Source organism: Vibrio sp. 10N.286.52.F8, from assembly GCF_041468745.1.
GTDB classification, from domain to species: domain Bacteria; phylum Pseudomonadota; class Gammaproteobacteria; order Enterobacterales; family Vibrionaceae; genus Vibrio; species Vibrio crassostreae_C.
On the sequence record NZ_JBFRJF010000011.1, the window covers coordinates 173,015 to 269,933 of the forward strand.

The 96,919-nt window shown below is 43.5% G+C and carries 93 protein-coding genes and 2 pseudogenes (1 of these 95 only partly in view); 46 read left to right on the top strand and 49 right to left on the bottom strand.

The window, feature by feature from the left end; genetic code table 11:
• From artQ to AB4133_RS07080, 3 genes are all read left to right on the top strand, one after another.
• On the top strand, nucleotides 1–233 hold the 3' portion of the coding sequence (artQ, locus tag AB4133_RS07070; RefSeq protein WP_017061822.1) for an arginine ABC transporter permease ArtQ. It extends 454 nt beyond the left edge of the window; only the last 233 of its 687 coding nucleotides appear in the window; its start codon lies beyond the left edge, outside the window; its stop codon occupies nucleotides 231–233.
• A complete protein-coding gene (gene artM / locus AB4133_RS07075) occupies nucleotides 230–898 on the top strand; it encodes an arginine ABC transporter permease ArtM (protein ID WP_048615841.1) in 669 nt (222 codons plus the stop codon). Before artQ ends, artM begins: the two co-directional genes overlap by 4 nt.
• 323 nt (nucleotides 899–1,221) lie before the next feature.
• Nucleotides 1,222–3,063 carry an ATP-dependent endonuclease gene (locus AB4133_RS07080; RefSeq protein WP_372224137.1) on the top strand — a complete coding sequence of 614 codons (1,842 nt, stop codon included), beginning with the start codon at nucleotides 1,222–1,224 and terminating at the stop codon, nucleotides 3,061–3,063.
• A 29-nt stretch (nucleotides 3,064–3,092) separates the two neighbouring features.
• On the opposite strand, the pseudogene AB4133_RS07085 reads toward AB4133_RS07080, so the two are convergent.
• Nucleotides 3,093–3,248 (bottom strand): annotated as a pseudogene (locus AB4133_RS07085) (IS110 family transposase); the annotation flags it as partial.
• A 393-nt stretch (nucleotides 3,249–3,641) separates the two neighbouring features.
• Between AB4133_RS07085 and AB4133_RS07090 the strand changes: the two are divergent.
• The 5 genes from AB4133_RS07090 (at nucleotide 3,642) to AB4133_RS07110 (ending at nucleotide 6,041) form a co-directional block, all read left to right on the top strand.
• Nucleotides 3,642–4,064, top strand: coding sequence for a hypothetical protein (locus tag AB4133_RS07090; protein WP_372224138.1), 423 nt, complete (start codon nucleotides 3,642–3,644; stop codon nucleotides 4,062–4,064).
• A gap of 26 nt (nucleotides 4,065–4,090) precedes the next feature.
• Entirely contained in the window at nucleotides 4,091–4,543 is a 453-nt protein-coding gene (locus AB4133_RS07095; RefSeq protein WP_372224139.1) for a hypothetical protein, read from the top strand.
• Nucleotides 4,544–4,647: 104 nt separating this feature from the next.
• Nucleotides 4,648–5,052 (top strand): DUF1801 domain-containing protein, encoded by a 405-nt coding sequence (locus AB4133_RS07100; RefSeq protein WP_372224140.1) that lies wholly within the window; start codon nucleotides 4,648–4,650, stop codon nucleotides 5,050–5,052.
• A gap of 194 nt (nucleotides 5,053–5,246) precedes the next feature.
• On the top strand, nucleotides 5,247–5,528 hold the full coding sequence (locus tag AB4133_RS07105; RefSeq protein ID WP_017059577.1) for a hypothetical protein: 282 nt from the start codon (nucleotides 5,247–5,249) through the stop codon (nucleotides 5,526–5,528).
• A gap of 63 nt (nucleotides 5,529–5,591) precedes the next feature.
• The gene (locus tag AB4133_RS07110; protein ID WP_123301735.1) at nucleotides 5,592–6,041 is read left to right on the top strand and encodes a DUF3291 domain-containing protein; all 450 of its coding nucleotides are present in this window, start codon (nucleotides 5,592–5,594) and stop codon (nucleotides 6,039–6,041) included.
• A gap of 478 nt (nucleotides 6,042–6,519) precedes the next feature.
• On the opposite strand, the gene AB4133_RS07115 is transcribed toward AB4133_RS07110, so the two are convergent.
• From AB4133_RS07115 to AB4133_RS07195, 17 genes are all read right to left on the bottom strand, one after another.
• The gene (locus AB4133_RS07115; protein ID WP_017063903.1) at nucleotides 6,520–7,179 is read right to left on the bottom strand and encodes a sugar transferase; all 660 of its coding nucleotides are present in this window, start codon (nucleotides 7,177–7,179) and stop codon (nucleotides 6,520–6,522) included.
• Nucleotides 7,180–7,188: 9 nt separating this feature from the next.
• Nucleotides 7,189–8,376 (bottom strand): glycosyltransferase family 2 protein, encoded by a 1,188-nt coding sequence (locus AB4133_RS07120; RefSeq protein WP_017059581.1) that lies wholly within the window; start codon nucleotides 8,374–8,376, stop codon nucleotides 7,189–7,191.
• On the bottom strand, nucleotides 8,373–9,473 hold the full coding sequence (locus AB4133_RS07125) for a glycosyltransferase (protein WP_017070860.1): 1,101 nt from the start codon (nucleotides 9,471–9,473) through the stop codon (nucleotides 8,373–8,375). The genes AB4133_RS07120 and AB4133_RS07125 overlap by 4 nt, the downstream gene beginning before the upstream one ends.
• Before the next feature lie 398 nt (nucleotides 9,474–9,871).
• Complete coding sequence (locus AB4133_RS07130; protein ID WP_017063900.1) at nucleotides 9,872–11,296, bottom strand: Wzz/FepE/Etk N-terminal domain-containing protein; 1,425 nt, start codon at nucleotides 11,294–11,296, stop codon at nucleotides 9,872–9,874.
• The gene (locus AB4133_RS07135) at nucleotides 11,293–12,411 is read right to left on the bottom strand and encodes a glycosyltransferase (protein WP_136978473.1); all 1,119 of its coding nucleotides are present in this window, start codon (nucleotides 12,409–12,411) and stop codon (nucleotides 11,293–11,295) included. The genes AB4133_RS07130 and AB4133_RS07135 overlap by 4 nt, the downstream gene beginning before the upstream one ends.
• On the bottom strand, nucleotides 12,404–13,189 hold the full coding sequence (locus AB4133_RS07140; protein WP_017059585.1) for a DapH/DapD/GlmU-related protein: 786 nt from the start codon (nucleotides 13,187–13,189) through the stop codon (nucleotides 12,404–12,406). Before AB4133_RS07140 ends, AB4133_RS07135 begins: the two co-directional genes overlap by 8 nt.
• 92 nt (nucleotides 13,190–13,281) lie before the next feature.
• Nucleotides 13,282–14,658 (bottom strand): O-antigen ligase family protein, encoded by a 1,377-nt coding sequence (locus AB4133_RS07145; protein ID WP_017059586.1) that lies wholly within the window; start codon nucleotides 14,656–14,658, stop codon nucleotides 13,282–13,284.
• Between the two features lie 252 nt (nucleotides 14,659–14,910).
• Entirely contained in the window at nucleotides 14,911–16,017 is a 1,107-nt protein-coding gene (locus tag AB4133_RS07150) for a glycosyltransferase family 4 protein (RefSeq protein WP_102428871.1), read from the bottom strand.
• Nucleotides 15,998–17,509 carry a sigma-54-dependent transcriptional regulator gene (locus tag AB4133_RS07155; protein WP_372224141.1) on the bottom strand — a complete coding sequence of 504 codons (1,512 nt, stop codon included), beginning with the start codon at nucleotides 17,507–17,509 and terminating at the stop codon, nucleotides 15,998–16,000. The genes AB4133_RS07150 and AB4133_RS07155 overlap by 20 nt, the downstream gene beginning before the upstream one ends.
• Before the next feature lie 223 nt (nucleotides 17,510–17,732).
• Nucleotides 17,733–18,137, bottom strand: a complete 405-nt coding sequence (locus tag AB4133_RS07160; RefSeq protein ID WP_017059589.1) for an Hpt domain-containing protein — start codon at nucleotides 18,135–18,137, stop codon at nucleotides 17,733–17,735.
• 379 nt (nucleotides 18,138–18,516) lie between these two features.
• Nucleotides 18,517–19,749, bottom strand: coding sequence for a glycine betaine/L-proline ABC transporter ATP-binding protein (locus AB4133_RS07165; protein WP_372224142.1), 1,233 nt, complete (start codon nucleotides 19,747–19,749; stop codon nucleotides 18,517–18,519).
• The gene (locus tag AB4133_RS07170; RefSeq protein WP_017059591.1) at nucleotides 19,742–20,641 is read right to left on the bottom strand and encodes a proline/glycine betaine ABC transporter permease; all 900 of its coding nucleotides are present in this window, start codon (nucleotides 20,639–20,641) and stop codon (nucleotides 19,742–19,744) included. The genes AB4133_RS07165 and AB4133_RS07170 overlap by 8 nt, the downstream gene beginning before the upstream one ends.
• A gap of 147 nt (nucleotides 20,642–20,788) precedes the next feature.
• A complete protein-coding gene (locus tag AB4133_RS07175; protein ID WP_017063893.1) occupies nucleotides 20,789–21,781 on the bottom strand; it encodes an ABC transporter substrate-binding protein in 993 nt (330 codons plus the stop codon).
• A 555-nt stretch (nucleotides 21,782–22,336) separates the two neighbouring features.
• Nucleotides 22,337–23,026, bottom strand: coding sequence for a tyrosine-protein kinase family protein (locus AB4133_RS07180; RefSeq protein WP_017063892.1), 690 nt, complete (start codon nucleotides 23,024–23,026; stop codon nucleotides 22,337–22,339).
• Nucleotides 23,026–25,125 carry an SLBB domain-containing protein gene (locus AB4133_RS07185; RefSeq protein WP_372224143.1) on the bottom strand — a complete coding sequence of 700 codons (2,100 nt, stop codon included), beginning with the start codon at nucleotides 25,123–25,125 and terminating at the stop codon, nucleotides 23,026–23,028. The genes AB4133_RS07180 and AB4133_RS07185 overlap by 1 nt, the downstream gene beginning before the upstream one ends.
• Nucleotides 25,122–25,958: an OmpA family protein gene (locus tag AB4133_RS07190; RefSeq protein ID WP_048611049.1), complete on the bottom strand. Its 837-nt coding sequence runs from the start codon at nucleotides 25,956–25,958 to the stop codon at nucleotides 25,122–25,124. Before AB4133_RS07190 ends, AB4133_RS07185 begins: the two co-directional genes overlap by 4 nt.
• A 62-nt stretch (nucleotides 25,959–26,020) precedes the next feature.
• Nucleotides 26,021–26,350 (bottom strand): STAS domain-containing protein, encoded by a 330-nt coding sequence (locus AB4133_RS07195; RefSeq protein WP_017059596.1) that lies wholly within the window; start codon nucleotides 26,348–26,350, stop codon nucleotides 26,021–26,023.
• A gap of 311 nt (nucleotides 26,351–26,661) precedes the next feature.
• On the opposite strand from AB4133_RS07195, the gene AB4133_RS07200 reads away from it, so the two are divergent.
• On the top strand, nucleotides 26,662–27,504 hold the full coding sequence (locus AB4133_RS07200) for a DNA ligase (protein ID WP_065584423.1): 843 nt from the start codon (nucleotides 26,662–26,664) through the stop codon (nucleotides 27,502–27,504).
• A gap of 101 nt (nucleotides 27,505–27,605) precedes the next feature.
• Here AB4133_RS07200 and AB4133_RS07205 read toward each other — a convergent pair whose 3' ends face one another.
• Nucleotides 27,606–28,976, bottom strand: a complete 1,371-nt coding sequence (locus tag AB4133_RS07205; protein ID WP_372224144.1) for an MATE family efflux transporter — start codon at nucleotides 28,974–28,976, stop codon at nucleotides 27,606–27,608.
• Nucleotides 28,977–29,429: 453 nt separating this feature from the next.
• Here AB4133_RS07205 and AB4133_RS07210 point away from each other — a divergent pair, with 453 nt between their 5' ends.
• Nucleotides 29,430–30,038, top strand: a complete 609-nt coding sequence (locus AB4133_RS07210) for a riboflavin synthase (protein ID WP_017059599.1) — start codon at nucleotides 29,430–29,432, stop codon at nucleotides 30,036–30,038.
• Between the two features lie 108 nt (nucleotides 30,039–30,146).
• Here the strand turns inward: AB4133_RS07210 and AB4133_RS07215 are convergent, their stop codons facing one another.
• Together AB4133_RS07215 and AB4133_RS07220 are read right to left on the bottom strand one after the other, a co-directional pair.
• The gene (locus tag AB4133_RS07215) at nucleotides 30,147–30,350 is read right to left on the bottom strand and encodes a CPXCG motif-containing cysteine-rich protein (protein WP_017059600.1); all 204 of its coding nucleotides are present in this window, start codon (nucleotides 30,348–30,350) and stop codon (nucleotides 30,147–30,149) included.
• 63 nt (nucleotides 30,351–30,413) lie between these two features.
• Complete coding sequence (locus tag AB4133_RS07220) at nucleotides 30,414–31,280, bottom strand: fructosamine kinase family protein (RefSeq protein ID WP_017059601.1); 867 nt, start codon at nucleotides 31,278–31,280, stop codon at nucleotides 30,414–30,416.
• Between the two features lie 585 nt (nucleotides 31,281–31,865).
• Between AB4133_RS07220 and AB4133_RS07225 the strand changes: the two genes are divergently transcribed.
• Nucleotides 31,866–32,210, top strand: coding sequence for a DUF3802 family protein (locus tag AB4133_RS07225; protein ID WP_010440912.1), 345 nt, complete (start codon nucleotides 31,866–31,868; stop codon nucleotides 32,208–32,210).
• 107 nt (nucleotides 32,211–32,317) lie between these two features.
• Here the strand turns inward: AB4133_RS07225 and AB4133_RS07230 are convergent, their stop codons facing one another.
• Nucleotides 32,318–32,803, bottom strand: coding sequence for a C40 family peptidase (locus AB4133_RS07230; protein ID WP_017059602.1), 486 nt, complete (start codon nucleotides 32,801–32,803; stop codon nucleotides 32,318–32,320).
• Between the two features lie 104 nt (nucleotides 32,804–32,907).
• Here AB4133_RS07230 and AB4133_RS07235 point away from each other — a divergent pair, with 104 nt between their 5' ends.
• Complete coding sequence (locus AB4133_RS07235; protein WP_372224145.1) at nucleotides 32,908–34,953, top strand: methyl-accepting chemotaxis protein; 2,046 nt, start codon at nucleotides 32,908–32,910, stop codon at nucleotides 34,951–34,953.
• Nucleotides 34,954–35,068: 115 nt separating this feature from the next.
• Here the strand turns inward: AB4133_RS07235 and AB4133_RS07240 are convergent, their stop codons facing one another.
• A complete protein-coding gene (locus AB4133_RS07240) occupies nucleotides 35,069–35,878 on the bottom strand; it encodes a sterol desaturase family protein (protein WP_372224146.1) in 810 nt (269 codons plus the stop codon).
• A 68-nt stretch (nucleotides 35,879–35,946) separates the two neighbouring features.
• Between AB4133_RS07240 and AB4133_RS07245 the strand changes: the two genes are divergently transcribed.
• Together AB4133_RS07245 and nagK are read left to right on the top strand one after the other, a co-directional pair.
• On the top strand, nucleotides 35,947–36,693 hold the full coding sequence (locus AB4133_RS07245; RefSeq protein ID WP_372117823.1) for a tRNA-uridine aminocarboxypropyltransferase: 747 nt from the start codon (nucleotides 35,947–35,949) through the stop codon (nucleotides 36,691–36,693).
• Nucleotides 36,694–36,856: 163 nt separating this feature from the next.
• A complete protein-coding gene (gene nagK / locus AB4133_RS07250; protein WP_017068179.1) occupies nucleotides 36,857–37,765 on the top strand; it encodes an N-acetylglucosamine kinase in 909 nt (302 codons plus the stop codon).
• A 193-nt stretch (nucleotides 37,766–37,958) separates the two neighbouring features.
• Here nagK and AB4133_RS07255 read toward each other — a convergent pair whose 3' ends face one another.
• The 6 genes from AB4133_RS07255 to AB4133_RS07280 form a co-directional block, all read right to left on the bottom strand.
• Nucleotides 37,959–38,225: a DUF2960 family protein gene (locus AB4133_RS07255; protein ID WP_017063882.1), complete on the bottom strand. Its 267-nt coding sequence runs from the start codon at nucleotides 38,223–38,225 to the stop codon at nucleotides 37,959–37,961.
• A gap of 261 nt (nucleotides 38,226–38,486) precedes the next feature.
• On the bottom strand, nucleotides 38,487–40,304 hold the full coding sequence (locus AB4133_RS07260) for a bifunctional molybdopterin-guanine dinucleotide biosynthesis adaptor protein MobB/molybdopterin molybdotransferase MoeA (RefSeq protein WP_171733003.1): 1,818 nt from the start codon (nucleotides 40,302–40,304) through the stop codon (nucleotides 38,487–38,489).
• Nucleotides 40,304–40,888, bottom strand: a complete 585-nt coding sequence (gene mobA, locus AB4133_RS07265) for a molybdenum cofactor guanylyltransferase MobA (RefSeq protein ID WP_050634342.1) — start codon at nucleotides 40,886–40,888, stop codon at nucleotides 40,304–40,306. The genes AB4133_RS07260 and mobA overlap by 1 nt, the downstream gene beginning before the upstream one ends.
• Nucleotides 40,866–41,585 (bottom strand): energy-coupling factor ABC transporter ATP-binding protein, encoded by a 720-nt coding sequence (locus tag AB4133_RS07270; RefSeq protein WP_372224147.1) that lies wholly within the window; start codon nucleotides 41,583–41,585, stop codon nucleotides 40,866–40,868. The genes mobA and AB4133_RS07270 overlap by 23 nt, the downstream gene beginning before the upstream one ends.
• A 10-nt stretch (nucleotides 41,586–41,595) precedes the next feature.
• Nucleotides 41,596–42,294, bottom strand: a complete 699-nt coding sequence (locus AB4133_RS07275) for an ABC transporter permease (RefSeq protein WP_017067174.1) — start codon at nucleotides 42,292–42,294, stop codon at nucleotides 41,596–41,598.
• 209 nt (nucleotides 42,295–42,503) lie between these two features.
• Complete coding sequence (locus tag AB4133_RS07280; RefSeq protein WP_017068185.1) at nucleotides 42,504–43,310, bottom strand: substrate-binding domain-containing protein; 807 nt, start codon at nucleotides 43,308–43,310, stop codon at nucleotides 42,504–42,506.
• A gap of 302 nt (nucleotides 43,311–43,612) precedes the next feature.
• On the opposite strand from AB4133_RS07280, the gene AB4133_RS07285 reads away from it, so the two are divergent.
• Both AB4133_RS07285 and AB4133_RS07290 read left to right on the top strand, forming a co-directional pair.
• Nucleotides 43,613–45,070 (top strand): sigma-54-dependent transcriptional regulator, encoded by a 1,458-nt coding sequence (locus AB4133_RS07285; protein WP_372224148.1) that lies wholly within the window; start codon nucleotides 43,613–43,615, stop codon nucleotides 45,068–45,070.
• Nucleotides 45,060–47,087 (top strand): cache domain-containing protein, encoded by a 2,028-nt coding sequence (locus AB4133_RS07290; protein ID WP_372224149.1) that lies wholly within the window; start codon nucleotides 45,060–45,062, stop codon nucleotides 47,085–47,087. Before AB4133_RS07285 ends, AB4133_RS07290 begins: the two co-directional genes overlap by 11 nt.
• A gap of 368 nt (nucleotides 47,088–47,455) precedes the next feature.
• On the opposite strand, the gene AB4133_RS07295 is transcribed toward AB4133_RS07290, so the two are convergent.
• Complete coding sequence (locus tag AB4133_RS07295; protein WP_017063876.1) at nucleotides 47,456–48,343, bottom strand: mechanosensitive ion channel family protein; 888 nt, start codon at nucleotides 48,341–48,343, stop codon at nucleotides 47,456–47,458.
• A 1-nt stretch (nucleotide 48,344) separates the two neighbouring features.
• Entirely contained in the window at nucleotides 48,345–50,690 is a 2,346-nt protein-coding gene (locus AB4133_RS07300; protein WP_372224150.1) for an ATP-binding protein, read from the bottom strand.
• 462 nt (nucleotides 50,691–51,152) lie between these two features.
• On the opposite strand from AB4133_RS07300, the gene AB4133_RS07305 reads away from it, so the two are divergent.
• The gene (locus AB4133_RS07305; protein WP_372224151.1) at nucleotides 51,153–52,736 is read left to right on the top strand and encodes an ABC-F family ATPase; all 1,584 of its coding nucleotides are present in this window, start codon (nucleotides 51,153–51,155) and stop codon (nucleotides 52,734–52,736) included.
• Between the two features lie 222 nt (nucleotides 52,737–52,958).
• On the opposite strand, the gene AB4133_RS07310 is transcribed toward AB4133_RS07305, so the two are convergent.
• On the bottom strand, nucleotides 52,959–53,780 hold the full coding sequence (locus AB4133_RS07310; RefSeq protein WP_017068189.1) for a formate dehydrogenase accessory sulfurtransferase FdhD: 822 nt from the start codon (nucleotides 53,778–53,780) through the stop codon (nucleotides 52,959–52,961).
• Between the two features lie 397 nt (nucleotides 53,781–54,177).
• Here AB4133_RS07310 and AB4133_RS07315 point away from each other — a divergent pair, with 397 nt between their 5' ends.
• The 11 genes from AB4133_RS07315 to cobB all read left to right on the top strand — a co-directional run bounded on the left by AB4133_RS07315 (nucleotide 54,178) and on the right by cobB (nucleotide 65,798).
• Nucleotides 54,178–54,639 (top strand): DUF3305 domain-containing protein, encoded by a 462-nt coding sequence (locus AB4133_RS07315; RefSeq protein ID WP_061034050.1) that lies wholly within the window; start codon nucleotides 54,178–54,180, stop codon nucleotides 54,637–54,639.
• A complete protein-coding gene (locus AB4133_RS07320) occupies nucleotides 54,629–55,342 on the top strand; it encodes a DUF3306 domain-containing protein (RefSeq protein ID WP_372224152.1) in 714 nt (237 codons plus the stop codon). The genes AB4133_RS07315 and AB4133_RS07320 overlap by 11 nt, the downstream gene beginning before the upstream one ends.
• Before the next feature lie 299 nt (nucleotides 55,343–55,641).
• Complete coding sequence (locus tag AB4133_RS07325; RefSeq protein ID WP_372224153.1) at nucleotides 55,642–57,309, top strand: 4Fe-4S dicluster domain-containing protein; 1,668 nt, start codon at nucleotides 55,642–55,644, stop codon at nucleotides 57,307–57,309.
• 9 nt (nucleotides 57,310–57,318) lie between these two features.
• Complete coding sequence (locus AB4133_RS07330) at nucleotides 57,319–57,957, top strand: molecular chaperone (protein ID WP_017059621.1); 639 nt, start codon at nucleotides 57,319–57,321, stop codon at nucleotides 57,955–57,957.
• Between the two features lie 78 nt (nucleotides 57,958–58,035).
• A complete protein-coding gene (locus tag AB4133_RS07335; RefSeq protein ID WP_008217926.1) occupies nucleotides 58,036–58,236 on the top strand; it encodes a twin-arginine translocation signal domain-containing protein in 201 nt (66 codons plus the stop codon).
• Nucleotides 58,237–58,246: 10 nt separating this feature from the next.
• Nucleotides 58,247–61,102, top strand: coding sequence for a formate dehydrogenase subunit alpha (locus AB4133_RS07340; protein WP_017066649.1), 2,856 nt, complete (start codon nucleotides 58,247–58,249; stop codon nucleotides 61,100–61,102).
• 11 nt (nucleotides 61,103–61,113) lie between these two features.
• Complete coding sequence (fdh3B, locus tag AB4133_RS07345; RefSeq protein WP_004742271.1) at nucleotides 61,114–61,722, top strand: formate dehydrogenase FDH3 subunit beta; 609 nt, start codon at nucleotides 61,114–61,116, stop codon at nucleotides 61,720–61,722.
• 13 nt (nucleotides 61,723–61,735) lie between these two features.
• Nucleotides 61,736–62,809, top strand: a complete 1,074-nt coding sequence (locus AB4133_RS07350) for a formate dehydrogenase subunit gamma (RefSeq protein WP_012603931.1) — start codon at nucleotides 61,736–61,738, stop codon at nucleotides 62,807–62,809.
• On the top strand, nucleotides 62,793–63,209 hold the full coding sequence (locus tag AB4133_RS07355) for a hypothetical protein (RefSeq protein ID WP_048658737.1): 417 nt from the start codon (nucleotides 62,793–62,795) through the stop codon (nucleotides 63,207–63,209). Before AB4133_RS07350 ends, AB4133_RS07355 begins: the two co-directional genes overlap by 17 nt.
• A 377-nt stretch (nucleotides 63,210–63,586) precedes the next feature.
• Nucleotides 63,587–64,807, top strand: coding sequence for an ammonium transporter (locus AB4133_RS07360; protein ID WP_137001778.1), 1,221 nt, complete (start codon nucleotides 63,587–63,589; stop codon nucleotides 64,805–64,807).
• 256 nt (nucleotides 64,808–65,063) lie between these two features.
• Nucleotides 65,064–65,798, top strand: a complete 735-nt coding sequence (cobB, locus tag AB4133_RS07365) for a Sir2 family NAD+-dependent deacetylase (protein WP_017063867.1) — start codon at nucleotides 65,064–65,066, stop codon at nucleotides 65,796–65,798.
• 94 nt (nucleotides 65,799–65,892) lie between these two features.
• Here cobB and AB4133_RS07370 read toward each other — a convergent pair whose 3' ends face one another.
• The 5 genes from AB4133_RS07370 to potA all read right to left on the bottom strand — a co-directional run bounded on the left by AB4133_RS07370 (nucleotide 65,893) and on the right by potA (nucleotide 71,051).
• The gene (locus AB4133_RS07370; RefSeq protein ID WP_017059627.1) at nucleotides 65,893–66,930 is read right to left on the bottom strand and encodes an extracellular solute-binding protein; all 1,038 of its coding nucleotides are present in this window, start codon (nucleotides 66,928–66,930) and stop codon (nucleotides 65,893–65,895) included.
• A gap of 210 nt (nucleotides 66,931–67,140) precedes the next feature.
• Nucleotides 67,141–68,175, bottom strand: a complete 1,035-nt coding sequence (locus tag AB4133_RS07375) for an extracellular solute-binding protein (protein ID WP_017059628.1) — start codon at nucleotides 68,173–68,175, stop codon at nucleotides 67,141–67,143.
• Between the two features lie 149 nt (nucleotides 68,176–68,324).
• Nucleotides 68,325–69,095 (bottom strand): spermidine/putrescine ABC transporter permease PotC, encoded by a 771-nt coding sequence (gene potC / locus AB4133_RS07380; RefSeq protein ID WP_017059629.1) that lies wholly within the window; start codon nucleotides 69,093–69,095, stop codon nucleotides 68,325–68,327.
• On the bottom strand, nucleotides 69,095–69,952 hold the full coding sequence (potB, locus tag AB4133_RS07385) for a spermidine/putrescine ABC transporter permease PotB (protein ID WP_017059630.1): 858 nt from the start codon (nucleotides 69,950–69,952) through the stop codon (nucleotides 69,095–69,097). The genes potC and potB overlap by 1 nt, the downstream gene beginning before the upstream one ends.
• Nucleotides 69,936–71,051, bottom strand: a complete 1,116-nt coding sequence (gene potA / locus AB4133_RS07390; protein ID WP_017059631.1) for a spermidine/putrescine ABC transporter ATP-binding protein PotA — start codon at nucleotides 71,049–71,051, stop codon at nucleotides 69,936–69,938. Before potA ends, potB begins: the two co-directional genes overlap by 17 nt.
• Nucleotides 71,052–71,380: 329 nt before the next feature.
• On the opposite strand from potA, the gene AB4133_RS07395 reads away from it, so the two are divergent.
• The 4 genes from AB4133_RS07395 to ttcA all read left to right on the top strand — a co-directional run bounded on the left by AB4133_RS07395 (nucleotide 71,381) and on the right by ttcA (nucleotide 75,027).
• Nucleotides 71,381–72,196: a membrane protein gene (locus AB4133_RS07395; protein ID WP_017063864.1), complete on the top strand. Its 816-nt coding sequence runs from the start codon at nucleotides 71,381–71,383 to the stop codon at nucleotides 72,194–72,196.
• A complete protein-coding gene (locus AB4133_RS07400; RefSeq protein ID WP_102393736.1) occupies nucleotides 72,189–73,040 on the top strand; it encodes a glucosaminidase domain-containing protein in 852 nt (283 codons plus the stop codon). Before AB4133_RS07395 ends, AB4133_RS07400 begins: the two co-directional genes overlap by 8 nt.
• Before the next feature lie 122 nt (nucleotides 73,041–73,162).
• Nucleotides 73,163–73,813, top strand: a complete 651-nt coding sequence (locus tag AB4133_RS07405; RefSeq protein WP_136974288.1) for a DUF2987 domain-containing protein — start codon at nucleotides 73,163–73,165, stop codon at nucleotides 73,811–73,813.
• Nucleotides 73,814–74,133: 320 nt separating this feature from the next.
• Complete coding sequence (gene ttcA, locus AB4133_RS07410; RefSeq protein WP_017059635.1) at nucleotides 74,134–75,027, top strand: tRNA 2-thiocytidine(32) synthetase TtcA; 894 nt, start codon at nucleotides 74,134–74,136, stop codon at nucleotides 75,025–75,027.
• A 103-nt stretch (nucleotides 75,028–75,130) separates the two neighbouring features.
• Here the strand turns inward: ttcA and uspE are convergent, their stop codons facing one another.
• From uspE to ccoN, 10 genes are all read right to left on the bottom strand, one after another.
• Nucleotides 75,131–76,081: a universal stress protein UspE gene (gene uspE / locus AB4133_RS07415; RefSeq protein ID WP_017070547.1), complete on the bottom strand. Its 951-nt coding sequence runs from the start codon at nucleotides 76,079–76,081 to the stop codon at nucleotides 75,131–75,133.
• 132 nt (nucleotides 76,082–76,213) lie between these two features.
• Nucleotides 76,214–76,960, bottom strand: coding sequence for an FNR family transcription factor (locus tag AB4133_RS07420; RefSeq protein WP_017059637.1), 747 nt, complete (start codon nucleotides 76,958–76,960; stop codon nucleotides 76,214–76,216).
• 86 nt (nucleotides 76,961–77,046) lie between these two features.
• On the bottom strand, nucleotides 77,047–77,721 hold the full coding sequence (locus AB4133_RS07425) for a sulfite exporter TauE/SafE family protein (RefSeq protein WP_017059638.1): 675 nt from the start codon (nucleotides 77,719–77,721) through the stop codon (nucleotides 77,047–77,049).
• Nucleotides 77,711–77,947 carry a cbb3-type cytochrome oxidase assembly protein CcoS gene (gene ccoS / locus AB4133_RS07430; RefSeq protein WP_017059639.1) on the bottom strand — a complete coding sequence of 79 codons (237 nt, stop codon included), beginning with the start codon at nucleotides 77,945–77,947 and terminating at the stop codon, nucleotides 77,711–77,713. Before ccoS ends, AB4133_RS07425 begins: the two co-directional genes overlap by 11 nt.
• Complete coding sequence (locus tag AB4133_RS07435; RefSeq protein ID WP_136974290.1) at nucleotides 77,947–80,319, bottom strand: heavy metal translocating P-type ATPase metal-binding domain-containing protein; 2,373 nt, start codon at nucleotides 80,317–80,319, stop codon at nucleotides 77,947–77,949. The genes ccoS and AB4133_RS07435 overlap by 1 nt, the downstream gene beginning before the upstream one ends.
• A gap of 5 nt (nucleotides 80,320–80,324) precedes the next feature.
• Nucleotides 80,325–80,804, bottom strand: a complete 480-nt coding sequence (locus AB4133_RS07440; RefSeq protein WP_017059641.1) for a FixH family protein — start codon at nucleotides 80,802–80,804, stop codon at nucleotides 80,325–80,327.
• A 108-nt stretch (nucleotides 80,805–80,912) separates the two neighbouring features.
• Nucleotides 80,913–81,887: a cytochrome-c oxidase, cbb3-type subunit III gene (gene ccoP / locus AB4133_RS07445; RefSeq protein WP_017063857.1), complete on the bottom strand. Its 975-nt coding sequence runs from the start codon at nucleotides 81,885–81,887 to the stop codon at nucleotides 80,913–80,915.
• A complete protein-coding gene (locus AB4133_RS07450) occupies nucleotides 81,887–82,060 on the bottom strand; it encodes a CcoQ/FixQ family Cbb3-type cytochrome c oxidase assembly chaperone (RefSeq protein WP_004733679.1) in 174 nt (57 codons plus the stop codon). Before AB4133_RS07450 ends, ccoP begins: the two co-directional genes overlap by 1 nt.
• Before the next feature lie 9 nt (nucleotides 82,061–82,069).
• Nucleotides 82,070–82,690: a cytochrome-c oxidase, cbb3-type subunit II gene (gene ccoO / locus AB4133_RS07455; protein ID WP_017059643.1), complete on the bottom strand. Its 621-nt coding sequence runs from the start codon at nucleotides 82,688–82,690 to the stop codon at nucleotides 82,070–82,072.
• 11 nt (nucleotides 82,691–82,701) lie between these two features.
• Entirely contained in the window at nucleotides 82,702–84,135 is a 1,434-nt protein-coding gene (gene ccoN, locus AB4133_RS07460) for a cytochrome-c oxidase, cbb3-type subunit I (RefSeq protein ID WP_009846707.1), read from the bottom strand.
• Nucleotides 84,136–84,387: 252 nt separating this feature from the next.
• Here ccoN and AB4133_RS07465 point away from each other — a divergent pair, with 252 nt between their 5' ends.
• The 3 genes from AB4133_RS07465 (at nucleotide 84,388) to AB4133_RS07475 (ending at nucleotide 87,773) form a co-directional block, all read left to right on the top strand.
• Complete coding sequence (locus tag AB4133_RS07465) at nucleotides 84,388–84,753, top strand: hypothetical protein (RefSeq protein ID WP_136974291.1); 366 nt, start codon at nucleotides 84,388–84,390, stop codon at nucleotides 84,751–84,753.
• A 114-nt stretch (nucleotides 84,754–84,867) separates the two neighbouring features.
• Entirely contained in the window at nucleotides 84,868–86,052 is a 1,185-nt protein-coding gene (locus tag AB4133_RS07470; protein ID WP_017059646.1) for an FIST signal transduction protein, read from the top strand.
• On the top strand, nucleotides 86,052–87,773 hold the full coding sequence (locus AB4133_RS07475; protein WP_017059647.1) for an ATP-binding protein: 1,722 nt from the start codon (nucleotides 86,052–86,054) through the stop codon (nucleotides 87,771–87,773). Before AB4133_RS07470 ends, AB4133_RS07475 begins: the two co-directional genes overlap by 1 nt.
• A 150-nt stretch (nucleotides 87,774–87,923) precedes the next feature.
• On the opposite strand, the gene AB4133_RS07480 is transcribed toward AB4133_RS07475, so the two are convergent.
• A complete protein-coding gene (locus AB4133_RS07480; protein ID WP_108091740.1) occupies nucleotides 87,924–88,292 on the bottom strand; it encodes a DUF3693 domain-containing protein in 369 nt (122 codons plus the stop codon).
• 133 nt (nucleotides 88,293–88,425) lie between these two features.
• Here AB4133_RS07480 and AB4133_RS07485 point away from each other — a divergent pair, with 133 nt between their 5' ends.
• The 11 genes from AB4133_RS07485 to AB4133_RS07535 all read left to right on the top strand — a co-directional run bounded on the left by AB4133_RS07485 (nucleotide 88,426) and on the right by AB4133_RS07535 (nucleotide 96,498).
• Nucleotides 88,426–88,722 (top strand): hypothetical protein, encoded by a 297-nt coding sequence (locus AB4133_RS07485; RefSeq protein WP_372224154.1) that lies wholly within the window; start codon nucleotides 88,426–88,428, stop codon nucleotides 88,720–88,722.
• 2 nt (nucleotides 88,723–88,724) lie between these two features.
• A complete protein-coding gene (locus tag AB4133_RS07490) occupies nucleotides 88,725–88,925 on the top strand; it encodes a hypothetical protein (RefSeq protein ID WP_016786329.1) in 201 nt (66 codons plus the stop codon).
• Nucleotides 88,915–90,027: a replication initiation factor domain-containing protein gene (locus AB4133_RS07495; RefSeq protein WP_050653502.1), complete on the top strand. Its 1,113-nt coding sequence runs from the start codon at nucleotides 88,915–88,917 to the stop codon at nucleotides 90,025–90,027. The genes AB4133_RS07490 and AB4133_RS07495 overlap by 11 nt, the downstream gene beginning before the upstream one ends.
• The gene (locus AB4133_RS07500) at nucleotides 90,015–90,353 is read left to right on the top strand and encodes a DUF1293 family protein (protein WP_016786327.1); all 339 of its coding nucleotides are present in this window, start codon (nucleotides 90,015–90,017) and stop codon (nucleotides 90,351–90,353) included. The genes AB4133_RS07495 and AB4133_RS07500 overlap by 13 nt, the downstream gene beginning before the upstream one ends.
• Nucleotides 90,354–90,371: 18 nt before the next feature.
• A complete protein-coding gene (locus tag AB4133_RS07505) occupies nucleotides 90,372–90,614 on the top strand; it encodes a single-stranded DNA-binding protein (RefSeq protein ID WP_048612092.1) in 243 nt (80 codons plus the stop codon).
• A 12-nt stretch (nucleotides 90,615–90,626) separates the two neighbouring features.
• A complete protein-coding gene (locus AB4133_RS07510; protein ID WP_048612093.1) occupies nucleotides 90,627–90,761 on the top strand; it encodes a membrane protein in 135 nt (44 codons plus the stop codon).
• Between the two features lie 153 nt (nucleotides 90,762–90,914).
• The gene (locus AB4133_RS07515; RefSeq protein ID WP_372224155.1) at nucleotides 90,915–92,534 is read left to right on the top strand and encodes a hypothetical protein; all 1,620 of its coding nucleotides are present in this window, start codon (nucleotides 90,915–90,917) and stop codon (nucleotides 92,532–92,534) included.
• 3 nt (nucleotides 92,535–92,537) lie between these two features.
• A complete protein-coding gene (locus tag AB4133_RS07520; RefSeq protein WP_048612095.1) occupies nucleotides 92,538–92,852 on the top strand; it encodes a DUF2523 family protein in 315 nt (104 codons plus the stop codon).
• The gene (locus AB4133_RS07525; protein ID WP_372224156.1) at nucleotides 92,852–93,997 is read left to right on the top strand and encodes a zonular occludens toxin domain-containing protein; all 1,146 of its coding nucleotides are present in this window, start codon (nucleotides 92,852–92,854) and stop codon (nucleotides 93,995–93,997) included. Before AB4133_RS07520 ends, AB4133_RS07525 begins: the two co-directional genes overlap by 1 nt.
• Nucleotides 93,998–94,165: 168 nt before the next feature.
• Nucleotides 94,166–94,729 carry a DUF2726 domain-containing protein gene (locus AB4133_RS07530; protein ID WP_048612097.1) on the top strand — a complete coding sequence of 188 codons (564 nt, stop codon included), beginning with the start codon at nucleotides 94,166–94,168 and terminating at the stop codon, nucleotides 94,727–94,729.
• Between the two features lie 533 nt (nucleotides 94,730–95,262).
• Nucleotides 95,263–96,498 carry a hypothetical protein gene (locus AB4133_RS07535; protein WP_372224157.1) on the top strand — a complete coding sequence of 412 codons (1,236 nt, stop codon included), beginning with the start codon at nucleotides 95,263–95,265 and terminating at the stop codon, nucleotides 96,496–96,498.
• 207 nt (nucleotides 96,499–96,705) lie between these two features.
• On the opposite strand, the pseudogene AB4133_RS07540 reads toward AB4133_RS07535, so the two are convergent.
• Nucleotides 96,706–96,903 (bottom strand): annotated as a pseudogene (locus AB4133_RS07540) (regulator); the annotation flags it as partial.
• Nucleotides 96,904–96,919: the final 16 nt, after the last annotated feature.

Sequence of the window (96,919 nt, forward strand, 5' to 3'; positions counted from 1 at the left end):
CCAACCAATGGTTAGTGTTACTGAAAGACACTGCATTAGTTTCGCTAATTGGCGTAACAGATTTGTTGAAACAAGCACAACTAACATCAGCGGCAACGCACGAAGCATTTACTTGGTACGCGACAGCAGCAGCAATCTACTTGGTCATCACTTTAATCACACAAAGATTGGTAAAAGTGATTGATGGTAAGTTCTCTATTCAAGGTTTGGGTAACAAAGGGGCAATGGCATGAATCAACAATACCTCTCTCAAATGCTTGAAGGCTTAGTGACCAGTCTTCAACTCACAGGCGCTTCATTGCTTGTTGGTTGTATCTTGTCACTGCTGATGACGGTAACGCTAATTCTAAGAATACCGGCGATTCACTGGTTCACTCGTGGCATCATCACGCTGTTCACTGGCACACCATTGTTGGTTCAAATCTTCTTGGTGTATTACGGCCCGGGTCAGTTCGATTGGATTCGTGAAAGCTTCATGTGGACATGGTTAAGCCAACCTTGGTTCTGTGCAATGTTAGCATTAGCTTTGAACACCGCTGCATACAGCACGCTACTGTTCAGAGGCGCATTCAACGCAATTCCAGCAGGGCAGTGGGAAGCATGTCGTGCACTAGGCATGGACAAAGTAGCAACGCTTAAAGTGTTACTGCCATACGCACTGCGCCGCGCTGTTCCAGCTTACTCGAACGAAGTGATTCTAGTCTTCAAAGGCACGTCACTGGCAAGCACCATCACCATCATGGACTTGATGGGCTACGCTCAGCGTATCAACGGCCAAACCTACGACACACTTACTGTGTTTGGTATCGCCGGCGCATTCTACTTAGCAGTAAACGGCATACTAACGCTGATCTTCCGTCAGGTAGAGAAGAAAGCCCTCGCATTCGAAGCGGCGTAAGCTAGCCACTCACAAGTTTAATTAACGTATAAAGCCTGCCATTTATGTTCGCATAGATGGCAGGCTTTTTTGTGTTTTGGGGCATGTGTAAGGGGACTGTGTTTATATCCAGTTGGTCGGGGTTTTTACGAAATTCATACTATATAGAAATATTCTATATTTTGTTATTCGATGTGCCTATCTATGCTTTAAGTCACTGAAATAACGAAATTAATTGTGCTAGAGTGCCATGCATATGAAACTAGATTGAATAATTCTATATTTAAATGCGGGGTTTTTCGGTCTAATAGCTGTTAAGCCTCATCAGTTGGAGTTAGTAAGTAATGATAAAATTAGAAAAAATAGCAATTAGTGGCTTCAAAGGTATCAGTGAGCGGGTCGAAATACCGGCAAAAGATTTTAATGTCATTGTTGGTAAGAATGATGCAGGTAAGTCAACTGTATTGAGAGCTTTAGATCTCTTTATAAACGGAAGGCAATATCAAGCTGAATACTTAAATAATACGACAGATCAGTTCTCTGTTATTGAACTCTATTTCTCTCCAAATTATACATCTATTGTTATTGATGAAAATACCACGACTACTTTTGAAGCTGAAGGCTTGGTTGATAGTGATGGCTATTTACACCTAACTAAAAAGTGGGATGGAACGAAAACAGGTAAAATTTCTCCTGAATATTTTATAGAAAGGCTCTCATTTGGTGACTTAGACTTCTTTTCGCTTACTGAAGCGAAACTTATAAAGCTTTGTCAGGATAATGGGCTAGAAGCCGAACCTGGTTTAATGACAAACCCAGATACAGGTGAAGAACATAATAATGCGGAGAAAAGGAATAGACTTCGAGAGTTCTTTATTGAACGCGGGGATGAGTCTTCATATATAGCAGAGAAACTACCAACTTCAGGTACGTCTCGTCTAAAAAAGACAGAGAGTGCCGTCAAATTATGCTTGCCTAGGTTTGAATACTTTTTAGCTGATGCTCCTTTGTCAGAAAGTGATTCGACGATACAGAAATATTTTAAAGATATGGCGTTTCAAGTAATTCAGGAGCAGGTAGACACTGAATTACTTGAAGAAACTGTAAGAGGGCATTTACAAACGGTTCTGTCAGCTATTACAAGTAAAATTAATGCTGTAGTCCCTGAAAGTGAACAGGTTCAAGCAAAAGTTGAATTTGATTGGAGCAAATTAATTACAACCTCTTTTGACAGTGACAATGGAAACGGTTCAGTGCCTCTGTCTGCAAGAGGTGATGGCTTCAGAAGAATTACAATGATGGCTTATTTTGAGTATCTTGCTGAGCAAAAATCTGGTGAGATTCAGAACATTATATTCGCTTTTGAAGAGCCTGAAACATTTCTTCATCCGTCTGCTCAGGAAAACCTGTTTGAAAAGCTAAATGATATTTCCGTCGCGGGGTATCAAGTTTTTCTGACAACTCACTCACCAGTAATCGTTTCTAAAACACAAAAATCTGATTTGCACAGGGTTTATAAAGAAGCTGGCTTATATAAATGTGATTCAGATGTGAATGATCATTCCGATATTGCAAATGATCTTGGAATAACAATCGACAACCAATTTATTTCATTGTTCGACAACTCGAAGTGCTTTCTCCTTGTTGAAGGTATAGACGATTGTGTTGCCTTTAACCACCTAGCCAATACGTATAAAGATAATGATTTAATTGAACAAAACTTTGTAGATCTAGGGGTTGTTACTATTCCTGTAGGTGGTTGCGGTAGTATCAAGCACTGGGTAACGCTAGATTTATTACAAACTTTAAATAAACCATTTTTCATTTTCTTAGACTCGGACAAAACTTCAGAAGAGGAAGTATCCCCAAATGCTGAAAAATTAGTAGAGTATGGGTTCGTTGAAGGTGATAACTTTATGGTTTCGAAGAAAAGAGAAATCGAAAACTATATGTCTTTAGATGGGATTGAACGTTTAGTTCCGGGGGCAAATTTAACTTTCACCGATTGGTGTGATGTTAAGGCATTATCAAAATCTAATAGTTTAGCAGGAGCCCTAGGTGGCAAAAAAATAGCAAGTAAGTTATTTGAATCGCTAACATTTGAAGAACTAAGGTCTACTTTCTCTACTGGTGAGATTGATGAATTTTTGGAGATACACTCGATAGTATCTGTACTAGCTGATTGAGGCTTAACAAACGACGATGGCGTCAATGATTAATTTTTGGCTGTATTTTCATCCCACATGGCGCCATCTCTCAGCATAGAGTTAAGAGTCACAACCATCTTTCGAACACACGCGATTATTGCGACTTTCTTAGGCTTTCCGGCAGCTACAAGTCGAGCATAAGTTGCTTTGAATACGGGGTTACTGTCTTATAAATATGACCTTACCATTTTGGTCTACGGCATGAAGACTGATGTGGTTTTTAGCTAGGTCGATACCGCAGAAATAAGAATAATCAGACATGGTGCCTCCGATGCATTTAAGTACCACATAAGTGTGGCAGATCCTCGGGAGGGGGAATCCATGTCATTCGTTGATATGACCCCCTCTGTCAATAAGAGCGTAGAAGTTTCTGCTCCCGCATTTATAGAGCCTAGCTTGTGTTCTAAGTCTTCCGTTACATTGGGTCTATGAAAGTCTGAGTCGTCCATCGAATAGTAGAGTAACAAGGGCATTTCTCATGCCGTATTTTTGGTAATTAGTTCTTCCTGTCGATTATCGAATTTGTCCTAAACCCACTATTAAGGCAGGGAACCCCAATGAATAGAACGCTATGGTTCGCACTCATTTCGCTTTTGTTTTCAATGACAATGGTATTTTGTACATACAGTTATGGCATAGAGAGCCACGTTGAAGTAATCACACTCACTTTAGTACTGTCTGGCCCTCTGATTTTTACATTTGCGCTTGTTGTCATTTTTTGTGGCGCACCAGTTATTAACAAGTACAAGTTACTTGGAACCATCGCAATTTGTGTGCATGGATTTACAGCCTCACTGCATGTGCTGTGGAACGGTTTTATGTTTGTCGATGTGATTAATAAACAAGGCTTAGGTCCGGGACAAGGTTATTCTGGCTTGATACTTTGGGTTGGTAGTATCAAGGCGATGCTACTAGGTTTGGTTGTGGGAGTATGCCTGCATTACTTGCTACGATTATTTAGAAAGGCTGCAGTAAGATAACTGTTGGCTAGTTAGTGGGTTGTTCGTTGTCTATAGGAGTTGCCACTGTGTTTTATAGTAAGGAATCCAACAAGGGATTGCTGCTCATCCTTGTTGCGATAAGTGCTTTCATTGTCGTTACCTCTGATAATAACCCCGGGACATTAATCGCTCACGCCATCAACGGTTTAATTGCTTTGCTCTTTTTCTCTATGACCATTGAGGTCAAAGACAATGTACTAAGTTGGTATTTCGGCTTTGGCTTTTGGCGTAAGAATGTAGAAGTGTCAGACATTACAGAGACATCGTTCTATCAAAGCAAGTGGTATCAAGGTATTGGTATCCGAATGCTGAGCGATGGCTGGTTGTATAATGCATCGATAGGTTCAGCGCTGAAGTTAAGGCTAAACAATGGAAAGCATGTTTACATTGGTTGTAAGGATACGGACGGTTTAAAGCTGGCGTTGAAAACCGCTAACGAACAGATAACGCAAAAGTGATTTACGAGGCTTGGCACTTTTCGTTTTGAGTTGGACTAATTTTTAAGGCTGTATGCTTTAAGTGAGCTGCATTTTAATATCTCAACAAGTGGATCGGAGGTTGAATGGACCAAGCAATCAAAACACATTTCGACGAGTATCCCGATGATGTTCGAGCTCGGCTTGAAGAGTTGCGTTCATTAATCTTTGAGCTTTGCTCTGATTTGGATTTAGGTGAAGTCGAAGAGTCTCTGAAATGGGGCGAGCCGAGTTACAGCGTTAAGACGGGCAGTCCAATTCGAATCGATTGGAAATTAAGATCGCCAAACAACTATTACTTGTTCTTTAACTGCCAAACGAAGCTAATCGACACATTCAGAGAATTGCACGATGGCACATTGGTATTTCAAGGTAATCGTGCAATCGTCTTGAAACTGACTGAACCACTTCCCAAGGCACCAATCAAGCAGTGCTTGGAGTTAGCCTTAACTTATCAGCAACGAAAACATCTCCCACTTCTTGGCGCGTAGTTCTTATATGTTGTCATTATATTTCTTAAACAGGTTTTCTGTGTTCTAGCTATCACTCTTTAAAGTGCTAAGACTGTACCATCTTGATTAGTATCAAGAGGCTAGGGAATCTCTATAACCAACGCTGATTGTATTGCTTACCGTTTAAAAAGGTGTTCTAGTCACCTTGTATTTCAAACTTAAAAGGAAGTTGTATGAATTTAGATAAAGCCAAAAAACGTATCGCAAAGCAGGTTAAAAAAGGCGACCACGGATACCCAAAAATCACGTTAGCGTATTACGGGACGACCAAAGATCTCGCAACGGAAGTCGCGGTTCAATTTATGCTGGGTGAGGGCGATGGTGTTCAAGAAGAGCGTTTTTCTTGTGAAACCGAAATCCGAGATAATGAGTTAGTTCAAACGACGTTACTCAAGATAATCGAGCGCGCTAATGTGAACTCAGTGATTGAAGTTGAAGGCGTGGCTGTTCTTTAGTTTTATAAGAATCAGTCGGCGTGCTAGAAAAATTTACTCATAATTTATCAAGGAAGAAATGTTATGAAGTTAGCTCAGTTAAATATTGCTTTGGCGAAATATCCGTTAGATGCGCCGGAAATCAAAGAGTTTGTCGATAACTTAGAGTTGGTTAATGGAATCGCAGAAAGCAGTGAAGGGTTCGTTTGGCGTCTGAAAGATGAATCTGGTGACGCCACCAATATCCAAGCTTTCGATGATCCTAATATGATTGTGAACATGTCGGTGTGGGACTCTGTAGATTCGTTAAAGAACTTCATGTTCCGCACACACCACCGTGATTTTATGCGCCGAAAGGGGGATTGGTTTCATCGTTTACCTGAAGATACTTATGTTCTTTGGTGGATTGAAGAAGACCGTATTCCCACACTCGAAGAAGCGATAGAGCGACTTGAACACCTCAGAGAAATCGGTGATACGCCGTATGCCTTCACTTTTAAAACCAATTTTACAGAGTCAGAAGCGCCAAAGTAGCGTTCATCCAACCAACGTTATGTTCCATTGAAACTAAAACAGGGGCATCTGTTGGGTGTGGGAGCTGTTGACGTTGGATGGATCATCGACAGCTTGATAGTATTCCACCCAAACCTTATTGCTTCTAGGGAACTCTCGTTTCAAAACCTTCTTAACGTGTTTTCGAATGCTTGCTACATTACCAGTAAATGTATGGCTGTGGTAACCCGTTTCCATGATCTGGAACTGTGTGTCACCAAGGCAATAAAGCAGAAAACCACGGTCTCTTTTGTACGTTTTAAAGTGCACAGCTTTTTTAGGTTGTAAGCACTTAAGCTGCTTTTCGACTAACGTTAGTACTTGGGATATATGAATGAGGCAGTAAAAAGCCAGCCGATAAATCACTATCAAAGCTGGCCTTGTGTTCACATTGGACAAGACTGCTCTATTTTTCACCTTGGACTAAGCAGCTGGTTCTCTCACTTTAGACCATACTGGTTTAGCGACCTCGACCATCTACCATTACGATGATTGTTTTAGAGATGATGCTGAGATCAGCGGCAATCCAAGACTTAACCGAACATAGGCTTAGTGCATAACTGTGGTCAAAACCTACTTTACGACGTACATCATCAATACAGGTGTCGTAACCTTGATTTACTTGTGCAAGCCCTGTAATACCAGGCATTACACCGTATGTACGGTCAGCAAAGTAAGGAATTTCGTTCTCTAGTTTGGTGTAAAAAGTAGGGCGTTCAGGGCGTGGGCCAATTAGAGACATTTCACCTTTCAGTACATTGATCAGTTGTGGCAGTTCATCAAGACGTGTCTTTCTCAAAAAGCGGCCAACAGGCGTGATTCGCGGGTCATTCGCGGTAGCCCAAACTGCACCAGAGCGAGTTTCTGCATCCTCGTACATGCTACGGAATTTCATGATCTCAAAGATTTCCATTTTCTCCGGTGTCGATTTACCAACGCGCAATTGACGGTAGAAAATAGGGCCACGAGAAGTGAGTGCAATCGCCATCGCAATCAACGGAAATACGGGCGCTAGCAAAATCAAAGCAATCAGTGAGCTTACAAAATCGAAAGTACGTTTAGCACGTGAGATTTTGTATTGGTATAGGTTTTGGGTAGATAGCTGTTCGATGTTCATCATAATAAGTCCTTAATGATTTGCTCGTGTCCAAGGTGAGTTTTCTAGTCCGATTAGGTAACGAATGCCACCAATGAAGTTGGCGTAGTGTCCAACTATCAAATAAGAGATTAATGAAATAGGTTTGTTTACTAGACGCTTTGGCAAGATGCAGCCAAGGACGCCAATGGTATAAACGGCAACTTGAGCCCATAACAGCGCTTCAAATACCAAGTAGTTGCTAAGTAAGATTGAGCACACTAAGCACACAATCATTAAATAGGGAGTGAGTAGGCGAAGTCCTTTTCCTGAAAAGAACGCAAACGCGATGCCTTTAAACTTCGGGCTGAACAAGGCAAATAATCGAATCGCTTGTTGCATGTTGCCCGCTGAAATACGAAGTCTTCTTTTGAAGTCTGTTTCTAGGTTCGATTCTTCTAGCTCTAATGCAACCATTTGGGTTTCGTATTCGGCGATGTAACCTTGTTTAACGATTTGCATCGGTAAGATGAAATCATCATTAATAGTGTTGAGTGGAAGCAGTTCAAACAGGTGTGTTCTAAACAAGTAGAAAGCGCCATGAGAACCCAAGCTAGAACCTAATGAAGCCTCAGACTCTTTAACCGCGGTTTGGTACTGCCAATACGTGTTTTCGCCTTCATTGCCTGTTGGACAAAGTTGATACGTTGCGTTTACCACTCCAACCTTGTCACTTTCAAAATGAGCGGCAGCTATAAGCAAAGCATCCAATGAAATAAGGGCAGAAACATCACTCATCGCCGTGATATCACTGGTTATACGTGTCACTTCTTCATTAACAACCGCGACTTTACCTCGGTTTACTTGATGGTCATGTATCTCAAAATAGACATCACTGCACATCGCTTCTTGTATGGTCATTTGTGCAATGGCGACTGTGTTATCAGTGCAACCATCGCAAGCGATAATGACTTCCAACTTCTTTTTTGGGTAATCGAGTGAAGCAAGGTTACGAATCTTGTCTGCGATCCACTGTTCTTCGTTAAATGCAGGAACAAGAACGGTGATGGTCGGCAACGTGCAATCTTGCTGTTCCTCTTTGTAGCAACGATGACTCTCTTCAACTTTGCGTGCGGGGTGGCTTTTCGCATACCAACGCAGTAACAAAGGGTAGGCTGCGTGATGATAGACAATCAACGCACCTGAAAACAAACAAAGTCCCGCAAGCAACCAATCAATCATGCGTAAGCTCCTTCTGATATATCGTTGTAAGACGAAACCATTTTGATGATGTCGAAGTTTTCGAGTACGTAACGACGAGGTGACAAAAAGCGTTCATTTTGCTTTTCTAATAGCGCACTAGCTAACCCCACAATGCTGCCGCTTTTGACGAGGGCGCCGCTGACTGGACATAAGGTTTCATCGACGGCACCAACGTCCATTGCGACGGTTGGAATATTGCATGCTTGAGCTTCAAGTGTAGAAAGCGGCAGCCCTTCGTGGCGTGAAGGTAGGCAGAACGTATCCAACGCTCCGTAAAACGTGGTCATGTCTTCAACTAAGCCAAGAAAGATGACTCGGTCACTCAGATTCAAGCGGCTAGTCAGTTGCTCTAGTTGATTGCGTTTAGTACCGCCGCCAGCCAATGCGACAACCATGTTTGCAGGTAAAAGAGTCAGTGCTTTAATAAGTTGGTCTTGGCCTTTGACATGTTCTAGTCGACCTGCACAACCGATGATGTGTTTGTCTGTCGGCAGGTTTAGTTTTGCTCTCGCGTGTTCTTTCGACATTGGCTTAAACTTCTCACAATCAACGCCATTTTTGATGGTAATGATGTTCTCATAAGAAAAAGCAGTGCGTAGTTGGTTATAAACACGTGTCGCGTCGGCAACTAACGTTGGTTGAGCAGCTTTTAAAGCAAGCGCTTGTAATCGACGACGTTTGTTGTTGTTCAGATGCCAAGCGTCATGTTCGGTATGGATTCGAGTTGGAACCCCGGTTACGCGAGCGGCATAACCAGCGTATAACAGTGGGCCAATATGATGGGTATGAACCACATCAGGGCGAATCGCGTTGAAGGCTTTAATTAGCTTAATAATGATATTGAATTGTACGCCTGGTGCTTTATCCAAAAAGACGATTTGCTTTTTGTATGGCTCTAGCTTCGGCCAGTTGTTTATAGACTCTTGTTTAGTACCCTCTAAACTGACAATCAACACTTGGTCTGTTGGTTTAGCAAGGCGGAGCAAATCCAGAGTTAGGGTTTCTAATCCACCCGGTGCAAGGTGCTGAACAACGTGTATGATCTTTTTGCCATGCTTCGTTAAATGCGTATTCATAGTTTGGACCCTGCCTTTATAATTGTTGTTTCGCCTTTCTGACGTTTCTCTTGAAGTAACTTCTTTAAAACGTTTAACTACACAAGGAGATTGCAGGAGTTGTGCCAATTAAATAACCGTTATTTTTCAGTTGTTTAGATTGTTTAATTCTAGGGCAGTTTTCATTTCTCAAAATGGGAATCAAAACAAAATACGATTGAATTGCTATTTGAATCGTGGTGCTTGGGGAAATCGAAAGTGGGATTAATAATTGGGGCCTTAAACAAACACAACGCCAAGCGAGTGTTGGCGCTTTGCTCTAGGATGCACGAAGCTTGGAAACTAGAAAGCTAGGAAGCACGAAGCTAGGAAATTAGAAAGCTGTGAATCTAGCAAGTCAAAAATGGCTTTGAGGCTGACTAGCTCATTTTAGGGATCACCGTTATCACAGGGACACCCAAGATATCTTCGATTTCGTCTTTGCGTTTGATTGAAGAATCAAACAGTTCAAACAATACCGCTAAACCAATACCCAGTCCGATACCTGCAACGAATCCAGCCAGAATAAAAACAAAAGTCGGCATGTTAGATTTGACACTCGGTGTGAAAGGCAAATCGATAATCTTCACACGTTTGTTTTGCTCGAATACACCAAGCGAACCCGTTAGTTGAGCCATTTCATAACGCTCTGTCAGTTCATCATATAGTTGACGTTTGATTTCAACTTGACGTTTAAGGCGGTACATCTCTTTTGCATTTTCGCCGAAGTTATTGGCCTTGTGTTCTAATTCGAAAATCATAGTTCGAAGGCTTTTCGTTTCTTCAGTTAAAGACTCAAAGCGAGCGCGAACCAGTTGTAAACTGTGTAGTTGGGTGACTAAAAGAGGTTGGGTATCCGAAAGTTTGTTCAGTGTCGTACTACTTGCAATGTCCCAAAGCTGGTCGCTGTTCATCGTAGGCTGGGTTACCTCGAGTAAACTCTTTCTCTCATTTTCAAGTCTGTCTAGTTCACGAACTTTAGCTTGCACAGCACTGTGCTTGTCCGTGTATTTAGCTTGTAACAAGGTAAGGTCGCTACGAATGTCGATGATCTGGTCTTCTAATTTACCGATCACAGGGTTGGTTCTTGAAAGTTGTTGGTCGATTGACCCTAAACTTTTTTCGACACCCGATAACTCGGCCTCTTTTTCTGCCAGTGTTTGTTTGAGTGAAGCTAAGCGATTCAAACTTTGGCTCTGTACCTCAGGCGTCGAATGAACATTCTCATTCATGTATGCAGCTAGCGCTTCTTCTGCTTCTGCAAGCTCTGCGCTACGTTTGTCGATATGGATTTTCAAGAAGTTACTTGAATCTTCAATCGATGAACGTTCCGGTGCGAGTAACTGTTCAATGAAATGTTCACTTACCGAGCGCAGCGTCGCTTCCATTCCATTTGGTGTGTTCGACGTTAGACTTATCTTTAGAAAATCTTTTCCAAGCTGAGTCACCGTTAGACGTTGAGACAGGTCAGTAATGATCTCTTGTTTCTCAATTTCAGGCATATCTGGCGTGGTTAATTGCAGTTCATCAGCGACCGAGTAAAGCACATGTCGACTGTGAAGCAGTGTTCTCAATGCGTTAAGTCGATCTTTGAGCATCGTCGAAACGGCAATGTCTTCCAAGAATGGATTCATCTTGGCCGTTTCTTGAATCAACATACTGGTATGCGCGTCATATTTAGTTGGAGCCAACTTGCTCACACCAAAGCCTACAAAGGGCAAAATAAGCATTGGCAGAACGATAACGTAGCGTTGGCGCCACATCGCATTGATGATGACTAATAACCGCAATTTCAGATTATTCATAATAGCTCCAACATCCAATGTACGAAGTTACCACGGTTCTGCCAGCTCTCTTGTTCGACGACAGAGATAGGTGAGTTGCTTAGCTCGCGTGCATGATCAAGCGCCCAAATCATTTGGTTGGCACTGCCAACCGTGGTTACGTGCCCTTGATATGGAACCAAAGCAGGGAACGGTGTTGTGATAATGGGTGTGCCCGCCGCAAGGTATTCCATTAGTTTGAGTGGGCTACACGCTCGGATCTGCTCGTTATCAACAAACGGCAACAAGCTCACATCCCAGTGTTGAGAATAGCTTGGTAGCGTGTGGTGTGGACGAGGGCCAAGGTAATGTACGTTACTCAACTTAGGCAGCATGAGCGTATCAAGCTCGTTTGGACCTATGAAAACAAAGTCCCATTCCGGCATCGCATTCGCAACATGATCAATCATTTCATAATCAAGCCACTTAGAAAGGCTGCCATAAAAACCAGCAATAGGGCGGTGGTTGCTTGGTAAATCTTTTGCTCTTGGTGCGGGTGTTGAAAATAGGTCTACGTCGACACCATGTGGTAGCAAGTGCGCTTTATGCTTTGGAAATTTACCCATCAATTTTTTGCTAGCCGCGAATATAAGCGTTGATTTTTCGATTAGCTCTGATTCGTGCTGTGCAACGGTGTCATGATCAACACCAGCCAGCGCGCTAAAATCATCACCGCAGTAATAGACCACAGATGACTCGCCTAAGTGTCCGCACAAATCAACAGCGGTCGGAAGAGAAGTCCATAGGATAGGCGCGTTCAGATTAAGCTCCGCAATAATCGGTTTTAGTTGGTGCAACATCATTTGCTGAGCCAACTTTCTAGAAAATTTAGAAGCAGGCGCAGGGATTGTCTTTAAGTTAACGATAGTAATGTTGTCGTGTCCCTCAGAGTCGAGCATGTTTTGAGTAACGGCTTTGGTTTTACCAAACAACTTGTTGAACGCTCGGCTGGCATCTTTAGCGGACAGCTTCGGTTGTCTTAAGCCAATAGAGTTGACCCATAAGACTTTGTGTTGCTTAGCAAGGTGACGAACTAAATGTTGAGTCGATGAAGGTAGGCCACCAAAGTCTTCACCAAATACGATTAAATCACGCATGGTCACCTCCATGAGTCTCTAACGAATCGAACATATCGGATTCTGTCACTTCAACGGGTTTAATGTGACCGACAACTCGAGCTGGGTTACCGCCTGCGATTGCAAAAGCCGGGATGTTCTTTGTTACTACGCTGCCTGCGGCTATTACGGCACCTTCGCCGATGGTTACGCCACCTTTAACCGTCACATTCGTGCCTAACCAAACATCGGGTTCAAGAATGATGTCACCGATTTGCTGAGGGTCGTCACCTTCACCTAGCGCTCGGCGTTTTGCATCAAGCGGGTGTCCAGAGTATCCAAATAGAAAAGCGCCGCCTGCGATTCGTACGTTGTCAGAGATAACCACTTTACCTCCAACAGCGATAGTCGACTGCCAACCAATGTCGACGTTATTGCCAATCGACAATAGTGGGTGTTCCAAGCCTTCAAGTTGTTGAGTACAACCAGAGAATGTCGTGTGGCCAGAGATACGGCAGTTGTCGCCAATCGTAATTTGCACCGGACCGCTGACGAAAGGCAGTCCACCATACAAATACAGGCGTTTGCCACATTGAGCCACACGACCTTTGAAAGCCGGAGTCCAGTAGAAGAATCGCGTAAAGCCAGAAACCAGATTCACCACTAGCTTGTGCGCTTGATATAGACAGCGATTAAATAGTTTAGGGGTAGGTAGCTCTGCGCTTCTGATGTTTTTCAAAATGAAAAACACATTTCTAATTCGAGAATTAGGATGAAACTTAAGCCAATGTTTGAATTGATGTATAGATACTGACGTCATAATGAAAATCCTCTTTTTTGTTATATAGAAGTACTTTCATATATTGTGCCATCTAATAAATGTAATATTTTCAATAGGTTAAAATGTGTCTTTTAGGTTTTCTCATTTTGACAGGCAGTTTGAGATACATTTGAGACGCAAACTGTGAGTGCTGCGAGGATATAAATCGGCCAGTTGAAGCCTTGAGTCAAAAATGTACCCGACACGATTGTTCCAATCAGACCTGCATAGATCGCATAGGCGACCGCATTGAGTTCGGGGGCGATTTCTGTGGCCGAGTTTTTTAACCTCGTTAGCGTAGAGCGAGAGGTTTTGATCAAAGAAACGATAAGGCAGACAAAAATGATCAGACCAATAAAGCCTGTTTCTGCCAACACACCAAACCAGGTACTGTGAACGGCGTGATTCAGTCCGTCCCAATGCGAACTGTAAAAGAAGTAGTTCGAGAAGAAGTTGTTCAACCCTACGCCGGTCAGTGGATTCTCAACTGCCATCTTTATTGCTGCTTCCCAAGCATAGATTCGACCCATTGCAGATTCATCGATACCTTGTTCAGCGGCACCACCAGAAGATCTGTCTGAGATACCAGCAACTAAATAGAGCACCACGGCCGCGACAGTTCCCACTGAGATTAAGAGAACTTTAGAGCGCACTAGCTTCCACGCAAAAATACCAATCACCGCAATACACCCCAGTAGTCCGCCACGGCTTTGAGTGGCAATAATGGCGGCGAGCAGTAACAGACAAACTAAGGCACTGATTAAACGTTTGGATCGTGAGATGCCAGTCGTGGTGGCTTGGCTTATTGTAAAGGCGAGTGGGAACATCAGTACCAGTGCTAGGTCGTTCGGGTCACCTAACATAGAGCCAAAATCGCGGCCAATAGTCACGCGTGAGCCCTCGACAAGCCCAATACCATTTACTGAGTTGTACACGGCAATAGAGCTGACTAAAGCGCCAGCGTAGATAATCGTCATCGCGGTTTTTGCGAGATTTTCCGTGGTGTTTACTAGCCAAGTAATCGCAAGCGTCATCACTATAATTTTCCAATAAACGCCCTTGAATTCTGCTAGTGCTATTGGCCTGTTGGACGCGAAGATAATACCAATGAAAACCAATACCCAAAATATGGCGAGCCAATTTAAACAAGGGTGCCAGAAGATTTTAAGTTCTTTACTGATTAATGCATGCCATAGAAGAGCCGACAGAGCGCCTAATGAAAGCATCAGCGGTATTTTTAGCGAATAGAGCTGAGGTATAGCTTCGTGAATTCGGAAAAATGAAAAGACAACGAACAGTAAAACTAACCAGAATGTTTTGTTTAACACGAATAACCCGGCCAATGGCACAAGAGCGAGCGCCACAATGACAGCAGGGTGAGGCACAAAGTACCAAACAACACCAAGCCCAACACACAAGGTGCTGATCGTGATGATGACTGGCAATCTATTGGCTTCAGGGTTGACCATTGTGACCTCTATTGGCAAATAAACTCTTTAGGACTCGGCTCGTAATCTTTTTAAGACGTAGTTACGCCTGATGTTAAAGATTGCAAAGTGAGTGCCAGTTATGCATTTTGTTTAACTTACTGATTTAATGTTGGATTATTAAGTGAGGGCGTAGCCTTGAGGTGAGTTTTGTCATTTTGAGAATCAGTATAAAACTGTCTAAAGTACTTAAATCATCAAGCCAAAATAACCAGTTATCGACTAAGGCTAGAATTAACGGTCGAGTTGATAGATTTCCAACAACTGCGGGACAACGGCTTGTGGAGAGTATTGGTTTTTCACGGTTTCTATCGCGTGACTCTTGAGAGAGTTACGTTGCTCGTTCGTCAATGACATCCACAAAGATAAAAACTGTTCTAGCTCAGCTTCTGAATTTGCAAGGTAGCCGTTAACTTGATGCTCGATGAGTTGAGGCAAGTTACCAACTGAGGTGGCGAGAACGGGAATGCCACGAATCATGGCTTCTAATGCCGCCATAGGTAAGCCTTCAAAGCGAGAAGGGATGATTAACAGATCGATTTGGCTCCAGACGTCGTCCATATTGGTCTGATGCCCATGAAAGGTCACATTATCAGGCTGCGATTTAACTAAGATGTCCATTTCTGGCCCGTCACCAAAAAGCTCAAACCGAACATCAGGAAACTGTTTGGCTAATGCAACAAATCGATCAGGCGCTTTTTCATGGCTCAATCGCCCCACAAAACCAACATGGAATGGGCTTGATGAAGGGGAGCTTGTTAACCCGGTTGGCATTTTAACAAAGTTATTCAATTGATGGGTTTGACTCGGCACTTTCGCTTTAATCTTTTCACTGACCACGAGCGACTGATCAGAAAGAAAACTGCTGTAACGGTCGAGCCAATCATAAAGCCATACTTTGCCTGTTGGGGTTTCACCTGCGTGATAAGTGGTGATTTGCTTTGTGTTGTTGAAACGAGGCGGAAGCTTGATTAACTTGCTGACCAAACTGGCTTTGTAACCATGAGCATGGATAAGCCTTGGTTGATAATGTTGAACTGCACGTTTCAGCTGTGTCGCGCTATTGCCATTTGAATCTACAGAACATGAGGCTAAATCGGAGAGGTAACTAAAAGGGATGTTCAGCGCATTCAACTTTTCAACGATGATCGCTTCAGGATTAAACTTAGTCAAAAGAACGATACGAACAGCCTCTGAATACTGAGCGCTTTCCGATATCAGGCCTTGTGCTAATTCTAAAACATGCGTTTCTATGCCTCCAAAAGTTTGGCTGTCGATCAACAGCCAAATCTCATGAAGGTTTATGTCGAGTATACCTTGGTTAGGTTTGATTGTACTCATCTTCCGATTCCCAAGCCTGTTTCTTACGATAAACAGTAGAAGGGCTAAGTTCTAACAGCACAGCAGCGTTTAACACATTCCCATCGCAATGATTGATGGCATGTTGAATGGCTTCACGTTCTATTTGCCACATTGGACGAATAGCACCTTCGCTTGTGGTAAATGCAGGCGTCATCGGCTCGTTGTGAGCTTGAGCAACTGACGATTGTTCCAACTCTTCCGGAGTAATCGGTGGCAACTTAGCTTCTGGTGCTTCAACAACTGCAGGTTGAGGCGCAGTTACTCGAATTGGTGTCACTGATTTAGATGATGGAGCGGCATCTACTTTATTAATCGGAGGCGGTAACATGTCTTTAGTCACGCTCGTTTCATTGTTCAACACCACGATGTTACGGATGATGTTTTGCAACTGACGCACATTGCCTGGCCACGCATAACGTTTAAGTAGATTCTGCGTTTCCTTGTCTATTGATTTGAACTTCTTCTTGTCTTGCTTCGCGTACAGTTTCAAGAAGTGATTAGATAGGGTGACAATGTCACTTCCTCGTTCACGAAGCGGTGGCATTTCGATAGGCACAACGTGAACACGATAGTAAAGGTCTTCTCTAAAACGTCCTTCTTCTACTTCAACCAGTGGATCGCGGTTGGTCGCACAGATAATTCTGACATCCACTTTAATCTCGCGGTTGCCACCGAGTGGAGTAAACGTACCAGTTTGCAAAAATCTGAGGAGCTTCTTCTGCATCTCCAGTTCCATTTCACAAAGCTCATCGAGAAATAGGGTACCGCCATGCGCTTGCATTGCTGCACCTTTACGGTCGGTTGTCGCACCGGTAAACGCACCTTTAACGTGACCGAAGATTTCACTCTCCATTAGGTCTCGAGGGATAGCGCCGCAGTTAATGGCCACGAAGGGTTTACCATTACGCTGACTCTCTTGGTGAATCGCTTCCGCACACACTTCTTTACCTGTACCACTTTCGCCGTTAATAAACACGCTGGCAGTGGTTGGTGCTACCGAATCAATGATCTTGTAAACCGCCTGCATGGGTAGGCAAGAGCCAATGAAATTATGAAAACGATCACGATCGAATTTGCTTTGCATGTTATCGACGAGGTTTTCGAGTTTCGCTCTTTTTAGATGCAAGCTAACAGAGGTCTTGAGTCGATCGGCTTGAATGGGTTTCTCTAAGAAGTCTTCTGCACCGCGTTGGATAAGGTCTACCGCGATGTTTACTGAACCATGCGCTGTCGCGATGATGACAGCGGTCGGTATTTCGTTAGCAGTAATCCAATCTAAGACTTCTTCGCCTGGCATGTCAGGAAGCTTAAGGTCGAGAATCACAAGCTGTGGAGAGTGCCTTTCAATGAAGGTCTTAGCTTCCGCGCCGGTTTCGACGTGGAAAATATCATAGGGCTCGTCTTTTACGTACTGCTTGTAGAGTACGGCGAGTGAGGTGGAGTCTTCAACTAACAATACCTTAGGGCGCATTGTGTATTCCTTTTGAAACTTTATCCTAACCAATCAATAACATAGTGATATGCAACCATCAATACGAGTCTTGTGTATTTGTTATCTACCACATGCTATCTTTTAAGAAGCGGCCTGTATAACTTCTCGCATTGCTGTTCATGATGGAGCCCATCTTATGGCGACTATATTAATAACGACTGTTTTGAGTTTTTAATCTGATACCGATAATGAACATGCAAAGCTAGCTGAAGCCTGCCTCTTTCCTTTCAAGCAAGGCTTTTATTGAACGCTCTGCGAGCTCTAGTAATTCATCAACTTGTCGAAATGCCGCATCATGACTCTGTTCTAAACATAGCTTTTCTAAAGCTCGAGCTAATTCACCCAAAGGGCGATTACCTAACGAAAGCGCTGTGCTGCCGAGAGTGTGGACCTCGAACTCAAGTGTTTGAGCGTCTTTCTGCGTGACTGCCTCTTTTATAGCGACCAAGCGTGTTTGTGATTCTTCGACATAATGGTCGATCAAGATAGGGATAATGTCCGCACTTGTATCGCGAATCATTTGCTCCAGAACGCTTTCATCGACAAGCTCGCTCACTTGTTGTGAGTTTAGATTTGTAGCTGCGTCTGACGCTAAAGTAGAATTCATCAAACTAAGTCCTTTTATTGAGCTTAATATCTGTTAATACTATTAAGTTTTAGTCATTTTCTAGAATAATTTCAACTGGTTGCCGTACAAATAGAGCATTTAATTGGCATCTCACTCATCTTGCTATTGGGTTTGTGACAAACCTAACGGACTGATTTTATTTTGTTTTCTCTTATGAAATATAAACTTAGGTGCCTATAAAGCCTAAGGTGCGGGTAGATCTCAGAAGAAAACGAGCCCGATACAAATAAAAAAGACCACTGCAGTGAATTAACAACAGTGGTCTTAGAGCGGGGTAAGCAGTTTGGGCTAATCTAAATAGCGATAACGCAAATAGCGATAATTTAAACAGCCGAGCTTTAAATCACGAAAAGTAGGACTACGAAGCTTTATCAATCTTTGGCTTTGGGTCGGCTTCTACTTCTTCCTCGCTACTTTCTGAGAAGATATCAGCAACAGCGCTTCTCTCGAGTTCACCTTTTAGATTACCGTCTTCATCAACAACTGGAAGAGAGTAGTCACAAGACATAGTGTCCGGTAGCACTTCTTCAATCACCGCATCTGGTAAGATGGCAGGGACTTTTTCGTATATCTCATCACTAAAATCATGTACCGATGAATCTTCAACTGCGTCTTGTAGGCTCTCTTGTGTGACTAGGCCTTGATAGCCGTCATCCGTTACGTGATAAGCGTAATCGTTTTTCAGCATCTTCATTTGTGCCAAAGCACCTTCAATTGTTTCTGATGTGATTCGATACAGAGGAGGCTGCATAACGGTTTCAACGGTCAGTGCACGAGCACGGTTTACGTCTTTCACGAACGCTTCCACGTAATCATCGGCTGGATTTAGCAGAATCTCATGTGGTGTGCCTTGTTGTACTAACTCGCCGTCTTTCAAAATTGCGATTCTATCGCCTAGGCGGAGTGCTTCGTCCAGATCATGTGTGATGAAAACAATCGTCTTATGAAGCTTCTCTTGAAGTTCAATAAGCTGGTCTTGCATTTCACTTCGAATCAAAGGGTCGAGTGCCGAAAAGGCTTCATCCATTAACAAGATTTCAGCGTTAGTACACAGAGCGCGCGAAAGCCCAACACGTTGTTGCTGACCACCTGAAAGTTGCGCTGGGTATTGCTTGCCGTAACCTTTTAAGCCCACCGTTTCTAACCATTCGTTGGCTTTCGCTAAACGGTCTTCTTTTTTGATGCCTTGTACTTCCAACCCGTACGCAACGTTTTCAACCACAGTGCGATGAGGCATTAAGCCAAAGCGTTGGAATACCATCGACATTTTATGACGACGGAACTCTTCTAGCTGTTTAGTGTTGAGGCTCATCACATCAATGCCTTCAACCATGATTTTACCTTGAGTCGGGTCAATCAAACGGTTGAAGTGGCGAATCAGCGTCGATTTACCCGAGCCAGAAAGCCCCATGATAACGAAGATTTCACCACGGTTAATCTCAAGGTTGATCTCTTTCAAACCAACGGTATGACCCGTATCCGCAAGAATCTGATCTTTGTGTTCGCCGTTTTGAACTCGGTTCATAACAGACATTGGTTTCGGTCCAAACACCTTGTACAGACCACTAATTTCAATCAATGGTTTAGTCATGCTTGAATCCTCCTAAATGCGCATTAGTTCTTCTTGCGTACGCTTGTGAAGCGCGGTCAAAAAGGATTGCGAGGGCAACGATGGCGAAACCATTCATCAAGCCTAATGTGAAGTACTGGTTAGTAATCGATTTGAGAACCGGTTGTCCTAGGCCTTTCACACCAATCATGGATGCGATAACAACCATAGACAGTGCCATCATGATGGTTTGGTTAATACCCGCCATGATCGTTGGCATTGCTAGAGGAAGTTGAACACCCCATAAGCGTTGCTTTTTGCTCGCACCGAAAGCGGTAGCGGCTTCAAGGACTTCTTTATCAACTAAGCGTATGCCTAGGTTAGTTAGACGAATTACAGGTGGGATCGCGTAGATAACCACGGCGATTAGCCCTGGAATCTTACCGATGCCCAGTAGCATTACCACTGGAATCAAATAAACGAACGCAGGCATGGTTTGCATGATATCGAGCATCGGCGTAACAATTGACTGAGCTCGATTTGAACGAGCCATCGCAATACCAATCGGAATGCCCAAGAATATTGAAACCAAGGTACATACAGTGATGATACTGAGCGTCCGCATGGTGTCTTCCCACATTCCAAAGTAACCAATGAGAAGTAGAGAAGCTACACAGCCTAGAGCCAGTTTCCAAGAACGGCTTGCTGCGTAGACAAGGCTGGTACACACAGCCAGGACTATAATCCAAGGTGTTGAGATAAGGAGTTTTTCAAACCAAACGAGGAATGAAAGAAGAGGGTCAAAGAGAGATTCAATCATTTCGCCGTATTCACGGGAAAATTCACGGTATGCGCCATCTAGCGTCTTTTTTATGGTTCGTAAATCACCGCGTTCCATCTCTGGAAAGCTTGATAACCAATTGCTGTCAGCCATTTTATATCCTTATAGTTCGGAGCCACTTGTCCATGCGATAAGAAAATCGCTAATGAAAAGGGCTCCGAATCATGAATAACATCAAGTATAGCGACGTTATTTCTGTTTTATTGTTGAAGCGTAATTACTTGTTATTAAATCAAGCTCTTACAGCTCTGCTTCAACTTTCTTAGCCACTTCTTCAGAAACCCATGGGTGCCATACTTCTGGGAATTCACTTAAGAAATGCAGACTCGCTTCTTCGCCATCAGCTTGGTTGTCTTCCATCCAAGCAAGTAGCGAGTTCATTTTGTCGTTCGTGAAACCACGTTTAGTAAAGTAGTCGTATGCTTCAGGAGCACGTGACGCAAAACTTTCAGTGGTAATCGTGTGAACAGGTGAAGGCGGGTACATGGTCGCTTTTGGCGATTCACAATCTTCTTTAGTGGTACAGTTAAGGAACTCTTCCTCATTAACGCCACTGCCAAAGTCGACTTTAACCATGTCGTATTTACCTAGCACAGCCGTCGGTGCCCAGTAGTAACCAAACCAAGCTTCTTCACGTTCATAAGCTTTTGCGATAGAGCCAGATAAGCCGGCACTCGAGCCTGGATCAACAATCGTGAAACCGCTGTTTTCTAGCTCAAGAGCATTAAACAGGTTTCCGGCGCTGATCTGACAGTTCCAGCCTGCAGGGCAGCTGTAGAATGCAGATGTATCTGGGTCTTCAGGGTGTTTAAATAAGCTTGCGTTTTTGCGTACGCCTTCGATGGTTGCCATTTCAGGGTACTGTTTTACTAGGTAAGCTGGAACCCAAAAGCCTTCTTCGCCGCCGTTCACAAGTGCTTTACCTGCGTAGCGAAGACGTTTTTCTTCAACACCTTTATCTAATGCGTCTTTTAAGCTGTTGCTCCAAAGTTCAGGTGCAACATCAGGCTGGCCTTTTTCGATCATAGACGTGCCTGTTGGCATAGTGTCGCCAGGGATAAGTTCAGCATCACACCCATAACCATGTTCAAGGATGAATTGGTCGATATTGGCGATCAGTGTTGCAGAGTTCCAGTTCATATCTGCGATTGTTACGCTGCCACATTCTCCAGCGTTAGCATTACCGCTGGCTGCTGCTACTAACAAAAATACGGAGCTTAACTTGTATTTCATATTGAGTTTCCTTTCTCTTTAATAATACAACTAAGGTAACCAAGGTAAATTGATTATCTAAATTGCTCGATGGTGATCCTTTCCGTGTATTTGAACCATTTGAGCAGAAGGAGGGATGGGTGAAGTTTGAATAGATAAACGTGCAAAGTCAGTGAAGTGTGATTTGCCAATTCATCCACTGTGTTTCAACAGCCATCGGATAACTTTGTCAAACTATTACAAATTCGTCAAAAACCACCTCTATTTATAATCTTAGGGAATAATCGTACGAATTCCATCTTTGATGCGATTTACATGGCACTTTAACCGTCTGTGTCACATTACCGCTAAAGTTAGGTGTGGGGCTGTTTATTTTTGAAGGGATTTAAAGGTGGTAAGACCATGAATGACGTGTGTGAAATGCGTTGAATGGTTTTTAAAATCTTATTTTTAATAACAATTTCGCCAAAAACACCCAATTTGGTTTTGAATCATTCAGAGCGGTTGGAGCTTGAAGTCTAATACGATTGGCGGCTGTCATGGTTTTAATGACAGCCAGAAAGTAGCAAAAGAAAGTTACATAGGAAGGTTCAAAAACTCATTTTGATACAGCTTGTTTGCCAAGCTATCGCGAAGCTTAACGGGGATAAATTTCATTCGATTGATTTGTCTGACCAACTCTTGTGCAAAGCTAGGCTTTTGTTTCATGTTCATCACGCAGCCCATTAGATTGATACTTTGTGCATCAAGCAGCTTTTTCGCTTGTTCTAGGTGGTGACTCGACGTTTCTCCATAGGCGACAACAATTAGTGTACTGCCACAAGCGCTCGCGACAGACTGCGCCGGAATATTGCCTTTGTTTATGTTGAGAAGCGGTGAGGTATCAATGATGACTCTGTCGTATTTCTCTAACCATTTGTTGACCACTTTTTGTAACGTTGTCGGATCTTTATAAGCCAATTGCGTTGAAGCAACTTGTGGAGCAGGGACACCGATAAACGTACGCTGAGATTCAACATGTTCTATCAGTTGACCTTGCTGATTATCTTCTAGCATATTCAAATCTTTGAAAGCAGGGTTGAATAAGTTGAGATCAACATAAAGCGTTGAATGACCCGCAAGAAGAAAACGCTCGGCTAATGCGGTTGCAATAGATGTTACGCCGTCACCTGAATGGCAGGCGGTGACGCATATTGATTTTTGGCCGTTAAGTTCAGAAGCTAAATACAGTTGCTCGACTTCGGCATGGGTCGCTGAAATTGTCATTATAAAGCTCCTATTAATACGATGGTGGTGGTGATACGCAGTATGTCATCAAGTCCGACGCGTGCTTTTTCAATAAAGCTTTCGCGACGGTCTGGGATGTAAATCGTGTCACCAGCGCGTAGCACCGGCAAGTTGTAAATGTTCGCCGTTTTGCTGAATTCAACAAGGTCAAAAGTACGAGCCTGACCTTGGCAGCAAGACATATTGACGATGGTAATTTTTTCTACATAAGCATTGTCGGTAGGTCCTGCTGCTTCTGCCAGAATATCTAGAATGGTCATGTTGTCGTTGAACACATAACGCCCCGGATTGTTAATCGCACCAAGCACACGAACGGTTTCTTCTTTCGGTGTATCTAACCAGTTTTTGCCTTTCTCTGGGATGTAAATCGTGTCGCCAGTGGTTACGTTTGGCAGTAACGATTCGTCACCGGTTTCGAAGTACAGTGATAAGTTAAGTTTGCTTACTTGCGAATAGGTTTTGTCACGATGCGTTACTCGAACGTTGTGGATGTCGGCATCCTTTGTTGGACCGTCAGCCGCAGACAAGATATCAAGGAAGTGCATGTCTTTGGTGAAGCGGTAACGACCGGGTGCATTCACTTGTCCAAAGATGTAGATCGAAGCATCAGAGCTTTGACGAACCCATTGTGATTTATTGTCTGAAGGATCTTGTGGCAAGTCGTGAACACGCACGATAGAGCCCGCTCGAATTTGTGGCATTTGGTCACGTGGCGCACCATTTCGAATAAAATCATCAAGGTTAAACACAACTAGCTTTCTACCAGTAACAACTTCGATTTTCGATGTGTCAGCGCGTAGCGTAGGGCCACCGACGTGTGCCAATAATCCCATGAAATTCATTTCATCTGACCATTCAATACGACCAGGTCGATTCACCTCACCAATCACGTTAACTGCTCTGTCTGGCGTGATTTTCAACCAAGACTTCTCGTTCATGTCGGTTTTCTCGGGAACGAAAATCGCGTCACCAGCTTTGATGCTAGGAGGGTTAGAGTTAGGTAAGCCTTCAGTGTAAGCCGCTAAATCGAATTTAAGCACTTTGCCATCTGCTTTGATGACACGGATTTGTCGTGACTCTGCAAATCGAGTTGGGCCTCCCGCATTCGCCAAGATATCCATAAAGGTCGCGTCTCTTTTGCCTTCAAAAGCACCAGGGGCTGCGACTTCGCCCATTACGTAAACCATGTTGGCGCCGGATTTGATCTCTTCTTCTTGCTTGGGAACGAAAATGGTCGCACCCGGGCGTAAAATTGGAAGCAGACTTTCGTCACCAGAATCTAAGTAACGTTTTAGGTTGAATAGCGTTGGGGTGTTGTTCGAAATCACTCGGATTTGCTCAACACTGGCATAACGAGTTACGCCGCCCGAACGCATAAGTACGTCGACAAGGTCGGTGTTCTCTTTGTAAGTGAACGAACCCGGCGCGTTCACCTCACCAAACACTTTGATGGAGTTACGAGAATCAGCACTGTCACCTGAGTTAGCAAGCTTTGCTGCGTCAAACTCTTGCTCGATGTTACCGACTAATGGAGAAGCTGGAACGAATAGTGAATCCAGTGATTGAAGAGTAGGTAATGCTGACTCGTCTCCTGAATCAAGGAATCGTTTGTAGTTAAACTCTTTCTTGTCTGCGCCTCGCTTAAGAATCAGCTTATCCAGTTGCGCGCCCGGGCGTAAACCACCCGCAGCGTAAAGTGCCATTTGGATGCTAGAACCCAATGCGAGAGTGTATTCACCAGGCTGTTCTACATAACCTTGTACGTAGATGATGATTTGCTGCTCTTTTACATAGACTGAAGCGTTCGAAAGATCTTTATAGGCGGTTGCCAGCGACTCTAGAACCACTTTGTTAAGCTGCTCACTGTCGTAACCTGCAACAAACACAGCGCCTACTTCAGGAAGGGTAATACGGCCACGCTTATCCACTTGGAACCCCGTGTTTAAGGTACTTTCACCGGGTACGTTAACTTGGATAAGGTCACCGACTTGAACCGCGTCTGAAAACTCATCGTTAGCATTGACGACATTCGCAAAGCATAACGATAGGGTGATGATAAAAGCGATCAATAATTTCATAATCCACCTCCCATTTTCTCGGCATTCTTAGGCGAGATAACTTCGATACTTACTCGGCGGTTAGTTAAACGTGTGCCGTCGGATTCACCTTCAAAAAGAGGGACGGTTTCGCCAACAGAGACGGCTTTGATTCGTTGAGCGCCTAGGCCAAATATAGTCAGGTAGCGTTCGACTTGTTTCGCTCGTCCAAGTGCTAACTTATCGTTGTATTCTTCGGTACCTGTCGCATCTGCATGGCCGGTAACCACAAGGTCTAGAGATTTGTGTTCTTTCAGTAAACTGGTTGCTTCCGCAAGTCTTCCCATATACTTCGGGTTTACTTCAATCGAATCTTCCGCGAATTGGTTGTCAACATTAAGCAGGTCATACAACTGTTCGATAACCGACAGTTGCATTCTAAATTGGGTTTCATTTTTTGGTGGCTCACAGCGGGCTTGTGAAGTTACGTAATCCAGTTGGACCTCAAGTTCATTTAGGCGTTTTCTTTGGATCACTAAGTCGTTGGCTGCATCCAGTAGTAGACCGCCTTGAAGTTCACGAGCAATACGGTTTTGCTTTTCGATTGCTTGAACAACAGCAGCGGGGAAACACCAACGAGCACCTTCTTGTATCAAAGCATCAAGGTGCAATTTAGCGAGCTGCCAATCAAAGCGTAATCCATGTTCTGGACCAAGAGGCTCGTCTGGCATGACAGGAGAGAAGTCTGAGTTTTGATAGTTAATAGAATCGTAACTTTCAGCCAAACCCCCTGTGCCTTGTTCAGGATAGCTAGTACAGCCACCCAGAACGAGAGCGGACAGAGAAAGGGCTATGTAGTTTTTCAGTATTTTCATGCCAACGTCCTATGTTTCTAATTTTTCTTATTATTTTTTGTTACTTCTAGCTTAGTGGGTCTTCATGAATTTGCAGGATTTTTTGAATTTACTGGGATAGCGTGGCCAATACGTAGTAGGTTCATAATTTCAAGAGGCTGACCAGTCACATTTTCAAGTCGCATGTTGCGTTCGCGCTCAGTCAGACGTTTGAACATATAAACAATCGCGCCAACACCAGATGAATCTAAAAACTCAACCTGGCTAAAATCAACTTCGATTTCAGGGTGACCATCGTTAGAAATCACATCATCGATGTCGGTTTGTGCATCACGACTGCCTGCTGCATCCAGATCACCGAAAATAGAAAGTGTCAGTGTCGTTGTGTTTAAATCAGTCTTACGTAGTTCCATAGCGATATCTCCTTTTAAGTATGTATGGACAACTGCACTGAATGTGCCAACTTTTATGTTGTTATTTTTCAATAATTTATGTTTAGTACGAATTCCTATCTCAAATTGAGAAAAGACGTTTCTCAATATGAGAACTAAAAACGGCGGAATATATGAGAGTTATAGGTCATTAATTTAATGAATAAATGAAAAGGTTAGATAAGGTTGATGAGTGGATCGCATCTTCTAGCAAAGGTTGTCTACCTACGTGTCAGAACGCTTAGGATTAAAGGCGTTTGTTGACTACTACAGATATCAATACGGAGCAGATGATGAGATTAACTAAATTGGCGATAGCAACTCTATGGGCGTGTTCGCTTTCTTCTCATTCATCCTATTTACCTCCCGACCATTTGGTACTGGCCAATACATACCAACAAGGCATTGATGTTTCTGAATACTGGAAGAGTGAAAAGCTTGATGGGATTCGGGCTCTTTGGGACGGACAACATCTTTATACACGCAATGGTAATCGCATTTACTCACCCAAGTGGTTTACTGAAAACTTGCCTAAGGTCCATCTCGAAGGAGAGTTGTGGGCAGGAAGGGGCAAGTTCCACCTTGTTCAATCTACCGTTCTCGATCATACGCCGAGTGACACAGCATGGCGCCAAATCGATTTCATGCTGTTTGATATGCCAGGCGCTGCGGGAGATTATCAAAAGCGCTATTACAACATTTTGCATTGGGTAAGCGTGATTGGAGAATCTCATGTCAGCTACATAGAACATGTACCAATTCACAGTGAAGAGGCTTTGTTTCATCAACTTGATAATGTCGATGAGCGTAATGGCGAAGGTTTGATGCTTAGAAAAATCACCAGTCGTTATCAAGCAGGCCGAAGTAATGATTTGTTAAAACTGAAAAGGCATCATGATGCCGAAGCCACAGTTATTGGCTACAAGGGTGGGACAGGGAAGTATAAAGGGATGATGGGTTCAATCTTGGTTCACACAGAAGAGGGTGTGGAATTTTATATAGGCAGCGGGTTCAGTGACCAAATGAGACTCGCACCGCCAGAGATCGGCAGCCGTATTACCTTTCGTTACAATGGTTTTACTCAAAACGGAAAACCCAAGTTTGCGCGCTTTGTTCGAGAGAAGAGTGAATATTAAGGCAGATACGATCTACCTGACCATTAAACGAAAAAGAGCCCTGAAAATCAGAGCTCTTTTTTTTATTCGAAATCAGATAGACCGACTTAGCGAGTACGAATCTAGCGAGAACTAAATTCTAACTGAACGTCATCGTCCTGCTTGTGCATCCAGTGTAGACGCATACCCAGCATAATCGCGGCTGACGTTAGACCGACGATGAAACCAATCCAGAAGCCGTGCGCACCCATAGGGTCAACAATCCAATCTTTCATACCCAAGATGTAACCGATAGGAAGACCAAGCAACCAGTATGCCACAAAGGTGATGTTGAAGATTGAACGCATGTCTTTGTAGCCACGCAGAGCACCCGCAGCGATAACTTGGATGGCGTCAGTACATTGATAAACCGCCGCGAACAACAGCAACTGCATTGCAACCATAATTACTGCCGTGTTCTCTGTGTAAAGTAATGCAACCTGTTCTCTAAACAGAATCGTTAACGCCGCTGTCATAAGGGCTGTCACTAAACCAACAATGATACCTACGTGTGTCGCGATCTTAGCGCCTTCGGTGTTGTTTTCGCCCAACTTATGCCCAACACGAATACTCACGGCTGCACCGATACTCATTGGAATCATGAAGACCAGCGAAGAGAAGTTGATCGCGACTTGGTGCGCGGCAACAATCAACGAGCCAAGTGGGGCAACCAACAAGGAAACAACCGCAAACAAGGTTACCTCGAAGAAGATAGCGGCTGCGACAGGGAAACCAAGTCTAAACAGGCGAATTTGAGCTTTAAGTTGCGGCTTATGGAACGTACCGAAGATGTTGATTTTCGATAACCGTTTTGAAGTTAAAACGTAAGCGAATAGCAGTGCAAACATCACCCAGTATACGATAGCCGTTGCAACGCCACAGCCAACACCACCCAATGCAGGAGCACCAAGTTTTCCGTATACGAACATCCAGTTAAGCGGGATGTTTAATAACAAGCCAATAAAACCAATCACCATTGCAGGCTTGGTTAAAGACATACCATCGGTAAAACTTCGCAATGTTTGGAACAACAAGAAAGCGGGTACAGCAAACATAACCGCATTCATATAGCCGATGGTCTTTTCCGCCATGAGTTGTTCAATGTCCATCCACTCCAATATCAATTGTGTTTGAAAAAGCACACCAATGATTGGAAGGGAGATGACGAGCGCTAAAAATGCGCCTTGTTGAATTTCGAATGGAATTTTTACTTGTCGACCAGAACCATTCAGTTGTGCAACGACAGGAACCAACGCCATCAATAGACCAACACCAAATAGGATTGATGGTAGCCAGATACTTGCTGCAATCGAAACCGCCGCCATATCGATAGCACTTACGCCACCGGCCATTACGGTATCAACAAAACCCATTCCAGTTTGTGCAACGGATGCGATCAATACTGGGGTCGCAAGTTTGATTAGATTCGAGGATTCTTCTTTGTAACGATGCACAAACAACTCCAAATAAGAGGGAAAATTAGAATAATAGTGTAGGAAAGGACATTCTGAAGGAATCAGAGACAATGATCTTAAGCTTCCACTGGACGAATCATAAAGAAATGTCACAATAACTGCTATGAAAAACTGTTATTAGGGCGTGTTGATCTTTCGAGCTGATTTTTGCAGCGAGTTGCTGGGCCTTTATACAAGGCAGAGGCTTTGATGTGTAGCTAGCCTACATGAGAAGCCGATAACGTAGTAAAAATGACCAGCAAACGCTGCCCGAAGGGTTCGAGCTGGGCGCCCCCGCAAAAAGCGTTTTACTCTTTGTTGAGGGAGATTTGCTTAGGATGCTAGGCTACTTCCCCCTCGCCGCGATTAAAACGTTTTTATCTAGGCGTCCCCATCCGAACAAAATTTAACCGCGAAAGGTCAACACGCCCTAGAATGCTAAATAGGAATCTTATGTTTACAGGTATCGTTCAAGGTATGGCAACACTGGTTGCTATCAACAAAAAAGAGTTGTTTCAAACTCATACCATTGAGTTAACTGACGAAATGGTAGAGGGATTAGCCATTGGTGCTTCAGTAGCTCATAACGGTTGTTGCTTAACGGTAACGGAAATTTCAGGTAACCAGATTGCTTTTGATTTAATGCAAGCGACATTGCGATTGACGAACTTAGGCCAACTGAATGTTGGTGACAAAGTGAATGTTGAGCGTGCAGCAAAGTTTGGTGACGAAATTGGCGGGCATAGCATGTCTGGCCACATTACTCTGATGGCTAACCTAGTCGATGTGATTAAAACAGAAAACAACCGTACACTTTGGTTCGAACTACCAGAAGAATCGATGAAGTACGTATTGAGTAAGGGTTACATTGGTGTTGATGGTTGTTCATTGACGATTGGTGAAGTGGAAGAGAACCGTTTCTCTGTTCACCTGATCCCAGAAACTCTGAATCGTACTCTGTTTGGCGGCCGTGAAGTAGGCGACCAAGTGAACATTGAGTTCGATCCACAAACGCAGGCAATTGTTGATACTGTCGAGCGTGTATTAGCGAACCAGAAATAGCCACTAAGCGCATTGAATCGGTGGCAATAAAATCACACCGATGACCAAATTAAAAAAGAGCACGTGAGGTGCTCTTTTTTGATCATGGTTTAAACGAGAAACTGATTGTCAGAATACTTGTTCATCATCGGCATCAATCGAAAGGTTGATTCTGTCTCTTACTTCGTCAACCTGCATATCCAAATGAATGGCATTGCAACACGCTGGACAATCATCATAGAAGTCTTGGCTACCATTAGATGCATCAAGCGTGATGTTAATACCGTGCCCACAATGCGGACAGGAGACATGTTTCTCTGTGTATTTATGCATGGCAAATTCTCCTCACTGTAACTGATACCAATCGTATTCGGTTATAAACAGCTGTAATTGGTATTAAACGGCCTGTATCTTCTGAATGCATGCTTCAGTGTGTGCTAAATATTCGCCGCCAAATTGATTGCAGTGGTTAAGAAGATGGTACAAGTTGTAAATGTCTTTCCGATCAGTATAGCCAACGTCGAGTGGATTGACGCTCTGGTAACCTTCATAAAACTCTTTAGGGAAACCTTCAAACAATTCAGTTAACGCCAAATCACACTCATGGTCCCCCCAGTAACAAGCAGGGTCGTAGCAAATTGGGCCAAACGCAGAGTTAGCAACATTGCCATTCCAAAGATCCCCATGAAGCAAAGAAGGGCGAGGGTTGTGGCCAGCAAGACGCATATTCACCACATCAACGATGTCATCGATATCACCAAACTCGATGCCTTTCTCTTTGAGCAGTTGCAGTTGGAAACCAATGCGTTGCTCAGAGAAAAAGCGACCCCATTTCTTATGCCAAGGGTTGGGTTGAAGTGTGCTGCCGATATAGTTGTCTTGGTCGCAACCAAACTCTTTTTGCTCGCCCCATTGATGAAGCCGCGCAAGCTGAACGCCGAAATCGAAGCTATTGTTGCCCGTCTCGAGCGGTTTGGTCGGCAAGTAATTCAGAATAATGAACGAGCACTCTTTGGTTTTGCCAATAAGCACCAACTCAGGAACGTAAACAGTGGAGGTTTCTCTTAACAAGCGTAAGTTCTCAGCTTCAATTTCAAACTTAGGTAAAAATTCTCGCTGATTCACTTTCACAAAGTAACGCTCATTACCATCGCTGATCATATAGCAATCGTTAATGTCGCCACCAGAAACCTTGGTACGTTCAGTAATCTGAAAGTTAAATAGAAGAGTATCTGAAAGTTGTTGAGAAATGGCCTGCCACATAGGAAATCCTCAAAGACTGAAAGTTAAAAAGATTGAAGGTTAGAAATACTGTTTGTTTAATAGCAATAGTTTAGGATAAATCTGAACAATTTATAGACGCACTCGTCAATGTTCTTAGCTCTTCTTCATCTTACGTAGAATCAATTGGCCGAATTGTGAACTCGAACTGATTCAAGCTCTTTGAAATACAAACATAAATTGAAAACCTGACGTGATGAAATAGTTTGGAACTGGTCTCACAATCGAAACGGTTTTGAACGCCACAAACTGGAAAAGAGGTTTGAGCTTGTTATTGTCTAGCGACTAAATCAAATGAGCTTTTAGAGTAAGTTGAAAGGGCTATTGTTAACTGGCGCAATACTTTGCTTCAAAGTTTGTCTTACACTTCTTTAGCGTGAATTTACTTATGTCGTAAGTAGGCAGGTATACCACATAAAGCTATATCGATTTAATTTTAAGCTGAAATACTAACTAGGATCATTTAAATGTGGTTTTGGGCAATAAAGTGATGACAAATAGCTTCATTTACATAGTATTAGGCAAGTACGTATTAATCTGCTCTAGAGCTTAAAACGGAGAATTATTGTGGTTGTAGAAACCGATGGCTATTTGGCTTTAATCGAGCACCTATCATTCAACCTTGATGTGTTTACCAATAGTAATGGTGATACTGGAAACGAAAGTGTCGAAGACATTGTTACCGACATGATTTCAACAAACATCATGGCTATTTTCGAGCAAAACCCAGAGTTGCATTCGAGCGTTCGTTTTCAACTTTTGAAAGAAGCAGATGCCGTAGTAGCGGATCTTGGTGAAGTATTAGCGGGTGTGTGGGCTAAGAAAGCGACTAACGAACAAATTGTATTCCTCGATGAGTACATCGCGTTAGTGAAGAACCTGTTTGATACTGCTGTTGCTAAATACGATTAACGGTTTGTTTGCTCATTTATCGTCGTAATTAATCAGCATAATAACAACGGGCGTTTAAGTCGTATCTTTCTAGAGTTACCTCGCTCAGCGGTTTATCTTTCGAACCGCTATAAACGCCTAAAGTGCCAAAACTTGGATGCCCAGTAAGGGTTATCTAACCTAGAAATAATGACACCTTTCGATGTCGAGGCATGTAGAAATTGGTTGTTTCCTAAATAAACGCCTACATGTCGCACCGTCATCGAAGTCTTGAAAAACACCAAGTCACCGCTTGTTGCCTGCCCATACGCAATTTCTTTTCCCTTTTTACTCTGGTCTTTTGTGGTTCTTGGTAGAGCTTGTTGAGTCGCATTTTGCACGGCGATTTGAACAAAAGCAGAGCAATCTATACCTCGAAATGAGGTCCCACCGAAATGGTATGGCACGCCTTTCCACTGTTCATACACGCTCATATAAGCGTTTGTAGTCAATTGTTCTGACTTTGATAGGGGTTTCTGTGCGGTTTGACTAAGCTGAGAAGGCGAAGGTGACGAGCTACAAGCAGCCAATGTTGCTAAAGTTATTGTAACTACAGCCATTTTTCTGATTTTCATATGTAACTCTTCTGACAAAAAACTGAAATAAAAACGTCATCAAGGACTTCTAGTATACGACCTAACTTAAGGATATCTCTTTTCGTAGTCAAACTGGATTTCACATGCCCGACACAAATTTATCAATAAAACCCTCACGTTATACATTCTCGCTCATTCAAACCGTCACTGCTGTATTTATTTCCATTCTTTTACTTGTTACTTTTTTATCAATGGTTAGCATTCGGGGCGTTGAACGGGTCGGGGGACATTTTGATGCACTCTCGGAACAAGCATTACCCCTTGCTCTACATAACGCCGAATTAACGCAAAGCGTATTAGAACAAGTAAAACTTCTCACTTACAGCACCCAATCAACCGACTTAGATACACTGAATGCCACAAGGGGCTCAATTGACCAACTCGCGACAGAGAGCAATACCACGCTAGAGGAACTTCTTTTTATTTCCCAATCTTTTCCTGATGCGATCTCTTTAGAGCAACAACAAATCCTTGTCGATGACATGGCGCAACTGCAAACCATGACCAACACGGTACTGCTGGCACAGATCGAAATTCAAAGTAAGCAAAATCTGATCGACAGTAAAATGGGCGAGTTCCGTTATGGCGTTGGGTCTATCGGACCAGAAATGAATAGAATCAGCTCATTCTTGGTTGAAGACAACCCAGAAGCGAGCGATGCAGCGAACCGATTTACATCCAGCGCGTCTGCTATGGCGAACACCTTCTTGATGCTGATGATGCAATCTGACATTGATAAAGCACAAGACGAATACCGTCAATTGAGAAACCGAATCGCAGGTCTGAACTTGGCTTACAGCGATTTTGCCGATTGGCACCCAGACATCGCTGAGTTCGCGAGCTTGACGGCGCCTTACGAGATGGTGAAAGAAGGCTTTACCGAAGAAGGCGTGATCAAACAGATCCTCTTGAAACTCGAACTTGTTCAGCAGCAAGAGCAGAACTTAACGCAAGTTATCACCCTCGCGAATACAGTCATAAGCACATTGAATCAGTTGTCTTCTACCGCTTCCCATCTGATTGATGAAAGCGAACTGGTTGTAAATCAAACCATCACCAATATTGATCGTGTGTTGTTTATCAGCGGGCTGGTTATTGCCGTAATCATTGTGATTTCATGGTTCGTGTTACGCCGTTGGATGAATAAAGGGCTAAAAAACATTACTCAACAGTTGAGTTCACTTGCAGATCATGACTTCTCTAAACAGAGTGAATTGCTTGGGCCGCTAGAGCTTCAAGTTATCACTTCAAAACTCAATACGGTCGTTGATTCCACCGCGGACTCGGTTCGTTTAGTAACGCGTAACTGTGAGACGCTTTATCAAACGGCTGAAGTAAGCCATGACGCTGCAGAGCAAACCAATTCGAGCTTGAACGAACAGAACGAATCACTTCAGAATATGATCACCACCATTACTGAGCTTGAAGCATCGATTGGTGAGATTGCTCGTATTTCTAACGCATCGAACGACGATGCTCAAATAGCAGAAGATGAGTCAGTGAGTGGCAGCCAAGTGGTTGGCCTTAACCAACAACGATTACAAGCGCTTGAGCAATCTCTTAGCATGAGTGAAGAGTCGATGGCTGACTTGGATGGTCGAGTGAAACAGATTCGTGAAATGGTCGATATGATCAGCGGAATCGCTGAAAACACCAACTTATTGGCACTGAACGCTGCGATAGAAGCAGCGCGAGCAGGTGAACAAGGTCGAGGTTTTGCGGTAGTTGCAGACGAAGTGCGTAAATTGGCGAGCGGCACATCCCAGCAAACCACCAATATTCGTAGCATGATGAACGAGCTAGTAGCGGCAGCCGATCGCTCACGTGCTTCTGTAACGGAATCGAGAAGTGAGATGGCCAATGCACTGGAAACCAGTGGCGATGTAAGACAAGCCTTCGAGAAAATCGAATTTGCGGTTAGCCAGATCAAAGGGCGTGTTGAGCAAATCATGGTGGCTACCGAAGAACAAGCTCGTGCAACTGTCGATGTTACCCATTCAATCACTCGAGTATCTGAGCAGGGCGAGAATACTAAGCTGCAACTTGAATCTATGATCGAGAGTTCAGAGCAAGTCGGAGAGATAGCAGGGCACCAACAAGCCATGCTTCATAAGTACGTATTGAAGTAAGTGTGTCAACGTCGTCCGGAAGTGGGAATTGCCGCTGAAAGGTGAGAAGCTACGCATATAAAAATGGTGCAATCTCTTATGAGTTTGCGCCATTTTTTATTATTTTCTTGAGGCGTTAGGTCTTGTCTTTCGAATGAGGGAAGGAAGCGAATGGTTGGCGTAACATCAAGTCGAGCCTTTGTTCTTTTCCGTCTCGTATTTCTGGTACACCGATGCTTACCTTATCGTGACCAAGCTTGGGTTGGGCGCGGTAAGTCTTAAACCAGATGTCCCACACTGATAAAAAGAAGCCAAAGTTTGAGTGCGTTTCCTTAACAATGACCGAGTGATGAACGCGGTGCATGTCTGGTGTCACAATCACTTTTCTCAATCGTTTATCGAACCATAGCGGAAGACGTGCATTGCTATGGTTAAACATCGCGCTCGCATTAAGAACAATTTCAAAGATCACGACAGCAATGACAGGCACACCAAGTGCGATCACCAAACTCACCTTGATGAACATTGAAAGAATCATCTCAATAGGGTGAAAGCGCGTTCCGGTTGTGACATCGATATCTAGATCCGCATGGTGAACTCGATGTAGCTTCCACAACCAAGGAACACGGTGAAACACCAAGTGCTGTAGGTAAATGGCACAATCCAAGAGCAATACACAGATCAGAATGGTCAATTCTTTCGGAAGTGACAGGGTATTGAACAGACCCCATTGGTTTTCTTGTGCGATAACCGCCGCTTGAAATGCTGCGATAGGAATTATAGTGGCCAATAGAAAGCTGTTCAAAGCGACTAACGCAAAGTTGTTTCCCCAGCGAAACCATTTGCTTTGAGTCAGTGCTTTACGTGGAAAACGGTATTCCCAAAGCGCACACAGTCCGAAAACGACAATAAAACAAACAAGGCGAAGCAGTGATGGGTCTTGCATGGGAATTCCTTCTATCATTCTAGGGACACTGTAAGTACAATCGTGCCACTTTTCTAGATTTATCGTTATTGTCCATGAGAATCCACGCTTTTCACCGTTTATATCAACACCGTTTGTCTCTTTCTACCAAGCCGTTTAACGCGCGCGGGTGTAAAGTGGTTCGATGTCAGTTCTGTAAAATCAAACAAGACAGCTGTATCTGTGAACATCAACCAGACGTAAATACGAACGTCGCGACCATGTTGATCTTATCGGACAATGAAATACTTAAGCCAAGTAATACCGGCCGTTTAATCCTTGATACCGTTAAAGACAGCTATGCCTACCTTTGGCACCGCACTGAACCGAATCAAGAGATGCTTGATGTGCTGAAAGACGATAAATATCAGCCTGTCGTGGTATTTCCTGAAGATTATACTGATGACAAATCGCGCGTGGTTGCTGACCTTGGTGAGATGCGAGATTCGAACAAGACGTTGTTGCTGATCTTTATTGATGGTAGTTGGCGTGAAGCACGACGTATTTTCCGTCGTTCAGAGTATCTGCAAGACTTACCGGTGTTGTCGATCGAACCAGAATCGGTTTCGCAATACATGATGCGTAAGTCAGACAACGAACAACATCTCTCGACTGCAGAAGTAGCGAGCTTGGTTTTGAAACAGGCTGGTGAAGAGCAGGGCGCAAAGACTTTACAGCTGTGGTTTGAGACATTTCGTGAAAGCTACATGCTAAGTAAGACGCGTTATAAGTCCGATCCAACCAAACCAAGCCTGAACGCTTTCATAGAGCACACTAAAAATGAGACGTCACTCTAACCTTTAACCGCTTTGTGCTGACTTGTTGTTCAAACAGATTCGAACACGAGATAAGTTTGTTATCCATCACGGTTTGTAGGGGGAGTGTTATGGATAATGCGTCCTAGATGTTTAATTTGAAAAATTTATTTGCCCGAATTTAGGGGAAAATTGGAGAGATTTCATGTATTACGGCTTCGATGTTGGCGGCACAAAAATTGAATTTGGTGCGTTCAATGAAAAACTTGAGCGAGTAGCAACAGAACGCGTACCAACGCCTACTGAAGATTATCAACTGCTACTTGATACGATTGCCGGTTTGGTGAAGAAGTACGACAGTGAATTTTCTTGCGAAGGTAAAATTGGTCTTGGTCTTCCTGGTATGGAAGATGCTGACGACGGCACAATGCTGGTTGTTAACGTGCCAGCTTCAACGGGGAAACCACTACGTAAAGACCTAGAAGCACTTATTGGTCGTAGTGTGAAAATTGAAAATGATGCGAATTGCTTTGCGCTTTCAGAAGCGTGGGATGACGAGCTTAAAGACGAACCATCAGTAGCAGGCCTAATTCTAGGTACTGGTTTTGGTGGCGGGTTAGTTTACGAAGGCAAAGTGTTCTCTGGTCGTAACCACGTTGCTGGTGAACTGGGCCATATGCGTCTTCCTATTGATGCTTGGTTCCACCTTGGCGACAACGCACCGTTACTCGGTTGTGGTTGTGGCAAGAAAGGTTGTCTAGACAGCTACCTATCAGGTCGTGGCTTTGAATTGATTTACGAGCACTACTTCGGCGAGAAGAAGAAAGCAATCGAGATCATTCAAGCGTACAACGAAGGTGAAGCAAAAGCGGCTGAGCACGTTGATCGTTTCATGGAGCTATTGGCTATCTGTTTCGCGAACCTGTTTACCGGTCTTGATCCACACGTAGTTGCATTGGGTGGCGGTCTTTCAAACTTCGAACTTATCTACGAAGAGATGCCAAAGCGTATCCCTAAATACCTACTGTCTGTAGCGAAATGTCCAAAGATCATCAAAGCGAAGCATGGTGATTCAGGCGGCGTTCGTGGTGCTGCATTCCTTAACATTAAGTAATCGTGACTTAAGTTAAGCTAGCTAAGGTTAGATAGTTAAAAAGTACAAATAAAAATGCCGCAATCTCGAAAGAGGTTGCGGCATTTTTTATTGTTCGGTGCTTTCGTTTCTTTAGCTGTTAGCTGTTAGCTGTTAGCTGTTAACTACAAACGAAAAGCTAGAAACGACATATCAAGAAAAGAGCCAAGAGGGCTTACTTCTTCTTTTTACCAACACCAAGATTGTCTTTTTGCTTCAACGTAAGCTTAGTAAAGCCAAGCTTGCGGAAGTAGTTGTCTTGGTAGTTGCGAACCGCTTTAGTATCAGAAATCAACTCAAGCTGTTGCTCAGTTTTTAGATACTCAGAGATATCGATGCCTTCAGCTGCAGCAACAGCTTCTTGGATCGTGCGGTGTTCTTGTTTTGAAAACAGTAACTCTTTGTCTTCGTCTTTGTAAGTGTACAGAATGGTACGAGCCATGGTGCTCTCCAATAGAATTATTACTTTGCGCGCACTCTACATAAAAACCGTACGTGGCTCAAGGTAATGGTAAGAAATCTTAAGATTATCGTTCTAAACGTTTAGCGTAATTTAAGCTATTTGTCTTTTAGGAAACGAACAGGTTGTTTTTCTCGAAACGAAAAGAACAAAAAGCCCCTTAACATTGAAAAATCTATATAGGGGCTTCGTTTATGTTTTGGCGAAGATCTTCTAAGTCAATTTAGTTGTTTGAGCTTTGAATCAAACGCGACCTTGCAGAGGAATGATCGTCACTGTCTCGCCAACTTTCACGGTATCAACCGCAGGTGAGATCTCGATTAAGCAGTTCGCTTCGCTCATTGAACGCAGAATACCTGAACCTTGCTTGCCCGTTGTTTTCACTTCAAGCACGCCAGATTCATTCATCGAAAACACACCACGGCTAAATTCAGTACGGCCCTGGCGTGAGCGCAGTTGTTCCGTCGCTACAGCATTTGCTTTTACTGGCGTCCAGTTCGTTTGACCTTGAAGCTTGCGGATCGCAGGCTCAACAAAGTTAATAAACGACACCATCACAGCAACAGGGTTACCCGGTAAACCAAAGAACGGCTTGTTCTCAATCTTACCGTAAGCCAATGGGCGACCTGGACGCATGTTGATACGCCAGAAGTTGATTTCACCCAGCTTATCTAACGCAAGCTTGATGTAATCCGCATCACCAACAGACACACCACCAGAAGTCAGCACCATATCAGTTTCAAGCGACGCAGAGTGGAGCACATCCATCATCTTTTGTTCGTCATCTTCAATGATGCCGTAATCGACGATGTCACAGCCAAGCTTTTGAAGCATGCCGATAATAGTAAAACGATTTGAGTCATAGATAGAGTTTGGTTTTTGCTCGCTACCCGGCGCTTGAACTTCATCACCCGTAGAGAACACACCCACTTTCACTTTACGCAGAACAGGGCAGGTACCAAAACCTAACGACGCCATCATGCCCATTTCTGGTGCTTCGATACGTGTGCCACGTGTAAAGACAGGTTGGCCGATTTCTAAATCTTCACCTGCCATTCGGACATTTTGTCCAACCGAGATTTTAGCATCAGGGAAGCTAACTTTATCGCCATCTTGGACGGCTTGTTCACGCATCACGACAACATCAACGCCTTCTGGCATTGGTGCGCCGGTCATGATCTTAACAGCTTCACCTTGTTGAACAATTTGCTCGTAGCTGTGACCCGCCATGACTTCAGCAACGATGTTGTAGCTGTCCAATTCAAGATCTTCACTACGAATCGCATAACCGTCCATTGCAGAGTTGGTATTCTGAGGAACGTTGATTGGTGAAATCACATCTTCAGCCAGCACGCGGCCGTAGCCTTGCAGTAATTCAACACTCTCTGTGAGATCGAGCGCGTCAATGCTATCAACAATCTTTTGCTGACCTTGAGTAACGGTTAAACCTGCTGGGGAGAATGAGTCACAACACACTGCAGGCGCTGCGTCTTTTGAAGATGCACACGAAGCGACTTTATTTGTTTTCGAAGTAGAGTCGAAGGATTGAGCGTATCCAATGATGAAATCACGAATCGCTTCTAAATCGCTGATCGCCATTTGTGGCAGCTGTGATTCAACTTGGCTGTCTGCCGCGATAGCAATAATGTTGTTATCGTTCGGGTACAACCAAGGTTTGCCCACTTCATCTCGGTGCAGTTCAATTTTAGAGAAGGCGATGTTCTTACAGCCTTCAACCAAAATCAGATCAAGCGTGTTGGTATCAAATCGAGTCAGCAGGTAATCAAAATCTGCTTCGGCTTCTGGTGTTTCTGTCATCATCACGTGACGATTACGAGAAGCAATCAACATTTGGTTCGCGCCCGCTTTACGTAAGCGGTAACTGTCTTTACCCGGCTTATCGACATCAAAATCGTGGTGAGCATGTTTTAACACGCCAACTTTTAAACCCGCATCAGTCAACAGAGGAAGCAGGGCTTCAAGTACGGTCGTTTTGCCTGTACCGCTATAAGCAGCAAAGCCCAATAAAGGAAGGTTAGGGCGTTGTTTAGAATCTTTCATTATTGAAGCGTTCCGAATTGGGTGAGTTCTTCTGGCGTGTTGAGATTAACAAAGCAGTTAGGAGAATCGCTGAAATCAACGTATTCGGTAACACACTCTTTGTATAGCAAGATGATTTTACGATCACCACGTTCCAAAAACGCTTCTAACTTTGGTAGAACACGTTTGTGGAATAGGGTGAATACAGGTTGCTTAAATTCGCCATCATGCGCGACAAGAATGTCACTGTCTTCTTTAACTGCAGAACAAAAACGCTCAACAAGGTCGTCACTGATTTGTGGGCTGTCGCACGGGACAAAGCCAACCCAGTCGGTGTTCGCGTTTTTAAGGCCAGCATGAATGCCACCCAACGGACCCGGGTAGTCAGGGAAAGAATCGGAAACAACCGGAGCAAATGCTTTATAACTGTCTAAGTTACGATTGGCATTGATAGTGATGCTGACATCTTGTTGTGACAGCTTGTTTATAACGTATTGAATAAGCGGAGAACCGTTGAGCTCAACGAGTCCTTTATCTTTTCCGCCCATACGGCTGGCCTGTCCGCCAGCCAAAATAACCCAACTAGTTTGCGTTGGAAGCAACATAAATATTCTCTTGTGCTTTATCTTTCTTAATAACTTGAAGAAGCGGGGATTCGGTCAAAGTATTGTCTTTGATCCACCACTGCTTCTTACATAAATCGGTTAACGCGTTAGTTTGGTGACTGGTGATGACTAAACTCGCGCCTCTCTGAAGAAGATCTTCGGCCATAATCACCAATCTTTCAATAGATTCTTTGTCTAAAGAAGCACTTGGTTCATCCATAAGCAAGATTGACGGCTTAAGAATCCAGGCTCGTGCCATTGCAACGCGTTGACGCTCACCACCAGACAACACAGAAATGTGTTCATCTGCCAAGGTTTCTAAACCTACCATTCTCAATGCATTAATTATTTGAGCTCGCTTATCTTTTTGGCTCTCTTTGTTAAAGCGAATACCATAAGCGACATTTTGGTACACCGAGCCATCAAAAAGATAGGGAGTTTGATGCAGGTAGATGATGTCTTTGAACTTGAGCCGTGGGAATAACTTCTGCTGCCAGCTCTGTGTTGGAGACTGAATCCGGCCAGAGCTCGGCTGAATTAATCCAGACAAGATTTTGAGTAGGGTCGTTTTACCAACACCATTGTCTCCTTTGAGGTAAATGGCATCGTTGGGGCCGATCGACAATTCGGGAATGTGGAACAAAACACGCTCTTTGTAGCGCATTGAAATTTGCTGCGTTGTTATTTTTATACTCATGACAGCGTTCCTAAGTTCTTAAATAGCCTTTTCCTCTCACACTGGAAAGGAAAAAGTTAAGGGCTAATGCCAATGCTAATAACACCATGCCGAGGGCGACACCTTGAGCAAATGCGCCTTTGTGGCTTTCCATGGCGATAGCTGTAGGGATGTTTCTTGTCATCCCCATAATGTTGCCACCAACCATCATTGAACAACCTACCTCTGTCACGATACGAGAGAAGGCAGCAATGGTTGCAGCCAACAGAGGAAAACGAGTTTCCCAAATCAAGGTACACGCCACGCGTGTTGTTGATACGCCAAGTGTGCGCGCTGTTTCTACCGCTCGGCGGTCACTGGCCTGCAGGGCACCGTGCATCATCGCAACTAGGATAGGGAAACAGATCACCATCTGACCTAGAATCATCGCCTTTTGGGTGAACAGTAGTTGCCAATCACCTAACGGACCTGAGCGAGAAAGCATCATGTACATCAACAAACCGATAACCACAGTAGGGATCGCTTGCAGGGTGTTGATCACTGAAAGCAAAGCCCATTTCCCGGGGAACTCGGTATAAGCCAATAAGAAAGCCATAAGGATTGCAGGAACAATCACCAATGAAATGGCGGACAAAGATACGCTGAAGGATACCGCGACGATTTTCCACAATTCGTGGTCAAAACTCACAAGTAGATTCATTGCATCAATCGTTGTTTGCCATAGGGTCATGAAGTATCTCGTGTAAATCGATAATAGGTTTTATCGGTAATGACTGATGTTAATCATAGCTGACCCAATATTATTGAGCCTATATTGGCCAGCTATTGTTTCTTTAAATGCTTCAGTTAACTGGTTAGTTAAGCGTAGTGCTAATTGGAATTAGTACTTACAACAAACCATTCTCAGCTTGTTATAAACGAATCTACGCTGACGAAAAACTACTCTGCGCTCGCTACAAACAGCTGTTTGCCATGCAGTTTAAAGTCGTTAATCAGTTTCTGACCTTTAGGGTTCACCAACCAATCACTGAATACTTTCGCTGCTTGGTAGTTAATGCTTGGGTAGCGCTCTGGGTTAACAAGGATTACTTGGTAAGGGTTGAATAGGTTCTTGTCACCTTGGAAAAGGATTTTAAGATCCAGTTTGTTTTGGTAAGCCAACCATGTGCCACGGTCTGTCATGGTGTAGCCTTGCATTTCAGACGCCATGTTCAGAGTAGGGCCCATGCCTTGACCAACACTGCGGTAGCCACCAAAGTTTGGTTCCATTTTGGTCTGTGCCCAAATGCCCATCTCTTTCTTGTGCGTGCCTGAATCGTCACCACGAGACACAAACGTCGCGTTGTTGGTTGCGATTGCTTTGAATACATCAGCTACAGCTTTTTGAGATTCAATTTTTGCTGGGTCACTTTGAGGGCCCACAATCACAAAGTCGTTGTACATCAGCTTACGAGGTAAAACGCCGTAGCCTTTTTCTACGAAATTCGCTTCAGCTTTTGGTGCGTGAGTCATTACCAAATCAACATCACCATTTTCGCCCATGCGAAGTGATTTACCGGTACCCGCAGCTAGAACATCAACCTTGATACCAGAATCTTTTTCGAACTCAGGCAATAAGTAGTCCAGTAGACCAGAGTGATAAGTACTTGTGGTTGTCGCCAACTTAATATGAGTGGTGTCTTCCGCGCTGCTAGCCGTGTAACTGACGATAGATAGAGCTGCAATAGTTAGGGGAATTGCTTTCATTATTATTATGTCCATTCTGTTATAAATGAATGACATGCCTTCAATTTTAAAGGGCTCAAAGAGGGCATGTGCATAAGACGCTAATTGTTGTAATTAGAAATCTACACCTTATAAGCAATCTTAATGCCAACAAATAATGCATCAGATTTCTTTAAATTGCTGTTATTTCGGACAAAACTGAGTCTTTTACCCCGTTAAAATGAATCAAAACATGAGCTAGGACAAAATGTCGCACATTGTCCCTGTTGGAGAAAAGGTTAATTGGTACACTCTGTCCCAACTTTTCTCACCGGCTAATCATTATGTCTTTACCTAGTTCATCTGCATCCAATCTCAACCCGAACACATTGACTCAGTATCAGGCCTTTTCCGTTTTGGTCGTCGATGATGAATTGGGTATGCAGGCTATCTTAAAGAAAGCACTGGGTAAGTTCTTTGGCAAGGTGTCGAGCGCAGGATCGGTTGAAGAGGCTGAAACGTTGCGTTCGAGCGAACATTTTGATCTGATTGTCCTTGATATCAACCTACCAGGCCGCTCTGGCATTGAGTGGGAAGAGGCGTTTAACGACAAACGCGCCGATGTGATTTTCATGACGGGTTATGCCGATCTAGAGATGACCATATCCGCGCTTAAGCTTGGTGCTTCAGATTTTATTCTTAAGCCGTTCAACCTCGAACAGATGATACAAGCGGTTCTGCGTTGTATGGATAAGCGACTCGACCAAAGAATGCAGTACGCGTTGAAGCGTGATGTTAGCCGTCATATCAAGACCGAATTGATCGGCAATTCAGACAAAACTAAACAGCTTAAATTGCTGATCAGTCAATTTGCACCGTCAAGAGCATCCGTTCTTATAGAAGGTGAGTCAGGTACGGGTAAAGAGTTAGTTGCTCGTGGTGTACATGAAGCCAGCAAGCGTAGTGGCCCATTTGTGCCAATCAACTGTGGTGCAATTGCGCCTGAACTTTTAGAAAGCGAATTGTTTGGCCACACGTCTGGTGCCTTTACTGGTGCGAAGAAAAACCGTGAAGGTCTGTTCAGAGTCGCAAGTGGCGGCACCTTGTTCCTTGATGAAATAGGTGAAATGCCACTGCCAATGCAAGCAGCGCTGTTACGTGTGTTAGAGCAACGTACTATTCGTCCAGTTGGCAGTGAGAAAGAGATCGCTGTCGATGTACGTGTCGTCGCAGCAACAAACCGAAACCTTCAAGAAGAGGTCGATAAAGGCCACTTCCGTCGCGATCTGTTCTACCGACTCAATGTACTTAAGATTGATGTTGTGCCATTGAGAGAACGACCGTCTGATCTGATAGAGCTTGTTCCATACTTCACTCGTCTTTTATCTAGTGAACTTGGCATGCCAGTTCCAAACTGGGCACATGAAGATATCTTGGCAATGAATGAATACGAATGGCCGGGAAATATTCGCGAACTTAAGAACTTAGTCGAAAGATGCATTCTTTTAGACAAGCCACCAGCACACTATTGGCGCGAAGTGAATGGTGATCCAGCCCCAACCAGCATTTCAGTGACGGTGTCACATGGCGCGGAAATACCAAACTTGAATAATGTAGACGCAGCTGAGGGTTACCCGAACACTTGGACACTCAAAGAAGTCGAGAAATCTCACATAGAACAACTGGTGAGTTTTCATGATGGCAATAAATCTGCAGCAGCGAGAGATCTCGGTGTGGCGCGTAAAACACTAGAGCGTAAGTACAAAGAATGGAACACAGAAGGCTCTGAATATGCCGATTAGACGTCATTGGTGGACAAAATGGGCGTTCCGGTTCAAAACCATGGTGCGTTATCGCCTGCTATTTCTAACATCCGCTCCCATCATTCTTACCTTATGTGCGCTTGTCGCTATAACACTGTATTGGTCAGTACATTACACGTGGCAGGGTGCTCTGATTGATGTCGATGAGCGTTTGGATGTTGCCGACAACAGTATCCATCTAATTCAGAACCAACAGGCCTATAACGTTCAAGCATTTGCTGAGTCTTACAACTTCCGAATCAAACTCACGAGTGATATTTCGAAAGAAGAGCTCACACGTTGGGTTTCTGAAAACAAATCTCGCTATGAACTCGACTTTCTACGCTGGCGCAGCGTCGAGAGCATGGAAAAGAAACTCGAATATCTAAACTTAACTCACAAGCCTTCATTTTTCAGTGTCTTAAGCCGTAATGAACTCAATTATCTCGATCGTGACCTCGCTAAAAAAGCGGAAGTTCCGATGCTCAACGGGCAAGAGGTCGAGACTCGCGGATTGGTAAGCCGAACCGTTGTATCCATCAAAGATGAACATGATCATGTGATTGGTTTTCTGGATGGTGGGATCTTACTGAATAACAGTACTCAACTTGTTGACCAAATCAGTAACCTTATCTATCCACAACGAGAAGGTTTTAATCGTCATATAGGAACGGTCACGGTTTTCCTTGATGATCTTCGTGTTAGCACCAACGTGCCTTTGAGCAGTGAAGACAGTGTAGGGCGCGCCATTGGTACACGTGTTTCTCACGAGGTTCACTCGAAAGTCTTGAATGAAGGTAAAGAGTGGCTAGATCGAGCGTATGTTTACGATGCTTGGTACATCACAGCTTACCAACCAATCCATGACCAGTTTAATAATGTGATTGGTATGCTTTACACCGGTTATTTGATTTGGCCGCTGATAGAAACGTACTTAACCAACCTTGGCGAAATTAGCATTACCATTGTGTTGCTTCTGTTGGCATCCGGTTTGATCGTTCACCGTGGCGCACGTGATCTTTTCAACCCAATCGAACGCATTCATAAAGTGGTGAAGCTAGTACAGATGGGGCAAGACAAGCGAATTGGTACGCTAGGTTTGGATGATCAACACGAACTGACACTGCTCGCTAAACAGTTCGATAAGATGTTGGATCTACTGCACGAGCGTAATCAAGAGATTCAACAAGCGGCGTCTGAACTAGAGTGCAAAGTGCATTCTCGTACCGCGAGTTTGAAAGAGAAAACTGAAGAACTTGAACTGCACATCAAGCTTCTCAATCAAGCCAGAGATAAGCTGGTGGTCAATGAAAAACTGGCCGCGTTAGGTGAATTAACGGCAGGTATTGCTCATGAGATCAATAACCCAACCGCCGTGATTCTTGGCAACGTTGAACTGATGAAGTTTGAACTGGGCGATCAAGTGAGCCGTGTAGATGAGGAAGTCCACGCGATCATGGAGCAGATTGACCGAATTCGAAATATCACACGAAGCCTGCTTCAATACAGCCGTCACGGCGGCGTACAAGACGAAATTACGTGGCAACATATCAACCCAATAGTGGATGAAAGTATTACGCTCGTAAAAACAGGTGCGAAGAAGAAAGGCATTGTGTACGTATCGCAGCTGAACGCTAAAACCTCAGTCGAGGTCAATCGAAACCAATTGCTACAGATTCTGGTTAACCTACAAATGAACGCGATTCATGCAATGGACGGTCAGGGCACGTTAACCATTTCGAGTGAAGACTGGGTTGAAAATGGTGTGTCTCATGGCGCTATCGTTCATGTTCAAGATGAAGGCTGCGGTATTAAGGAAGAACAACTGAAACGTATCTTCTCGCCTTTCTATACCACCAAACGAGATGGCACGGGCTTAGGGTTGTCAGTATCTCAGAGTATCTTGAGCCAAACTGGCGGCGAGATCCGAGTTGAATCTGAGGTAGGTAAGGGAAGTTGCTTTAGTATCTATCTTCAACAGAAAGCGACACCTCAATTGCTTGTATCAAACCTATAAGTTCTAAGAACTCATTCACTGATATTATCATCTGATAATATTTCTAACGCGCTTGGGCTATTGCACGAACGTTTTAGCCCAAGCACGAAAATTCCGCACTACTAATCTATCGCAAACCAAATCTCAACTCGCTGCAAATGAGGTACTCCAAGCCTCACAATCGCTCGCAGAAGACAGTCAGAAAATGGCGAACATTACAGAACACCTTACTGAGCAATTGAAATACTTTAAGGTTTAGCATCAATAGGACTATTAGCTTAAAGATAAAAAGCTCATAAAAAACACCTCCGCACTTGCGATAAGTTCGGAGGTGTTTTTATTTATGGCTAGTCATTTGCTATAAGCAACAAACGTCTAAAGCATCAAGCCTAATGCGCCGCTACTGAAATTTTCGGTGGGTTGATGTTGTGCTTCTTAAACTCTTTCATCACACGCAAAGTAATGTCGGTTTCAAACAGCTTCTCATACGCAGTATCCACAACGTAAGCCTTACAAGTTAGCTGTATTGCTAGGTAGTTATCGGTAATCGTCTGTTTAACCAAAACCGTTACAGGTTTCGGCAAGTGGATATAACGACTTGAAGACGCCGCTTCTTGAATTAGATCGCGGGCTAGGGTGATGTCTTCATCCATACCAACGTAAAACGGAATCACCACCTGCATGTCCAACGCACCGTAGTTACCACTGGTGGTCACTTCATTTAAGAACTTGTTGTTCGGAATGGTAATGATGTCATCGTTCAGGGTTCTCATTCGCACTGAACGCAAACCAATGGTAATGATATCACCGTAGTTGCCTTCGAACGTGACGCGGTCACCAACTTGAAAGGGCCTATCAATCATTACCGTGATGCCCGCGATGAATGAAGCTGCCAAATCTTTAAGCGCAAAGCCGACTGACACGGCGAGGGTACCACCAATCAAAGCCAGTATTTGGTCGTTGATTCTAAAGCTCATCATGAACACGATAAGACCGGTGCTCACATAGATGAAGAACTGAGTAAACGACTGCAGTTTTTGCAGTAGCATTCGATATTGCACGAACTGACTTCCAAAGCTGGTCACTAACGAGTTGATGAACTTAAGCAATAACCACATCGCAGCAATAACGATCATGGAGAAGAACACGCCGCTCCATCGCACAAGGCTCGCTATTTTAGAGATGTTTTCTACGTTAGCTAACTCTTCCGTCGCAAAGGTCGGGAAACTGACAGCACTTGCCAAGCCAACAAATAGTAGGATAAATAACTTCTTCATTTTACTTCACCAGTAGATGTTGACGGTCGAGAACGTTCGTAATATGGCGGAACCAGTGCTCAGAAATCCGAGCCTTTTCTTCATGCCAACCAATATAACCACGGCTTTCAAAGTAACGCAGAATGCCGGTTATCTCTGCCGTGCTCAGCTGTGTACATTCAGACAATACTTCCGGAGAAGCGATTTCCAGTTGTACGATAGAACGAAGCACAGCCAGCATAGGTTTTGGCATGTTTTCTAGTTCTTGTGCTTCTGGTACATGGAACAAGCGCACCACGGCTTGATCGGTATCTTTGTTTCGATTCAATGAGAGTCGGAAGAAGCGCAACGCAACGGTAGGGTTACCATCAGAGTAATGCCACAAGATTCGGTAGAAGCCTTGGCGTGCGCGATCTTCCTCGCTCATGTCATCTTGGTCCCACTGTTTAGGCACCACCAAACCATCAAACGATAACGGCTTCTCAAGCTCCGTATTAATACGGCTATTTAGAAGCTCACCGACTTGTTTCTCTGTCCAACGCGGAAGGAAACACACCAAGTCAAACAGCAAACGTTCGCCACGCGCTCGATCGACAAACCGCCAGCTTGATTTGGCGATCGATATCACGACACGGTGGTTCTTTTTAGAACGACGCAGTAGATTGGTTAAACGTATCAGATCAGACAATCCGCCAACCATTGGCTTAACTAGACGTTGTGCATTATCGATCGCAATCAAGTACGTGGTCTTGCTTTTACGAAGGTGAGCCAAGATCTGAATCTCAGTCGCTTTTTCTTCCAAGCCGATGCTCACCGCTAGATGCGCTAACAGCTCTTGATAACCAGCGTAAGGGCAACTTACGTAGACAGGTTCAGCGTTAGAGACTTTGTGCAGCAGTGTATAAAGCAGCGTTGTTGCGCCCACACCACGTTCACCTGAAACAATACAGATAGCAGGGCTGTCTGACATCAAGTAGCGAGACAGTTGCTTAACCTCATCACCGGCGTAATCAATCAGCGTGCTGTCGATATTACCCGGAAGAATGTATTCATAGGTTTGATCGCCTTTGATTCGAACCAAGTTTTGCTGATTCTTGTCAAGGTCAGACTGCTTAGCCACTTCAATTCTAAACAGGTACGCCAAAGCTTGGCTAAACAGTGTGTAATTAGACAGTAAGGCCATGATGCGGTGTTGGAAGTTGTAAACACTCAACCATACGATGCCAATGGCCGTCGCCAATATATTAAGTAAGAAGGTATCCTTGCGGTTTACTGCCCAGTTCACCCATACCGGACGATCAGAGATGTGTTGCAGCGTATCGAAGACTTTCGCACGCCATAATCTAAGCACTGAAATGGTAACCAGTACAAACCAGAAAAATAGGGCGCTGTAGATCCAGCTATAGATAGTGCCTTTGCCTAGCGTGATACTCGATATTTGCAAAGTCACGCCCGCAACAATGAAGCTCCAAACATAACGGCGAATGGTCGATAGGCGCAGCGCAATCACTTCTTGATTAGATGTGCGGCCCAAACGATACGCAAATTCCAAAATAAAGCTGATAGCAATCGAACCACCTAGAATCCACCAAGTGAAGATCTCAAGGAAAATCAGGTGTTGCAGGCTAGGGATGCTGGAGAGCACTCTTAGAGAAAGCGTAATCGCAATTAACCAAGCAATCGCACGATCAGCGCGGCTGATGTACCAGATCACACGTACTAAAAATGGAGGGTTCGTTTTCGCTTCAAGAAAATTAATTCTGAACAACTCAATCAAACGAGTGCTATTGGCAAGCCACCACGCTAAACCAAAATAGATAAACAACACTTTTAACGATGCACCAATCACAGGCACTGGCGAAATAAAGATGTCTTTAACGAGCGCTTTAAAGCTACGAATTTGGAAGTAAACAAGATACTCAATGTTGAGCTTGGTTAATTCCCACTCTTGCTTAAATTGAGTTACGCCGTAGGGGCCAAAACCCGTTAGGCGCTCTTTATTAGCGGAATTCGTCTGCTCTAACAGGTGTTGCTTGCTCACATTCAAGCTATTCAAAGTGACGTAACTGGTTTGAACGGCAAACCATTGATCGGCGTCGTTGTTCGCTCTGTAGGCTTTTATCTGTTGCTCGAAGGTTTTGATTTCCTGCTTTTGAACTTGTAGCACTTCAGCGAGCAATATATTGACTTGGCGTCTGTCCGACGGTTCCATAAAGAGGGGGTCGGGTAACGAATCAATTCGATCATCGAGATCAACAGCAGAATCGGATACCTGCGGCTGAGATTGTAAGTCATATTCCAAGTTGGCATGACTAGGCCAAGAGAGAATGGCCAAAGTGAGGATTAAGAAGCGCGATAGTGAACGCATAAAAGTCTCTTAGAATTATGAGGTTAGGATTACTATAGTTAGATAATCTGACTTTGTGAAATCCAACCCCGTGTCGGGGGCGAGTACTTTATTCCTGTTTCGAGCGATTTTGTCATGAAATTGTCAGGGATTAGGCTAGTATTTGAGCATCTTTATTATGTCTTCTGTTGCGTTGATCGGGTTGGCTTTTACTGTGACCAATCAGCATACGATATATTCAATGGTTGGCATGATTTGGGACGTTATATACCGCCCATTATGGTGCGCTGTTCGATATTTTGTTTTTCCTTAAAATCGACGGTTTTACGGCGATAAATAGAAAACCAAAAATGTGAGTCAGTTCAAACTATGATTTGGCTAGGTTATCACTCACTTAATGGCCAGTAATTGCAATCAATACTTGCAGTTAAAGCCCTGAACAAGTAACGTTGCGGCGTTTTTCACATTAAAAAGGTAATGGCATTGATCTCCACAGCAAATATCACCCAACAATTCGGCGCTAAGCCACTTTTCGAAAATATTTCAGTTAAGTTCGGCGAAGGCAACCGCTACGGTTTAATCGGCGCGAATGGCTGTGGTAAATCGACGTTCATGAAGATCCTATCTGGTGAACTTGAGCCAAGTGCTGGTAACGTAAGCTACGATCCAAACGAGCGCGTTGCTAAGCTAAACCAAGACCAGTTTGCTTACGAAGAATTCACGGTAATCGACACGGTTATCATGGGTCACAAAGAGCTTTGGGCTATTAAGCAAGAGCGTGACCGCATTTACTCTTTGCCAGAAATGAGCGAAGAAGACGGCATGAAAGTGGCTGACCTTGAAGTTCAGTTCGCTGAAATGGACGGTTACATGGCAGAAGCTAAAGCTGGTGAGCTTCTTCTAGCGGTAGGTATTGAAGAATCAATGCACTTCGGTCTGATGAGCGAAGTAGCACCGGGTTGGAAACTTCGTGTTCTATTGTCTCAAGTACTGTTTGCAGACCCGCATATCATGCTTCTTGACGAACCAACGAACAACCTGGACATGGACACCATCAAGTGGTTGGAAGACACGCTAAACCAACGTAACTGCACAATGATCATCATTTCGCACGACCGTCACTTCCTAAACTCTGTTTGTACACACATGGCTGACCTTGATTACGGCGAACTTCGTCTATTCCCAGGTAACTACGATGAGTACATGACGGCTGCGACTCAAGCTCGTGAGCGTCTACTGTCTGACAACGCTAAGAAGAAAGCACAAATTGCTGAACTTCAAACGTTCGTATCTCGTTTCTCTGCTAACGCATCTAAAGCGAAGCAAGCAACGTCACGTGCTAAGCAGATCGATAAGATCCAACTAGACGAAGTTAAAGCGTCTAGCCGTCAAAACCCATTCATCCGTTTCGAACAGTCTAAAGAGCTATTCCGTAACGCACTTGTGGTTGAAAACCTATCTCAAGGTTTTGAAGAAGACCTATACAACAAGTTCGACGGTATTTTCGAAGTAGGTGAGCGTGTTGCTATCATCGGTGAGAACGGTGTGGGTAAAACAACACTACTTAACACACTAGCTGGCGCTCTTGACCCTCGCACAGGTGAGTACAAGTGGTCTGAAAACTCAAACATCGGTTACTACGCTCAAGATCACGCACACGATTTCGAGACAGACATGAACTTGTTTGATTGGATGAGCCAATGGCGCCAAGAAGGCGAAGACGAGCAAGTTGTTCGTGGCTTCCTCGGTCGTATGCTATTTGGTCAAGACGACATTAAGAAATCTGTAAAGGTTATCTCTGGTGGTGAGCAAGGTCGTATGCTTCTTGGTAAAATCATGATGCATAAACCAAACATCCTGCTAATGGATGAGCCAACAAACCACATGGATATGGAATCTATCGAAGCGCTTAACTTGGCTCTTGAGAACTACAAAGGCACATTGTTCTTCGTATCTCACGACCGTGTATTCGTAGACTCGCTTGCAACTCGTATCCTTGAAATCAAAGATGGCAAGATCAACGATTTCCGCGGTACTTACGCTGAGTTCTTGAAAGCACGCGGCTAAGCTTTAAGTTAGCCTTAGTTTTCAACTCTATGCGTTGCAAATTAAGCTATAAATTGAAAATTAAAAACGCCGTCATACTAAAAAGCATGACGGCGTTTTTGTATCTAGCTAAGTTTCTATGTATTTATCCTTGATGGGTCACTAACTATTTACATCAGAACTTTACAATTAGAAGCGGTTAGTCAATCACCAATCAAACCTACGCTTTTTTCCGACTGCTGATTATTCACCTTTCACATCAAAGTCAATCTTGTCTGCACCCGTGAACACTTGGAAGCGTAAACCTTTAGCGCGAGCAATCGTAGTGATGCCGAACTTCTGCGCTAAATCTAAGCCCATTTGTGTAACGCCAGAGCGTGACAGTAGAACAGGGATTCCCATCTGCGCAACCTTAATCACCATCTCAGACGTTAAACGGCCTGTGGTGTAGAAGATCTTATCTTCACCTGTCTCTTTGTTAAGCCACATCTCACCAGCCAATGTATCAACGGCATTGTGTCGGCCAACATCTTCAACAAACGATAGAACCTTGTCGTCTTTGCAAACAGCACAGCCATGAACCGCACCCGCTTTCTTGTAGGTGTCGTTATAATGAGTCAGCGCTTCTAGAGCCGTATAGATTTCAGATTGCTTAATCTTGGTTTGAGGCACTTGGTAATCTTCCAATTGCTTCATCACGTTGCCATACATGGTACCTTGGCCACAGCCAGAGGTAACTGTCTTCTTCTTAAGCGCTTGCTCAAGTTGGCTCGTATCTTCTTTGGTGATAACCGCTGCTGAGCTGGTTTCCCAGTCGATGATGATTGATTCAACGGCTTCTGGATCAGAAAGGAAGCTTTGGTTTTTCAAATAACCCAAGACTAATGCTTCCGGGCGTGAACCCAATGTCATTAGAGTTACGATCTCTTTCCAGTTCAACATAACGGTAAGAGGGCGCTCGCACGCAATTTGTTTCGTTAGCTTTTCGCCATATTCATCAAACACTTCGACTTCGATGGTCTGAAGTGGGTTTTCACTGGTTTTTATTATGTTTGGTTTTACCACAGTCACGTCCTACTTAATGAGATAGCGATTATAAGGGATAAGAAGTTAGGCAAGAGTCATCATACGACTCTTTAGAATACATGCGTTCTCTGTCACTTAGTCAGTCTTAGCTTTAACTCAAGCATTTAGCAATTCTCATTCCAAAATAGCGGCTATTCGAGAAAACATGAAGCATTCGATTAAAATAGCGCAAAATATGAGAGTTCACCGAGACTAACTGTCTCAAACCAGCGCGATCGACTAACGTTATAGGGGTAACTTTACGACAAACGCACTAAAGACGGAGCAGGACTTAAAATGTATTGGCGTGTTTATTGCTTTGTAGAGGGTATATGATTATGCGAAGTACAAAATGTCCTACGTACGATCAGAATAAAGAAAATCAATTGGGTGCAGTATGTCTGAGATAAAAGAATTCCAAGAACACTACGAAAAAACAGAATCAGCTTGGCCAATAGGTGTCCAAAGAATAGAGAAAGAGATCAAAACTGGCATTTGGGTAACAACTCAATGGGAACTCATCGGTTTTGAATTATCACCTGAACATGAAACCCCAGACGTATGTTTGCTTCAGTTACACAAAGACGAACGTACCGACTACCGCTTCAATCTAAGCTCTCAGCAACCTAAGCTATTCTTAGTTATGGATAATGTTGACTCCGGTAAACCTATTATTCAATTACTGACAGCATCACAAACAGTCGCAGGCCAATACATGGACGGAGATAACCAAGTATTGTCTTACGACATGCCATTGCCTGTACAAGCTTGGATGGAAGCATTCATCGGTCGTCATGGCGAGTTATTAGAAGCAAGACGTAAGAAACGTAAAGGCGCGGGTCGATCAAATGGCAACTAACTTTTTTAGCCGTTGGTCTCAACGAAAGCTTGATGAATCAACCGACCAACCTTTAGAAGCGCAACAAACGCTTGAGGAAACTGAGCTTACTTCCACTGAGGCTTCGTCTGCTGCTTCATCTATAGACGCAGAAACATCGGAGTCATTAGAGCGTGATACTTTAGAAAATGGTGCTTTAGAAAATGAGTCTCCAGAACACAATGAAGACGCTCACGCTGTCGATTCTCAAGCTATTGACTCTCAGGAGATAGCATCAGAAACGACTGAAGACTTGTCTGTTGCTCAATTATTGGTGTCAGAAGCTTCAGAAAGCGTAAAAAAAGCGGCATTGCGTAAATTATTCCTCTCAGAAGAATTCAACGTTCGTGATGGTTTAGATGATTACGACGACGATTACAGTAATTTGAAGTCTCTTTCTGAAGGGGTTGCGGAAACCTTGCGTGATTGGGTTAAAGACAAAACGGAAGAAGAAACTGCGCCAGAAGAAGAGCAAATCATTGATAATAAAGACGAAGGTGAAGTTTTAGAAAATTCTGAAAGCGATCTTGAGGTATCTGATAATAAACTTGAAACGTCAGAAAGTGCCGAAATAACCGAACAAGAAAAAGAACTGTATAAAAACACAGTATCGGATAATAACGCTACAATGTCAGACGAAGCAGACCTGAAAGAGGTGGGACAAAATATACCACACAAAGAATAGGTACATTTTGACTAAACACTCAATGAACCGCTTGCGACAAAATGTCCCAAGCGGTTTTTTTATACGCACAATAAACGTTATATAGGATTAAATCACTGAAATATAAGGCATATTAAATTGGCATGGCATTTGCAAAATAACGTTCATTATCAACTTTTTTGTAGATAGACGAGTTCACGGTCTGACGAACGACACACTGGCTAAAGGGTTAGTTGTTAACGGATTACTCAGCAAGTTCTCTCTCGCTTACTACAATAAAGGTTGAACAGATTATCCATGTCCAAAGATGGAACTGAGCAATGCTTAAACAATTATTAGAACAAGCAAATTCAAATAACGCTAAAGCAAGACTGTATGCATTTGAAAATACAGTTGAGTTAACAAATCTGATTCCACCTACTGTTAGCTACGAAAGCGTCGGTAATACACTTGTTATTGGTCCAACTGCGATCATTGAAAGTGCTGCGGCTCAATTACCTCAGTTAACAAGCCTAACACTGCTTTCGACAGATGGTGTGAAGGCAACGAATACTGAGTCAGAGCTTTACTACGCGAACGCGGTTCAAGTTTCTGGTTTCCTTGGTACGTTCGAAGTTCTTATCGAGAGCAAAGGCCTAACCAATAACCTAGCGAAAGTGGCGATTAATCATGACTGCTTTGATGTGGTTTTGGATTTATGCCTAAGTAGCTGTATGACAGAAGAAGTGCCTGTTCCTGGTTATTACCCAGTAGGTCGTGGCTATCCAAAACTGGCTGAAGCGTTAGAAGAAATTCCTACGTTAATGGGCACATTTGATAAGCCTAAGTTCTTCCGTCTCGACACTGACCTTTGCGCGCACAGTTCTCGTGGCGTAAAAGGCTGTGAGCGTTGTGTAGATGCTTGTCCTGCTGGCGCACTATCAAGTGAAGGCTCTGATAAGACGGGTCACAAGATTGAGATTAACCCTTACCTATGTCAAGGCGTTGGTACTTGTGCAACTAGTTGTCCTACAGAAGCGATTACCTATGCGCTGCCAAACCCTGATGACACTCAAAAGTTTATTGAACGTACGCTAGCTAATTATGAGCAAGCGGGCGGTCTGGATCCAATCGTACTTATCTGTAGCTCTCGTCATGAGACTTACAATGTAATGGCGCTAAAAGCACTGCCAGATAACGTGATTCCAATTGTCGTAGAAGAACTGCCATCTATTGGTATCGATACTTGGTTTGCAGCTTTAGTTAATGGCGCAACTCAGGTTCTGTTTGCCGCATCTCGCTTTATGCCAGAAACGATCATTCGTGTTCTAAATAACGAAGTAGGGATTGCTCAAGAACTACTAGATCAAATCGGTATTCCAAAAGAAACCATCGATATTCTGTACTTAGAATCTCTACGTGAATGTCCTCCAACACTTTGTGTGGATTCATTCGACCTTGCACTTGGCGATCTTCAAGGCAACAAGCGCCAACGTCTATTTACAGCACTTGATGCGATGTCTTCAGCTCGTATTCCTGTTGAAAATGTTGTTGAGCTTCCGTCAAACGCACCTTACGGCAACGTTTCGTGTGATAGCAAAGATTGTACGTTATGTATGAGCTGTGTGGCTGTGTGTCCGACACGTGCACTTCATACCGACGGGGCTTCTCCATCACTTAAATTTGTAGAACAAGACTGTATTCAATGTGGCTTGTGTGAAAAGGCATGTCCTGAAAATGTTCTGACTCTTACGCCTCGTATGAACTGGGTAAAAGAAGAACGTCAAAAAGCAGTTGTGATTCATGAAGAGAAAGCTGCGGAATGTGTACGTTGCCATAAACCATTCGCACCTCAGTCTATGATTGACATGTTACAGAACAAGTTACGCGGTCACTCTCACTTTTCAGATGAAGCAGCGATTAATCGTATTGCTATGTGTGAAGACTGCCGTGTGGTGGATATGTTCGATTCAATGGCTCAAGACCCATTGAAACAATTGAAATACTAGGAGTTAGCCTTGGAAACGAATTTGGATCAGGCACAAGAACAGACACTAAGAACTGAGATCTATTTGGTTCTATCCGCACTGTTTCGCAGCGCACCTTCTGAAGAGGTGATCGACTTTCTAAAAACACTCGATATTGAAGCGTCTGAAAGCGCAATGCAAAAGGCTTGGATTGCCATTCAACAAGCGGCAACAGAATCAAACCGTGAAGCTCTTGAAGACGAATATCAAGATTTGTTCATCGGTATTGGGCGTGGAGAAGTCGTTCCATTTGGTTCTTGGCATCGCACTGGCGCCATGATGGAAAAACCATTGGCAGAGATTCGTCATGACTTAGAGCTTTTAGGCATTGAGCGTGACGATCAAGTGAAAGAGCCGGAAGATCATATCGCAGCACTGTGTGAAGTGATGGCGATGCTAACGGCTGAAGAAGAAGCACTGCAACAGGCGGTATTCAATAAGCACCTTGGCCCTTGGTTTAACTCTTTCACGCGTCAGCTTGAAGGGGCAGAAAGCGCGAACTTCTACAAATCGGCCGCTCAACTGTGTGAAGCATTCTTAACGTTAGAACAAGTGCGTTTTAGCGTGAATACAAAAAGCAGTAAGCACAAATTAAAGATTGATGTGAAAAACGTCACTGATTACGAGTAATCGAGCAGTACGCGATTATATCGATAGAGGGGCATTAAGCCTCCAAAAAAAGATCTACCGTAAGGTAAGGAAGCAATGATGAAAGATAATAAAGATATAAATACAAGCCGTAGGGATCTACTCAAAGGCTTGACGACTGCAGCCGTTGCTGGTGCCGTTGTCGCTGGTACAACTAAAGTGGCAACCGCTTCAGAAACTGTTGAAATTTCGAAAGAAGACGTGAAGAAGACAGGGTATCGTGAGACGCAACACATTCGCGATTACTACGACACACTTTAGGAGATAACGGATGAAACTTGTCAAACGCTCCGATAGTGTGAGCAAAGAAACCAATCAGCTAGGTGTGTCTCGACGTGCCTTCATGAAAAACACTTCATTAGCTGCTGGTGGCGCAGTGGTAGGCGCAAGTCTATTTGCACCAGGTATGATGAAGAAAGCACAGGCTAAATCAGTCGATCCAGAAGCGAAAACAGAAGTGAAACGTACTATCTGTTCTCACTGTTCTGTGGGTTGTGGTATCTACGCTGAAGTTCAAAATGGCGTATGGACAGGTCAAGAGCCTGCATTCGATCACCCATTCAACGCTGGTGGACACTGTGCGAAAGGTGCAGCACTTCGTGAGCACGGCCACGGTGAACGTCGTCTTAAGTACCCAATGAAATTGGAAGGCGGTAAGTGGAAGAAGCTTTCTTGGGAACAAGCGATTGAAGAGATCGGTAACAAAGCGCTAGAACTTCGTAAAGAGTCTGGCCCTGATTCAGTTTACTTCCTAGGTAGTGCGAAACACAGTAACGAGCAAGCTTATGCATTCCGTAAGATGGCTTCGCTTTGGGGCACCAACAACGTTGACCACCAAGCACGTATTTGTCACTCAACCACAGTAGCCGGTGTTGCGAACACTTGGGGTTACGGTGCAATGACAAACTCGTTCAATGACATGCACAACTGTAAATCGATGCTGTTCATTGGTTCAAACCCAGCAGAAGCTCACCCAGTAGCGATGCAACACATATTGATCGCGAAAGAGAAGAACAACTGTAAGATCGTTGTTGCGGATCCTCGTCGTACGCGTACTGCTGCGAAATCAGATCACTACGTTTCTCTTCGTCCAGGTTCTGACGTTGCGTTTATCTGGGGTGTGTTATGGCACGTCTTTGCAAACCAATGGGAAGACAAAGAGTTCATTAAACAACGTGTATTCGGCATGGACGAGATCCGTGAAGAAGTCGCGAAGTGGAACCCAGCAGAAGTTGAACGCGTAACTGGTGTTAGTGAAAAAGACGTATACCACACCGCGAAACTACTTTCTGAAAACCGTCCGGGTTGTATCGTTTGGTGTATGGGTGGTACTCAGCACACGACTGGTAACAACAACACACGCGCTTACTGTGTACTTGAGCTTGCGCTAGGTAACATCGGTAAATCAGGCGGCGGTGCAAACATCTTCCGTGGTCACGATAACGTACAGGGCGCAACTGACCTTGGCGTACTGTCAGACACACTTCCAGGCTACTACGGCTTGTCTGAAGGTTCTTGGCGTCACTGGTCAAAAGTTTGGGATATCGACTTTGACTGGGTGAAAGGCCGTTTCGACGACAACGCATACGGCGGTCAAAAACCAATGAACAGTGCAGGTATTCCTGTATCTCGTTGGGTTGATGGCGTACTTGAAGACAAAGACAAGATTCGCCAACGCGAAAACATCCGTGCCATGTTCTACTGGGGTCACGCGGTGAACTCTCAGACTCGTGGTCCAGAGATGAAGAAGGCGATGCAGAAGCTGGATATGATGGTTATCGTTGACCCATACCCAACAGTTGCAGCAGTAATGAACGATCGTACTGACGGCGTTTACTTGCTTCCAGCAACCACTCAATTTGAAACCTACGGCAGTGTAACGGCATCAAACCGTTCTCTACAGTGGCGTGACAAGGTGGTTGATCCTCTGTTCGAATCTAAGCCTGACCACGAAATCATGTACCTTCTTTCTAAGAAGCTTGGTTTCTCTGATCAACTGTTCAAAAACATCCGTGTTGAGAACAACCAACCATTGATTGAAGACATCACACGTGAATTCAACAAAGGTATGTGGACGATCGGTTACACAGGTCAAAGCCCAGAGCGTTTGAAAGAGCACCAACAAAACTGGCACACATTCCACAAAACTACGCTTGCTGCAGAAGGCGGCCCAGCGAATGGCGAGACCTACGGTCTTCCTTGGCCATGTTGGGGCAACCCAGAGATGAAACACCCAGGTACGCATATCCTTTACGATACGTCTAAACCTGTCGCTGAAGGTGGTGGTAACTTCCGTACTCGTTTCGGTGTCGAGTTTGAAGGTCAAAGCCTACTGGCTGAAGACAGCTACTCAAAAGGCAGCGAAATCAAAGATGGCTACCCAGAATTTAGTGACAAACTGCTGAAACAACTGGGGTGGTGGGATGACCTAACAGCAGAAGAGAAAGCCTCTGCTGAAGGTAAAAACTGGAAGACTGACGTTTCTGGCGGCATTCAACGCGTGGCTATCAAGCACGGTTGTATTCCTTTTGGTAACGCGAAAGCGCGTGCGATTGTTTGGACATTCCCAGACCGCGTACCACTGCACCGTGAACCACTTTACACACCACGTCGTGACCTAGTTGCTGACTACCCAACATGGGATGACAAGGAAGCGATCTTCCGTGTTCCTACGTTGTACAAGTCAATCCAAGAGCAAGACAAGTCTGGTGAATACCCGATTATTCTTACTTCTGGTCGTCTGGTTGAGTACGAAGGTGGTGGTGAAGAAACCCGTTCGAACCCTTGGCTAGCAGAACTACAACAAGAGATGTTTGTTGAAGTGAACCCGAAAGATGCAAACGACATTGGCTTTAAAGATGGCGATGACGTTTGGGTTGAAGGTGCTGAGAAGGGCCGAATTAAGGTGAAAGCGATGGTAACTCGTCGTGTGAAACCGGGTCTGGCGTTCATCCCATTCCACTTCGGTGGTAAGTTCCAAGGCGAAGATTTGCGTTCTAAGTATCCAGAAGGCACTGATCCTTACGTTATTGGTGAAGCTGCTAACACAGCAACCACATACGGTTACGACCCTGTCACGTTGATGCAGGAAACGAAAGTAACCCTTTGTAATATTCGTAAAGCGTAAGGAGTCTTAAAATGGCTAGAATGAAATTTCTTTGTGACACCAAGCGTTGTATCGAATGTAACGGTTGTGTCACTGCATGTAAGAATGAAAATGATGATGCTCTGGAATGGGGTATTCAGCGTCGCCGCGTTGTAACACTGAACGATGGTGAACCGGGTGAAAACTCTATCTCAGTAGCATGTATGCACTGTACTGATGCACCTTGTATGGCAGTTTGCCCAGCAGACTGTTTTGAACATACAGAAGACGGCATCGTACTTCACAATAAAGATCTATGTATCGGTTGTGGCTACTGCTTGTTTGCTTGTCCGTTTGGCGCACCTCAATTCCCTAAACAGGAAGCATTTGGTGAGCGCGGTAAGATGGACAAATGTACATTCTGTGCTGGCGGCCCTGAAACAGAGCCAGGTTCTGTTGAAGAGCGTCAGAAGTACGGTGCGAACCGTATTGCTGAAGGCAAGCTGCCAATGTGTGCTTCGCTTTGTTCAACAAAAGCACTGCTAGCGGGTGACGCAGAGAAAGTTTCTGATGTTTTCCGTCAGCGTGTAGTTGAACGTGGTGCGAAAGGTGCAGGTTGGACAGACGGCAACGACCTTTCTTACGATGCGACTAAGAGCTAAGTAGGAGAGACGTATGCTTACAATGTTTAAGCGTCTCTTCCTTGTAGTGCTGCCAATGTTGGCAGCACTAACAATGCTTTCTCCTATGAGTCATGCATCTGAGACGAACTCATCACAAACTCAATCGAGCTCTGCTCAACGAGAAATCACACAACTTGCTGGCGCCGATTTTTGGCGACAAGTGAGAAACGGTGAGGAAGGTTACACCACATCTCAATCAGCTGAGCATGGTGTGTTGATCAGTACTCCAGGTCAAACGTGGTACATATTGAAAGAGAAGTGGATGTCACCAGCCGGTGCCGTCGCTATCTTTGGCAGTATTGCTTTCGTGACTTTGATGTACGTTGTGATTGGCCCGCTAATGCTAAGCGCGCCAAGAACAGGCCGTAAGATCAAACGTTGGTCTCGACTAGACCGTGCCTTGCACTGGAGTATGGCGTTTACCTTCTTAACACTGGCGTTCAGTGGTTTGATGTTGGTTTACGGTAAGCACTTCTTGAAGCCGTACATTCCAACAGACCTTTGGGGCTTCATCGTTCTACTGGCTAAGCAATACCATAACTACATCGGCCCAATTTTCTATGTGCTGTTGATGGCTGTTCTTATCAAGTGGTGGCGTAAGTCTATCTTCAAGATGGTCGATATCCAGTGGTTCATGAAACTGGGTGGTATGGTCGGGAAACATAAAGGTTCTCATCCATCTGCAGAGTTTTCGAACGCGGGTGAAAAAGCACTGTTCTGGCTATTGATTGTTATGGGTAGTGTGGCTGCGATCAGTGGCTTGGTTTTAGACTTCCCAATCTTCGGTCAAACCCGTCGAGATATGGAGCTCTCAAACCTAGTCCACATGTTGGCTGCTTTGATCCTTATCTGTGGTTTCGTGTTCCACATCTACATCGGCTTGTTCGGTATGGAAGGGGCACTAGAAGGCATGGTAACAGGCGAAGTTGATGAGACTTGGGCTAAAGAGCACCATGATCTTTGGTACAAAGAAGTGATGGAACAAGAGAAAAACGGCGTTGAACAAAGCGCTAACGCAGCAACAGAGAAAACGGAAGGGGTGAATAAGAATGAACAAACCTCATAAAGGTATTTGGGTCGCTTACATACTAAGCTGCTTTACGCCATTTACTTGTCTTCTCTCTGGTGTGGTTGCCATCATCTACGCGGGCTATCGTTTAGATAAAGGTGAAGACGGCGAAGTAGTGGATACCCATTACTACGGCTTGATTCGCTCGTTCTTCTTGAACTTGACGTTCTTTGTTGTACTTATCGTGACAGTAGCGACCTCTAATGGCGTGTTGATCGGTGTGAACGATTACTGGTATCAAAATCATATTATCGATGACATCGCTTACTACATACCGTATGTAGGCATGTTGTTCGGTGGTGTTGCGATTGTGGTTTGGTTTATCCGTATGTATCAAGGCATGCAGCGTTTAAGTCAAAACCTACCGCAAAACCCGTCGACAGGACCAAACCTGTAACGCTGAGACGTTAATGACATATCTAAAGAAAGCCCAGTGATTCATTGAACTGGGCTTTTTGTTTTTAAGTCCCCGGAACCGTAAATAGTTGTCAGCCGCTATCTGCATCAGAACCTACTTATTGACCGCTTCAATATGGTGCAACTCCCTTATTTGGTGCAATTGTCGTTGCGATTTTTTTTGGTGTAAAGGACCATAAAAGTGCACCTAAATATTTAGACTTTAATAATCAATAAGTTAAAAACAAAACCTGTTGCACGAAAATTACCCCTCACACTTGGAACGCATCTTGCGTTCACTGTTGAGTCTTTAATTAATTACAACATTGAATCGCACGATATCAGTGCAAATCAGATAAAGCGAAGGAGAATGCTTTAATGAGTGAAACGGTGACTCAAGTTCATAGTGCAGTACAAACCCTTACCCAAAGTTCAGATACTTTATTCCTATTACTCGGCGCCATCATGGTTTTCTTGATGCACGCTGGCTTTGCATTTCTAGAAGTCGGTACCGTTCGAAAGAAGAACCAAGTGAACGCGCTGGTTAAAATCCTGTCGGATTTTGGTGTCTCCGCCATTGCTTACTTCTTTATCGGTTACTGGGTTGCTTACGGTGCACACTTTTTTGCAGACGCAGAAACACTTTCGCAAGGCAACGGATATGAACTGGTTAAGTTCTTCTTCCTAATGACATTCGCGGCGGCAATTCCTGCGATCGTTTCAGGCGGTATCGCAGAGCGTGCACGTTTCTACCCAATTTTGATTGCGACACTGTTTACGGTTGGTTTCATCTATCCATTTTTTGAAGGCATCATTTGGAACGGCAACTTTGGATTCCAAGATTGGCTAGAAGGTCAGTTTGGTTACGTGTTCCATGACTTCGCAGGCTCGGTAGTGGTTCACGGCGTAGGTGGTTGGATTGCTTTGGTTGCGGTTTACTTCTTAGGTATGCGTAAAGGTCGCATCCGTGCAGGCAAACACACCAACTTCGCACCATCGAATATCCCATTCTTAGCACTAGGCTCTTGGATCTTATGTGTCGGTTGGTTCGGCTTTAACGTAATGTCAGCTCAAGCAATCAATGGTATCAGCGGCTTAGTGGCGATGAACTCACTCATGGCCATGGTTGGCGGTATTCTTGCGGCTCTAATTGCGGGTAAAAATGACCCGGGCTTCATCCACAATGGTCCTTTGGCTGGTCTCGTCGCTATTTGTGCAGGTTCAGACTTAATGCACCCATTAGGCGCGTTAGTGACTGGCGGCGTGGCAGGCGCATTGTTTGTTTACCTGTTCACGTACATGCAAAACAAAACACAGATTGATGATGTATTAGGTGTATGGCCTCTACACGGCGTATGTGGCGCTTGGGGTGGCATTGCAGCGGGTATCTTCGGCTCGCAAACATTCTGGGGGCTAGGGGGCGTGAGCTTTGCTTCTCAAGTTGTCGGTACACTAGCGGGCATTGCTGTGGCTTTGATTGGCGCAATGATTGTTTATGGTGTGTTGAGCAAACTAACAGGCCTACGCTTAAGTGAAGAAGACGAATTCAACGGTGCGGATCTTTCTATCCATAAGATCTCTTCTATCAACGAAGACTAACGTTGTTCACTTGGTGGGGTAAAGCACATCAAGTAGACAACTGTTGAACAGAACTAAGCGGCTTCGGTCGCTTTTTTGTTTCTATGGATAGCAAAACAGAGAATTTGAGTAACAACAACCACAACTATCAAGCGAGTTATGTCACAAATAGCCAATGAATTCAGTTGCCTAAGACTATGGTCTAATCCCCAAAACTATTGTTGGAATTTGAACAGTGCTAAGCTGTTACAAAGTGACATATCTAAAAGGACGTTATATGCATTTCCCATATCGAAATATCGTAATTCTTACTGGCGCTGGCATCTCTGCAGAGTCGGGGATACAAACATTCCGAGCACAAGACGGGCTATGGGAAAACCACAAAATCGAAGATGTAGCGACGCCTGAAGGGTTCGCAAAAGATCCTGACTTGGTACAAGCCTTCTATAACAAGCGTCGTCACGGCCTGCAAAGTGAGAGCATTCAGCCCAATTCAGCCCACAAGGCGCTAGGAGAGCTCGAAGACAAGCTTGATGGCAAAGTTACCATCATTACTCAAAACATCGACAATTTGCACGAGAGAGGCGGTAGCAACAACATTATTCACATGCATGGTGAACTTTTAAAAGCGCGTTGCAGTGAATCCAATCAAGTTGTAGAGCACAAAGGCGATATTGAAACGGGTGAACTTTGTCACTGTTGTCAAATTCCAGCGCAGATGCGCCCTCATATTGTGTGGTTTGGCGAAATGCCACTAAGAATGGGCGACATTTATTCCGCACTGGAAGAAGCGGATCTGTTTATCTCTATCGGAACTTCAGGTGTTGTTTATCCAGCGGCAGGCTTTGTTCACGATGCGAAAATGCATGGTGCACATACTATCGAGATAAACCTCGAACCAAGTGCGGTTGAAAGTGAATTTGAAGAGAAGCGCTACGGCAAGGCGAGTATCGAGGTGCCTAAACTGGTTGGCGAGTTATTATGTACAGAGAAAGGTTCTTTAACGGCCTAAGCCTTGTCTTTAATAACACACATCAGTTTCTGAATCTGAAAAAATAAAGCGGCTTACGCCGCTTTATTTACTTAACTTCTTAACTAACAATAACTTAGTTGTTTACTTTAAGTTTTTGGAAGTACTCGTCATAAATAACGCTCGCTTCACCAACTTCATCTTGCCACACACCGTTATCCATCACTGATTGTGGTGGGAAAACGTTCTTGTCTTCAGCAAATTCTTTAGGAAGAAGAGGGTAAGCGGTTTTAACTGGTGTCGGGTAACCGATCTCTAGAGCAATTTTCGCAGCGTTCTCTGGGCGAAGAAGGAAGTCGATCATCTTATGAGCCGCTTCAGTGTTCTTAGCGCCTGCTGGAATTGCTAGGCTGTCCATCCAGAAGATAGCGCCTTTTTCTGGCCAGATAATGTCAATCGTTGCGCCTTCTTGGCGTGCCATGTAAGCAGAACCATTCCAAAGCATACCAAGAGACACTTCACCTGCTAGGTAAGGGTTCGCTGGGAAATCTGAGTTAAATACCAATACGTTTGGCATTAGCTTACGAAGTTCTTCGTAGGCTTCTTTGATTTCTTCAGGGTTAGTCGTGTTTGGAGAGTAGCCCAGTTTAGATAGAGCGATATGGAAAACCTCACGAGAGTCATCCATCATCATCAGTTGACCTTCCCACTGCGTATCCCACAGATCGCCCCAGTTTTTAACTGAAGACTTGTCTAGCATGTCTGAGTTGATACCAATACCCGTCGCACCCCAGATGTATGGGATTGAGTAGTTGTTATTTGGGTCAAATGGCTTATCTAAGTAATTTGGATCCAAATCTGCAAAGTGGCTTAGCTTGGTTTTATCAAGCTCTTGAAGCATGCCTTCTTTACGCATCTTAGAAACGAAGTAAGTAGAAGGAACCACTAAGTCGTAACCCGTACCTTGAGTTTTTAACTTAGCGTACATGCTTTCGTTAGACTCATAAGTTGAGTAGTAGACTTTAATGCCCGTCTCTTCTGTGAAGTCTTCTAGTACTTCATTTGGAATATATTCAGACCAGTTGTAAAAATACAGTTCTTGGTCAGCTGCGAAAGAGGGTGTAGAAAGTAAAGTAGCAGCACACAATGCGCCGGTATACAGTGTTTTTTTCATTACTGTTCCGTTCATTTGTTTGATTTGGAGCTGGGTAGTGAACCCAAGGTAAAGGATTTCGAAAAATCGCGCTATATTATAGCAGCGATATAATAAAATAGGCAGCCTAAGCTGCCTATTCATTGATATTCTTATTTTTAACTTATTGATTATCTACGTTGACCTGTTAAGTAAACTGGTTACTTAGCCACAGTTAGATAATAAGCTAAATTACTGACCTGCTTTAAGTTTCATGAAGTAATCTTCGTACTTCACTGTCTTATCGCCAACCGCAGCTTGCCATTCAACACGATCAAGGTCTTCTTGCGATGGGAATAGCGCAGGGCTATCTTTGAACTTCTCGTTAGACGCTTTAACGGCCGTTAGGTAGCCTGTGTCACGAGAAATTTGCTCAGCAATTTCAGGGCGAAGTAGGAAATCAATCATCTTATGAGCTGCTTCTACGTTTACCGCACCAGAGCTAATCGCAAAGTTATCAACCCAACCGATACCGCCTTCTTTAGGGAAAACCAGTTTGATTGGTAGACCTTCGTTTTGCGCTGCAGCAGCAGAACCGTTCCACAGCATACCAAGACCCACTTCACCAGACATGTAAGGCGCGCCTGGGTTGTCTGAGTTAAATACTAGAACGTTTGGCATAAGCTTTTGTAGCTCAGCGTACGCTTCGTCGATCTCTTTTTCGTTGGTTGTGTTACCAGAGTAACCTAACTTACGCAGTGCGATGTGGAACACTTCACGAGTGTCGTCCATCATCATCAGTTGACCTTCAAGCTCTGGCTTCCATAGATCAGCCCAGCTTTGGAAATCTTCTGGATCGTACATGTCAGTGTTAACAGCAAGACCTGTGATCGCAACTACGTGTGGAATAGAGTAGTCGTTGCTTGGGTCGTACGGCTTATCTAGATAGTTAGTATCTAGATTCTTGAAGTTGTTCAGCTTAGTTTTGTCGATCTTTTGTAGCATACCTTCGTCACGCATCTTAGATACGAAGTAAGTCGACGGCACAACTAGGTCATAGCCTTTGTTGTGTGTTTTTAGCTTTGCGTACAGGGTTTCGTTCGACTCGTAAGTCGAGTAGATCACCTTGATACCAGTTTCATCAGTGAACTGTTCTAGAATCTCACTGTTGATGTAAGGTCCCCAATTCATGAATACCAATTCTTTGTTATCTTTTGCAAATGATGGTGCAGATAACATTGAAAGCGCACATGCACTACCAGCTAATAGAGTAGCCCATTTTTTCATTGACGTTAGCTCCAAACTAAACGTTGCCCGAAGGCAGTAGATAGAAAAACAGAATGGCAATTTACCATTCTGTTTATGATTAACACTTTTTTTGAACTTGAAGTCTCTTAACTTCTTAATCAAGCCAGTCTCTATATAGAGTAGGAGACTTACTTGATTTTTTCTCTCGCTAATGACTGAGAAATGATCACCAGTATTAACGACACCACTAACATCACTGTTGCTAGGGCGTTTACCTCAGGAGAGATACCCACTTTAACCATTGAGTAAATCTTCAGTGGTAAGATTTCATACGTTGGGCCGGTTACGAAAGAGCTAATGATTACATCGTCCAAAGACAGAGTGAAGCTCAATAACCAACCCGCAGCAACCGCTGGCTTAGCAAGAGGCAGAATGATCTGTTTTAGAATCGTCCATTCACTTGCACCTAAGTCTTTTGCTGCTTCTAGCATCTTCACATCAAAGCCATTCAAGCGACTGTATACCGTTACTACAACAAACGGTAGACAGAAGGTAATGTGAGCAGCAAGTAGGGTAAAGAACCCAAGTTGAACACCCATTACCAAGAATAGCGCAAGAAGCGAAATCGCCATTACGATATCTGGAGACATCATTACGATGAACAGCATGCCATTTACGATGCCTTTACCTTTAAATTGGTAACGGAATAGGGCTACTGCTGTAAGGCTCCCGACAATCGTTGCGGCTGTTGCTGAGAACACCGCTACGTTGATCGAGTGCCACGCAGCCTGCATTAGGCTGTCGTTGTTAATAAGCGCGTCATACCATTTAGTGGTGAAGCCACCCCATTTCATACCAAACTTATTGGCATTAAACGAGTTAGCGATCAATACGATAATAGGTAGGTATAGAAAGGCGTATACCAGCGCCATAAAGCTGAACTTAACTGTGCGCCCCATTAGTCTAGCTCCACTTTCTTGTTCAATAGCTTACCTGCTCGGTAGTAGGCATACAGCATCACAGCCATTGCCATGGTCAGTGCGATACTCGTCGCTGCGCCAAACGGCCAGTCTCGAGCGTTGAGCACTTGGCTCTTAATCACGTTACCAATCAATAGGTTCTTAGCTCCGCCTAATAGGTCAGAGATGTAGAACATACCTAACGCTGGCAGTAGCACTAACAAACAGCCGCCAATAATGCCCGGCATTGTTAGTGGTAGTACCACTTTCAATAGCGTTTGCAGTTTGTTCGCACCTAAATCTTTAGCCGCTTCTAAATACGTATCGTCCAGTTTTTCAATCGCTGAATACAGCGGCAGAATCATAAACGGAAGTAGGATGTACACTAAACCGATCATTACTGCGGTTTCTGAGTACATGATACGTAGCGGTTTATCAATGATATCTAACGCTAACAAGCTTTTGTTCAAGACACCTTGCGTACCCAGTACAATTTTTAATCCGTATGTACGAATCAAAGAGTTCGTCCAGAATGGTACTATCACTAGGAACAACATGATTGGACGCCACTTCGCCGGCATTTTTGCCACGATGTAAGCGAATGGGTAACCAATAATCAAACAAAGTAGGGTTGCGACAATTGCCATATAGAAAGAGTGCATCAACACTTTAAAATACAGCGGGTCAGCCAAACGCACGTAGTTATCGAGAGTGAAGGTCATCTCGATCAAGTTCGCTTCATCACGAGTTAAGAAGCTAGTACCAATGATCATAATGTTTGGAATCATCACGAACAACACTAACCAACCTGTGATTAAAGCAACAATTGCGTTTTGTAAATTAAACTTCTTGCTCATCTTCTAATACCACTTCCCAGCTCTCAACCCAAGTTACTGCAACTTTTTGGCCCAGTGAGTGATCAACATCAGGGTCATCTTCGTTGAAGAATTCGCTAACCATGACACGCATACCAGATTCAAGTTCTACGACTGAATCTAATGTCATGCCTTTATAGGTTCGCTCGACAATGTGGCCAACAATACCGCGTTGCTCTGACTCTTTAATTTCTTCGATTCGAAGATCTTCAGGGCGAAGCAATACTTGCAGTTTTTGACCCGGTGTTACGTCTTTATCGTGATAGATAATGGACTCTTCACCTTCGATTGTCGCAACAATGCGTTTTTCATCTTGACGAGATTTCGCTGTCGCTTCGAATACGTTAATTTCACCAATGAAACGCGCTACAAATAGGTTCTTAGGCTCTTCGTAGATCTCTCTTGGTGTTCCGTCTTGTTCAATCACGCCATCACGCATAACAATAATACGGTCAGACATAGACAGCGCCTCTTCTTGGTCATGCGTTACAAAAATGAACGTGATACCAAGTTGGCGTTGTAATTGTTTCAGCTCGATTTGCATCTGTTTACGTAGTTTGTAATCCAGAGCAGATAGAGATTCATCCAACAAAAGAACTTTAGGCTTATTAACGACAGCACGAGCGATTGCGATACGTTGCTGTTGGCCACCAGATAGCTGGTGTGGCTTTCGTTGTGCCATTTGTTCTAGGCGCACCATTTTCAAAGCATCCATTACACGAGGTTCAATCTCGCTGTTTGGAACTTTCTGCATGCGTAAGCCAAATGCCACATTGTCGAAAACGGTCATATGCGGGAATAGGGCATAGCTTTGGAATACAGTGTTTACATGCCTTTGTTCAGCAGGAACTTGGGTTACGTTTTGTTCAGCTAATAGTATTTGACCACTATCTGCCGTTTCAAAACCCGCAATCATTCTTAGCACGGTTGTTTTACCACAACCTGATGGGCCTAAAATCGTGAGAAACTCACCATGATTTACGTTTAAATCCAGATTGCCGATGACTTCCTTACCATCGAAACTTTTACTGATGCCAGTTAGCTGTACTACTGGCTTTCCTACTGATTTTTTAGCGTTCAACGTCTGTTTTTCTCCACCTTGGTTCTATTTGAGACCTGTTGCTATACACCTTTAAGGCGCGCATCATAATCACCAAAAACGTGAATTCAAAGCATTTTTTACCTTTCGAAGATAAAAAATTTCGCAGGTAAAAGTAAACATCCTTTACCATACTGTTATTTACTGGGTTTACACCCTAACAAGTGTCTAATTATTAACCATCAAGACGCAAAAGCAAGCCTTGTTACAGATTCATATTTTAGTTTGTATCCGACATATGAGTATAATGAAGGTAATTTTTTATCAATAAGTTAGGTGGCTTCGCTTAATCGGCACACCTAGGTATCAATATGAACAACGACATCGAAAAAGATTTTAATTTGGGCGGTAGTATCAACCGTGCACTTTCTGGCGATTATGAGCTCAAAGCAACGGCTGTATTCCAAGAAGCTTGGAAACATACGATAAGTCACTTTCTTTCGTTTTCCCCAGCGATTATTGCTTTGATGTTTGTGCAGCTCGCTATCTTTTATATCGCACTAAAACTACAGCTTGGTGATCCCGCGGTTATCTTAGATGCAGTTATCGACCCAGAGTCGTTTACGCCACAAATCGTTGAATCGATTTTTATCGCGAACTTTAGCTATGAAGTGATCAGTGCGCCTATCTATGCGGGTATCTGTTTAATGGCAATGAGTCACGCCGCTGGCCTACAAACCAAAGTACGCCACATCGGTAAAGGTTTGCAGTTTACGGTTCCGGTTATTCTAGTGACTTTGTTTAGCCTAATGCTGCAAGGCATCGCAGGTATGATTCTGCCGTTCTTGTCTATCTACTTCTCACTGGCGTTCAGCCATTCGATTCTGCTGATTTGTGATAAGAAAGTGCCGCCAATGCAATCGCTGCTGCTTTCTCTGCGTGCTGTCAACAAAAAAATCTTCACCGTTGCTTCTATCTACCTATTAGTAATGCTGATGTTCATCGTCGCGGCAATGATGTACGGCATTGGCCTTATCTTCGTTTTACCTTTCTTCTTCCACGTGAAAGGGATTCTTTACCGCGAGATGTTTGGCATTAAACTCAAACTGATCGCGTCAGACAGACCAAAGAGCGACGACGACCACAACGGTAGCAACAATAAAGACCCACAGGTATTCGATGCATAACAACTCTAAATTAAGCGCAAGTAAATCACTTGCGCTAAAAGTGACAGCATTAGCCTTAGTTGGCTCGATCTCGTTAGTTGGCCCAATGCTTTACCAACAAGAAGAAGAGCGCAGGCGAGCGGGGCAAAAGGCTTCAGACTCAGAGCAAAACTTTGGTGACTTGACCGTCTCTTCTGATAAGCCAGATTTCGCAGCGATTGAAGATGTAAATAAAAAGAAAGACACCTTCTTTTCTTATCTTCGCCCAAGTATCAACATCGAAAACAAGCGAATCACCAAAGAACGTGCGTTTCTAACCAAGCTTTCAGAGACGGGGTTGAACAATGTTGACTCTGAAGACGCGTCATACGCAAAGAGACTAGGGAAGCTGTATAGCCTGCCTGTACCTTCATCGGGCTTAGATGACGCTTGGCTGAAAGAAATGTTGAATCGTGTAAACGTGCTACCTGAAGCGCTTGTGTTAACTCAGGCGGCCAATGAATCAGCTTGGGGTACATCTCGTTTCGCCACTAAAGCAAATAACTATTTTGGACACTGGTGTTACACCAAAGGTTGTGGCCTTGTTCCGCTACAACGTAACGAAGGTAGCTCGCATGAAGTCGCAACATTCTCTTCAAGCCAAGAATCCGTACATCGGTATTTCATGAACCTTAATCGTAATCGTGCTTACGCCGATCTAAGAGTGATTCGTGCAAAACTTGATGCGCAAGGTGATGATCTTTTAACAACCGCAACGGCGACAGAGCTCACCAATGGCTTGTTAAAATATTCTGAGCGAGGTTCCGACTATGTGACTGATTTACAAGCTATGATCCGTCACAACGAGGTATACTGGAAAAAGTAACTCATTTTGATACCAACTTGGTTGCCTTCGATAGTCGGCTTATACCAGTAATATCACAAAAAGAGCAGCTCATTGGCTGCTCTTTCTATTTATAAACGCTCAACTTCGACAAGATTATAATAATGAAAAAGACAGCACTCGCTTTATTAGCCTCATTAAGCCTTGGGGTTTCTCTTCCTGCTACAGCGCAAGAATACATGTTCACGTATTCTAAGCTTTATACTCAGCTGAAAAACAACACCAAAGAAGGGCATGATGATGTCAAAGTTGCGGTCTTCTTTGTTGATCAACAAGCTCAGCAAACCTGTCACATCAGCAAAGCTTGGATGGAAAAAGAAGAGCACTACGAAGAGCTAAAAGTCTCTCCGGCCAATGAACTGCTTCTACCGGTAGATCAAAACCTACGCTCAGCAAACCCTCTTATCTTTGTACAAACTCAAGAACAAGAATGTGCGTATTCTTTGGTCGTGATGACTCAAGAGCCTTTAGTTGGAACTGTTGAAGTTACACAGATAGAAAATCTATTGCCACAGATGCAGGCGATGCTTGAAGACGTCAGCGGCATGTTCTCTGGTTGGTTCACGCCAGATATCCAAGGGTTAACGCTAGAGTTCGCTAATAAGCTGGAAGGCAACATCGAGCTTTCAAATGGTAAGCAACTACCAATCAAAGAAGGGCGAGCGAAATTCACCTTAGAAGAACTTCATGGAAGTGACAGCATCACGTTACCAGAACCAACAGTTCGCGTATTGCCGTACATTCCCGCGCAATAGTTTTTAACGGAATCATTGTTAGTGAAGTAAAAGCTTAGCGGAATCATTCCCCTAAGCTTTTACGACATATCTTAAAGCAGCCTCATCGAATTAGATCAGGCTGCTTTTCTTTATCTGCGATACCAACCGAGAGCATGTGAAACCGCGTTTCTCTACCAGCTAGGGAGCTTATCGAACAATAAAAGCAGAATCTTTCTATTACTCAGCTTGTTTATCCTGCCGTTACTATTTCAACATTAAATAAAAATCCGTATAATCCACGCCCTAAAACAGTCCCACTAGCAATCTACAGTCGGTAATACGACGGTGTGAGAGTCGCAATGAACCAAAACGATAATAGAAAAGAAACACTTGAATTCAACAAACTTCAGAAACGTCTGAGAAGAAATGTTGGAAATGCCATCATCGACTACAACATGATCGAAGAGAATGACGTAGTAATGGCATGTATTAGTGGCGGTAAAGATTCATTTGCGATGTTAGATATTTTGCTACGTTTACGTGAAGCAGCACCAATCAAATTTGATGTTGTGGCAGTAAACCTAGATCAAAAACAACCTGGGTTTCCTGAACACATTCTTCCTGAGTACTTTGAAACGCTGAACATTCCTTACTACATCGTAGATAAAGACACGTATTCAGTGGTTAAAGAGAAAGTGCCAGAAGGTAAAACAACGTGTGGCCTATGTTCTCGTCTTCGTCGTGGAACTTTGTACTCATTCGCAGAGAAGATTGGTGCAACTAAGATCGCTCTGGGTCACCACCTAGACGACATCGTTGAGACCATGTTCCTAAACATGTTCCACGGTGCGCGCTTAAAGGCTATGCCACCAAAGCTTCGTTCAGATGATGGTCGTAACGTTGTTATTCGTCCACTGACTTACTGTCGTGAAACGGACCTAATCAAATACGCAGAACATAAAGAGTTCCCAATCATTCCTTGTAACCTATGTGGCTCTCAAGAGAATCTACAGCGTCAGAACATTAAAGCGATGCTAATTGATTGGGATAAGAAAACGCCAGGTCGTGTTGAGAAGATCTTCAAGTCAATCCAGAACGTAAGTCCAAGCCAACTGGCTGACCGCGAGCTGTTTGACTTCGTGAACCTTCCACTAGACCGTAGTGAAGACCGCAAAGCGTACGAATTCGAAGAAGCTGAAATTTCATCTTCTAACATCGATGAGTCAATGTTCATCGACGTAACGAACGTATAATAAGAATAATCGTTGTAGAGCAATAGATGCGCCTACAACAGACAAACAAAAACGCCTCAAGCAATGCTTGAGGCGTTTTTTTATAAGTTAAACTATCCCTGACCTAACCTTTCGAAAGGTTAGGGTCTAGTGGGCTGACGTAACCAGACGGTTTAAGAGCCAACACATCACAGTTAATCTTATCGATAACATGTTCCGCGGTATTACCAATAAACACGGCAGACAAGCCAGTACGACCCGTTGTACCCAGAATCACCATCGCAGCGTTATTTTCAGAAGCGACGCGAGGAATAACATCTTCTGGCAAGCCTTGTTCAACCACAGTTTGTTCTTCACACATACCGTGCTTCTGGCGCAATGCTTTCATTGCCGTTAAGTGATGGCCACGAACCGCATCGGTATAAGACGTTGGATCAAACTCTGGCAGTTCAATGGTAATATTCGCAGGTGTCACAGGGTAGGCATTCACCAAGAACGGTTCCGCATCCAAACGACCGGTGATCTCTAGCAATCTGTCGACCATCGTATCGTTAAGCTCTAAATGAGCTTCTGTTTCAGAACCTACATGAACTGAAGCAAAAATCTTCGCGTGATCTGGCCAGAAATCGTTTTTAACCAATAGCACTGGGCTAGGGCACTTTCTCAATAAATGCCAATCGGTTGGAGTAAAGATGACAGATTCCAAGGTATCGTGCTTACGCGTGCCTTTGATTAAGATGTCGTGCTCACCACTGTAAACCTCGGCAATGATCGCTTCGTATGGGCGGTTGTGCCAAACCACTTGTACATTAAATTCAATAGAATCATCTAGGTAAGGTTCTGCGACTTTATTCATCCAAATTTCGCGTTGATGAATTACGCCTTTGCGCATTGCGTCTCTTTCATCGATAGAGAGCATAGATGTCATTTCATACGAGAAGTCGTATATCGACAAAAAGAAAGTGATGTGGCTTGTTGAGGTGCTTTTCTTAGCAAGTTGGATAGCACGAACTAGAGCAGGTTGCTCATCGTGATTAATGTCTGCGACAACTAAAATTTTGTTATAGATACTCATAACTAAGCCTACTTTTCAGACCGAACATATAAATAATGTAGCGTAGTTATGGAGAGATTAAGAGAAATATAAGAGGTTTTAAGAGAGAAACATGATGTAGCTCATTATTGAACTACATCATTGATATCTAGACTATTCTTTTGAAACGCCAGCAAGTTCCATCAACGCATCGTGATCTTCGATAGTGATATATTTGCCTTTAACGCTCAAGATGTCTGCTTTTTGGAAACGGCCTAGAAGACGGCTAATTGTTTCAACAGTCAAACCAAGGTAGTTACCAATATCACCACGAGTCATCGTTAGGCGGAACTCACGCGGGCTGAAGCCACGTTGAGAGAAGCGAGTAGAAAGGTTGTAAAGGAATGCAGCAAGGCGCTCTTCCGCGTTCTTCTTAGAAAGAAGCAGAATCATTTCTTGGTCACCTTTAATCTCATTACTCATCAGGCGCATAATTTGCTGACGCAATTTAGGCATTTTTCCTGATAGGTCATCAAGAATCTCATATGGGATTTCACATACCATAGAAGTTTCTAGCGCTTGTGCGAAACTAGGGTGTTGGTCACCAGTAATCGCATCGAAGCCAACAAGATCGCCCGCTAGGTGGAACGCAGTAATCTGCTCATCACCTTGCTCAGTAATCGTGTAGCTCTTGATCGTTCCAGAGCGAATAGCATATAGAGATTTAAGCTCGTCACCGGCTTTAAATAACTCTTGGCCTTTTTGAATAGGCTTTTTTCTCTCAATGATCTGATCAAGTTGATCGAGTTCAGATTCATTCAAAGTAAACGGAATACAGAGCTGGCTAATACTACAATCCTGGCAATGGATCGCACAGCCACCAGACTGAACACGTTTCGTCACAGGCTTTTCAGAAATCATAACAATCTTTCACTATTTGATATACGTCAATATTTTAGCATTCCTTTATCCAGTTGGGTAGTAAAAAAACCGGATTTAAAGATTACCTATACGGTATAAATAATGAGCTGCAATGCCATATATCCGGTATAGAAACCGTAAAGGAGGATTAAAATTGCGCCTAATTGGCGAAATAAGTCAGCTTGTTGCAGTTTTTTGAGGAAATTAGCGCCCATGCCTACTGTGAGCATTGCTGGAAGCGTACCTAAACCGAAAGCAAGCATAATACCTGCACCGTTGTACCAACTTCCTGATACGGCCGCCCACGTAAGCATTGAGTAAACTAAGCCACATGGTAGCCAACCCCAAATAAAGCCAAACGGCAAAGCATGGCTAGGGTGCTTCAAGGGTAGAAATGATTTACCTAAAGGAGAGATATAGCGCCATAGTTTCTGCCCGACTTTTTCAAAGAACAACAAGCCGAACCACCATTTACCGATATACAAACCTAAGACGATCATAAAGCCAGCTGCAAATAATCGCAGCCAACCTAGCAGAGCGTTAAAATCGCTTAGCTGACCTATCGAAGAGATTGCACCGCCAATCACACCACCAATCACGGCATAACTTAGCAAGCGCCCTAGGTTATAAAGTAGGGGAATAACAGGGGAAGGTTTACTGTTGCCAATCGAAAGAAGCGACGCAATACCACCACACATTCCCATGCAATGGCCTGCGCCGATCAATCCAACAACAAAGGCTCCGATCCAATCAGGCGTCATCGTTCTTTTTGTCTACGTTAGTTTGGCTTTCGCTGTTAGCTTTCTCATTCTTGACAGGTTTACTATCAGAATGGTTGTGAGCCTTTTCGTCTTCATCAAACAGTATATTGTGACCTTGACGTTCTAGGTCTTCAAACTGTTCGCTCTTCACCGCCCATAGAAAAATACCAACAGCGATGCACACCAGTACAATCGCAATGGGGATCAGGATGTATAAACTTTCCATTATTTACCTTGCTCTTTTAAAAGCCTTAACGAGTTAGACACAACAATAATAGAGCTGGCAGACATGCCCACAACGGCAATGTATGGAGCAACCAAACCCGCGACAGCCAATGGAAGGATAAGTAAGTTATATCCTAATGACCAAGCTAGGTTTTCACGAATTATCTTACGTGTTTTTAACGCCAAAGTACGCGACTTAAGTAATCTATCGAGCTTATCACCCAGTAACACCATATCCGCAGAAGCTTTCGCCACATCGGTACCGCCGCCCATAGCGACAGAAAGGTGGGCACCTGCAAGAATAGGGGCATCGTTAATGCCATCGCCAACCATCATGGTAATGTCACTTGCATCTCGAGAGTTCAGGTAAGCAAGTTTATCTTCAGGTTTCGCGTTAGCAACAATATCAGTAATACCAATCTCTTCAGCAACAGGCTTCGCGTTAATCAAAGAATCGCCAGTAAGCAGAGTTGTTTTGATGCCCGCTTCTTTAAATTGCTTAATAAACTCGATGCTTTCTTTACGGATTGGATCTTCATAAGTAAATGTAGCGATATGACGACCCGCCATCGACAAGTAAATGCCGTTGCTTTCCGATGGTTGAGCTTCACCTAGAATGAATTCACTACTACCAATCGCAACTTCTTGGCCATTCCACTCACCAGTGATACCTGAACCAATCACGTTATTAACTGACTCTACTTCGATCTCATCAGAAAGATGAGTCTTGAACGCTTTAGCGATAGGGTGGTTAGCGTGTTGTTCCAGGCTCGCCGCTACTTTGAGACAAGTGTCTTTATCAAGTTCAGCGAAGGTTTCAACTTGGCTGATACGAATATCACCCTCAGTCAATGTACCTGTTTTATCGATGATCAAGTGATTCACTTTGCACAAGGTTTCGAATACGTGGCCTTTGCGCAGCAAAATACCGAAGTTACCCATGCGAGACGTTGAACAAGTAATCGCCGTCGGTGTTGCCAGTGACAGAGCACAAGGACACGTTGCGACCAATACCGAAAGCATGATCCAGAAAGCGTCTTCTGGTCGTGTTTGGTGCCAGTAAAACCAAGTGCCGAATGAGATGATTAAGATAACCGCAACAAAGTATCGAGCCACAACATCAGCAATTTCTGCAATGCGAGGTTTAGACAGTTGCGCTTCGTCTTGCAGGCGAACGATGTTGGAAATCACCGAATCCGCTTTTGATGTCATCACTTCCAGTTCAAACGACTCGTCACCATTCAATGTACCAGCGTAGACAGTATCGCCTTCGTTTTTGACCACATGGATAGATTCGCCAGTCAGCATCGATTCATCGATATGAACTCTGCCAGACAATACTTTGCCATCGGCAGGAATGTGCTCACCCGGTAGAACGCGAATTTGGTCGCCAACTTTTAAGGTTTTGACTGGAACTTGTTCGCCATCTAACGTTGTTGCCATAGCAGGAACGAGCTTAAGCAGGTTACCACTAGCAGCGGCGGCTTTACGACGAGCGCGCATTTCAAGGAAACGACCAAGCAGTAGGAAGAAGGTAAACATCGAGATAGATTCGAAGAATACTTCACCTTTCTCTGTCACCGTTGCGACCAAACTTGCAACGTAGGCAAACAAAAGAGCGATCGACACAGGTACATCCATACCCAATGTTCGACCTTTGAGGCTACGCCACGCGTTGATATAGAAAGGCAATGCAGAGTAGAGCAGAACCGGTGTTGCAAAGATTAAGCTCACCCAACGGAAGTAGCTTTTGAATTCGGGCTCAAGGTTACCGAAGACTTCAAGATACAACGCCACAGCCAGCATCATGACCTGCATGGTTGCTAAACCAGCAATACCAAGACGATAGAGATAATTCTTCATCGATCGATGATAGGCGGCTTCTTGTTGATCAGCCTCAAAAGGTGCGGCTTTGTAGCCTAAGGTATGGATTGCAGACAACAGCTCGCTCAGTTTCGTCTGAGTGTTGTCCCAACTGAGCAGGGCGCGGTTAGTCGTGGTATTAACACGAATACTAACAACCCCTAACTTTGAAGAGACTTGCTTCTCAATAAGCCATGCACAAGCAGCACAAGAGACACCTTCTAGTGACAATGTCACTTCAGAGGTATTTTCAGAGTTACGGACGAACTCCAATTGAACATCTTCGTTGTCGTAATGACTGAGTGCCAGAAGTTGCTCTGGCACGAGATCCGCTTTTTCAGCTGGAGCGGTACGATATTGGTAGTAAGAGACCAGACCGCTATCAACGATTGTCTGGGCTACGGTTTCGCAACCCGGACAACACATAGGTCGCACCGATCCTAAGATTTCTACTTTAAAATCCGTTTCCGCTGGTACATCTTCACCGCAGTGATAACAGGATTCACACATAAGATTTAGTTCGTTAGTTGAGTAGGAGTATCAATAGGGAAGTTCATGCGACCTTGCACTAACCATTCAGAATCATGCGGAGAAAGCTCGATAAACCATGGACCTTGCATTTCATGATCCAGAGTCAACGTGTAGTTGCCTCTCGCATCAGCGGTCAGTAGCTGAGTAAAATCACGGTCAGGCAGCGTTCGGTGCACGAACATTGCGCTAATAGCAGGGAAGTGGTCTAGTTTGCCTTTGTCGAGAGTAATGATAACTGAGTTACCTTTCTCGCTAACTGAAGCTGATAAGCCAAGCTCTTTAGCAACATTTACTTTCGAAATGTCGACATTAATACCTTTACCTTTTTTATAGTAATCTTCAGTGACAACGTTAACTGAATGGTTGGTAAGTATCGCGACTCGAACCAATGTTAGCATAGAAACGCCAACGGTTAGGAAGATCAAAAACCACGGCCAAAACTGCTTATACCAAGGTTGTTCCATATTATTATTCTCAATATATACAATGAAATAAAACTAATTTTTACAAACACTTAAGGTTATAACTGTAAAAGAAAGACAGCCCCTTAAGAAGGGGCTGTTATTATTATGTTACTCTTTATCTGAGTTGCTGAGGCTCCAGACGTAGGCAGAGACGAGCTGAACCTTATCCTCACCGAGGATGTCCTTCCAAGCCGGCATTACACCAGAACGTCCGTACATGACTGTTTCCGTCACATCAGCGCGAGAATCGCCGAATAGCCAGTCGCGGTCAGTCAGGTCAGGGGCGCCAACAGCAGGGTTACCCTTACCATCAGTACCGTGACAGGCTGCACACACTACAAAGCGCGCTTTACCAGCCTCTGCTTCACGTGCGTTTACGCTACGACCAGAAAGGCTAAGCGTGTAGCTAACTACTTCTTTTACGCCTTCTTCGCCAAGAGCGTCTTTCCAACCTGGCATTTGACCGACACGACCATGCATGATGGTAGTAACGATAGCTTGTGGTTCACCACCATATAGCCATGCGTCATCAGTTAGGTTCGGGAAACCTTTCTGACCACGTGCATCAGAGCCGTGACACTGAGAACAGTTTTGTAGGAACAAACGTTGGCCCACTTTGATTGCATCGGCATCTGATGCAATGTCAGGGACAGAACGTAGACCGTTTTCGTCGTGAGCTAGCTTTCTGAAAGCTTCACCAAAGTAGGTGTCAGCATCATCAAGTTCTTTCGCGTATGCGTCTAACTGTTTGTTTGCTTGCGCAGCAGCGATTGCAGAGCGAGACTCTTCTACGCTACGAACTGTTTGGTTTGAACTCGTCCAACCTAGTAGACCTTTAAAGTTGCCAAGGCCTGGGTATAGAGCTAGATAAACAGCTGCAAACACAATTGTGCTAACGAAAAGGTATGTCCACCATTTAGGTAGCGGGTTATTAAGCTCACGAATACCATCGTATTCATGGCCCATATCCTGACCTTCTTCTACACCTGTTTTATCGTTGGAACACCAACGAAGTAAGGCTGCACAGCCAATCAATGTACCGATTGTGATTACTGTTACCCAAATACTCCAGAATGTACTCATTACTTCGTCACTCCTTGATTTTTATCTTTCGCAGGTGCTTCATCAGCGAACACTAGGTTTGCATCTTCGTCGAAGCGCGACTTACGATTTTTACCGAAAGCCCACCAAACGATGCCGATGAAACAAGCAAAAACAGTAACAGTCCAAACACTTTGAAATGTAATAATGTCCATAATTATTCCTTATTTCATTGCGTGGCCAAGCGATTGAAGGTAAGCGATGATTGCATCCATCTCTGTTTTTCCTTCAACATCTTGTTTAGCGTTAGCAATTTGTTCGTCTGTGTAAGGAACACCAAATTGATTACGGAAGATTTCAAGCTTCTGTTTAGTCAATTTGCCATCAAGTACATTCTCAGCAAGCCATGGGAAACCAGGCATGTTTGATTCAGGAACAAGTTCGCGAGGGTCGATAAGGTGAACACGGTGCCACTCATCAGAGTAACGATCACCAACACGCGCTAGATCAGGACCAGTACGCTTAGAACCCCATAGGAATGGGTGTTCCCAAACACTTTCGCCAGCTACAGAGTAGTGACCGTAACGTTCAGTTTCAGAGCGGAAAGGACGAATCATTTGGCTGTGACATACGTTACAACCTTCGCGAATGTAGATATCACGACCTTCCATTTCCAGAGCAGAGTAAACACGTAGGTTTTCTACAGGTTCAGTAGTCTGCTTTTGGAAAATAAGCGGGGTAATTTCTACTAAAGCACCAAAACTGATAGCAATAACGATAAGAATCGCTAGTAGGCCAACATTCTTCTCTACCAACTCATGGCGATTATTTGAATTTGAGCTCATTCTAAATCTCCTTAAGCCGGTTGAGGGATAGCTTTAAGGCTATCTTTAGGTGCAGAAACAGTTTTGTACGTGTTGTATGCCATTAAGAACATACCAGATAGGAAGATGAAACCACCTAAGAAACGTACAAAGTAGAACGGGTAAGACGCTTCTACAGATTCAACGAAGCTGTAAGTTAATGTACCGTCAGAGTTAACTGCACGCCACATCAGACCTTGCATCACGCCAGAGATCCACATTGCTACAATGTAGAAAACCGTACCAATCGTTGCTAACCAGAAGTGAACATTGATTAGGGATACAGAGTACATACGCTCTTGACCAAATAGTTTAGGAACTAAGTGGTAAACCGAACCGATAGAAACCATTGCAACCCAACCTAACGCACCAGAGTGAACGTGACCGATAGTCCAGTCCGTGTAGTGAGATAGTGCGTTAACCGTTTTGATTGCCATCATTGGGCCTTCGAAAGTCGACATGCCGTAGAATGATAGAGAAACGATTAGGAAACGTAGGATTGGGTCGTAGCGAAGCTTATGCCACGCACCAGATAGAGTCATAATACCGTTGATCATGCCACCCCAAGATGGAGCAAACAGAACCAAAGACATAACCATACCTAGAGATTGAGTCCAGTCAGGAAGTGCAGTGTAGTGTAGGTGGTGAGGACCAGCCCAGATATACAGAGACACGAGAGCCCAGAAGTGAACAATCGACAAACGGTAAGAGTAAACAGGGCGACCAGCTTGTTTAGGAACGAAGTAGTACATCATGCCTAGGAAACCAGCTGTCAATAGGAAGCCTACCGCATTGTGTCCGTACCACCATTGCACCATTGCATCGATCGCTCCGGAATAAATCGAGTACGATTTAAACGCAGAGACAGGAACAGCTAGGCTGTTAACGATGTGCAACACGGCAACCGTGATAATGAAGGCTCCGAAGAACCAGTTTGCTACGTAAATGTGCGATGTCTTACGTTTAATCATGGTTCCGAAGAACACGACCGCATAAGCTACCCACACAAGAGTAATAGCAATATCGATTGGCCATTCAAGTTCTGCGTATTCTTTACCAGAGGTTAAACCTAACGGTAAAGTAATTGCAGCGGACAGGATAATCGCTTGCCAACCCCAAAAGGTAAAGGCTACGAGAGGGCCACCAAAGAGACGCGTCTGACAGGTACGTTGTACAACATAATATGATGTTGCAAACAGCGCACTTGTACCGAACGCAAAAATAACCGCATTAGTATGCAGGGGACGTAAACGACTGTACGTCAACCACGGCGTATCAAAGTTTAGCTGTGGCCAAACTAATTGAGCGGCAATCAAAACACCAACGCCCATACCGACAATACCCCACAAAATTGTAACTAGGGTAAATTGACGGACGACCGTATAGTTGTAGTTTTGTTCAAGCTGCTTTTCTTGGCTCATTTGCATGCTTCCAATTTCTTATTTACTACACTTTACTTCCAACACGACTCACGTCGTAATGCCACCCAAATTAGAAAAGGAAATTCAGCCTATTCAGGGCTTTATTTCCACTTGCTGATTTTAAAAAAAAGTGGCATTTTCAACGCGACACTATACTTGAATTAACAAATCAATGACAGAGTAGTAACCTTACGCTTGGTCTGGAATTGGATTTTTATTTAAAAACTTTGAACTTTGTAACAAGGAGTAAAGATTATAATGGCGGCACAAAAGCTAACAAAAGGCAGGCTTGTTCAAATTATCGTCATGTTGGTTATTTTAATAGCTGCATTTACTTGGAGAACAGTAACATACGATAATAACGAAACAATAAACTGTATAGTTTCAAAACCTTGTAAATTTGGTATTGATAATCATAATGTTTCAGTTTCAAGCAATAACCTAGGGTATTCGATCGAAACATCTAAAACTGGCAAATTTATCATTAGCTATAATGAAAGCGGAATTCTGGAAGAAAAAGGACCATCAAATTGGCTGTTACAAACTAGTGATAAGACCTCCTCAATAACGGTTACATTTCCACAACAGGTGAGCACGTTTTCTGTAAACCTTTCTAAGGAGTAACAGAGAGAAACTGGGGCACACCTCGGTTCTTTTGATAGAAACATGTACCAAATCAGTGAAACACAATGCATTAAAGTGTTATAAAGAGAGCATTAATAAAGTTACCCAGAATCTATGAAATTTCTATCAAAAGTCTCTTACTCCCTAGACGATAAAATCGCAGTAGATGAGTTGCTCAGCGGGGTGGAAAACCCTGACGATATTGCTTGTCTTATTTGCTACTGCACAGAAGAGTATTCGACACTCGCTGTGCAGAGATATTTCGTAGATGCTCTCCCGAACACTCCCATACATGGCTGTACTACTTGTCACGGCATTATGACCGAAACTGGTTTTCATTCTGGTCCAGTCATTGGCGTCCTCATTATTTATGACTCGGGGATCAACGCCTATGGTACGGGAATCGAACATTTCAGCGACTCCATAGACCGCAGTACCTTCAGCGCGATAGACAAAGCACTCAAGAACGCCAACCGAGAAGGTGAAATTCCTGATCTTATCTTGCTGCATTCCACACCGGGTAACGAAGAAAAGGTGATGGCGGCTATCGATAAGAAATTTGGTACTGAAGTGCCAATTATTGGTGGCAGTGCTGCAGACAACCAGGTTTCCGGAAATTGGAGTATCTTCACCGAAGAGTCGCTGTCTATAAATGGTGTGTCTTTAACGGTAGTGTTTGCGTCTCAGTCCATCTATTCCTCTTTCAGCGCGGGTCATACGCCTACGCGGTATTCAGGCACCGTGACCAAAGTAAGAAACCGAATTTTGTTGGAGATAGACCACAGGCCAGCCGTCACCGTTTACAACGAATGGACTAATTTCCACTTAGATGGCAGTGATGATGGCTACATATTCGAAAAGTCGTCAGTCTACCCATTAGGCAGGAAAGTCGGCTCTTCTTACGATTACCCATATTTCAAATTGTCTCATTCGATCAGAGAGACGGAGTGTAATGGGATTGAGCTGTTCACAGACATCAGTGAAGGCGACACCATCTACCTGATGCAAGGGTCTAAGCAGCAGTTGATTAGCCGCGCCGCGAATATCATTCACTCCTCATACTACAACGACATGGATCTTGAAGAGAAACTAGGGGCGATCAATATCTTTTGTGCAGGCCCAATGTTGAACCTTAAACAAGATATGGATGAGGTTTGTGACCAAATAAATCAAGCACTTAATGGGCTCCCATACATATGTCCGTTTACGTTTGGTGAACAAGGCAGGCTCTCTGGTGGCGAGAATGCACACGGGAATTTAATGGTATCGTCTGCAACGTTTTATAGGTTGAAAAAGTAATGGGTTCTGAAGGTCAAGAAGCGCTGCAAGAAGCACGTATTGAACTGCAAAAACTAAAAGCCCGTGAGCGAAAGCTGGCTGAAGAGAACAGGGTGATCTTATCAACCATCTCTGCGATCAGTAAGGCAAGTAACATATCTGAGATATTCTCCAGTCTCGAGTTCGTGCTCAAAAAATACATTAAGTTTGATGACTTTATCGTGGTATCAAGGGTAGGGAACGAAGGCAGTTTCAAAACCCTGCTAAGCAATAACAAAGTCTTCGAACAGATGAATTGGAGTGATTGTGGCAAGTTATCTCGAGTGATCAATGGAGAATGCGCCATCCTTTTTGAACCCAAGTCTCTGGGTGAATTCAATTCCTTACATCCCATTATCCTCGATCAAATCAACTCTGTTCTAATTACTGGTATCGATAGCGGACTAACACAATCCGTCATCATCTTTATCCACTCGAATACCAAGCACTTTAGTATTGAAACTAAGGCCACACTAAACCGTTTTCGACCGTTGATAGAGCGTGCTGTTTTCGATATTGAGAACAAAGAAAAGCTTGAAGCAACCGTTCGAGAACGTACCGCAGAGCTTGTCACAGCAAGAAAAGACGCAGAAAGAGCCAACAAGGCCAAGTCTGAATTCCTCGCGATGATGAGTCATGAATTAAGAACACCGCTAAATGCCATAATTGGCCTAATAGACACCCTAAAATCCACATCATTGAACGAAGAACAACAGTCTATACTGCTTAATATGAGCACATCATCTGAGCTATTGCTGGCAATTATCAGTGACGTATTGGATTTTTCTAAGATTGAATCTGGGTGTTTCTCGTTGGCTCCTCAATGGAGCAACGTAAGAGACACTGTAACTTTTGTATTGTCTGAACAAAAGAAGACAGCAGACGATAAAGGTTTGCCGCTAACAGTAACTAGCGATATCCCTGAAGGTGAACTTCATTACATCGACCCAAGTCGCTTGGCACAGATCCTATTTAATTTGATCGGTAACGCGATTAAGTTCACTGAGCGTGGGCATGTCCATGTTTCTATAAAGTACCAGCAGAGCTCTTTCTATATAACGGTGGAAGACACAGGGATTGGCATTAGCTCGCAACAACTTTCGTCGCTGTTCAGTCCATTTGTGCAAGCTGATAGCACAATCACACGCAGATTTGGTGGCACAGGTTTAGGCTTGGCCATCACTAAAAGACTGGTTGAACTGATGCGCGGGCGCATATCGGTAAAGAGTGAGCCTGGAAAAGGCTCCAAATTCGAAGTACAGTTGCCAGTGCTTACTAGAGTTACGAATAATCTGGCTAACAAAGAAGACGAATCTTCACGAGAGTTAAGAAGCCGTTATTCCGTGTTAGTTGTCGAAGACAATCCAACGAATCAAATGGTGATAAAGTTAATCCTTACAAGACAAGGCCACGAGGTTTTCATCGCAAGTAATGGTGAAGAAGCGATTGGCTTTATTGAAAGAGGCAACGAATCAATAGACATTATCTTAATGGATGTGTCGATGCCGGTCATGGATGGATTAACCACAACCAAATACATGAGAGACGCAAACATCAAAACACCAATCGTTGCGCTAACAGCACACACATCAGTAGAAGACAAATGTTCGTGCTTAGATGTCGGCATGAATGATTTCGTGACCAAGCCAGTAAGAACTAAAGAGATCACAGAAGCAATTGATCGATTAATGCTTGAAGTCTAATAAACGTATTCTTAATCGAAGATTAGGAAATATGTTTATTAGGTATTTTATGGTAAATAGCCTTACTGTTAAATAGAACATCGATTTGGTAGATAAACAAGAGGCAGGGCATCGCACAAAGATACCTGCCTTATAAACACCAAACACCATTTAACATAATATACATAATACGCACTGAGCTAGTGCTTTATTTGGGGTGGCTGCCATCAGTGCTAATCCCGCGCAAGTCATTGAAATCGCTTTTAATCCTAGCCCGTTGTACTTTTTTGCAATGTGTTCCCACATCTGTTTAATCTCTGGATTTTCGTTGCGGTCAGCGTGACAACCAAGCAATGCAATCTCAGGGTCAATACCTGAGTTCTCAGCCAAGAAAACTGCTTCTGAATCAGTAAGTTGGCGAACACCTTTTCTAATTTTACTTATCTTCGGTGGATCAAGGTTCAAGTCGTGTGCAACTTGCTTGTCTTGTATGTAATTTTTCGCCTTTTTGTAGGCATTAATTAATTCTGATGAGTACATTTGGCACCTCCATTTTGTTCATTGTAGCTGCAAAGTTGCCATAAATCGCATCTTGTAATTGCCATTGGTCGCAACTAGGATTGCCACATATCGCAACTCAACCTGCTTTGGTTGATTAATTATGGTGGCTTCTATGTTCCAAATTGAATCTATTGAATACAGCTCTGTTTTGAAATCTGAACACGTTAGCTTCTCTAACTACCCAGATTTCACACACGCGTCTGTGTCTCTTCATAATTCACCATTAGAAATCTACTTCGAGTTCTTAGTTAGCGAACTTGAGTTTGGCCAACGCACTATTGGCGAAGAACTTTTTCATACTGTGTCGTTTACCAGTTCTCAAGCTAGCTGCTCTGACGCTTTCACTTTCACGTTTGATAACGACCAAGAACTCGAACAGTTCTGCGCGTTCTACAGTTTGGTACGTTAATCATGGATTCTATCTACTTCGACAACGAACCCAATCACGGTATCAACGCCTATTTCCCTTGGGGTCATAATTTCTTCAAGACTCCGCGTGATTTCTTCCAGTTCATGGAAGCTCACTACGGCATGGTGTCATTTCAGGTTGTTGAAATCACAGATGAGAACTACCAAGAGCTTTTGGTTAAGGGTGTGTTCCATGCCATCTAAAAAGCCTCATAAGTTCCATGATGAGATTCGTCCTGTTCAAGTGGATCACCTAGCCTTTTCGTTTTCGTACGGTTCACTTAGACACTTGGACAGCTCGAACGAACAAGACTTTATCAACATGCAATTTCCTGAGTTTAAGAAACAAACCGTCAAAGGACGTCTTAACTCACCAGAAGCTATAGAGAAATCAATCGAGTTACACCGTAATAAATGCCGTAAGGTTTTAGCCGATAGGTTTGATGAGTTCATGGCGAAAGTCTTTAACTTCCGTCTGTCACCTATGCGTGGCCGTGGCTTACATGGCTATGAAGATTCGATGGTGATTTACGATTCTACGGGAACGGTTGAATGTGGTTTGGTTGGTGTTGGTGGTAACAACGATACGGTTTACGTACAAATCAATGGTACGGGTTGCGCTAAGTTGTTCGACTTCACCACTCACAAAAAGGTGCATTGGTGGTTGTCACTTTTGGGTATCACTCGCCTAGCCCGTTTGGATCTCTGCGTGGATGACTACACCGGAATCTTTGACTGTAAATATGCTGAGAAATGTTTTTATGAGGGAGCATTTCGCACTGCTTCTCGTGGACGTGGTCCCACAATGGTTCCTCATAAGCGCGTTTCACAATCCGGTGAATTATCAGAGGAAGCCGTTCTTGTTGGCTCTCGTACCTCTGCAATCTACTGGCGTGTGTACAACAAGAAGTTTGAGCAAAACATCGCTGACCCTGAAGTGATTTGGTACCGCAATGAAGTGGAATTGAAGAAGTGCGATTTGGCACTACTCGCCTCGCCTGCTTCGGCCTTTGCTGGTCTGTGTGACTTCTCGGCCAGTATCGACCCTGCTGAACCAATGAAGATTGAGCTTAACAAAAAGAAAGCAGGTCTTGAGTTCTTCGCTCGTATTGCTTGGGTTCGTCGTCAATGTGGCAAAGCTCTATCTGAAGTTGTTGCAATGACTGAGGGTGACTTGGGTGAAGCATTCGGAATGCTCATTCCTACGCATCATAGACGTGCAAACTTTGAAACCTCGTTAGGCATTCCTGACGAATACACTAAACAGAAAATCGAAATTTTGGAGTCAAGAATATGCCTACAATAACTGGTATTGCTATCAAGCGTTTCCCTAAATCCAACATGGAATTTGCGGAATTGTCAGTCCTACGTGCTGTTGAAGAAGTTGATAACGAGAAGTTTCAACAAACTGGCATCGGCTTCTCAACTGATATCCCTTACAACAAACAAGCGTTAAAAATTGATGTGGCTTACGCACGTCAGCTTATCCAATCACGCGCTTTTGTTGCAAACCGTGACTACGAACTGAGCTTTGGTGCTAACCCAGACGATCCACTCGACATCTTGGTTAACAAGCTTGTCCCTACTGATGCTGAAGTTCAAAAGCACTTCGAAGCATCTATCAAGAAATAAACTAAATTCGGAATTGTTATGCCTAAGTGTGCTTTACCAAATGAAGATGGTTTTCTAGCTCTTGTTGATACGTCAGTTGAATCCTGTACAGGGGTCATTGTTATTACGGCTAGTGATTATGAATATTTGATGGGGTTTACTCAGGTTTCTTCAATCGAAGCTACTGCGGTTTTTGGTGGGGCTTTCTCACTAGTTTTCGTCAGCGGCTTTGCTATGTCATACGCCATTAAGATGGTGATTAAGTTAATTAAAATTTTATAAGGAAACAAAATTATGGAAGCTATTTGGGCTGCTGTGGATTTCGCTGATGTTGCAACTAAAGTAGGTGCTGCGGGTGTGGCTATTGTTGGAATCACTATGGCTTACAAGGCAATTGGTCTTGCTAAGCGTGCTGTAAAGTCTGCGTAACTAATGGGAGTATTTGAGTGTGCTGATTGCCATACATGACCTGATACTTATGGTATTTGCTCTTTTGGGTGGCTTGTCTGGTTTTCTAGCCGCTCAGAATTTTCAAGGTTAATTATAAAGGGGCTTCGGCCTCTTTTTTTTACAGGTTTTTTTATGAAGAGAATGATTCTAGTGTCATTGATTGGTCTTTCAGCTTCTGGGGCCTACGCTTCGGATTTGAACTATGGCGGGCCGTATTCGCAAATGAAAGTTAAGCTATGTTCAGATACCCCACCTTCACGTTCCATTTTGCCTGACGGTAGCCTAATTTGTGACGATAACCCGCCCACTAACGATACATATTGCACTGGTGGTTTTGTCTATGCCGATACAGACATTTTTAATTGCGGCTCTGAGGTTGAGCAGGACGGGGATTTAAATAATAACGGCATACCTGACAATGATGAAGATTGGGACGGTGACGGGCTTGTGAATGGTGTTGACCCTAACCCCACTCTTAACGACAACGCGGAGCTTGATGAGGACAATAACGGAATACCCGACAAACTTGATCCTTTCTTTGATTTGTACAAAGCAAGCCGACCCGAGTTTATAAAATGCGACGCTCAGGACCGTGATTGCCAGAGCTCGAATACAGCTATCTACAGTCTTGCTAATGCCAATCGAGATTTAACGCGAATTATTAATCATATGGCTGAGGGTAATACTAGTAAGCAGTTCACAAGGACGCTTGAGAACCTACGCCAGACAATGACCTTTCAAGAAGTCGAGACTCGAAAAGAGCTAAAAGATTTGGAGCGCGCTATTAATAATATTGATGGTGGTGTCGATAACTCGGGGATTATTAAAAAAGGTTTCTCTGATATGGAAACTGGTTTCGCCAATATGGAAACCAATTTTGATGATTTGGATTATAACGTTTTTAGAACGATGAGTAATATTTCATCTATTGATAGAGGAATGACAAGTTTAAACACCCAAGTTAATGGTGTTCATGGCCATTTGGACGAAACTAAATCCGACATTATCAGCGCAATTAATAATGGTACTGGCGGTTCTGGTCTTACTCAAACTCAAAAAAATCAATTAAAAAATGCAGCGAAAGCCAATGCTAATCAAAAGCTAATCAAAGAGCTGAGAACTACTGTTGGTGAAAATGGTTATACCCTTTCTAGGATTAAAAACGATTTAGGCAATGTTTCCGATGATGTTAATCAAAATACTAACGAGAAATTCAATCAATTAAGCGAGCAAATAGCGGCTGTTTCTGGCGGTCAATCAACGGTTGATTTGTCCGGTGTTGAATCAAGCATCGATGCCCTATCAGATAAGATTGACGGTATTGAAGGCGGTGGTAATGGTGAGGGGCTCGCTGAAATATCCAGTAAGTTAGACGGCTTGGCTACTGGTGTCACTGACATAGGTGACTTATTGAAAAGTGTGGATGCTTCCAAAGCAGGTATAGACGGTACTTGTATTCAAGGTGGCACTTGTCAGGGGTTTTATGAATCGGCTTATGAGGGGGATTTGAGCACTGTTGTAAGTAGTCAGTTAGATGCGATGAAAACTAGCATTGTTGATCCTTTTGTATCGAGTTTTGGCAATATTGATTTAAGCGGTGCGCAACGTCCAAAGTTCGGTTTGCCTGTTCCTTTTTACGGTTATATGTCATTTGATGATTACATTGATATGGACTGGATATTTGGATTTTTACGTTTCATTTTTCTTGCGTCTACGGCTTTCTATTGTCGTCAGATTATTTTCGGGGGGTAATGTATGGACTGGATAGTAACGTTATTTAATAAGCTAATTGAGTTCATGTACCAGTTGCTTTTGAGCCTTATTACCATGTTGAAAGATATGGTTTATTGGGTTGTTGAGCAATTTATGGAGGTCGTTAATTCTGCTCTATCTTCTGCTGTAGCTTTGTTTCAGCCTGTCGATGTCGGTCAATATTTACAATCTATTCCACCTAATGTCGCTTGGGTCATGGGCGCCGTTGGCTTACCTCAGTGTTTGAGCCTGATTATATCGGCCATTGCTTTGCGCATGATTTTACAATTGATTCCATTCACGAGGTTAGGTTCGTAATGATCTACTGTATCGCAGGACGACCACGTAGCGGTAAAAGCTATGAGAGTGTCGCTTTCCATATTATTCCCGCTATCAAGGCTGGTCGAAAAGTCGTTACCAATGTGACTTTAAATGTGCCCTATTTTCAGAAAGTCTTTGGTAATGACGTATTGGATTTGATTGAAGTTGTGGACGGTCAGTTAAACCAATACGGCTCTATGGATAGACCGTTTTCAAAGCTTGAGGACTACATAAACGATTGGAGGGATGCCGATAACAAAGGTCCCCTATTTGTGATTGATGAAGCTCATATGGTTCTGCCAAATAAGCAGCTAGATAGCAAAATACTTGAGTTCTATTCTCTTCATGGTCACTACGGCATAGATATCATCTTGTTAACTCAGAATCTAAGGAAGATTCACAAAGACGTTCGCGATATGGTTGAAATGACTTACTACTGTGCCAAGAATACCGCTTTCGGTAGTAAGAATACTTACACCAAGAAAGTGAGGATTGGTGCAACAACTGAAGTCGTCAATGAAGAACAGCGCAAATATAAGAAAGCGTTTTTTCCTTTCTATCAGTCTCATACGCAAAGCAGTGGCAGCGTGGCCGAAGCCATGAGTAATGACATTAAGCCAATCTGGCATCGATGGCCGTTTTGGATGGGCGGATTTTTACTTGTGGCGGGTGTCATTTTTAATATTTACGCGTGGTCTGGCAGTGATAAGGAATTAGAACCGGTTCTAAAGCCTGAACAAAACAATGTTGTTGAGCCTGCCCAGGTTTCAGTTCCCAACGGTGTCCCAGGTCAAACAGTTAAATCTACAAAAAAGTCTTCTGGTTTCGGTCCCCTTGATGAGTTTGATTTGTTTGTCACTGGTTATGCTCGTCAGACAGCTTGGCAAGATGTCACTCAAAACCTTGTCGATTTTCAGAACTCTTTTGTTCGTATCTATATCGAGGTTCGTCAGAATGACAGTAAGCTATTCACTTTTAGTCAATCGGAGCTGATAGAAATGGGATATGGTTTTAAGGTTTTAGCTGATTGCGTCTATCGAGTAACTTGGGGTGATTCAGTTAAGATTTTGACGTGTGTTGAGTCCAAAGAAGATAACCCTGCTAATGATCCTTTTGATTTCGGTAAGGCCGTAAAAATCTAACCACCTCTTAGTCTATCAACCGGATGTTAAACGGAACTGTATTGTTGAAGCTATATAGTCGCCCTACCTCATTAGAACGATTTAGGGCTTAGCATGTTATTGATATTTCAATCATAAACTCATGGCTGATAAGATATTTTAATTCTTTTATTTTATGAGACCTATGATATGGAACATTTGCCTAACTTAGTTTTTCCTATCCTAATGCTGTTTTTTGCATTTGTGATTTTATGGAAGTTGGTAGGACTACTCGTACGTAACATGACGAAAACAAACACTGATAGTCCTGCTACTCATTATCAGTACCAAGCCATAGATAAACTTGCCACATCAAATGAGCTAACCTTTTATCAAGCATTAATCGTTGTAACAAAGGGCAAACATACTGTTTTTACTAAGGTGCGAATTGCTGATTTGATGACGCCAAGGAAAGGAGTTCATGATAAAAAGACATGGTGGCGAGCGTTTAACGCAATAGCCAAGAAACATGTAGATTTTGTACTTTGCGATCCATTGACGCTTGAAGTTAAATGCTTAATTGAGCTAGACGACTCAACTCACAATCGACCAGACAGAGTAGCAAGAGATAAGTTAGTTGATATGGCCGCAGCTTCCGCAGGGATTGAACTGAAGCACTTCAAAGTTAAAAACAAGTATGACTATTTCGAATTAGAAAAAGAGCTCTATGGGGTGAGCGATGCGCCACAGCCTGAAAGTATTTATACTCAATAGATATCGATGAACAAGCCCCGCAGGGATAAGGGCACTCGATGTGGTTCTTGGGTATACAGTCCCAAATGCCCGATAAGCAGCGAAGCGTAGCTATCTTGTTGAAACCACTTAACCGCCCTGCCTCATTGCCAAGATCACCCTACCAGAGCCTCACAATACCAGTGGGGCTTTTTGCTACTGCAACCCATAGAACTTTCAGCGTTGATGCTTTCGGTAGCTTTGGTTCGCAGCTCGTTGGGAGGGACCCGTTTCGTCGGGAGGGTCCCAACGAGTTGCGGGCCAACAACCCCCGTGTTGTATCACGGGGGTAAATTCGACCTAGCTATCAGCACTCACACACCCCTGCTTTAGTTGCAAGCTTGCGCGCTAGCTCTCTAACGCAACTATATAATGATGTAAAACTTTAGAGCTATGAACCATTTTTTAAGTCATAAGTGATTGTTATCAAATGCTATTACTTAGTAGAATTACACATATAAATAACAGGTGTTTATGTTTACATTTGAGTGTCTATTAAACAGCAGGAGATAAGTTTGGCAGCTAAGTTTAAGACAAATAAAAGCTTACAACCTAAAGTAATACTAGAAAAGTTAGATAGTATAAAAACAGTTGTCGATGGAAAGGTTTCATTTTCTAGCTTTGAATACCACGATGCAAAAGCAGCTTTGGAAAGTATGATTGAATTTCCGAAAGCAGCTAAAGACTTAAATAAAAGTCGCCTTGTTTCTAATGCTGTTAGAGAAGCAGCTAAAGCCTCAGTAATAGAAGAAAGTGCGTTTATAAAACAAGTAAACCAATGTATTAAAGATGAATTTTCTTCACGACCCAATACCTACTATGTACTTACATCAGTTTCTATTTCAAATGTTGGCATCAGAAAAATCGCTTTAGATGATTGCCTATTTAAGTTTTACAAAACTAATTTTCCAAGAAAATTCAAAAATAGAAAAGACTCGATTTTATCGAAAAATAGCGGTAGTAAAGAGGTTGAGTCATTAGGATATACAAAGATCGTTATTGAGATAACCGCTAAATCAGAGCAAGTCGCTGTAAGTAAGGGATTGAGAGCTCTTGATCAATTAAGGTCTTTATACAGCTTATTCTTAAATAACATAGCTGAGCATATCGGGAATGAATGGGAACCTATAAACAAGATGAGGCTTGGGGAATACCATACAGTTCACAGAGAGGACGGAACCATATATCCAGATATGTTTTGGTATGACCCGACTTATATATATACGTCACCTGTTAGTTCTCAACATATCGGCAACATAGTAAAGAATATAAGGTACATTATTGGTAAGCAAAAAAAGCTTCATCATACCTATAGGGCTTTACTTAATGAATCACTTCTTCGTTATGTTCGCGCTTTTGATGAGCAAAACCAAAACATTGCAGTTATGAGAGCTTGGGGGGCATTAGAGGGGGTTGCTGCACCGAAAGAGAGTAATTGCGATTCTGTAACTAAGCGTTGTGCTTTTCTCTTTGATGAACCTGAATACCATAAGCAAATATTGGAGCACGTTCGTGAGTATCGTAATAAAAACGTACATGCCGGAGAAGAAAGCAATACAGCAAAAAATCACGGGTTTCAAATTCAACGCTATTTTAAGCAACTGATTCTTTTCCACATTCATCATGCTGGTCACTTTGACCGAATTAGTGATGCAAATGCTTTTTTAGATTTGCCTACTAATAAAACAAAGCTGTTAGCTAATCATAAGATTATACAAAAAGCTTTACAATTCAGGGGCTATAAGTCTTAACAAGTCTAGTTGGGTAAAAAGCCGACCCCACTTTCATAGGTTCGGCTTTTTTCTCCTTGATATGACCAAAAAGGAGGATTGGTTAATACAACAAATAAGGTACTTCTTTGTTCCAATCGCAGTTACTTTAACAACCAACATTACTCTTAGTAAATCAGTAACAATGAGTATTGGAACTCAATCTAAAAGAACCATACTTTTCTAATGCTATTTCTTTATGTTGGCTATCGCTCTAGCGATTCCAAGAAGATGTGTTGAAGTCTTTATCTCTAATTCAGATTGAATCCCTAAAAGCGCTATCCCTGCCAAAATTTGTTGTGGTCTAACGACTTGGCCTGTAGGTAGCTCCATCCTGTCGTATAGCATTTTGAACTGTTCCCAATCTTCACTAATGCTTAGTTCCTGTAGTGGTCAACTGATA

Coding starts and splice junctions, on each gene's coding strand:
- artM (WP_048615841.1), top strand. CDS start 230: ATGAATCAACAATACCTCTCTCAAATGCTTGAAGGCTTAGTGACCAGT.
- AB4133_RS07080 (WP_372224137.1), top strand. CDS start 1,222: ATGATAAAATTAGAAAAAATAGCAATTAGTGGCTTCAAAGGTATCAGT.
- AB4133_RS07090 (WP_372224138.1), top strand. CDS start 3,642: ATGAATAGAACGCTATGGTTCGCACTCATTTCGCTTTTGTTTTCAATG.
- AB4133_RS07100 (WP_372224140.1), top strand. CDS start 4,648: ATGGACCAAGCAATCAAAACACATTTCGACGAGTATCCCGATGATGTT.
- AB4133_RS07105 (WP_017059577.1), top strand. CDS start 5,247: ATGAATTTAGATAAAGCCAAAAAACGTATCGCAAAGCAGGTTAAAAAA.
- AB4133_RS07110 (WP_123301735.1), top strand. CDS start 5,592: ATGAAGTTAGCTCAGTTAAATATTGCTTTGGCGAAATATCCGTTAGAT.
- AB4133_RS07115 (WP_017063903.1), bottom strand. CDS start 7,179: ATGATGAACATCGAACAGCTATCTACCCAAAACCTATACCAATACAAA.
- AB4133_RS07120 (WP_017059581.1), bottom strand. CDS start 8,376: ATGATTGATTGGTTGCTTGCGGGACTTTGTTTGTTTTCAGGTGCGTTG.
- AB4133_RS07125 (WP_017070860.1), bottom strand. CDS start 9,473: ATGAATACGCATTTAACGAAGCATGGCAAAAAGATCATACACGTTGTT.
- AB4133_RS07130 (WP_017063900.1), bottom strand. CDS start 11,296: ATGAATAATCTGAAATTGCGGTTATTAGTCATCATCAATGCGATGTGG.
- AB4133_RS07135 (WP_136978473.1), bottom strand. CDS start 12,411: ATGCGTGATTTAATCGTATTTGGTGAAGACTTTGGTGGCCTACCTTCA.
- AB4133_RS07140 (WP_017059585.1), bottom strand. CDS start 13,189: ATGACGTCAGTATCTATACATCAATTCAAACATTGGCTTAAGTTTCAT.
- AB4133_RS07145 (WP_017059586.1), bottom strand. CDS start 14,658: ATGGTCAACCCTGAAGCCAATAGATTGCCAGTCATCATCACGATCAGC.
- AB4133_RS07150 (WP_102428871.1), bottom strand. CDS start 16,017: ATGAGTACAATCAAACCTAACCAAGGTATACTCGACATAAACCTTCAT.
- AB4133_RS07155 (WP_372224141.1), bottom strand. CDS start 17,509: ATGCGCCCTAAGGTATTGTTAGTTGAAGACTCCACCTCACTCGCCGTA.
- AB4133_RS07160 (WP_017059589.1), bottom strand. CDS start 18,137: ATGAATTCTACTTTAGCGTCAGACGCAGCTACAAATCTAAACTCACAA.
- AB4133_RS07165 (WP_372224142.1), bottom strand. CDS start 19,749: ATGACTAAACCATTGATTGAAATTAGTGGTCTGTACAAGGTGTTTGGA.
- AB4133_RS07170 (WP_017059591.1), bottom strand. CDS start 20,641: ATGGCTGACAGCAATTGGTTATCAAGCTTTCCAGAGATGGAACGCGGT.
- AB4133_RS07175 (WP_017063893.1), bottom strand. CDS start 21,781: ATGAAATACAAGTTAAGCTCCGTATTTTTGTTAGTAGCAGCAGCCAGC.
- AB4133_RS07180 (WP_017063892.1), bottom strand. CDS start 23,026: ATGACAATTTCAGCGACCCATGCCGAAGTCGAGCAACTGTATTTAGCT.
- AB4133_RS07185 (WP_372224143.1), bottom strand. CDS start 25,125: ATGAAATTATTGATCGCTTTTATCATCACCCTATCGTTATGCTTTGCG.
- AB4133_RS07190 (WP_048611049.1), bottom strand. CDS start 25,958: ATGAAAATACTGAAAAACTACATAGCCCTTTCTCTGTCCGCTCTCGTT.
- AB4133_RS07195 (WP_017059596.1), bottom strand. CDS start 26,350: ATGGAACTACGTAAGACTGATTTAAACACAACGACACTGACACTTTCT.
- AB4133_RS07200 (WP_065584423.1), top strand. CDS start 26,662: ATGAGATTAACTAAATTGGCGATAGCAACTCTATGGGCGTGTTCGCTT.
- AB4133_RS07210 (WP_017059599.1), top strand. CDS start 29,430: ATGTTTACAGGTATCGTTCAAGGTATGGCAACACTGGTTGCTATCAAC.
- AB4133_RS07215 (WP_017059600.1), bottom strand. CDS start 30,350: ATGCATAAATACACAGAGAAACATGTCTCCTGTCCGCATTGTGGGCAC.
- AB4133_RS07220 (WP_017059601.1), bottom strand. CDS start 31,280: ATGTGGCAGGCCATTTCTCAACAACTTTCAGATACTCTTCTATTTAAC.
- AB4133_RS07230 (WP_017059602.1), bottom strand. CDS start 32,803: ATGAAAATCAGAAAAATGGCTGTAGTTACAATAACTTTAGCAACATTG.
- AB4133_RS07235 (WP_372224145.1), top strand. CDS start 32,908: ATGCCCGACACAAATTTATCAATAAAACCCTCACGTTATACATTCTCG.
- AB4133_RS07240 (WP_372224146.1), bottom strand. CDS start 35,878: ATGCAAGACCCATCACTGCTTCGCCTTGTTTGTTTTATTGTCGTTTTC.
- nagK (WP_017068179.1), top strand. CDS start 36,857: ATGTATTACGGCTTCGATGTTGGCGGCACAAAAATTGAATTTGGTGCG.
- AB4133_RS07255 (WP_017063882.1), bottom strand. CDS start 38,225: ATGGCTCGTACCATTCTGTACACTTACAAAGACGAAGACAAAGAGTTA.
- AB4133_RS07260 (WP_171733003.1), bottom strand. CDS start 40,304: ATGAAAGATTCTAAACAACGCCCTAACCTTCCTTTATTGGGCTTTGCT.
- mobA (WP_050634342.1), bottom strand. CDS start 40,888: ATGTTGCTTCCAACGCAAACTAGTTGGGTTATTTTGGCTGGCGGACAG.
- AB4133_RS07270 (WP_372224147.1), bottom strand. CDS start 41,585: ATGAGTATAAAAATAACAACGCAGCAAATTTCAATGCGCTACAAAGAG.
- AB4133_RS07275 (WP_017067174.1), bottom strand. CDS start 42,294: ATGACCCTATGGCAAACAACGATTGATGCAATGAATCTACTTGTGAGT.
- AB4133_RS07280 (WP_017068185.1), bottom strand. CDS start 43,310: ATGAAAGCAATTCCCCTAACTATTGCAGCTCTATCTATCGTCAGTTAC.
- AB4133_RS07285 (WP_372224148.1), top strand. CDS start 43,613: ATGTCTTTACCTAGTTCATCTGCATCCAATCTCAACCCGAACACATTG.
- AB4133_RS07290 (WP_372224149.1), top strand. CDS start 45,060: ATGCCGATTAGACGTCATTGGTGGACAAAATGGGCGTTCCGGTTCAAA.
- AB4133_RS07295 (WP_017063876.1), bottom strand. CDS start 48,343: ATGAAGAAGTTATTTATCCTACTATTTGTTGGCTTGGCAAGTGCTGTC.
- AB4133_RS07300 (WP_372224150.1), bottom strand. CDS start 50,690: ATGCGTTCACTATCGCGCTTCTTAATCCTCACTTTGGCCATTCTCTCT.
- AB4133_RS07315 (WP_061034050.1), top strand. CDS start 54,178: ATGTCTGAGATAAAAGAATTCCAAGAACACTACGAAAAAACAGAATCA.
- AB4133_RS07320 (WP_372224152.1), top strand. CDS start 54,629: ATGGCAACTAACTTTTTTAGCCGTTGGTCTCAACGAAAGCTTGATGAA.
- AB4133_RS07325 (WP_372224153.1), top strand. CDS start 55,642: ATGCTTAAACAATTATTAGAACAAGCAAATTCAAATAACGCTAAAGCA.
- AB4133_RS07335 (WP_008217926.1), top strand. CDS start 58,036: ATGAAAGATAATAAAGATATAAATACAAGCCGTAGGGATCTACTCAAA.
- AB4133_RS07340 (WP_017066649.1), top strand. CDS start 58,247: ATGAAACTTGTCAAACGCTCCGATAGTGTGAGCAAAGAAACCAATCAG.
- fdh3B (WP_004742271.1), top strand. CDS start 61,114: ATGGCTAGAATGAAATTTCTTTGTGACACCAAGCGTTGTATCGAATGT.
- AB4133_RS07350 (WP_012603931.1), top strand. CDS start 61,736: ATGCTTACAATGTTTAAGCGTCTCTTCCTTGTAGTGCTGCCAATGTTG.
- AB4133_RS07355 (WP_048658737.1), top strand. CDS start 62,793: ATGAACAAACCTCATAAAGGTATTTGGGTCGCTTACATACTAAGCTGC.
- AB4133_RS07360 (WP_137001778.1), top strand. CDS start 63,587: ATGAGTGAAACGGTGACTCAAGTTCATAGTGCAGTACAAACCCTTACC.
- cobB (WP_017063867.1), top strand. CDS start 65,064: ATGCATTTCCCATATCGAAATATCGTAATTCTTACTGGCGCTGGCATC.
- AB4133_RS07370 (WP_017059627.1), bottom strand. CDS start 66,930: ATGAAAAAAACACTGTATACCGGCGCATTGTGTGCTGCTACTTTACTT.
- AB4133_RS07375 (WP_017059628.1), bottom strand. CDS start 68,175: ATGAAAAAATGGGCTACTCTATTAGCTGGTAGTGCATGTGCGCTTTCA.
- potC (WP_017059629.1), bottom strand. CDS start 69,095: ATGGGGCGCACAGTTAAGTTCAGCTTTATGGCGCTGGTATACGCCTTT.
- potB (WP_017059630.1), bottom strand. CDS start 69,952: ATGAGCAAGAAGTTTAATTTACAAAACGCAATTGTTGCTTTAATCACA.
- AB4133_RS07395 (WP_017063864.1), top strand. CDS start 71,381: ATGAACAACGACATCGAAAAAGATTTTAATTTGGGCGGTAGTATCAAC.
- AB4133_RS07400 (WP_102393736.1), top strand. CDS start 72,189: ATGCATAACAACTCTAAATTAAGCGCAAGTAAATCACTTGCGCTAAAA.
- AB4133_RS07405 (WP_136974288.1), top strand. CDS start 73,163: ATGAAAAAGACAGCACTCGCTTTATTAGCCTCATTAAGCCTTGGGGTT.
- ttcA (WP_017059635.1), top strand. CDS start 74,134: ATGAACCAAAACGATAATAGAAAAGAAACACTTGAATTCAACAAACTT.
- uspE (WP_017070547.1), bottom strand. CDS start 76,081: ATGAGTATCTATAACAAAATTTTAGTTGTCGCAGACATTAATCACGAT.
- AB4133_RS07420 (WP_017059637.1), bottom strand. CDS start 76,960: ATGATTTCTGAAAAGCCTGTGACGAAACGTGTTCAGTCTGGTGGCTGT.
- AB4133_RS07425 (WP_017059638.1), bottom strand. CDS start 77,721: ATGACGCCTGATTGGATCGGAGCCTTTGTTGTTGGATTGATCGGCGCA.
- ccoS (WP_017059639.1), bottom strand. CDS start 77,947: ATGGAAAGTTTATACATCCTGATCCCCATTGCGATTGTACTGGTGTGC.
- AB4133_RS07435 (WP_136974290.1), bottom strand. CDS start 80,319: ATGTGTGAATCCTGTTATCACTGCGGTGAAGATGTACCAGCGGAAACG.
- AB4133_RS07440 (WP_017059641.1), bottom strand. CDS start 80,804: ATGGAACAACCTTGGTATAAGCAGTTTTGGCCGTGGTTTTTGATCTTC.
- ccoP (WP_017063857.1), bottom strand. CDS start 81,887: ATGAGTACATTCTGGAGTATTTGGGTAACAGTAATCACAATCGGTACA.
- AB4133_RS07450 (WP_004733679.1), bottom strand. CDS start 82,060: ATGGACATTATTACATTTCAAAGTGTTTGGACTGTTACTGTTTTTGCT.
- ccoO (WP_017059643.1), bottom strand. CDS start 82,690: ATGAGCTCAAATTCAAATAATCGCCATGAGTTGGTAGAGAAGAATGTT.
- ccoN (WP_009846707.1), bottom strand. CDS start 84,135: ATGCAAATGAGCCAAGAAAAGCAGCTTGAACAAAACTACAACTATACG.
- AB4133_RS07465 (WP_136974291.1), top strand. CDS start 84,388: ATGGCGGCACAAAAGCTAACAAAAGGCAGGCTTGTTCAAATTATCGTC.
- AB4133_RS07470 (WP_017059646.1), top strand. CDS start 84,868: ATGAAATTTCTATCAAAAGTCTCTTACTCCCTAGACGATAAAATCGCA.
- AB4133_RS07475 (WP_017059647.1), top strand. CDS start 86,052: ATGGGTTCTGAAGGTCAAGAAGCGCTGCAAGAAGCACGTATTGAACTG.
- AB4133_RS07480 (WP_108091740.1), bottom strand. CDS start 88,292: ATGTACTCATCAGAATTAATTAATGCCTACAAAAAGGCGAAAAATTAC.
- AB4133_RS07485 (WP_372224154.1), top strand. CDS start 88,426: ATGTTCCAAATTGAATCTATTGAATACAGCTCTGTTTTGAAATCTGAA.
- AB4133_RS07490 (WP_016786329.1), top strand. CDS start 88,725: ATGGATTCTATCTACTTCGACAACGAACCCAATCACGGTATCAACGCC.
- AB4133_RS07495 (WP_050653502.1), top strand. CDS start 88,915: ATGCCATCTAAAAAGCCTCATAAGTTCCATGATGAGATTCGTCCTGTT.
- AB4133_RS07500 (WP_016786327.1), top strand. CDS start 90,015: ATGCCTACAATAACTGGTATTGCTATCAAGCGTTTCCCTAAATCCAAC.
- AB4133_RS07505 (WP_048612092.1), top strand. CDS start 90,372: ATGCCTAAGTGTGCTTTACCAAATGAAGATGGTTTTCTAGCTCTTGTT.
- AB4133_RS07510 (WP_048612093.1), top strand. CDS start 90,627: ATGGAAGCTATTTGGGCTGCTGTGGATTTCGCTGATGTTGCAACTAAA.
- AB4133_RS07515 (WP_372224155.1), top strand. CDS start 90,915: ATGAAGAGAATGATTCTAGTGTCATTGATTGGTCTTTCAGCTTCTGGG.
- AB4133_RS07520 (WP_048612095.1), top strand. CDS start 92,538: ATGGACTGGATAGTAACGTTATTTAATAAGCTAATTGAGTTCATGTAC.
- AB4133_RS07525 (WP_372224156.1), top strand. CDS start 92,852: ATGATCTACTGTATCGCAGGACGACCACGTAGCGGTAAAAGCTATGAG.
- AB4133_RS07530 (WP_048612097.1), top strand. CDS start 94,166: ATGGAACATTTGCCTAACTTAGTTTTTCCTATCCTAATGCTGTTTTTT.